97 protein-coding genes and 1 pseudogene (1 of these 98 running past the window's edge) are annotated in these 115,343 nt (G+C 60.3%); 56 read left to right on the forward strand and 42 right to left on the reverse strand.

The genetic code is table 11. The annotated features are described in order from the left end of the window. The coding region (locus CKW32_RS20735; RefSeq protein WP_177434300.1) for an RHS repeat-associated core domain-containing protein at window positions 1-1,772 on the forward strand (1,772 nt) is incomplete at its 5' end. A gap of 1 nt (window position 1,773) precedes the next feature. Continuing rightward, entirely contained in the window at window positions 1,774-2,187 is a 414-nt protein-coding gene (locus CKW32_RS20740) for a hypothetical protein (RefSeq protein ID WP_095185841.1), read from the forward strand. A 96-nt stretch (window positions 2,188-2,283) separates the two neighbouring features. Here the strand turns inward: CKW32_RS20740 and CKW32_RS20745 are convergent, their stop codons facing one another. The 5 genes from CKW32_RS20745 to CKW32_RS20765 form a co-directional block, all read right to left on the reverse strand. Continuing rightward, complete coding sequence (locus CKW32_RS20745) at window positions 2,284-3,513, reverse strand: M20/M25/M40 family metallo-hydrolase (RefSeq protein ID WP_095185842.1); 1,230 nt, start codon at window positions 3,511-3,513, stop codon at window positions 2,284-2,286. Window positions 3,514-3,557: 44 nt separating this feature from the next. Then, on the reverse strand, window positions 3,558-4,616 hold the full coding sequence (locus tag CKW32_RS20750) for a diguanylate cyclase (protein WP_095185843.1): 1,059 nt from the start codon (window positions 4,614-4,616) through the stop codon (window positions 3,558-3,560). A 107-nt stretch (window positions 4,617-4,723) separates the two neighbouring features. Next, complete coding sequence (locus CKW32_RS20755) at window positions 4,724-5,356, reverse strand: LysE family translocator (RefSeq protein WP_032891099.1); 633 nt, start codon at window positions 5,354-5,356, stop codon at window positions 4,724-4,726. 70 nt (window positions 5,357-5,426) lie between these two features. Further along, the gene (locus tag CKW32_RS20760; RefSeq protein WP_095185844.1) at window positions 5,427-6,296 is read right to left on the reverse strand and encodes a sugar phosphate isomerase/epimerase; all 870 of its coding nucleotides are present in this window, start codon (window positions 6,294-6,296) and stop codon (window positions 5,427-5,429) included. Between the two features lie 26 nt (window positions 6,297-6,322). Beyond that, window positions 6,323-6,487: a rubredoxin gene (locus CKW32_RS20765; RefSeq protein WP_016968943.1), complete on the reverse strand. Its 165-nt coding sequence runs from the start codon at window positions 6,485-6,487 to the stop codon at window positions 6,323-6,325. 158 nt (window positions 6,488-6,645) lie between these two features. Here CKW32_RS20765 and CKW32_RS20770 point away from each other — a divergent pair, with 158 nt between their 5' ends. Then, window positions 6,646-8,070, forward strand: a complete 1,425-nt coding sequence (locus tag CKW32_RS20770; RefSeq protein WP_095185845.1) for a PLP-dependent aminotransferase family protein — start codon at window positions 6,646-6,648, stop codon at window positions 8,068-8,070. A gap of 1 nt (window position 8,071) precedes the next feature. On the opposite strand, the gene CKW32_RS20775 is transcribed toward CKW32_RS20770, so the two are convergent. From CKW32_RS20775 to CKW32_RS20795, 5 genes are all read right to left on the reverse strand, one after another. Next, window positions 8,072-9,496 carry a M10 family metallopeptidase C-terminal domain-containing protein gene (locus tag CKW32_RS20775; RefSeq protein ID WP_095186026.1) on the reverse strand — a complete coding sequence of 475 codons (1,425 nt, stop codon included), beginning with the start codon at window positions 9,494-9,496 and terminating at the stop codon, window positions 8,072-8,074. A gap of 223 nt (window positions 9,497-9,719) precedes the next feature. Continuing rightward, window positions 9,720-10,385, reverse strand: a complete 666-nt coding sequence (locus tag CKW32_RS20780) for a methionine ABC transporter permease (protein WP_032891095.1) — start codon at window positions 10,383-10,385, stop codon at window positions 9,720-9,722. Continuing rightward, complete coding sequence (locus CKW32_RS20785; protein WP_095185846.1) at window positions 10,382-11,128, reverse strand: methionine ABC transporter ATP-binding protein; 747 nt, start codon at window positions 11,126-11,128, stop codon at window positions 10,382-10,384. The genes CKW32_RS20780 and CKW32_RS20785 overlap by 4 nt, the downstream gene beginning before the upstream one ends. After that, window positions 11,125-11,919 carry a MetQ/NlpA family ABC transporter substrate-binding protein gene (locus CKW32_RS20790; protein WP_095185847.1) on the reverse strand — a complete coding sequence of 265 codons (795 nt, stop codon included), beginning with the start codon at window positions 11,917-11,919 and terminating at the stop codon, window positions 11,125-11,127. The genes CKW32_RS20785 and CKW32_RS20790 overlap by 4 nt, the downstream gene beginning before the upstream one ends. A 14-nt stretch (window positions 11,920-11,933) precedes the next feature. Further along, entirely contained in the window at window positions 11,934-12,971 is a 1,038-nt protein-coding gene (locus CKW32_RS20795; protein ID WP_095185848.1) for an isopenicillin N synthase family oxygenase, read from the reverse strand. A gap of 337 nt (window positions 12,972-13,308) precedes the next feature. On the opposite strand from CKW32_RS20795, the gene CKW32_RS20800 reads away from it, so the two are divergent. From CKW32_RS20800 to CKW32_RS20820, 5 genes are all read left to right on the forward strand, one after another. Then, entirely contained in the window at window positions 13,309-14,559 is a 1,251-nt protein-coding gene (locus tag CKW32_RS20800; protein WP_095185849.1) for a ribonucleotide-diphosphate reductase subunit beta, read from the forward strand. A gap of 150 nt (window positions 14,560-14,709) precedes the next feature. Next, window positions 14,710-15,198 (forward strand): DUF1289 domain-containing protein, encoded by a 489-nt coding sequence (locus CKW32_RS20805; RefSeq protein WP_032886826.1) that lies wholly within the window; start codon window positions 14,710-14,712, stop codon window positions 15,196-15,198. 50 nt (window positions 15,199-15,248) lie between these two features. Next, entirely contained in the window at window positions 15,249-16,175 is a 927-nt protein-coding gene (locus tag CKW32_RS20810) for a class I SAM-dependent methyltransferase (protein WP_095185850.1), read from the forward strand. A 148-nt stretch (window positions 16,176-16,323) separates the two neighbouring features. Next, window positions 16,324-17,040 (forward strand): phosphatidylcholine synthase, encoded by a 717-nt coding sequence (pcsA, locus tag CKW32_RS20815; RefSeq protein ID WP_032886829.1) that lies wholly within the window; start codon window positions 16,324-16,326, stop codon window positions 17,038-17,040. Between the two features lie 195 nt (window positions 17,041-17,235). Next, on the forward strand, window positions 17,236-18,015 hold the full coding sequence (locus CKW32_RS20820) for a TSUP family transporter (protein ID WP_032886830.1): 780 nt from the start codon (window positions 17,236-17,238) through the stop codon (window positions 18,013-18,015). On the opposite strand, the gene nudC is transcribed toward CKW32_RS20820, so the two are convergent. Together nudC and CKW32_RS20830 are read right to left on the reverse strand one after the other, a co-directional pair. Beyond that, entirely contained in the window at window positions 17,983-18,816 is an 834-nt protein-coding gene (gene nudC / locus CKW32_RS20825; RefSeq protein ID WP_032886832.1) for an NAD(+) diphosphatase, read from the reverse strand. The two genes, CKW32_RS20820 and nudC, sit on opposite strands and share 33 nt — an antisense overlap. A gap of 5 nt (window positions 18,817-18,821) precedes the next feature. Beyond that, entirely contained in the window at window positions 18,822-19,634 is an 813-nt protein-coding gene (locus CKW32_RS20830) for a crotonase/enoyl-CoA hydratase family protein (RefSeq protein ID WP_095185851.1), read from the reverse strand. A gap of 160 nt (window positions 19,635-19,794) precedes the next feature. Between CKW32_RS20830 and CKW32_RS20835 the strand changes: the two genes are divergently transcribed. From CKW32_RS20835 to CKW32_RS20845, 3 genes are all read left to right on the forward strand, one after another. Beyond that, window positions 19,795-20,349, forward strand: a complete 555-nt coding sequence (locus CKW32_RS20835; RefSeq protein ID WP_032886834.1) for a UPF0149 family protein — start codon at window positions 19,795-19,797, stop codon at window positions 20,347-20,349. A 90-nt stretch (window positions 20,350-20,439) separates the two neighbouring features. Next, the gene (locus tag CKW32_RS20840) at window positions 20,440-21,696 is read left to right on the forward strand and encodes a 3-phosphoshikimate 1-carboxyvinyltransferase (RefSeq protein WP_095185852.1); all 1,257 of its coding nucleotides are present in this window, start codon (window positions 20,440-20,442) and stop codon (window positions 21,694-21,696) included. Window positions 21,697-21,728: 32 nt separating this feature from the next. Further along, complete coding sequence (locus tag CKW32_RS20845) at window positions 21,729-22,118, forward strand: hypothetical protein (RefSeq protein ID WP_032886837.1); 390 nt, start codon at window positions 21,729-21,731, stop codon at window positions 22,116-22,118. Between the two features lies 1 nt (window position 22,119). On the opposite strand, the gene CKW32_RS20850 is transcribed toward CKW32_RS20845, so the two are convergent. Continuing rightward, window positions 22,120-22,719: an NAD(P)H-dependent oxidoreductase gene (locus CKW32_RS20850; RefSeq protein ID WP_095185853.1), complete on the reverse strand. Its 600-nt coding sequence runs from the start codon at window positions 22,717-22,719 to the stop codon at window positions 22,120-22,122. Window positions 22,720-22,801: 82 nt separating this feature from the next. Between CKW32_RS20850 and CKW32_RS20855 the strand changes: the two genes are divergently transcribed. Continuing rightward, window positions 22,802-23,437: a TetR/AcrR family transcriptional regulator gene (locus CKW32_RS20855; RefSeq protein ID WP_095185854.1), complete on the forward strand. Its 636-nt coding sequence runs from the start codon at window positions 22,802-22,804 to the stop codon at window positions 23,435-23,437. 43 nt (window positions 23,438-23,480) lie between these two features. On the opposite strand, the gene CKW32_RS20860 is transcribed toward CKW32_RS20855, so the two are convergent. Both CKW32_RS20860 and CKW32_RS20865 read right to left on the reverse strand, forming a co-directional pair. Further along, a complete protein-coding gene (locus CKW32_RS20860) occupies window positions 23,481-24,158 on the reverse strand; it encodes a GNAT family N-acetyltransferase (RefSeq protein ID WP_095185855.1) in 678 nt (225 codons plus the stop codon). Between the two features lie 56 nt (window positions 24,159-24,214). After that, window positions 24,215-25,096 (reverse strand): LysR family transcriptional regulator, encoded by an 882-nt coding sequence (locus tag CKW32_RS20865; protein ID WP_095185856.1) that lies wholly within the window; start codon window positions 25,094-25,096, stop codon window positions 24,215-24,217. 113 nt (window positions 25,097-25,209) lie between these two features. Between CKW32_RS20865 and CKW32_RS20870 the strand changes: the two genes are divergently transcribed. The 3 genes from CKW32_RS20870 to CKW32_RS20880 all read left to right on the forward strand — a co-directional run bounded on the left by CKW32_RS20870 (window position 25,210) and on the right by CKW32_RS20880 (window position 29,716). Then, window positions 25,210-26,424, forward strand: coding sequence for an MFS transporter (locus CKW32_RS20870; protein ID WP_095185857.1), 1,215 nt, complete (start codon window positions 25,210-25,212; stop codon window positions 26,422-26,424). Window positions 26,425-26,505: 81 nt separating this feature from the next. Further along, window positions 26,506-27,357, forward strand: a complete 852-nt coding sequence (locus CKW32_RS20875; protein WP_032886845.1) for a CAP domain-containing protein — start codon at window positions 26,506-26,508, stop codon at window positions 27,355-27,357. A gap of 172 nt (window positions 27,358-27,529) precedes the next feature. Further along, a complete protein-coding gene (locus CKW32_RS20880) occupies window positions 27,530-29,716 on the forward strand; it encodes a GAF domain-containing protein (protein ID WP_095185858.1) in 2,187 nt (728 codons plus the stop codon). A gap of 8 nt (window positions 29,717-29,724) precedes the next feature. On the opposite strand, the gene CKW32_RS20885 is transcribed toward CKW32_RS20880, so the two are convergent. From CKW32_RS20885 to CKW32_RS20900, 4 genes are all read right to left on the reverse strand, one after another. Beyond that, window positions 29,725-30,891 carry a diguanylate cyclase gene (locus CKW32_RS20885; RefSeq protein WP_032886848.1) on the reverse strand — a complete coding sequence of 389 codons (1,167 nt, stop codon included), beginning with the start codon at window positions 30,889-30,891 and terminating at the stop codon, window positions 29,725-29,727. Between the two features lie 51 nt (window positions 30,892-30,942). Continuing rightward, on the reverse strand, window positions 30,943-33,180 hold the full coding sequence (glgB, locus tag CKW32_RS20890) for a 1,4-alpha-glucan branching protein GlgB (protein ID WP_095185859.1): 2,238 nt from the start codon (window positions 33,178-33,180) through the stop codon (window positions 30,943-30,945). Next, a complete protein-coding gene (gene treS / locus CKW32_RS20895; protein ID WP_095185860.1) occupies window positions 33,177-36,524 on the reverse strand; it encodes a maltose alpha-D-glucosyltransferase in 3,348 nt (1,115 codons plus the stop codon). Before treS ends, glgB begins: the two co-directional genes overlap by 4 nt. A 91-nt stretch (window positions 36,525-36,615) precedes the next feature. Further along, window positions 36,616-38,604, reverse strand: a complete 1,989-nt coding sequence (locus tag CKW32_RS20900; RefSeq protein WP_095185861.1) for an alpha-1,4-glucan--maltose-1-phosphate maltosyltransferase — start codon at window positions 38,602-38,604, stop codon at window positions 36,616-36,618. Window positions 38,605-38,808: 204 nt separating this feature from the next. On the opposite strand from CKW32_RS20900, the gene CKW32_RS28340 reads away from it, so the two are divergent. Next, window positions 38,809-38,985 (forward strand): hypothetical protein, encoded by a 177-nt coding sequence (locus CKW32_RS28340; protein ID WP_163033259.1) that lies wholly within the window; start codon window positions 38,809-38,811, stop codon window positions 38,983-38,985. Here CKW32_RS28340 and CKW32_RS20905 read toward each other — a convergent pair. Beyond that, a complete protein-coding gene (locus CKW32_RS20905) occupies window positions 38,963-39,454 on the reverse strand; it encodes an MgtC/SapB family protein (RefSeq protein WP_032886852.1) in 492 nt (163 codons plus the stop codon). The genes CKW32_RS28340 and CKW32_RS20905 overlap by 23 nt on opposite strands. A 120-nt stretch (window positions 39,455-39,574) precedes the next feature. Between CKW32_RS20905 and CKW32_RS20910 the strand changes: the two genes are divergently transcribed. The 3 genes from CKW32_RS20910 to mapR all read left to right on the forward strand — a co-directional run bounded on the left by CKW32_RS20910 (window position 39,575) and on the right by mapR (window position 42,909). Continuing rightward, window positions 39,575-39,814, forward strand: a complete 240-nt coding sequence (locus CKW32_RS20910; RefSeq protein WP_032886853.1) for a DUF3203 family protein — start codon at window positions 39,575-39,577, stop codon at window positions 39,812-39,814. A 184-nt stretch (window positions 39,815-39,998) separates the two neighbouring features. Beyond that, entirely contained in the window at window positions 39,999-41,408 is a 1,410-nt protein-coding gene (gene ccoG / locus CKW32_RS20915) for a cytochrome c oxidase accessory protein CcoG (protein ID WP_095185862.1), read from the forward strand. A gap of 91 nt (window positions 41,409-41,499) precedes the next feature. Next, entirely contained in the window at window positions 41,500-42,909 is a 1,410-nt protein-coding gene (gene mapR / locus CKW32_RS20920) for a GntR family transcriptional regulator MpaR (RefSeq protein WP_032886855.1), read from the forward strand. Between the two features lie 45 nt (window positions 42,910-42,954). On the opposite strand, the gene CKW32_RS20925 is transcribed toward mapR, so the two are convergent. Both CKW32_RS20925 and CKW32_RS20930 read right to left on the reverse strand, forming a co-directional pair. After that, window positions 42,955-43,701, reverse strand: coding sequence for an SDR family oxidoreductase (locus CKW32_RS20925; protein ID WP_032886857.1), 747 nt, complete (start codon window positions 43,699-43,701; stop codon window positions 42,955-42,957). A 53-nt stretch (window positions 43,702-43,754) separates the two neighbouring features. Then, entirely contained in the window at window positions 43,755-45,851 is a 2,097-nt protein-coding gene (locus CKW32_RS20930) for a bifunctional diguanylate cyclase/phosphodiesterase (RefSeq protein WP_095185863.1), read from the reverse strand. 436 nt (window positions 45,852-46,287) lie between these two features. Between CKW32_RS20930 and CKW32_RS20935 the strand changes: the two genes are divergently transcribed. Then, a complete protein-coding gene (locus CKW32_RS20935; protein ID WP_095185864.1) occupies window positions 46,288-46,857 on the forward strand; it encodes a hypothetical protein in 570 nt (189 codons plus the stop codon). Between the two features lie 166 nt (window positions 46,858-47,023). On the opposite strand, the gene CKW32_RS20940 is transcribed toward CKW32_RS20935, so the two are convergent. From CKW32_RS20940 to tpx, 5 genes are all read right to left on the reverse strand, one after another. Next, entirely contained in the window at window positions 47,024-48,487 is a 1,464-nt protein-coding gene (locus CKW32_RS20940) for an efflux transporter outer membrane subunit (RefSeq protein WP_095185865.1), read from the reverse strand. Further along, window positions 48,484-51,591 carry an efflux RND transporter permease subunit gene (locus CKW32_RS20945; RefSeq protein ID WP_032886862.1) on the reverse strand — a complete coding sequence of 1,036 codons (3,108 nt, stop codon included), beginning with the start codon at window positions 51,589-51,591 and terminating at the stop codon, window positions 48,484-48,486. Before CKW32_RS20945 ends, CKW32_RS20940 begins: the two co-directional genes overlap by 4 nt. After that, on the reverse strand, window positions 51,588-54,689 hold the full coding sequence (locus CKW32_RS20950) for an MdtB/MuxB family multidrug efflux RND transporter permease subunit (RefSeq protein ID WP_032886863.1): 3,102 nt from the start codon (window positions 54,687-54,689) through the stop codon (window positions 51,588-51,590). The genes CKW32_RS20945 and CKW32_RS20950 overlap by 4 nt, the downstream gene beginning before the upstream one ends. Next, a complete protein-coding gene (locus CKW32_RS20955; protein WP_032886865.1) occupies window positions 54,686-55,984 on the reverse strand; it encodes an MdtA/MuxA family multidrug efflux RND transporter periplasmic adaptor subunit in 1,299 nt (432 codons plus the stop codon). Before CKW32_RS20955 ends, CKW32_RS20950 begins: the two co-directional genes overlap by 4 nt. Window positions 55,985-56,214: 230 nt before the next feature. Beyond that, window positions 56,215-56,715, reverse strand: a complete 501-nt coding sequence (tpx, locus tag CKW32_RS20960; protein ID WP_095185866.1) for a thiol peroxidase — start codon at window positions 56,713-56,715, stop codon at window positions 56,215-56,217. 158 nt (window positions 56,716-56,873) lie between these two features. Here tpx and CKW32_RS20965 point away from each other — a divergent pair, with 158 nt between their 5' ends. The 11 genes from CKW32_RS20965 to CKW32_RS21015 all read left to right on the forward strand — a co-directional run bounded on the left by CKW32_RS20965 (window position 56,874) and on the right by CKW32_RS21015 (window position 68,563). Next, window positions 56,874-58,163 (forward strand): glycosyltransferase, encoded by a 1,290-nt coding sequence (locus CKW32_RS20965; protein WP_095185867.1) that lies wholly within the window; start codon window positions 56,874-56,876, stop codon window positions 58,161-58,163. A 73-nt stretch (window positions 58,164-58,236) separates the two neighbouring features. Further along, the gene (locus tag CKW32_RS20970; protein WP_095185868.1) at window positions 58,237-59,142 is read left to right on the forward strand and encodes an AraC family transcriptional regulator; all 906 of its coding nucleotides are present in this window, start codon (window positions 58,237-58,239) and stop codon (window positions 59,140-59,142) included. 217 nt (window positions 59,143-59,359) lie between these two features. Beyond that, window positions 59,360-60,643, forward strand: a complete 1,284-nt coding sequence (locus tag CKW32_RS20975; protein ID WP_371260725.1) for a sugar ABC transporter substrate-binding protein — start codon at window positions 59,360-59,362, stop codon at window positions 60,641-60,643. Between the two features lie 154 nt (window positions 60,644-60,797). Then, a complete protein-coding gene (locus CKW32_RS20980; RefSeq protein ID WP_095186027.1) occupies window positions 60,798-61,688 on the forward strand; it encodes a carbohydrate ABC transporter permease in 891 nt (296 codons plus the stop codon). Between the two features lie 10 nt (window positions 61,689-61,698). Then, window positions 61,699-62,529 carry a carbohydrate ABC transporter permease gene (locus CKW32_RS20985; protein WP_032886872.1) on the forward strand — a complete coding sequence of 277 codons (831 nt, stop codon included), beginning with the start codon at window positions 61,699-61,701 and terminating at the stop codon, window positions 62,527-62,529. Between the two features lie 23 nt (window positions 62,530-62,552). Continuing rightward, window positions 62,553-63,656, forward strand: a complete 1,104-nt coding sequence (locus tag CKW32_RS20990; RefSeq protein WP_095185869.1) for an ABC transporter ATP-binding protein — start codon at window positions 62,553-62,555, stop codon at window positions 63,654-63,656. A gap of 18 nt (window positions 63,657-63,674) precedes the next feature. Next, window positions 63,675-65,156, forward strand: a complete 1,482-nt coding sequence (locus CKW32_RS20995) for a mannitol dehydrogenase family protein (protein ID WP_095185870.1) — start codon at window positions 63,675-63,677, stop codon at window positions 65,154-65,156. A 139-nt stretch (window positions 65,157-65,295) separates the two neighbouring features. After that, entirely contained in the window at window positions 65,296-66,777 is a 1,482-nt protein-coding gene (gene xylB / locus CKW32_RS21000) for a xylulokinase (protein WP_032886875.1), read from the forward strand. Window positions 66,778-66,789: 12 nt separating this feature from the next. Continuing rightward, on the forward strand, window positions 66,790-67,728 hold the full coding sequence (locus CKW32_RS21005; protein WP_095185871.1) for a carbohydrate kinase: 939 nt from the start codon (window positions 66,790-66,792) through the stop codon (window positions 67,726-67,728). A 100-nt stretch (window positions 67,729-67,828) separates the two neighbouring features. Beyond that, on the forward strand, window positions 67,829-68,086 hold the full coding sequence (locus CKW32_RS21010) for a DUF2790 domain-containing protein (RefSeq protein ID WP_095185872.1): 258 nt from the start codon (window positions 67,829-67,831) through the stop codon (window positions 68,084-68,086). Window positions 68,087-68,164: 78 nt separating this feature from the next. After that, on the forward strand, window positions 68,165-68,563 hold the full coding sequence (locus tag CKW32_RS21015) for a hypothetical protein (RefSeq protein ID WP_095185873.1): 399 nt from the start codon (window positions 68,165-68,167) through the stop codon (window positions 68,561-68,563). Here the strand turns inward: CKW32_RS21015 and CKW32_RS21020 are convergent. Together CKW32_RS21020 and ilvA are read right to left on the reverse strand one after the other, a co-directional pair. Then, complete coding sequence (locus tag CKW32_RS21020; RefSeq protein WP_095185874.1) at window positions 68,560-68,829, reverse strand: DUF1652 domain-containing protein; 270 nt, start codon at window positions 68,827-68,829, stop codon at window positions 68,560-68,562. The genes CKW32_RS21015 and CKW32_RS21020 overlap by 4 nt on opposite strands. A 225-nt stretch (window positions 68,830-69,054) precedes the next feature. Beyond that, a complete protein-coding gene (gene ilvA, locus CKW32_RS21025; protein WP_095185875.1) occupies window positions 69,055-70,086 on the reverse strand; it encodes a threonine ammonia-lyase, biosynthetic in 1,032 nt (343 codons plus the stop codon). Window positions 70,087-70,356: 270 nt separating this feature from the next. On the opposite strand from ilvA, the gene CKW32_RS21030 reads away from it, so the two are divergent. Both CKW32_RS21030 and map read left to right on the forward strand, forming a co-directional pair. Next, complete coding sequence (locus tag CKW32_RS21030) at window positions 70,357-70,557, forward strand: ParD-like family protein (protein ID WP_025855286.1); 201 nt, start codon at window positions 70,357-70,359, stop codon at window positions 70,555-70,557. Further along, entirely contained in the window at window positions 70,557-71,318 is a 762-nt protein-coding gene (gene map, locus CKW32_RS21035; RefSeq protein ID WP_095185876.1) for a type I methionyl aminopeptidase, read from the forward strand. The genes CKW32_RS21030 and map overlap by 1 nt, the downstream gene beginning before the upstream one ends. A gap of 44 nt (window positions 71,319-71,362) precedes the next feature. Here map and CKW32_RS21040 read toward each other — a convergent pair whose 3' ends face one another. Further along, the gene (locus CKW32_RS21040) at window positions 71,363-72,295 is read right to left on the reverse strand and encodes a magnesium transporter CorA family protein (protein WP_095185877.1); all 933 of its coding nucleotides are present in this window, start codon (window positions 72,293-72,295) and stop codon (window positions 71,363-71,365) included. Between the two features lie 6 nt (window positions 72,296-72,301). Next, on the reverse strand, window positions 72,302-73,888 hold the full coding sequence (locus CKW32_RS21045) for a RimK family protein (RefSeq protein WP_095185878.1): 1,587 nt from the start codon (window positions 73,886-73,888) through the stop codon (window positions 72,302-72,304). A gap of 94 nt (window positions 73,889-73,982) precedes the next feature. Between CKW32_RS21045 and CKW32_RS21050 the strand changes: the two are divergent. Continuing rightward, window positions 73,983-74,432, forward strand: a pseudogene (locus tag CKW32_RS21050) (GNAT family N-acetyltransferase); the annotation flags it as partial. On the opposite strand, the gene sfnG reads toward CKW32_RS21050, so the two are convergent. Further along, complete coding sequence (gene sfnG, locus CKW32_RS21055) at window positions 74,428-75,513, reverse strand: dimethylsulfone monooxygenase SfnG (protein WP_032886892.1); 1,086 nt, start codon at window positions 75,511-75,513, stop codon at window positions 74,428-74,430. The pseudogene CKW32_RS21050 and the gene sfnG sit on opposite strands and share 5 nt — an antisense overlap. A 266-nt stretch (window positions 75,514-75,779) precedes the next feature. Here sfnG and CKW32_RS21060 point away from each other — a divergent pair, with 266 nt between their 5' ends. Further along, on the forward strand, window positions 75,780-77,018 hold the full coding sequence (locus CKW32_RS21060) for an acyl-CoA dehydrogenase family protein (RefSeq protein WP_095185879.1): 1,239 nt from the start codon (window positions 75,780-75,782) through the stop codon (window positions 77,016-77,018). A 127-nt stretch (window positions 77,019-77,145) separates the two neighbouring features. Here CKW32_RS21060 and CKW32_RS21065 read toward each other — a convergent pair whose 3' ends face one another. Next, window positions 77,146-77,931, reverse strand: coding sequence for a sulfite exporter TauE/SafE family protein (locus CKW32_RS21065; RefSeq protein ID WP_095185880.1), 786 nt, complete (start codon window positions 77,929-77,931; stop codon window positions 77,146-77,148). 194 nt (window positions 77,932-78,125) lie between these two features. Between CKW32_RS21065 and CKW32_RS21070 the strand changes: the two genes are divergently transcribed. From CKW32_RS21070 to CKW32_RS21080, 3 genes are all read left to right on the forward strand, one after another. Then, the gene (locus tag CKW32_RS21070) at window positions 78,126-78,647 is read left to right on the forward strand and encodes a DUF3455 domain-containing protein (RefSeq protein WP_032886898.1); all 522 of its coding nucleotides are present in this window, start codon (window positions 78,126-78,128) and stop codon (window positions 78,645-78,647) included. A gap of 62 nt (window positions 78,648-78,709) precedes the next feature. Continuing rightward, complete coding sequence (locus CKW32_RS21075) at window positions 78,710-79,234, forward strand: sigma-70 family RNA polymerase sigma factor (RefSeq protein ID WP_095185881.1); 525 nt, start codon at window positions 78,710-78,712, stop codon at window positions 79,232-79,234. Next, entirely contained in the window at window positions 79,231-79,905 is a 675-nt protein-coding gene (locus CKW32_RS21080) for an anti-sigma factor domain-containing protein (RefSeq protein WP_095185882.1), read from the forward strand. The genes CKW32_RS21075 and CKW32_RS21080 overlap by 4 nt, the downstream gene beginning before the upstream one ends. On the opposite strand, the gene CKW32_RS21085 is transcribed toward CKW32_RS21080, so the two are convergent. Further along, window positions 79,906-81,207, reverse strand: coding sequence for an ATP-binding protein (locus CKW32_RS21085; RefSeq protein ID WP_032886902.1), 1,302 nt, complete (start codon window positions 81,205-81,207; stop codon window positions 79,906-79,908). It lies immediately after the preceding gene. Window positions 81,208-81,210: 3 nt separating this feature from the next. Continuing rightward, window positions 81,211-81,912: a response regulator transcription factor gene (locus CKW32_RS21090; RefSeq protein WP_032886904.1), complete on the reverse strand. Its 702-nt coding sequence runs from the start codon at window positions 81,910-81,912 to the stop codon at window positions 81,211-81,213. A gap of 289 nt (window positions 81,913-82,201) precedes the next feature. Between CKW32_RS21090 and CKW32_RS21095 the strand changes: the two genes are divergently transcribed. From CKW32_RS21095 to CKW32_RS21125, 7 genes are all read left to right on the forward strand, one after another. Then, window positions 82,202-83,359, forward strand: coding sequence for an efflux RND transporter periplasmic adaptor subunit (locus CKW32_RS21095; protein WP_095185883.1), 1,158 nt, complete (start codon window positions 82,202-82,204; stop codon window positions 83,357-83,359). 13 nt (window positions 83,360-83,372) lie between these two features. Beyond that, entirely contained in the window at window positions 83,373-86,462 is a 3,090-nt protein-coding gene (locus tag CKW32_RS21100; protein WP_095185884.1) for an efflux RND transporter permease subunit, read from the forward strand. Window positions 86,463-86,549: 87 nt separating this feature from the next. Then, a complete protein-coding gene (locus CKW32_RS21105) occupies window positions 86,550-87,191 on the forward strand; it encodes a DUF1345 domain-containing protein (RefSeq protein WP_095185885.1) in 642 nt (213 codons plus the stop codon). A gap of 73 nt (window positions 87,192-87,264) precedes the next feature. Continuing rightward, entirely contained in the window at window positions 87,265-88,104 is an 840-nt protein-coding gene (locus CKW32_RS21110) for an AraC family transcriptional regulator (protein WP_095185886.1), read from the forward strand. 54 nt (window positions 88,105-88,158) lie between these two features. Next, window positions 88,159-88,764, forward strand: coding sequence for a LysE family translocator (locus CKW32_RS21115; RefSeq protein WP_095185887.1), 606 nt, complete (start codon window positions 88,159-88,161; stop codon window positions 88,762-88,764). Window positions 88,765-88,885: 121 nt separating this feature from the next. Beyond that, a complete protein-coding gene (locus CKW32_RS21120; protein ID WP_143499423.1) occupies window positions 88,886-89,662 on the forward strand; it encodes a hypothetical protein in 777 nt (258 codons plus the stop codon). A gap of 75 nt (window positions 89,663-89,737) precedes the next feature. Next, window positions 89,738-90,160 (forward strand): hypothetical protein, encoded by a 423-nt coding sequence (locus CKW32_RS21125; protein ID WP_032887019.1) that lies wholly within the window; start codon window positions 89,738-89,740, stop codon window positions 90,158-90,160. An 82-nt stretch (window positions 90,161-90,242) separates the two neighbouring features. Here the strand turns inward: CKW32_RS21125 and CKW32_RS21130 are convergent, their stop codons facing one another. The 3 genes from CKW32_RS21130 to CKW32_RS21140 form a co-directional block, all read right to left on the reverse strand. Then, entirely contained in the window at window positions 90,243-92,510 is a 2,268-nt protein-coding gene (locus CKW32_RS21130; RefSeq protein ID WP_095185889.1) for an autotransporter outer membrane beta-barrel domain-containing protein, read from the reverse strand. A gap of 211 nt (window positions 92,511-92,721) precedes the next feature. Continuing rightward, a complete protein-coding gene (locus CKW32_RS21135) occupies window positions 92,722-94,704 on the reverse strand; it encodes a hypothetical protein (protein WP_095185890.1) in 1,983 nt (660 codons plus the stop codon). A 175-nt stretch (window positions 94,705-94,879) separates the two neighbouring features. Beyond that, window positions 94,880-96,826, reverse strand: coding sequence for a hypothetical protein (locus CKW32_RS21140; RefSeq protein ID WP_095185891.1), 1,947 nt, complete (start codon window positions 96,824-96,826; stop codon window positions 94,880-94,882). A gap of 225 nt (window positions 96,827-97,051) precedes the next feature. On the opposite strand from CKW32_RS21140, the gene CKW32_RS21145 reads away from it, so the two are divergent. From CKW32_RS21145 to CKW32_RS21165, 5 genes are read left to right on the forward strand one after another with little or no spacing between them, the layout of a single operon-like run. Further along, entirely contained in the window at window positions 97,052-98,065 is a 1,014-nt protein-coding gene (locus tag CKW32_RS21145; protein WP_095185892.1) for a LacI family DNA-binding transcriptional regulator, read from the forward strand. 43 nt (window positions 98,066-98,108) lie between these two features. Further along, entirely contained in the window at window positions 98,109-98,891 is a 783-nt protein-coding gene (locus CKW32_RS21150; RefSeq protein ID WP_095185893.1) for a sugar phosphate isomerase/epimerase, read from the forward strand. Then, a complete protein-coding gene (locus CKW32_RS21155; RefSeq protein WP_095185894.1) occupies window positions 98,884-99,825 on the forward strand; it encodes a sugar kinase in 942 nt (313 codons plus the stop codon). Before CKW32_RS21150 ends, CKW32_RS21155 begins: the two co-directional genes overlap by 8 nt. Window positions 99,826-99,870: 45 nt before the next feature. Beyond that, complete coding sequence (locus CKW32_RS21160) at window positions 99,871-101,169, forward strand: MFS transporter (protein ID WP_095185895.1); 1,299 nt, start codon at window positions 99,871-99,873, stop codon at window positions 101,167-101,169. Beyond that, window positions 101,166-102,143, forward strand: a complete 978-nt coding sequence (locus CKW32_RS21165) for an NAD(P)-dependent oxidoreductase (RefSeq protein ID WP_095185896.1) — start codon at window positions 101,166-101,168, stop codon at window positions 102,141-102,143. Before CKW32_RS21160 ends, CKW32_RS21165 begins: the two co-directional genes overlap by 4 nt. A 134-nt stretch (window positions 102,144-102,277) precedes the next feature. Here CKW32_RS21165 and CKW32_RS21170 read toward each other — a convergent pair whose 3' ends face one another. Further along, window positions 102,278-103,903, reverse strand: coding sequence for a methyl-accepting chemotaxis protein (locus tag CKW32_RS21170; protein WP_032887031.1), 1,626 nt, complete (start codon window positions 103,901-103,903; stop codon window positions 102,278-102,280). 232 nt (window positions 103,904-104,135) lie between these two features. On the opposite strand from CKW32_RS21170, the gene CKW32_RS21175 reads away from it, so the two are divergent. The 3 genes from CKW32_RS21175 to CKW32_RS21185 are packed head-to-tail and all read left to right on the forward strand — an operon-like array spanning window position 104,136 to window position 106,602. Next, window positions 104,136-105,563, forward strand: coding sequence for a nucleobase:cation symporter-2 family protein (locus CKW32_RS21175; protein WP_095185897.1), 1,428 nt, complete (start codon window positions 104,136-104,138; stop codon window positions 105,561-105,563). A gap of 13 nt (window positions 105,564-105,576) precedes the next feature. Then, window positions 105,577-106,038 (forward strand): LEA type 2 family protein, encoded by a 462-nt coding sequence (locus CKW32_RS21180; protein ID WP_095185898.1) that lies wholly within the window; start codon window positions 105,577-105,579, stop codon window positions 106,036-106,038. Window positions 106,039-106,056: 18 nt separating this feature from the next. Then, window positions 106,057-106,602 (forward strand): GNAT family N-acetyltransferase, encoded by a 546-nt coding sequence (locus CKW32_RS21185; RefSeq protein ID WP_032887035.1) that lies wholly within the window; start codon window positions 106,057-106,059, stop codon window positions 106,600-106,602. A gap of 119 nt (window positions 106,603-106,721) precedes the next feature. Here CKW32_RS21185 and CKW32_RS21190 read toward each other — a convergent pair whose 3' ends face one another. Continuing rightward, window positions 106,722-107,648, reverse strand: coding sequence for a carbon-nitrogen hydrolase family protein (locus CKW32_RS21190; RefSeq protein ID WP_095185899.1), 927 nt, complete (start codon window positions 107,646-107,648; stop codon window positions 106,722-106,724). Window positions 107,649-107,739: 91 nt separating this feature from the next. Between CKW32_RS21190 and CKW32_RS21195 the strand changes: the two genes are divergently transcribed. Beyond that, complete coding sequence (locus tag CKW32_RS21195; protein WP_095185900.1) at window positions 107,740-108,660, forward strand: LysR family transcriptional regulator; 921 nt, start codon at window positions 107,740-107,742, stop codon at window positions 108,658-108,660. On the opposite strand, the gene CKW32_RS21200 is transcribed toward CKW32_RS21195, so the two are convergent. Then, window positions 108,632-108,886 (reverse strand): hypothetical protein, encoded by a 255-nt coding sequence (locus CKW32_RS21200; RefSeq protein WP_003190904.1) that lies wholly within the window; start codon window positions 108,884-108,886, stop codon window positions 108,632-108,634. The genes CKW32_RS21195 and CKW32_RS21200 overlap by 29 nt on opposite strands. A 163-nt stretch (window positions 108,887-109,049) precedes the next feature. On the opposite strand from CKW32_RS21200, the gene CKW32_RS21205 reads away from it, so the two are divergent. Continuing rightward, complete coding sequence (locus tag CKW32_RS21205) at window positions 109,050-109,370, forward strand: YqjD family protein (protein ID WP_032887039.1); 321 nt, start codon at window positions 109,050-109,052, stop codon at window positions 109,368-109,370. A 151-nt stretch (window positions 109,371-109,521) separates the two neighbouring features. Here the strand turns inward: CKW32_RS21205 and CKW32_RS21210 are convergent, their stop codons facing one another. Beyond that, window positions 109,522-110,559, reverse strand: a complete 1,038-nt coding sequence (locus CKW32_RS21210) for an Ldh family oxidoreductase (protein WP_095185901.1) — start codon at window positions 110,557-110,559, stop codon at window positions 109,522-109,524. Between the two features lie 180 nt (window positions 110,560-110,739). Between CKW32_RS21210 and CKW32_RS21215 the strand changes: the two genes are divergently transcribed. Next, on the forward strand, window positions 110,740-115,343 hold the 5' portion of the coding sequence (locus CKW32_RS21215) for a dermonecrotic toxin domain-containing protein (protein WP_095185902.1). Its footprint extends 562 nt past the window's final position; 4,604 of the gene's 5,166 nt are visible here — the first part of the coding sequence; its start codon is at window positions 110,740-110,742; its stop codon lies beyond the right edge, outside the window.

A 115,343-nucleotide genomic window follows, 5' to 3' on the forward strand; every position in this document is an offset into this window, starting at 1 on the left:
GCCGCCTCGTAAGAAAAACGCTACCCGACGGCAGCAAGACCGATTACGCCTACGACCGCCAAGGCAATCTCCTCAGCGTCGACGACGGCCACTGGGCGCTGGCCTACGAGTACGACCAGCAAAACCGGCTCACCGCCGAGCATCAAGGCTGGGGCACCTTGCGTTATGGCTACGACGCCTGCGGCCAACTTCAACACCTGCGCCTGCCGGACAACAACCGCCTCACCTTCAACCACAGCAAAGGCGGCCACCTCGCCACCGTCGAACTCAACGGCAAAACGCTCACCTCGCACCTGTTCAAAGCCGGCCAGGAACACCAACGCCAACAAGGCCAACTGCTCAGCCACTACCACTACGACGACCAACACCGCCTGCACGCCCATGCCGTAACGCAGAAAGAACACCACCTGCTCCAACGCCAATACGACTACGACAGATCCGGCAACCTCACCCGCCTGCTCGACACCCGCAAAGGCGAACACCACTACCACTACGACCCACTAGGCCGCCTCACCCGCGCCGATCACTCCCAAGACCTGCAGGAACGCTTCGGCCACAACCCGGCCGGCAACCTGCTCATGCACGACCGCCCCGGCCCCGACATCGTTGCCGGCAACCGCCTGATGATCCAAGGCGACCGGCATTACGACTACGACGCCTTCGGCAACCTCATCCGCGAACGCCGCGGCCGTGGGCACGCGCTGGTCACCGAATACCGCTACGACTGCCAACACCGGTTGATTGGCATTACCCAGCCCAACGGCCAAACCGCCAGCTACCGCTATGACCCGTTCGGGCGGCGTATCAGCAAAACCGTCGACGGTTTAACCACGGAGTTTTTCTGGCAAGGCGACAAGCTGATTGCCGAGCATCGTGCGGATAGCTACCGCAGCTACATTTACGAACCGGACAGTTTCCGCCCGTTGGCACTGCTGGAAGGCTTGGGTCCTGAGGAAACCAAGCCCTACCACTACCAACTCGACCACCTCGGCACACCGCAGGAACTGACCGATCCAAACGGCGAAATCGTCTGGTCCGCGCACTACCGCGCCTACGGCCAGATCAGCCGTCTCGACAGAGGCAAAATAGACAATCCGCTGCGCTTTCAGGGTCAGTACTTTGATCAGGAAAGCGGGCTGCACTACAACCGTCATCGCTACTACAATCCGGATGTTGGTCGTTACCTGACGCCAGATCCGGTGAAGTTGGCGGGGGGGATCAACGCGTACCAGTACGTGCCTAATCCTACGGGGTGGGTGGATCCGCTGGGATTGAGTACTTGTCCTGGCGGCGAACGTCGTAAGTCCGTAGCTATATCGGATGAACCGTCGGCAAATGCCAATATTAAAAAAAGCGAACCTGAACTACCAAAAGTAAGCGCTGAAGATGACTACTTGTACCGGGGAGATAGCAAGCACCCTGATGAAATTTTTAAATATGGCTTCAAAAGCAAAGGGGAAAGCAACGACCTTTATCTACACGCGCTAGATAGCAATGATCCACCAAGCAATTTCATCAGCACCTCTACTTCCAAACTCACTGCCATAGACTTCGCAACTGGCTACGGCACAAGAAAAGGATTTTTATACACTCTAAAAAGCATACCGGGACATGACATAAATTTAGAACTTGGGAATATGACACCATTTTCAAACGAAAAAGAATTCGCTATCCATCATAAAATAGACCCTGAAGACATTTTAGGCGTAACACCTTTGAAACGTGACGGAAGTTATGTAGGGTATTCAGTGCCTAACCCAAACAGGAAATAAAATGGACGCGCAAGTGATAAAGGTAGTCATCGGCGAGCAGAAAATGGAGGTCACGGTAAGATACGACCTCGACAAACGGGTAATGACGTTTTCTGAAGCCGATAACTTTAATAAGGTTTACCGTGAAAAAGACATTTATGCTTGCTTTGCTAAAGTCAGAACCGATTTCCCTCATATCGTATTTCTCTGCAAGGGCGCAAAGATAAACGTTATGCCATCGAGGATGGCGTCTCAAATGAGTGCCGGGCTTGTCGCCTATGAAATGACACTGGGCAAACAGGCATCTCGTGAAGACATCGTTCATATATTCGACTATGAGGAAAACAATCTTACGAACAACCCAAAAGAGCAAATCGATTTTTTTAAAATGTGGTTGGCGTCCTTAAATTCGCAAGACTATGAAAAATTCAACTGAGCGTCTTTCCATCTGGCCACTCGCATTTCAGGTATCGCAGCTACTCTCTGGTGAGCAGGGGTTCACCGATCAAAATGAACCCCGTACCGGGTCAAATCACCGCTTCGCCAACTCCATAATCATCCGACTCAACAAGTAAACCCGAGGCGCCACGCTCTCCACCTCCGCGTACTCGTCCGCCGTATGGATATTGCCTCCCACAATCCCAAACCCATCCAACGTCGGCGTCCCTACCCCGGCTGACAAACTCGCGTCCGCCGCGCCGCCGCTGCCCTCAATCGTCAGCTTCTTACCCAACTCCCCATAAATCCCCTGGGCAATCGCTACCAGCTTGTCCGACTCCGCCGTCTGCGGCATCGGCGGCAGGCCGCGTTTGAGGGTGGTGGTCACTTCGGTTTCCGGGATCAGTTTGTTCGCGGAAACCCGCACCAGGTCTTTCTCGATCCGATCAAACTCTTCCGGCAATGCCGCGCGGACATCTGCCTTGGCGGTGGCTTGGTCAGGAATCACGTTGGTGCGGTCGCCAGACTTGATTACGGTGAAGTTGATGGTGGTTTTCTTTTCTTCATCACCGAGCTTGCCCAGTTGCAGGATCTGGTGCGCGGCTTCCATGGCGGCGTTGCGGCCCAGTTCGGGGGCGACGCCGGCGTGGGCGGCTTTACCTTTGACTTCGACCACCGCGGTGGCGCTGCCTTTGCGCCACACCACCAGGCCGTCGGCGGGGCGGCCGGGTTCCAGGTTCAGCGTGACGTCGTGGGCCTTGGCGGTGTTGCGAATCAGCTCGGAGGCGATGTCGGAGCCGGTTTCTTCGCTGGCGTCGAGGAGGAAGGTGATGCGCTCGTAGTCTTTAAAGCCCTGATTCTTCAGGACTTTGAGCGCGTAGATGCCGGCGACGATGCCGCCCTTGTCATCCATCACGCCAGGGCCATAGGCGCGACCGTCTTTGATATGAAACGGGCGCTCGGCCGCGGAGCCTTCCTTGAACACGGTGTCCATGTGGGCCATCAGCAGAATCTTCGCTTTGCCGGTGCCTTTGAGGGTCGCGATCACATGGCTACTGTTGGCGGTCGCATCCGGTATGCGTTCGATGTTGAAGCCCAACTGCTTCAACTCATCCACGGCAATGTCGCTGACCTGGGTCAGGCCCGGTCCGTAGCCGGAGCCCGAGTCGATATTCACCAGGCGCTCCAGCAGTTTCAGGGCCTCGGCCTTGTACTGTTCGGCATCCGCCTGGATCTGTTTGTGGGGTTCGGCGCTGTAGGCCGGAAGTGCGAAGGACAAGGCCAGCGTGGCGGCCAGGAGGGTACGGGGGAAGGCGAAGCGCATAGACCGATCCTTGTTTTTTGTTGAGGTGCAGCCACCCTACCCCACTAAACGGAGCGCAACCAACTCCCGTGCACCGCGCTGACACGGTTGCGCCCGCTGCTCTTGGCTTCATACAGGGCCTGGTCGGCATCGTTGAGCCAGCCGGTGGAGTCGACATGTTCCGGTTGATACCGCGACAGGCCGATGCTCAAGCTGGCACGCAGAGTTGGGTCCTGGGCGTACGCCAAGGCATTGAAGCGGTCACGCAAGGCATCCATCACTTCGGTGGCATGGTTGAGCGGCATTCCCGGCAGGATCACGCAGAACTCATCGCCGCCATAGCGCCCGGCCAGATCGGTGGCGCGCAGGTTCTGGCGCAGTATTTTGCTGAGTTGGCGCAGGACGATATCGCCCGTGACGTGGCCGTAAGTATCGTTAATGGTCTTGAAGTGGTCGATGTCGATCAACGCAATCGCGGCGCCCTGCTGCTCGCGACGGCAGCGTTGGAACTCGATTTCCAGATGATCTTTCCAAGCGCCGTGGTTGAGCAGACCGGTCAGGCTATCGGTGCGACTCAGGGCAAGTAATTCACGTTTGTGCTGCGACAGATTCACGGCCTGGCGGTAGCAGATCCAGCCAAGCGCCAGGGGATAGAGCATCAGAATCGGCAAGCATGCATAGACTTGAGCTTGGGTGGTCGTGGCTACAAAGGCCGGCGCGAAGATCAGCAACGAGGTGCCGATGCCAAGCGCTTGCGCCACCCACCCCGCCAACATAAGGCGCGGGCCGCCGAGGGCGACGTTGTTCATGGTCATCATCGACAGCGTGGTTATGCTGGGCAGTGGGTTGAAGTGCATGGCCCCAACCCAGAACCCGCCGCAGAACGAATCGAACAACACGTTGCGGTGTTCACTGCGCAGCATGTTGGCGGTTCGTAGAGACAGTCGGTACGCCAGATGGGGCCAGACGACGGCGTTAATCAGCATCCACGCCCATACCCACGTAGAGGGGTTAAGTGGATACATGCCAAACACCACACACACCAAACCGAGCGTCAGCCCCAACGTGCGGGATTTATACAAGCGGGTAGCGAGCGGAAGTCCCTTTCCTCCGGCGGCTGGCATGGTTGGGTGTCATCCTGGATGAATGCCTGGAGTCTATCAGGGCGCCAGTAATGCGCCACTACCACTCATAAGCTCATTCCACGGCGCAAATGCACGAGCCAAAGCGCTTAGTGAGAAAAGCCCCGGGCCAGCATCAACGCCACACCCAGCAGCAACACCGCCGTGACCCGCTGCAACAACACGCGGCGTTTGGGGTTTTCCAAGACGTGCTTGATGCGCTGGCCGAAGTAGCAATACAGACAGCCACTGGCAAATTGCAGCATCAGGAACGTCGCGCCGAGGATCGCGATATCCGCCGCCGAACTGTGCTCCCCTGCCCCGGCAAACTGCGGGAACACAGCGCTGAACATGATGATGGTCTTGGGGTTGGAAAACCCGGTCAGCAGCCCTTTGCCGAACAGGCTGCGTGAGCCCTCCACGGCGCCGGCCTTGCCGATCGCCACACCGCTGCTGGTCCACTGCTTGTAGGCCAGGTAGAGAATGTAGGCCACACCGACAAACTGGATGGTCTGGGTAATGGCAAGGTTGCCCTTGATCAGCTCCGAGAAGCCCACGGCAAAAATCAGGATCGAAATCAGGTAAGACACGCTGGCGCCGATCTGCGCCGGGATCGAGCTGCGCAAACCGTCCTTCAAGCCCAGGCTCAGCAGCAACAGGGTCATGGGGCCAGGGCTGAAAGTCATGGTGGCGCAGAACAGCAGGAAATAGAGAAACGAAGACAGCGTTAACGCAGTGGTCATGGGCCAGGGCCTTGAGTAGGTAGAAACGAAAGCCGTGGGACGGGCACACCGGCGCCCGCCCCGATATCCATCAGGCGACAGCGATCTCGGTGGTCAGGGATTCGCGGTACATCACCGCCAGCTCACCAAGGGCGGCCTTTGCGGTCTGGTTGCGGGTTTCGAAGGCCACCAGGCCTTTCCAGTTGGTTTCGACAATGGCCTGCACCACGTCGGCGTAATCGCAGTTGCCGTCATGAATACCAAAGTGCTGGTCCTGCACACCATTGTTATTGCTGAAGGAAATGCCCTTGATCAGGTGGTGATACTTACGCACCACCTCGGCCGGCAGACCGTTTTCGATATTGGCGTGGCCCGCATCGAGGAAGAAGTACACGTTGGGGTGGGCCTGCAGACGCTCGAACACAAAGGCGTATTCGGCTTCATGGGTGAAGATGTAGTGGAACGGCCGGTAATTGACGTAGTTCGACAGGTTTTCCAGGTAGATGTCCACGCCCTTGGACTCGGCGTAACGCGCCAGTTCCTGGACCGACTTGAGGTAGTGCTCCAGGGCGACTTTCTTGGCCATCAGCACCATTTTCGGTTCGACGATGCAGCCACCGTGGATGATCAGCGGCGCGCCCAGGCGGCTGGCAATATCAACTTCTTTCTTCACGTATTCGACGGCCGCCACGCGAAAGGCGTCCACATCACTGCCCAGCGGCGCCTTGAAGTTGCCGTGGTACACCGGTTTCACACCAGTGGCCGCGATCTGCTCCTGCAGGCTGGCGATGCGCTCATCGGTCCAGTCATCGACCATTTCGCCGAACAGGCTGCCATCGATATACCAGTGGGTGCACCCGCCTTCGATGGCAGTGTCCAGGCCCTTCTCGGCGGCCAGGTATTTCTGGTGGGCCACACCGGTACAGAACGGCACGGCGGCGTTAATCAGTTTGCTTTCCATGAAGCGATTCCTTTCGTGATGGAGCGTTACAGTTCAATGGCCATGAAATCGGCCTTGGTCACGCCGCAATCCGGGCATGTCCAGTCTTCCGGCACCTCTTCCCAAGGGGTACCGGCCGGGATTCCGTCTTCAGGAATGCCCAATTCTTCTACGTACATAAATCCGCAGGGCGCACACATATAAGTCTTCATGAGAATGCGAAATCCATGGTTCGCTGGTAGGAAAGTTCGCCAATTCCGGGCGAGATGGCGCGCAGTCTAGGGGAGCGGCATTGCACAAGGCAGGTGAAGTGATGCCTAATCCGGCCTAACTTCACCGGTAAAATCACCAGCAAACACAAGGAAGGTTTATGTTTGTATCCGCCATCGCCTTTGTGGACGGCACGCCGAAGGTGCAGCAGATCGTCGAGGCGTTCAGCCAAGCCATCGAAAACGGCGAATGGGCGCCCGGCAGCAAATTACCGTCGGTGCGCGAACTGACCCAGACCCTGGGCGTCAGCAAGTTCACCCTCAATGAAGCTCTGGACCGCCTGCGCGGGCGCCACCTGCTCACCTCCAGCCAGGGCCGTGGCTACTTCGTGGCGATGGACAGCGCGCGCCCGGCCTCGGTGGCGTGGGTCGACCTGCTGCCCCAGGACCTGCTTAGCGTGTTGCGTCGCCCGTTGGTCACCGCAAGCGGCGAACTGCGCCCTGGCGGCGGCCACCTGCCGGAAGAATGGCTGGACGCCGACGCTATCCGCCAGGCCATGCGCAGCGTGGTGCGCGCGCCGTCGCTGCGCATCGCCGGGCTGGGCACACCGGCCGGACTACTGCCGTTGCGCCAGGCCCTGCAACAGAAGCTGCACGGCGAAGGTTTGTCGGTGCCGGTGGAGCAGATCATCACCACCCCCAACACCGTGCAGGGCCTGGACATGCTGATGCGCCTGCTCGCCCGTCCCGGCGACACGGTGCTGCTCGACGCGCCGTGCTACTTCAACTTTCACGCCAACCTGGCGTTGCATGGGGTCAAGGTGGTGACGATCCAGCGCCGTCCCGATGGTTTCGATTTCGTCGCCCTCGAACAGCTATTGGCCGAACACCGTCCCAGCCTGTACCTGACCACCAGCGTGCTGCATAACCCGACAGGTCACTCCTTCAGTCCCAGCCAGGCGTTTCGGCTGTTGCAACTGACCCAGCAGTATCACTGCCATATCGTCGAGGATGACCTCTACGGCGACCTGCACCCCAACCCGCCACCGCGCCTGGCTGCCGTCGCCGGCCTGGAGCAAGTCACCTATCTGTCGGGTTTCTCGAAGATTCTGAGCGCCAACACCCGCGTCAGTTTTGTGGTGGCCGCACCGCAACTGGCGGCCAATTTGACCAATATGAAGTTAATGAGCGGCGGCGTGACTTCGGAGCTGTTCGAGCAGATCGTCTACCGCATGCTCAGCGAAGGCAGCTACGCCAAGCACCGCAAGCGCATGGTCCAGCGCTTGATGGAAGCCGGTGGCCGCGTCGAGCAATGGCTCAAGCGTTGCGGGTGTGAATTGCCGATGGCGTATGAAGGCGGGATGTTTATCTGGGCGCGGCTGCCGCCAGGGGTCAACGGCGAGCTGTTGGCTCAGGAGGCCTTGAAACGCAGCATGGTGCTGGCGCCGGGCGCGCTGTTTGGCTACGACCCGGCCCATCGCGATTCGATGCGTTTCAACGTGGCCCACAGCGATGAGCCACGGGTGCAACGGGTGTTTGAAGCGCTGTTGCGCCAGAGTATCGGGCAGGATCACGCCCCTGCCTGAATCAACCTACGATATCGCCGCGTTGCAGTTTGCCCTCCACGACAAGGACAAAGTTCGCCTCACCAGGCTTGCCGGTAATCTGTAACGCGCTCATTTCCAGAACCGGGTCATACACAAGCTTTGCCTCACCGACGGCGCCGGAAAATTCGCTGACAAAGCTCAGCGCTGACTTGCCCAGTGCTGCCGTAAGGCCAGACACATCGACCCGGTCTTCGCCACTGACAAAGTCCATGATCCGGTCGAGGGCGACCTCAGTCGATTCACGGGTATGCCCATAGACGAATACGTCCTTGCCCTTTTCTCCCCACAGTATGTCGGCCCCTTCTGCTCCGTATAAACGGTCGTCGCCCTCGCCGCCTTTCAGCGTGTTGGCAACTTCATTGCCCACCAGCAAGTCATTGCCGGCACCGCTGATGACGTTCTCAAGGGTTGTCCCGTACGCGATAGCGATATTGCCCTTGAGGCCGCCCACATCGGAGAAGGTCCCTTCTTTCAAGCTGATTTGCTGATCTTGCCTGTAGCCGGAGAAGTCCAGCGTATCAACACCACCGCCATCCCAAATGGCAGCCACCATCTTGTCTTCAGGGGCATGAACACTCAGGAAGTCTCGATCCGAATTGGCGTTGAAACCATAGGTAGTGTCATTTTTGCGGGTGTCACGGTTGGCACCGTATTTCTTCTGGTAAGCGCTGATATCGTCCAGTTGCGGCGCCGACGACATGAAGCCGCGGTGGTGCATGTACGTACTGCGCTCGCCTCTGTAGCTCATGACGGTATGACTACGAGAGTCCTCTGAGGAATCGACCTGCCCTGGTTTCAACCCCGCGGCACCGTACGCCCCTGGATGGCTAAGGCCCATAGCGTGTCCCAGCTCATGAACAACGGTGCGCCGACCGGAATTGCCAAGGGCCGCGTTGGCCACCGCAGACTGGGTTTTTGTGTTCACAAACCAGACATCACCACTGTTTTTATTGCCGGGATAAGGCAAAAAAGCATGGTTGGTGTAGGAATAGGGACGGCCATTGCGATCGATCATATGGCCGTAATTGCCGATCGTGATATGCCCCTCGCTGCTGGGACTTCTCGCCCCTTGGGTAAACCTGACGTTGGCGACATCCTCGATAGATTGCAGGCTGAGCCGGGTCTGTTGCCGCTGGTGCTCGCCAATCGGAGTAAACCCGACTCTGCCGAACCGTCGTGTATCCGCGCCGGCAGGCGGGACACGAAATTCGTAGGTCACATCGGTACGACCGTCACCATTCTTGTCCGGCCAACCAGGGCTCTGTCGCCAGAGCTGTTGGGTGGCGTCCTCCGACGACTTGGACGGCAATCCGTTGTGCTCGATGCCCTCACCGCGTTTATCGCGCTGCAGGAAGTGTTGGAGGTTCTGGAAGGTAGTGCTGGTGTGGGGGGAAATAGTCGTCATGCTCATACTCTGATCAGGCGAGGAAGGTCCCCGGATCATCAGCATTGCGCCTGAGCTGCGATGTCAGGCTTGTGCGCAACCACCAAGCGTTCGCGCTGATAACAGCCTGGCAATCGACGCTCCAGACGGTAGGAAATAATCACCGCCTCGCGCGTCCCTTGAGCATGCAGTGATTGACCCGCACGACGCTGGCGTGCGGCACACCCTACCCGGCGCAGCACCTCTATCGGCGATGGGCCAATGACCGCACGCAACGATCCCCCAGGCTCTGCACGCCCTGCACCAACACCACCAGCACAATCACGGTGACTACCATGATCTGGTTGTTGAAGCGCTGGTAACCGTAGCGGATAGCGAGGTCGCCCAAGCCGCCACCGCCGATCACCCCGGCCATGGACGAAAAACCGATCAGCATCACCAGGGTCAAGGTCACTCCGGCCACCAGTGCCGGCAAGGCTTCGGGCAACAGGACCTTGAGGATCACATGGCGAATATCACCGCCCATGGCCACGATGGCTTCGATACGACCCTTGTCCACTTCATCCAGGGCGGTTTCGACAATGCGCGCAAAGAACGGAAACGCGCCAATGGTGATCGGCACCACGGCGGCGGTGCTGCCCAGGGTGGTGCCGACGATCAGGCGCGTCAGTGGGATCAGCGCGATCAACATCACCACGAAGGGCAATGAGCGCCCCAGGTTGATCACACCGCCCAATACCCGGTTGAGGCGCGGCAACGGTAACAAGCCATCGCGTCGGCTGATAAACAGCAACACGCCCAGGGGCAGGCCGATCAACAGGGTGAATAGCCCGGCCAGCAGCACCATATAGAGGGTTTCACCGGTGGCGTTGAGCAGCAACTGCAGGATGTCGTTCCAATCGGTTTTCATACGGCCCTCATCACTTGCGGGCTCGGCGTCAGCGAGCGGCCCAGGCGCGAGGATGGGTCGGCCTGCAACTGCAGCAGCGTGCCACTTTCCACCACGCGGCCATCCGCCAGGGACACCGCGCTGTCACAGATCGCCTTGACCACGTCCAGTTCGTGGGTGATCAGCACGATGGTCACGCCGAGCTGTCGGTTGATGTCGCGCAACAGCTCAAGAATCGAGGTGGTGGTTTCCGGGTCGAGGGCGCTGGTGGCCTCATCCGACAGCAGATACGCCGGCCGCGCCGCCAATGCACGGGCAATGCCCACGCGCTGCTTCTGTCCGCCAGACAACTGTGACGGAAACGCCTGGGCCTTGTCGCTCAACCCCACCAACGCCAGCAGCTCTGCAACTCGCGCCGAGCGTTCGGCCTTGGGCACATTGGCGATTTCCAGCGGCACCGCGACGTTATCCGCCACGTTGCGCGAATGCAGCAGGTTGAAGCCCTGGAAGATCATGCCGATGCGTTGGCGTTGCTGGCGCAGTTGCTTGTCGCTCAGCAGGGTCAGGTCCTGGCCATCCAGCAGGATGCGCCCGGATGTGGGCCGTTCGAGCAGATTCAGGCAGCGCAGCAAGGTGCTTTTACCTGCGCCACTGCGCCCCACAATGCCAAAAATCGCGCCGTCGGCGATCTGCAACGACACGTTATCCAGCGCCGCTGGCTGGCCGTCGGCGTAGGTTTTGCTGACGCCCTCGACAACGATCATTCGACGGCCACCGGAATCACCGAACCGGCGTATTTATCAGTAATGAACTTGGCCACCGCTGGCGAACGCAGATCGTTGGCCAGTTGTTGGATGCGCGGGTCTTGCAGCAGCTTCGGTGTGGTCACCAGGATATTGGCGTAGGGGTTGCCCTTGGCCTGCTCCAGGCCCAGTGCATCCTTGGCCGGTTCCAAGCCAGCTTCGAGGGCGAAGTTGCCATTGATCACAGCCAGGTCTACGTCGTCCAGAGCGCGAGGAATCTGCGGCGATTCGATTTCCAGAATCTTCAAATGCTTGGGGTTTTCAGCAATGTCCTTAGGTGTGGCCTGGTCCTTGGAAGCGTCGTTGAAACCGGGCTTGAGCTTGATCAAGCCATTGGCTTGCAGCAGGTACAGGGCACGGCTGAGGTTGGTGACATTGTTCGGCACAGCGACGGTGCCTTTGTCCGGCACCTGAGCGAAGTTGGTATGGCGGCGGGAATAGATGCCCAGTGGCTCGATATGCACGGTGGCGGCCACCGCGAACTTCTGGCCCAGAGCCTGCTCCTGGGAATTGAGGTACGGCAAGTGCTGGAAGTAATTGGCGTCCACATCGCCATGGGCCAGCAATTCGTTGGAATTCACGCCGCTGGGGATTTCGATGATCTTCAGGTTCAGGCTCGGGTCGAGCTTCTGCACGTATTCAAGGATCTGTGCATGGGGAATCGGGTCAGCGGCCACGCGCAATGCATCAGCGGCCGACACACTGAATGAGGCCAGCAACGCCGCCAGGGTAAGGGTGGTAGTTTTCAACATGGATGATCTCCTGATCAGGCGGACAGTGCGTGGGGTAACGTGGCGTCGGCGTAGAAGCGTTGGGCGACATCGGGGTGGGAGCGCAGGCGGCCCTTGAGGTAATTCCAGCCCACGTCACGCAGTAATGGGTTGCGCGGATCGCTCTCCGGGCCATGGGCGTCGCGCAACAGTTCGGGCGTCAGTTGGTACACCGGCACCACCGCGTCCAGTTGCGCACCAAGGAAAAACGCCAGGGACAAGCGCTCGCTGCCCACCGGCGGCGACACCACCCGGTGCACGGTGGCGCGCAGGTAACCGTTACTGGCCAGTTCAAGCAGCTCACCGATGTTGACCACGAGGGTGTCGGGGCGCGGCGCGGCATCGATCCAACGGCCCTCTTCGACTTCCACCTGCAAACCGGCCTGCTGGTCTTGCAGCAGAAAGCTGAGGAAACCCGAGTCCTTGTGTGCGCCCACGCCTTGGCGACTTTGCTGGGCGTGGCGGCCGGGGTAGCGGATCAGCTTGATGTGTTCGTTGGGTTTGTCGCCATACAACGCGTCGAAAGCGTTTTCCGGCAGGGACAAGGCCTGGGCGAAGGCGCGCAGCAGGCGCAGGGCCATTTGTGTCATCGCCTGTTGCCAGCCCAGTACCAGCGGTTTGAGTTGGGGTAACGCGGTCGGCCATTGGTTGGGGCCTTGCAGGCGTGCCCAGGCGGCCGGGTATTGATCCACCGCCAACGGCTCGCGTTCTGCGCCGACGTCGAACTGTTCACGCAGGTCCGGCTGGCCACGGGTGATCTCGGACGCCGCGCGGTTGTAACCGCGAAAATGCGGCGAATTGAGCATGCCCACCGCCAGCTTGTCGGCCTCGGGCAAGGCAAAAAATGCGCGCGCCTGTTGCTGCACCTCGGCCAGCAGCGACGGGTCGATGCCGTGGCCGGTGAGGTAGAAAAATCCGATATGCCGCGCTGCCAGGCGCAGCTCATCGAGAAACTGCTGGCGCTGCTGCGGGCTGCCGTCGAGTTGCGACAGGTCCAACAGCGGCAAAGTGGTGATTGACTGCACGTGGGCCATCGGCGGCTCGCTCCTTGAACAGAATCCGTTAGAAGCATCCAAGCTAAACGATCTTAAAAACCTCCAATAAATATCTTTTTGGAATTAGCTTAGGCGCGCCGTAGAGCCTTCCCGCGCCCCATGGCCCCTGCGACAGTCAAGCCATTGTTGTTCGTTGACCAACCTTGTTACACACCATATAGTGTGCCCACAAACAGAACAGACCACTACATAGTGTGCAGTATCGGTATTTACCGACCACACTATGCGCACTATTTCAATGCCTAGTAGCCTGCAAATCGCATATTTTTTGGACGGCTTTACAGGCCGTCAAAACAGAACAGAAGGGAGTATTTCAATGCTGAGTTGGGATGAAGTCGACAACGAAGACACCGGTGCAGCGGTGATCAAGGGCGCCAACGCCGGCCACGCCAGTGAAGCCAACATGGACCGCCTCGACGGTGCCGGCGCCGCTGCCGCGCTGGAAGCACGCCATGTGACTGCCAGCGACTCCGCCGCCATCGTGCGCGCCAAGGCTGCCCTGGACAAACTCGACGTCGCCGAAGGCCTCGCCGAACTCGAAGGCGCCTCCGCCCGCGTCGCCGTTGACGAGAAACGCATGATCAACTGCCGCGCCGACCTCAACCAACTCGTGCCCTTCAAGTACGACTGGGCCTGGCAGAAGTACCTCGACGGCTGCGCCAACCACTGGATGCCGCAAGAGGTCAACATGACCGCCGACATCGCCCTGTGGAAAAACCCCGAAGGCCTGACCGACGACGAGCGCCGTATCGTCATGCGCAACCTGGGCTTCTTCTCCACCGCCGACTCCCTGGTTGCCAACAACCTGGTGCTGGCCGTGTACCGCCTGATCACCAACCCGGAGTGCCGCCAGTACATCCTGCGCCAGGCCTTCGAAGAAGCGATCCACACCCACGCCTACCAGTACTGCATCGAATCGTTGGCCATGGATGAAGGCGAGATCTTCAACATGTACCACGAGATCCCATCGGTCGCCAAAAAGGCAGCCTGGGGCCTGAAGTACACCCGTTCGATCTCCGATCCGAAGTTCGAAACCGGCACCGTTGAGACCGACAAAGAACTGCTGCGCAACCTCGTTGCTTACTACTGCGTGCTGGAAGGCATCTTCTTCTACTGCGGCTTCACCCAGATCCTGTCCATGGGCCGCCGCAACAAAATGACCGGCGTGGCGGAACAGTTCCAGTACATCCTGCGCGATGAGTCGATGCACCTGAACTTCGGTATCGATGTGATCAACCAGATCAAAATCGAAAACCCACACCTGTGGGATGCCGAGATGAAAGAAGAAGCGACCCAGATGATCCTGCAAGGGACTCAGCTGGAGATTGAATATGCTCGCGACACCATGCCGCGCGGCGTATTGGGCATGAACGCGGCGATGATGGAGGATTACCTCAAGTTCATCGCGAACCGTCGTCTGTCGCAGATCGGTCTTAAAGAAGAGTATCCAGGGACCACTAACCCGTTCCCATGGATGAGCGAAATCATGGACTTGAAGAAAGAGAAAAACTTCTTCGAAACCCGTGTGATCGAGTATCAGACTGGCGGCGCGCTGAGCTGGGACTAACTATCCGCACAGATCCAACGTGTGAGAGGGGGCTTGCTCCCGATAGCAGTGGTTCAGTTAAAACATCTTTGACTGATACACCGCATTCGGGAGCAAGCCCCCTCCTACATTCGGAACGCGGTGTTCCATCAACTTTGCAAATTGCCTTTTATGCCCAACCAAACCATTAAAACCCCGTGCGTCGGCCTGTGCTCTACCGTTTACGGTGACCTGGTCTGCCGAGGCTGCAAGCGTTATCACCATGAAGTGATCCAGTGGAATGGCTACAACGCCGAGGAAAAGCAGGCGGTATGGCTGCGCCTTGAGCAGTTGCTGGTGCAAGTGATGACCAGCAAGCTGGAAGTGTTCGATCCGCAGCGCCTGCGCCAGCAACTCGAAGACCGCAAGATTCGGTTCATGCCGCATCAGTCGCCGTATTGCTGGGCTTACCAGCTAATTGCCCGGGGTGCGCGGGTGATTTCCAAACTCGACGCTTACGGGTTGGCGTTGTTGCCGGAGTTTCGTGAGCGACACCTGGCGGATTTGCGCGATGCGATCGACCGCGAGTTTTTTCTGCTGTCAGAAGCGCATTACGAGCGGTATATCGCCCCAGGTTTTATCCGCGAGGCATTTGGTCCACCGTTGATCGCTGCCTTTTAAACCCTCAATTGTGGTTAAAATGCCGCCCGCTCAACGACCGACGCTCAACGATGACCCCAGAAGCACTTGCCACTCTGCACGCCCACCTGCTTAACGCCCTGGCCAGCGCACCGGCTGAAACCCGACGCCTATTCCATGGCCGTGGCCGCTGCTGGCCTGGGCTGGAACAGTTGACGGTGGACTGGCTGCAAGGGGTTATTCTGGTCGCGCTGTTCAAGGAGCCCGAGCCGGCGCACCTGCAGGCGTTGCAACAGCTGCTGATCGACTTCGACTGGGCTCGATTCGGCGCCCACACCGTCGCGCTGCAACACCGCTACCTGCCGCAAAGCACCACCGAATGGCTGGTGGGCGAGGCCATCGACGAATTGACCATCACCGAAGGCGGCCTGCGCTACCTGATTGACTTGGGCAAAAAGCAGAACAGTGGGCTATTCCTCGACATGCGCTACGGTCGCAACTGGGTGCGCGAACAAGCCAAGGGCCAGCGCGTGCTCAATCTGTTTGCCTATACCTGCGGTTTCTCAGTGGCAGCCATCGAAGGCGGCGCCGACCACGTGGTTAACCTCGACATGGCCCGTGGCGCCCTGAGCCGCGGCCGTGACAACCATCGCCTGAACGGTCATGACTTGAGCAACGTCACCTTTCTGGGCCACGACTTGTTCAAGTCTTGGGCCAAGGTCACCAACAGCGGTCCCTACGACCTGGTGATCATCGACCCGCCGTCCTTTCAGAAAGGCAGCTTCCTGCTGACCAAGGACTACCAGCGAGTACTACGCCGCCTGCCGGATTTGCTCACGGCGCAGGGCACGGTGCTCGCCTGCATGAACGACCCGGCCTTTGGCGAAGACTTCCTGATCGACGGCGTGACCCGCGAGGCTCCAGGCCTGCGATATGTAGAACGCCTGGAAAACCCGCCGGAATTTCCGGATATTGACGCGCAAAGTGGCCTCAAGGCGCTGGTGTTCCGTCAAGGCTGATGCCGAAACGTCCTACGCTTGCTACGCTAAGTGATACGCCGGGCGGTGAACCTTATGACCCCCTTCCCGGTCGATACCTGCATTCCCCGGCCAGACTCGACGGCGTCACGTTGTCGGCTGCCCCGTTTCACCCTTTGGAGAACCGCCCGTGATATCGACCCTGCATGTAGCCAGAATCAAAGCCTGGGGCGCCCACGGCTTCACTGCCACCGGCGTGGTGCTGGCGTTTTTGGCCACTCTGGCGCTGCTGGAGAACTCACCCAAGGCCTGCCTGCTGTGGCTGGGCCTGGCGCTGGTGGTGGACGGCGTCGACGGTTCCCTGGCGCGACGGTTGAATGTCAGCACGGTACTGCCCAGCTTTGACGGCTCGGTACTGGACCTGGTGATCGACTACCTCACCTATGTGTTCATTCCGGCACTGTTCATCTACCGCTACATCGACCTGCCGGAATTCACCCATCTGTTCACGGTGTCGGTGATCCTGGTCTCGTCGCTGTTCTGCTTCTGCAACGTCAACATGAAGAGCAAGGACAACTACTTCGTCGGTTTCCCCGCCGCCTGGAACGTGGTTGCCCTGTGCGTATACATCATCCAGCCGGAGGCCTGGGTCACGCTGCTGACCGTGATCGGCCTGGCCCTGCTGACTGTGACGCCGATGAAGTTCCTGCACCCGTTCCGGGTCAAGCGCTTCATGCCTATCAATATCGCCGTGACCACGATCTGGTTGCTGTGCAGCTTTTTGATGGTGGTGGATTACCCCAATACCAACCCGTGGACGTTCGGGTTGTGGTCGGTGATGTCGGCGTATTTCCTGGGGATTTGCATCTGGCGCACGGCGCTGGAGTGGTTGGGCACCCACAAATAGCCAACCGGACACGGTAAAACATGTGGGAGGGGGCTTGCCCCCGATGACGGTGCATCAGTGACAGATAAGCTGACTGGCACACCGCAATCGGGGACAAGCCCCCTCCCACATTTGGTTCTGCGTCCCTCTGGGAGGTAAGATGGCGGCCCTTCGCACAGCGCTTTGCTGCGCACTGCCAACCATAAGCCCTGCCCAATGCCTTTCGAACTTAGCGTAGACCTCACCACCCTCGCCATTCTCGCCGTCGTGGCCTTTGTCGCCGGTTTCATCGACGCCATCGCCGGTGGCGGCGGCCTGCTGACCACGCCCGCCCTGCTCACCGCAGGTATGCCACCGCACTTGGTATTGGGCACCAACAAGCTCAGTTCTACCTTCGGTTCGGCCACCGCCAGCTTTACCTTCTACCGCCGCAAGCTGTTCCACCCACGCCAATGGGTTCATGCCATCGTCGGCACGTTGATCGGTGCATTGACCGGCGCGGTCGTCGCCCACTACCTGCCCGCCGAAACCCTGAACAAAATGCTCCCGGTGATCGTCTTCGGTTGCGGCCTGTACCTACTGTTTGGCGGCACGCCCAAGGCAGCGCTGGATAACGACGCGCCGATCAAGAAGAAATGGCAGTCCACCCAAGGCTTCGGCCTGGGTTTCTACGATGGCGTGGCCGGCCCCGGTACCGGCGCGTTCTGGACGGTCAGCACCATGTTGCTGCACCCCATTGACCTGGTGAAGGCCAGCGGCGTTGCGCGCAGCATGAACTTCGTCAGCAACGCGGCAGCGCTGTCGGTGTTTATCTTCAACGGGTCAGTGGACTGGATAGTCGGGCTGGCGATGGGCGTGTCGGTGATGTGTGGCGCATTCTTTGGCGCACGCAGCGCAATCAGCGGCGGCGCCAAATTCATTCGCCCGGTGTTTATCACCGTAGTCCTCGGCCTGACGGTGCGCCTAGCCTGGCAGCACTGGTTCAGCGTGGCCTAAGCGACGGGCCAGGTAGAGGTCGATCAGGTAGCGCGCAATCGAACGTGAAGCAGGCAAAGGCGGCAGATCGTGGATGTTGAACCACTGCGCGTCCTCGATCTCGTCAGCCTGGGGCACGATATCGCCACCGGCGTACTCGGCGTGAAAGCCCAGCATCATCGAATGGGGGAACGGCCAGCACTGGCTGCCCATGTACTGAATGTTCTTGACCTCCACCTGCACTTCCTCGCGCACCTCGCGAATCAGGCAGTCCTCGGCCGACTCGCCCGGCTCGGCAAACCCCGCCAGCGTGCTGTACACGCCAGTGACAAAACGCGGTGAACGCGCCAACAGAATCTCGTCGCCGCGGGTCACCAGCACGATCATGCTCGGCGAGATCCGCGGGTAACTGCGCAGGTCGCAGGCCTGGCAGAACATCGCTCGCTCCCGCGGCACCTGGACCATGGCCTGGCCGCAACTGCCGCAAAAACGATGCTCCCGCGCCCAGGTGCCGATCTGGGCGGCGTATCCGAGCACTTTGTACAGGGTGTGATCGCCTTGCAGCATAAAGCCGCGCAGGCCTTGCCAGCCGCAGCCCGGCACGTCAGCGGCAGAGTTCAGTTCCAGCAAGTACACCGGCTCCCCGTCGAGGTGTCCGATGCCGTGCTCGGCGAACACCGACAAGTCCTGGCGCTTGAGCCATTCCCGAGGGAACAGCGGGCCATTGGTGTCATGTAAAAAGCCGTCGCGGCTGCGGGCGACGGCCCAGCCGCCGGGAGTGTCGTTGTCCAGCAACGTTGTGGTAATCCAGCCTTGGGTCATGTCAGTCAATCCACGAATTCGGGTTTCTGCTTACTCATATGGGCCGCGATGGCCACGCGCAGGTCGTTGGATTGCAACATAGCCGAGTTCCAGGTGGCAACGTATTCGAGACCATCATTGACCGTATGGTCACGCATATAACTGATCATGGCCTTGGTGCCGGTCACAGCAATCGGCGACTTGGCGGCGATCTGATGGGCGATTTCCATTACGCCGGCCAGCAGTTGCTCGTGATCGGGATAAACGCGGTTGACCAGGCCAATGCTGCGCGCTTCCTCGGCACCGAATTGGCGACCGGTATAGGCTAGCTCACGCAGCATGCCGTCACCGATGATGCGTGGCAGGCGTTGCAGGGTGCCGACGTCGGCAGCCATGCCGATGTCGATTTCCTTGATGGAAAACTGTGCGTCTTCAGCCGCGTAGCGCATGTCGCAGGCGCTGATCAGGTCGATGGCGCCGCCGATGCAATAGCCGTGGATCGCCGCCAATACCGGCTTGCGGCAGTTGTCGACCGCGTTGAACGAGGCTTGCAGCTCCAGGATTTTGCGGCGCAGCAGCCGCGCGTTGCGGCCCACGTCCTTGCCAAAGGCGTTGGCCACGGAGGCCAACATCATCAGGTCGATACCGGACGAGAAATGCTTACCGGCGCCGCTGAGCACCACGGCACGCACGGCGTCGGTGTCTTCGACCCATTGGAAAATGTCGATGATCTCGGTCCAGAACACCGCGTTCATCGCGTTGATCTTTTCCGGGCGGTTGATCTGCACATGGGCAACGTTGCCAGTGACTTCGACAACGAACGCTTGGTATTCGGACATGGCAGTGATCCCTGACTGGCGAGTGATAAGGCCCGAACTATAACAAGGGTCCACCACGGCGCATCGGCCAAAAGCGGGACTGGCAAAAAACCCTGCCAGGCGCCATCCTTGGCGCTTTAAGCCGCCTTCTGTGCGGCGCTCGACGTTTTAAGGAAATGCCATGCACGCCCAACCCCTTGCCCCCGCCGATTTCGACTTCATCGAAGAAACCCTGCTCAAATACGGCGATGACCATTCGGTGCTGAACTTGGCGGAGCTCGACGGTTACTTCACCGCATTGGTGTCCAGCCCGGCACAGGTGGATGTAGCCGAGTGGTTCCCGGCAATCTGGGGTGGTCAGAACCCTGAATGGGACAGCATGGACGACGCCCAGCGCTTTCTGGAGTTGTGCGTACGTCACAGCAACACCCTGGCCGCCCAACTGGCGACCGACGCACAAGGCTTCAAAGCACGCTTCGACGACACCGAACATCAAGGCCAAACCGTAACCCTCGCGGAAGAATGGTGCTTTGGCTATATCCGAGGCGCAGCCATCGGCAACTGGCCGCAACTGCCTGCCGAACAGGCCGCGCAGTTGGAGAAAATCTCCTGGTGCGCCGAGCAGGACAACTTCGAGTTGCCGGCCGACCTGGATGTGCAGGCTCACCAGCAACGCGTCAGCGAGATCGAACCGGCCGCGCGGGCCCTGCATGATTACTGGTTGAGCCGGCGCTAAACCTCGACAAGCACTGCACCTTTGGCCGATTATTCGGGTCCGCCCGTCGGCCACTCCGTCCCACCTTGCCTTGATCAGGAGCCTTGTACCTTGAGTTCGCAGAAAACCGTGACCGTTACACCGCCCAACTTCCCCCTGAACGGCAAGGTCGCACCGCCCGGCTCCAAGTCCATTACCAACCGCGCCCTGCTGCTGGCCGCCCTGGCCAAGGGCACCAGCCGCCTCAGTGGCGCGCTGAAAAGCGACGACACCCGCCACATGTCGGTGGCCCTGCGCCAAATGGGCGTTACCATCGATGAGCCGGATGACACCACCTTTGTCGTCACAGGCAGCGGCAAGCTTCAGTTGCCTGCGCAACCGCTGTTCCTGGGCAATGCCGGCACGGCGATGCGCTTTCTCACCGCCGCCGTCGCCACCGTCGAAGGCGCCGTGGTGCTGGACGGCGACCACTATATGCAGAAGCGCCCGATCGGCCCGCTGCTGACCACCCTCAGCGAGAACGGCATCCAGGTCGACAGCCCGACCGGTTGCCCACCGGTGACCGTGCACGGCGTGGGCAAGGTCCAGGCCAAGCGTTTTGAGATCGACGGCGGTTTGTCCAGCCAATACGTCTCGGCCCTGTTGATGCTGGCCGCGTGCGGTGAAGCTCCGATTGAGGTGGCGTTGACCGGCAAGGACATCGGCGCCCGTGGCTACGTGGACCTGACCCTGGACTGCATGCGTGCCTTCGGGGCGCAGGTTGATGAGGTCAACGACACCACCTGGCGTGTAGCCCCCACTGGCTACACCGCCCATGACTACTTGATCGAACCCGACGCGTCCGCTGCCACGTACCTGTGGGCTGCTGAAGTGTTGACCGGTGGCCGTATCGACATCGGCGTGGCCGCGCAGGACTTCACCCAACCGGACGCCAAGGCCCAGGCCGTGATCGCCCAGTTCCCGAACATGCAGGCCACCGTGGTCGGCTCTCAGATGCAGGACGCGATCCCGACGCTGGCCGTGCTGGCCGCGTTCAACAACACCCCGGTGCGCTTCACAGAGCTGGCCAACCTTCGGGTCAAGGAATGTGATCGCGTGCAGGCACTGCATGACGGCCTCAATGCAATCCGTCCGGGCCTGGCGACCATCGAAGGCGATGACCTGCTGGTGGCCGCTGATCCTGGACTGGCCGGTACATCGTGCAACGCGCTCATCGACACCCACGCCGACCACCGCATCGCCATGTGCTTTGCCCTGGCTGGTTTGAAAGTGTCGGGTATCCGCATCCAGGATCCGGACTGCGTCGCCAAGACCTATCCTGAGTACTGGAAGGCCCTGGGCAGTCTTGGGGTCGCGCTGAGCTACTGAGTCAGCGGCGCCGAAATGGGGAGGGAATGCACATGACAATTCGCCAACCCTGCCCACCCGGCGCCTGTGTCTGCGACCGCGAGCAATTGCTTGAAGCCCCCGGCGCCGACCTGCGCATCCTCAACCTCACGCGCCAGGAAGAAAAACGCCTGCTCGACCGCCTCGAAGACCTCAAGAGCCTGCAAGACCTGGAGCGCATGCAACAGCTGATGTACCAGCAATTGGGCATTCGCGTGCATATCGCGCCGGGACACACCGAGGTCAAAAGCATGCGCGGGATCCAGATCGTTATCGACGAACTACCGGGCATGTGCCGCAAGACTCGGCAATCGATCCCGGCGGCGATTCGCCGAGGCCTTGAGAAACGCCCGGAAATCGCCTACCGCCTGCTGGATGCCCACGACCTGTTTCGCGAGGGTTGACTCAACCGGCGACTGTCTCGGCTTCGAACAGCTGCTGCCCGACGGCCTTTGCCGTTTTCAGATGTGCCTCGGCTGCTCCGCCCTCTGAGTCCAACAACAACTCGGACGTCACCACCTTCGCCCCACAGTAATCAAAGATGCCGTAGTCGATCTGCGTGCGCATCGCCGTGGCATAGCCGTGGCGGTCAAACGCGCTGGCATCCGCAGCGCCGAGGGCCAACAGGTGCACCTGCAAATGCCGCAGTTTTTTCACCACTGGGGTATCCGGGCCGTAGTCGATCGCCCAGCCATTGACGAACACTCGATCGACCCACCCCTTGAGCAGCCCCGGCAGCGACCACCAGTAGATAGGGAAAGCGAGCACCAAGGCGTCGGCGCGGTCGAGGCGCGCCTGTTCAGCGAGCACATCAGCCGGTGGCGTGACGTGGTTACGGTGTACGCGGTGGTCGGCGGCGGTGTAGCGCGGGTCGAAACCTTCGGCGGCGAGGTCGGCGATTTCGTAGGTGTGGCCGGAGGCGCTGAGGCCTGCAGCGACTTGCGTGGCGATGCTGTGGGTGAGGGATTGTGGGTCGTGATGAGCAACAACGATCAGTGCGTGCATGACATTGACTCCCTTTCGGTTTAGGCTGGGCTTAGTTACTTTTGGTAAGTTAATTCAAATAAGTTACTTTTGGTATATAAGCATGTCAAGCAATGAATCCCCTGCCCCACGTCGTCGTTTGTCCCGTGAAGATCGGCTGCATCAATTGTTGGAAGTGGCCTGGCAACTGGTGCGCGAGGAAGGCACCGACGCCCTGACCCTGGGCCGCCTGGCGGAACTGGCGGGCGTGACCAAGCCGGTGGTCTACGACCATTTCGTCACCCGTGCGGGGTTGTTGGCCGCGCTGTATGAAGACTTCGACGGGCGTCAGAACCAAGCCTTTGCCGATGCCATCGAAGCCAGCAGTGAAACCCTGCAAGACCGCGCCTGGGTCATCGCCGCGTCCTACGTGGACTGCGTGTTATTGCAGGGCCGGGAAATTCCGGGCGTGACCGCCGCGTTGAGCGGTTCACCGGAACTGGAAGCGCTAAAGCGCAAATACGAGGCCATTTTTCTCGACAAATGCCGTGACGCCTTGGCGCCCTTCGCCCCCAACGGCACGCTGTCACAAGCCGGCCTGCGGGCCATGCTGGGCGCGGCGGAAGCCTTGTCCCTCGCAGCGGCCGACGGCGAAATCAGCCGAGAAGAAGCCCAGCACGAATTGTTGGCGATCCTATTAGCGATGGTTAACCGCGCGCCTGTTTTGTCGCCTGACCCACTGCAATCGCTGCCTCGCTAAAGCTCGGGAGCACCTACAGGGGATCGGTGGTTGGCGCTCTGTTTCAGCCCCGCTCCTGCACGAACAACCAGACTTTGCGCGTCAATTGGTCAAGATGCCGATCCCGCTGCTTCTCCGCGTCGACCATCGCCCGCTTGCCGTGTTTTTGCAGCAGGTAGGTATGGATCTGCCGCACTTCGAGGGAGCTATAGATCGCGGCCACGTCCAGCACGCCCATCAGGCCATCCGTGCCGTAGTCGCGGGTGTTCATCAGCACCTGGGTGCCACGTGCGGCGCGTACTTGAAAGCCGAGGGCCTCGAACGCAGGCACCTTTTCCACGGCACACGCCAATTCGGCATGGGGATAGCGCGCCAGCACGTCTTGCATCATCCCCCGTGCCACGCCCTGGCGGCGCAAACCGGCTTTTACAGCCATGAAGGCAATGCCACAGGCTTCGGGATCATCCTTCACCGGCAGGCAGAGCAAAAAACCGATGACGGTCTCCGAGTCCTCGGCGTCGGTAGCCACGATCAGTTCGACGTCAATGCCCTTCTCCCCATTCAGCGCCTGCAGGTAAAGGTGTACTTCAAAGCCAACCGCATACTGGTAGATGTTGTAGAGCAGGTTGCTCGGCGGCAACGCGACGCTGCTGATGTCAGTGAGGTTGTCTACCACCATCTGCAGGATCTGGCCATTGATGGGCTCGGGGCATGGTGTGGTGTAGCGGGTAAGGCTGAACATGCAAATTCCTGGGGGTTCACGTCTAGGCAGGGGGGATTGTACCTGTTGCGTACGGTCTATTGCCCGCAGACCTCACGCAGGCACCCGCGCAGCCAGCGGTGCGCCAAGTCCGCGTCCAGCCGTGGGTGCCAGAGCATCGCAACAGTAAAGGTCGGCAACGTCAGCGGCAGGGCAAAGCAAAACAGGTCGCGACGGTGGGCGGTGTAGCGTTCCGGCACACTGGCGATCAGGTCGGTGTCGCGGGCCAGGGAGATGGCAGTGGAGAAACCCGCGACAATGCTGGTGATCTGCCGCGTGAAGCCCAAGGTTTCAAGCGCATCGTCGATCTGACCGCGCGCCTGCCCACGCCGCGAAACATAGACGTGCTGGCCCTCGGCATAACGCGCGACGCTGATTTCACCACGACTCAGGGGATGGCCGTTGCGCACTACGCCAATCAAGCGGTCGCGGAACAACGCCTGGGTCAGCACTTCAGGGCTGGCGGTGGGATCGACCACGCCGGTTTCCAGATCGACACTGCCGTCGCGCAGCAGCGTGCTGTCCTTGTCGTTTTTATTGATGAAACGCAGGCGCACGCCGGGCGCCTCTCGGGCGATGCGTGCCAGCAGCGCCGGGCCAAAGTTTTCGACGAACTCTTCACTAGTGCGCAAGGTGAAGGTACGCGCCACCACCGCCATGTCCACAGACTGCGCAGGCCGCAGCACCGCGTGGGCAGCCTGAACCAAATCACTGACCTGTTCACGCAGCTCCACCGCCCGTGGCGTGGGCACCAGGCCGCGACCGGCACGCACCAGCAAGGGGTCGCCGGTGGTTTCACGCAGGCGGGCCAAGGCGCGACTCATGGCCGAGGGGCTCAAACCCAGGCGCTTGGCCGCGCCGGCGACGCTGCCTTCGGCGAGCAGCACATCCAGGGTGATCAGCAAATTCAGATCAGGCATAAGAGGCTCTCATCAGGCGTTTGGTGCAGGTATTCACTGCAACTCCTGCGTCTTCCGCCATGTTAGGCGACGCCGTAGATTTGTGACAGTTGCCTTCATTCAAGGAATTGCCCATGTCTACGTCCCCGCGCGGCAGCCTCATCAGCCTGTCGCTGTCCATGCTGCTGGCCTCACTCGGCACCAGCATCGCCAATGTGGGCCTGCCCAGCCTGACGCAGGCGTTCGACGCGTCCTTCCACGCCGTGCAGTGGGTGGTGCTGGCGTATCTGCTGGCGATCACGGCGGTGATCCTCAGCGCCGGCCGCCTGGGTGATCGCCTGGGGCGACGTCGGTTGCTAATAGGCGGCTTGCTGCTGTTCAGCCTGGCCTGCGGGCTGTGCGTCGGCGCGTCCTCGCTCAACGCGCTGATTGCCGCGCGCAGCCTGCAAGGCCTTGGTGCAGCGATCATGATGGCCATGGCCTTGGGCATGGTCGGCGATACCGTGCCCCAGGGCCGCACCGGCCGGGTGATGGGTTTGCTGGGCACCATGTCGGCGGTCGGAACCGCCATGGGCCCCAGCGTCGGAGGCGTGTTGCTGAGCCTGTGGGGCTGGCGTGCATTGTTTCTGGTGGGCGTGCCGCTGGGCCTGCTGGCCGTCGCCCTTGCCTGGCGTTTTCTGCCGGTGGATCAGCGGCACACGCCGGCATCCAGCGACCTGGGTATCTGGGCGTTGTTAAAGGATTCGTCATTGCGCACGGGCTTGGCGATGAGCGCGCTGGTAGCGGCGGTGATCATGGCCACCTTTGTTGTCGGGCCGTTTTACCTGTCCCGTGGTTTGGGGCTCGACCCAGCCTCGATGGGCCTGGCCATGGCGGTCGGGCCCTGTGTCGCAGCAATCACCGGCATACCGGCGGGCCGCCTGACCGACCGCCTGGGCAGCCAACGCATGACCTGCAGCGGGCTCGGCATTCTGCTATGCGGCGCCCTGCTGCTGACGTTGGCTTCGGGGTTGTTCACCTACCTGGGCGCGCTGATTGTTTTGACGGCGGGCTACAGCCTCTTCCAGGCGGCGAACAATACCGCCGTGATGCGCAATGTCGCTGCGATTCGGCGCGGCACGGTCTCGGGTCTATTGAACCTGTCGCGCAACCTCGGCCTGATTGTCGGTGCTTGGGCACTCAGCGCCGTATTCGCCTGGACTGCACCCGATATAACCCACGCCACCCCACAATCACTGGCGAATGGCCTGCACGCAACCTTCTCCGTCGCGTGCGGCTTGATCCTCCTGGCCGCGGTGATGGCATCGGGCCGCAACCGCGCCGTGAACGGCCTTCATAACCCCCACTGAGGCAAAAAAACAAAAAAGGCGTTGCGCCAGATGGGGTTACATCGCGCATCATGGGCACTTTCAAGCTCAAGGGTAACGTCCATGCGCGTTCTGTCATTGATGATGGGTCTTACGACGCTGGCCGCCAGTACGGTGTTCTGCGCCAGCGCGATGGCGAATGAAGAAAGTCAGCTGGTGCAACAGATCAACGAGTACCGCAGCCAGGTGCAGCGCTGCGGTGACCAGGGTTCCCAGGAACTGCCGCCACTGGCGAGCGACACACGGCTGGTGCTGCCGGCCACTAACGTCGGCGACCTTCAGCAGGCGCTGGCCCGGGCCGCGTATCCGATGGTGAACGTGCAGGCCATCAGCCTGTCCGGTCCCAAGGATGCTCAGTCCGCCATGAAGGCGGTGCGCGAGAGCTTCTGCCGGGTGGTGCTGGATCCGCAATTTATCGACATCGGCGTGAGCAACAGCGGTCAGGACTGGCGCATCGTGCTGGCCCGGCCCTTACTGTCCAGCGGCCTGGGGGATTGGCAGACTGAAGGCCGGAAACTGCTGGACTTGATCAACGCCGCCCGTACACAACCTCGCCAATGCGGCACCCAGGCATTTACCGCGACCACCCCGTTGTCGTGGAACGACACCCTGGCCAGCGCCGCCAACAGCCACACGCGCAACATGGCCAACGGCAATTTCTTCGACCATCTGGACCACGACGGCCGCACGCCCGGCGACCGCGCCGAGCTGGCCGGTTACATCGCCAAAAACATCGGCGAAAACATCGCCGCCGGCCTGGACACCCCGCGCAAGGTGGTCGATGGCTGGCTCGCCAGCCCCGGTCATTGTGCCAACCTGATGAACCCGCAATTTCGAGAACTGGGCGCGGCCTACGCCATGGACCCGAAGAGTGATGCGGGCATTTACTGGACCGGTTTGTTCGGCACGCAATGAAGGTTGGGCAAGCGCCCAACCTCGGCGGATCCAAACGACTCAAATGAGTAAAGCATCAAAACGCCATATATCGGATAATTGCGCTGAACTGGCAGCGTTCAACCGGGTCTGTAGCTTTGCGCCACCCACTGAAAGGCGCGCTGAAGACTCTCGATAACAAGGTGTTCCCCCAATGATGAATTGGCTGCAAAGCAGCAGCGACATGGCTGAACGGGTAATTCAGCATGATTGGGCCAACACGCCTCTCGGTCCGCTGGAGCAATGGCCGGACGTTCTGAAGACCACCGTCGCGCTGTGTTTCGCGTCGAGCTTTCCCCAGGCCATTGTCTGGGGGCCCCAGTTGATCACGATCTACAACGACGCCTTTATTCCGATACTGGGCAATAAGCCCTATGCCTTGGGAAGACCGTTCAGTGACATATGGCGCGAGGTGTGGGCTGATGTCAGCCATATCGCCGACGCGGCGTTCCAGGGGCATGCCACCTATATCGAAAACTTTCCCCTCGTGGTTGAACGCGGCCAGGCGCGGGAACAAGCCTACTTCACTTTCTGCTATAGCCCGATCCGTGATCCCCAAGGCCACGTGGTCGGCTTGCTCGACACCGTGACCGAAACCACTGCCACGGTGTTTCTCGCCAGACGCCTGGAAGTGCTGGATGCCATTGGCAACGCCGTGGTCAATGCGGCCGATGCCGAAGCCATCATGACCCGCACTACCCAGTTGCTCGCCGAACACCTGCAAGTGAGCAATTGCGCCTACGCCGACATGGACGCCGATGAAGACGGCTTTACCATTCGCGACAACTGGACCGCGCCCGGCTCGCCGAGCATTGTCGGTCGCTACAGCCTGGCGGCGTTCGGCGAGGCGGCCGTCAATTGCCTGCGGGCTGGCGAGCCTCTGGTGATCTGCGACAACCTGCGCGAGCTGCCACCCGAAGAGTCTGCGGCCTTCCAGTCCCTGGGGGTGACTGCGACTATCTGCATGCCTCTAATCAAGAACGGACGCCTGACTGCATTGATGGCCGTCCACGACAAATCCCCACGCCCATGGTCACCCTACGACCTGGCCTTGTTGAGGGAAGTCACCGAGCGCTCCTGGGCCCATATCGAACGCGTGCGCGCCGATGCCGAGGTCCGTGAAGGTCTGGCAGCGTATGCCGAGCTGAACACCTACCTGGAACAGCGGGTGGAGGAACGCACGCAGGCGCTGGCCCAAGCCGAAGCCGCGTTGCACCAATCCCAGAAACTCGAAGCCATCGGACAGCTGACCGGCGGCGTCGCCCATGACTTCAACAACCTGCTCACGATCATTCGCTCCTCGGTGGATTTTTTGCGGCAGCCAGGCCTGTCGGAAGAGCGCCGCCAGCGCTACATGAGCGCCGTTTCGGATACCGTGGAGCGGGCCAGCAAGCTGACCAGCCAGTTGCTCGCCTTTGCACGTCGACAACCGCTCAACCCGGAGGTCTTCGACGTAGGCCAGCGGGTACAGAACATTGGCGAAATGCTGGAAAGCGTCACCGGCGCACGCATTCAGGTGCAGGTCGAGATGCCGTCACAGGCCTGTTTCGCCCGCATCGACGCGAGCCAGTTTGAAACCGCGCTGATCAACATCGCCCTCAATGCCCGGGACGCCATGGGCGGCCAGGGTACGCTGAGCCTACGGGTGGTCGGGCGCAAGCCGCTGCCACGTATCCGTGGCGATGCGGGGTCACGCCAACCGTATATCGCCATCTCCATGGCCGATACCGGGCCGGGTATTGCCGCCGACACCGTGGAGCGGATTTTCGAGCCGTTCTTTACCACCAAGGCCGTCGGCAAAGGCACCGGCCTGGGTCTGTCGCAGGTCTTCGGGTTCGCCAAGCAGTCGGGGGGCAATATCGATGTGTCCAGCACGCCCGGCCAAGGCAGCGTATTTACCCTGTATTTGCCCCAGGTCGAAGCACAGGATGTGCCGCCCCAAAGCCCTCAGGGAACGCTCGCCATGCCCCACGACACAACCCAGTGTCGGGTGCTGATCGTGGAAGACAACCTGGAGGTCGGGCGGTTTGCCCGACAAATCCTTGAAGACTTGGGCTATCAGACCGCCTGGGCGACCGATGCCGAACAAGCCCTGAGCTTGGCCGGCCAGGATGGAATGGCCTTTGACGTCATCTTCTCCGACGTCGTGATGCCCGGTATCACCGGCGTCGCCATGGCCAAGCTGCTACGCCAGCGTCGTGCCGACCTGCCGGTGGTGTTGACCTCGGGTTACAGCGAGGAGCTGGCAGAAAGCGGCTATGAAGGCTTCGAGTTTCTGCCCAAGCCTTACTCGGCCGAACAACTTTCGCAGGTATTGATCAAGGCAACACTCAAGGACTGAGCGTCGCCCTACTCCGCCACTGCCACTTGGTTGCGGCCCAGCGCCTTGGCCCGGTACAGCGCCTTGTCGGCGGTGTTCATCAGGCCATGCAAGTCCCCATCCAGCGCATGGGCCGAGGCAACACCCAAGCTGGCTGAAAGCCCCGTGACCGGTTCGGCCGGCAATCCGGAAATCGCCTTGATCAACTGCTCGGCAATACCCCGAGCGGTTTCCAGCGAGGTATTGGGCAGCAATACCGCAAACTCCTCACCGCCCAGACGGCCATACACATCAGACTTGCGAAACGACGCACTGATCACCCCTCCAATCTGGCGCAACACTTGGTCGCCCGCCTGGTGTCCGTAGGTGTCGTTGATGTGCTTGAAGTGGTCCATGTCCAGCATCAGCGCGCACAGCGGCTGTTGGTTGTGTCGGCATTGTGCGTACAGCGAATGGGCATGTTCGAAGAATGCACGACGGTTCATCAGCCCGGTCAGCTCATCGGTCTGTGCGGCACGGGTTGAAATGTTGTGGGCTCTTTCCATTTGCCGAGTCAGGCGAAACGCCTTTTCTAGCGCATCGGACAATTTACGCGTGGCGCTGGCGACAAAGGTCGTGAACACCAGCACTGCGATAGCAACACCCACCTGCATGGGAGCCGGCTGGAACAGCAGCCAGAAGGTGCACGGCAGCAATACCAGACCGATAGACGCAAGCGTCATGTAGCGATAGGCCGAGTAACACGACACCGCGCTGACCGACATGCCCACGGTGAACAACATCACCAGCACTTGGGACAACCGGTCATCCGCTGGCATCACCGCTAACGCACCGGCGCCCCAGATGCCGGCAGAGAGCACGAGAGTGACCCAGTAGCGGCGCTCCCAGCGAGCCGGCGTGCGCTCGCTGTTGGGGCAGCGAAACCAGTCCATGAACATCTTCACGCGCAGCAGCGACGACGCTGTGAGCAACAGCATCCAGACCAGCATAACGTCGTGGTCGAAGCGATCCCAACACAGCCAGCAGAGCATGGTAGCCGCCAGGTAACTGCCCAAAATGGCGGCAAATGACTGCCGGAACAGCTGGTGCAGACGGTCAGTCCGCACCTGCTCTTCTATAACGCAATCCTGGTCCTGCTCACGCCCAAGGCCATTCATGAAATTCGCCTGATTCGACTGCCATGACAAAGGCGCCATTGTGGCACCCTGCCAGCACCGCGGACAACTGAATCCCGCGCGGCAGAGCGGTTAACCCCCTTCAGGTCGCAGAATCAACACTCCCAGCGGCGGCAAATTCAGCGACAGCGACACCGGTTGCCCATGGCGCGGTTCATCCTGGGTAAAGACTTCGCCGCCATTACCGAAGTTGGAACCGGCATACATGTCCGCATCACTGTTGATCACCTCACTCCAGCGCCCGGCAAACGGCACACCAACGGAATAGGACTCGCGCGGCACCGGTGTGAAGTTAGCCACCACCAGCACGGGCTTGCCGTCTTTGCTCCAGCGCAGCCACGCGTAGACACTGTTGATCGCGTCATCGCCGATCAGCCATTGGAAACCTTGCGGCGCATCGTCCTGCTCATGCAGGGCCGGCTCTTCGCGGTACAGACGGTTCAAGTCGCCGACCAGCTTCTGCACGCCTTTGTGCTCGGCGTACTGCAACAAGTACCAGTCCAGTTGCTGGTCGTGATTCCACTCGCGCCACTGGCCGAATTCGCAGCCCATGAACAACAGCTTCTTGCCGGGATGCATCCACATGAACGCCAGGTAGGCACGCAGGTTGGCAAATTTCTGCCAGCGGTCGCCGGGCATCTTGTCGATCAACGAGTGCTTGCCGTGCACCACCTCATCGTGGGAAATCGGCAGGATAAAACGCTCGGACCAGGCATACACCAGGCCAAAGCTCAGCTCGTTGTGGTGATGGGCGCGATACACCGGGTCTTGCTGGATGTAATGCAGGGAATCGTGCATCCAGCCCATGTTCCACTTGTAGTTGAAGCCCAGGCCGCCCTGTTGGGTCGGCTGGCTCACACCGGGCCAGGCGGTGGATTCCTCGGCGATCACCAACGCGCCGGGAGCTTCCAAGGCCACTACGTCGTTCAGGTGACGCAGGAAGTCGATGGCTTCCAGGTTCTCCCGACCGCCGTGGCGGTTGGGCACCCATTCACCAGCCTTGCGCGAGTAATCGCGGTACAGCATCGACGCCACCGCATCCACACGCAGCCCGTCGATATGGAAGTGTTTAAGCCAATGCAGGGCCGACGCCAGCATAAAGCCGTGAACTTCGGTGCGGCCCAAGTTGTAGATCAGCGTGTCCCAATCCTGGTGGAAACCTTCCAGCGGGTTGGCGTATTCGTACAGCGCCGTGCCGTCAAACTGTGCCAGCCCGTGGGTATCGGTGGGGAAATGCGCCGGTACCCAGTCAAGGATCACGCCGATATCGGCCTGGTGCAGCGCATTGACGAAATAGGCGAAATCTTCCGGCGAGCCAAAGCGCGCACTCGGGGCGAACTGCGACAACGCTTGATAGCCCCAGGAGCCACCAAACGGATGCTCCATGATCGGCATCAGTTCAATATGGGTGAAACCCAGTTGCTGCACGTACGGGATCAGCCGTTCCGTCAGTTCACGCCAGCCGTATTGGCGGGCGACTTCGCCGGCCTCGTCCAGCTCGCATTGCCAGGAACCCACGTGCAACTCATAGATAGACAGCGGTGCGGTGGATTTCTGCTTTTCGCTGCGCGACTGCATCCACTCATGGTCCTGCCAATCCACCTGCAACGGCGGAGCGACTTTCGACGCAGTGTCCGGCGGCAGTTGAGTGGCCAATGCCATGGGGTCAGCCTTGAGCGGCAAAATCCCATTGGCACCCAGGATCTCGTACTTGTAGGCCGCACCCGGTTGCAGACGCGGGATAAACAGCTCCCATACGCCCGAAGGATGGCGCAGGCGCATCGGATGGCGGCGACCGTCCCAGATATTGAAATCGCCCACCACCGACACCCGCCGCGCATTCGGCGCCCACACGGCAAAGCGCACGCCCTGCACGCCATCGACGCTGGTCACCTGTGCACCCAGGCAGCTGCTGAGATCGCGATGGTTGCCTTCGGCAAACAGGTACAGGTCCATTTCGCCCAGCAACAACTGGCTGAAACTGTAGGGGTCTTCGGTAATTTGCTCACCGCCGGCCCACTGGATCTTCAGCAGGTAGGCCTGGCGCGTGGTGAAGTGCCCGACAAACAAGCCCGGCACCTGGGTCGCGTCCAGGCTGCCGATCGGCTCGCCACTGTCCTGCGCCAACACCTGGACGCTCAGAGCTTCCGGCAGGAATGCGCGGATAAATTGCCCACCCTGCTCGTCATCATGTGGCCCGAGGATCGAGAACGGGTCATGGTGCTCGGCGCGCACCAGCGCTTCGACGTCCTTGGACGCCGGCATGGCAGTCAACTTGGGCTGCAGCGGTTCTTTATGCGTGTAATTCATGACGTCTCCCCACCGCGTGCAGTTTTAGATAGAGGTGCTAGCCCGCTGAGCAACCCGTGCAGCCCTTGCAGGGGCACCGGTAGCCAGGTCGGGCGATTCTCCGCTTCGTAAGCCACTTCGTACGCGGCCTTCTCCAGGCTGAACAAGGTCAGCGCGGCGTCCTGGCCTTTGGCATCCTGCCAGCCATGCGCCAGTGTAGACGTAGCTGTCTGATAAGCCTGGATAAATGCCTCGCGTGCTTCATTCAGATAGCGATCGGTCACGCGCCTGCGGGCCAGATCGGCTTGCGGCGAATGATCCACACCTTGCACATTCAAGGCCATGGCCGCCGCGTAATCAAACGAGCGCAGTACGCCGCTCACATCTTTATACGGGCTGTGCTTGCCACGCCGCTCATGCAATGGCCTGGCTGGCTCGCCTTCAAAGTCGATCAGGTAAGCATCGCCCTTCACCACCAGTACCTGGCCCAGGTGCAAATCACCGTGAACCCGAATACGCAGCCCGCCCAACGTGGCTTTCGCCAACGCCTGGACATGGGCGCCGATGGCTTTTTTCTGCGCCAGCAAGTCACTGACCAGTGCCTGATCCGCCGGGTTCAATGTGTGTTGATGCAACTTGAGCAATTGCAGCGCGCGGTCAAGCTGTGCGCCCACGTCCTTGGCCCAGGCCTGAGTGTCCTTGGCCGTAGTGACTTCGGGTTTGAAGTCCTTGTTGTCAGTCTTCGCGCCTAGCACCAGGTGCATTTCCCCCAAGCGCTGGCCGAGCAACCCGGCAAAGTCCGCCAGTTCACCCAAGGCGTTGTAGTGCTGTTCCTGCTCGGAAATGGCCTGCGCCAATTCATCGCGAATCGCGCGCTCCAGGTTGTTCTGGGTCCAGCTCCAGGCGTCGCCCTGATTGCTCAAATAACCCTGGGCAATCATCAGCAGGTTGTCCTGGCCGTCGGCGTCGCGACGAATCATCGAGCCCAGCAGCGGCGAGATATTCGGGTAATCGGCGGCGGTGAGGTAGGCGCTCATTTCCAGCTCCGGGTGTACGCCGGCGCTGACTTTGCGGATCAACTTGAGCACCAGGCTCTCGCCCACTACCACCGAACTGTTGGACTGCTCGGCGGACAAGTAGCGTACTTGGGCGTCGTCCGTCAGTTGCAGCGGGGCCAGGTGCGGCGTGGCTTCAAAGCGTAAATCGCCTTCGCTGGAAGTGAGCACCGTACCCGCCTGCAGCCCCTGGATCACCGCGCGGATGAAGTGCTCCAGGCTGAAGGCATCGGTGACCAGCCCCACCTGCCGCGTACGCCGCACACGAGCCAGGGCCAATTGTTGCGGCAAGGCACTGGTGAACTGGTCTTCACCCAGGAAGCCAAAGGGCAGTTGATAGCGACTGACTTGGCCGCCGCTGGTGACATCAATTTCACTGAGCAACACCGGATGCTCCGGGTCGCCAAACCGCACGCCGTAAGCGATGTTCACGCTGTCGATGGCGGTGTCCTTACCGGCGAACCAGCGCCGCTTGGGCAGCCAGGCCGGCAACGAGGTCTGCTCCAGGGTGGTGCGACAAGGTTCTTCGAGCAATTCTTCCATGCGTTTTTTCAGTACCAGAGTGGTGAAGTCAGGGATGCTCTGCGCCGGTTCCACATGCCAACTGGGCATCTGGTTTTCCGCCGCCAGTACAAACCAATAGAAGCCGTAGGGCGCCAGCGTCAGCAGGAAATTCAACTGGCCAATGGGCGGGAAAGCGTTTCCGCCAAGCATCTCCACCGGCACCATTCCCGCGAAGGCAGAGAGGTCCAATTCCGCCGCCTGGGCGCTGCGGGACACGTTGGCCACACACAGGATAATTTCCGTACGGCCGTCTTCCCCGGTGTATTCACGGGTATAGGCCAGGATGCGGCGATTGCTCGGCGAGAGCATTTTCAAACTGCCCCGCCCAAACGCCTTGGATTGCTTGCGCACCGCCAACATGCGCCGATTCCAGTTGAGCAGTGAGTGCGGGTCTTGAGTCTGGGTTTCGACATTGACCGACTGGTAGCCGTACAGCGGGTCCATGATCGGCGGCAGCACCAGGCTGGCCGGATCGGCGCGGGAGAAGCCGCCGTTACGGTCGATGGACCACTGCATCGGCGTGCGCACACCGTCGCGGTCGCCGAGGTAGATGTTATCGCCCATGCCGATTTCATCGCCGTAATACAACGTCGGCGTACCGGGCATCGACAGCAGCAGGCTGTTAAGCAATTCCACGCGACGGCGATCCCGCTCCAGCAACGGTGCCAGACGGCGACGAATCCCCAGGTTGATGCGCGCGCGCCGATCTGCGGCGTAGTAATTCCACAGGTAATCGCGCTCTTTGTCGGTGACCATTTCAAGGGTCAACTCATCGTGGTTGCGCAGGAAGATTGCCCATTGGCAGTTGGCAGGAATCTCCGGGGTCTGGCGCAAAATATCGGTGATGGGGAAGCGATCTTCCTGGGCCAGGGCCATGTACATGCGCGGCATCAGCGGGAAGTGGAACGCCATGTGGCATTCATCGCCGTCGTCGCCCTTCTTGTCACCGAAATACAGCTGAGTGTCTTCCGGCCATTGGTTGGCTTCGGCAAGCAACATGCGGTCCGGGTAGTTGGCGTCGATTTCGGCGCGGATCTGCTTGAGCACATCGTGGGTTTCGGGGAGGTTCTCGTTGTTGGTGCCGTCGCGCTCGATCAAGTACGGGATGGCGTCCAGGCGCAGGCCGTCAATGCCCATGTCCAGCCAGTAACGCATCACCGACAACACGGCCTTCATCACTTGCGGGTTGTCGAAGTTGAGGTCGGGCTGGTGAGAATAGAAACGGTGCCAGAAGTACTGGCCGGCGACCGGGTCCCAAGTCCAGTTGGACTTCTCGGTGTCGAGGAAAATGATGCGCGTGCCATCGTACTTCTGGTCGTCATCGGACCACACATAGAAGTCCCGCGCCGCCGAACCAGGCTTGGCCTTGCGGGCACGCTGGAACCACGGGTGCTGGTCGGAGGTGTGGTTGATCACCAGCTCAGTGATCACCCGCAATCCACGCTTATGGGCCTCGGCGATAAAGCGCTTGGCGTCCGCCAGGGTGCCGTAGTCGCTGTGTACGCCACGGTATTCGGCGATGTCGTAGCCGTCATCGCGGCGAGGCGAGGGATAAAACGGCAATAACCAAATGGTATTCACGCCGAGGTCGGCGATGTAATCGAGCTTGGCGATCAGCCCGGGGAAGTCACCGATGCCGTCGTTGTTGGAGTCAAAAAAGGATTTGACGTGAACCTGGTAGATCACCGCGTCCTTGTACCAGAGCGGGTCTTTGATAAAGGTGGCAGGGTTAGGTTTCTTCGCCATTGGAAACTCCTGAATGACTTAAATTCTGCGGACGCGATGCGATCGTTGTGGGAGTGGGCAAGCCCCCTCCCACAATGGATCTGCGCAAGACTTAGGCAACCGTGATGCGCCAGATTCCAAACGGCATCTGCGGATCAAGGCGTGTCCATTGGGTCTTGCCATACCAGGTCCAGCGATGGCCGTTCATCAGGTCTTCGCCTTGGGTCTGCGCATCATCCGGCAGCCCCAGCTCCCACAGCGGCAACTCAAAATGCGCTTCCTGGGCGTTGAATGGATCGAGGTTGATCGCCACCAGAATGAAGTTACTGCCATCCTCACTGCGCTTGCCGAAGTACAGGATGTTGTCATTCCAGGCGGTGTAGAGCTTTAACCCCAAATGCGTCTGCAACGCCGGATTTTGCCGGCGGATACGGTTCAGCTGGGCAATCTCGGCAATGATGTTGCCGGGCGCGGTGAAGTCCCGTGGGCGGATTTCATACTTCTCCGAGTCCAGGTATTCCTCTTTGCCCGGCACCGGCGCTGATTCACACAGTTCAAAACCGGAATACATGCCCCACAGGCCCGAGCCCATGGTCGCCAGCGCGGCCCGGATCAAAAAGCCTGGGCGGCCGGACTCGTGCAGGAAGGCTGGGTTAATGTCCGGCGTATTGACGAAGAAGTTCGGCCGGTAGCACTCGCGCCACGGCGACTGGTTCAACTGAGTGAAGTACTCGCTCAGTTCAGCCTTGGTATTGCGCCAGGTGAAGTAGGTGTAGCTCTGGGAATAACCGACCTTGCCCAGCCGCGCCATCATCGCAGGCGTGGTGAAGGCTTCAGCCAGGAAGATCACGTCGGGGTACTTTGAACGCACATCGCTGATCAGCCATTGCCAGAACGGCAGCGGTTTGGTGTGGGGGTTGTCGACGCGAAAGGTCTTCACGCCCTCTTCCACCCAGCCCACTACGATGTCGCGCAACTCCGTCCAGAGACTGGGAATCGCGTCCGCCGCATAGAAGTCGACGTTAACGATGTCCTGGTACTTTTTCGGCGGGTTTTCCGCGTATTTGATCGTCCCGTCCGGACGCCAGTTGAACCAACCCGGATGCTGCTTGAGCCACGGGTGATCTTGGGAGCACTGGATGGCAAAGTCCAAGGCGATTTCCAGGCCATGATCGGCGGCAGCCTGGACCAGGCGGCGGAAATCATCGCGACTGCCCAGTTGCGGGTGGATGGCTTCGTGGCCGCCCTCCTCACTGCCAATGGCGTACGGGCTGCCCGGATCGTCGGGGCCGGCGGTGAGGGAATTGTTCTTGCCCTTGCGGTGGCTGCGGCCGATGGGGTGGATCGGCGGGAAGTACAGCACGTCGAAGCCCATGTCATGGATCATCGGCAGGCGTGCGTGCACATCGTTGAAGGTGCCGTGACAGGCCGGATCATCAGTGATCGAGCGCGGAAACAGCTCGTACCAGCTGGCGAATTGCGCCGCTTCACGCTCCACATCGATCGGGTATACGGCACTGATGCTCAAATAGGCGCGGTGATCGGCCTGAGTCATCAAATGTGCACTGTCTTCGTGCAGAAACAGTGCGACCTGCTCGGTTTCCAGCAGGCCGGACAGTTCGTGGTGCAGCAGCATCAAGCGGTCGCGCAGTTCGTTGTCACTGCGTTCGGCGGCCTGCAACACCAGGCTGCGGCCTTCCTGCAACTCCAGGCTGACCGGCACACCGGCCTCGTGCTTTTTGCGCAGCTCGTAGCAAAAACTGGCGAAGGTATCGATCCAGGCTTCGATGCAGTATTCGTGAGGGCCCTGGTCGGTGACGGTAAACGCGCCCTCCCAACCGTTGTTGCCCACATCCGCCATCACCACGCTGTGCCAGCTTTCGTCCTGCAGCGGGCGCCAGCGGATTAATACGGCGAGTTTGTCGTGGCCATCGGCGAACACCTTGCTGGTCACGGTGACCCGCTGGCCCACTGCGGCCTTAACGGCGAATTCACCGCCATCAATCACAGGCATGGTGCTTTCGATTGCAATCCTGGGCAGCAACAGCGCCTGGGACAGCGGCAATAAGGAAACATCTGGAACCTGAGTTTCAGCAGTCATCGAGCATCTTCCCCTTACGCCCTGTGGACGCTCTTTGCTTGATCCGAATTCTGAGACGGCGACGCTCTCCCTGAGCAAGGCCGTAATAGGTCCGAGCCTGAGGCTTGGTCAAAAGTTCAGGTGGATGTTCCGCCATTGAGCGGGGAATCAAATCGCCCAGGCGGTTGTCCACCGGTAGAGCAAAGCACAAAGGAGGCCACACCGATGAATATCCCGATCCCGGCTGAAACCCCTGATCCTAATATCGACAATCCGACCCTGCCGCCCACCGAACCGGAGCCGATTCCAGAAAAAGAGCCGCCCGAAAATGAGCCGCCACCGGTGGAAGAGCCGCCGACAACCATGCCCCCTGTGATCGTCAGTCCTTCTCGAAACGCTTGACGATTTTCGGCATCACGCTGAACACCGCCAAGGCCAGCAACGTACTCAGGACCGCTGTCGATTCCCGGCCCAACCCGGCCGAGACCCCAATCGCAGCGGTCATCCACAGGCCGGCGGCGGTGGTCAGGCCTTTGACATGCCCCTCTTCATCATCCTTGCCTTTGATGATCGTGCCTGCGCCGAGAAAGCCGATCCCCGCGATAACGCCCTGCACCACGCGACTCATAGCATCCGCCTGATTACCTGACATCTGCGGCACCATCACAAACAGCGCGGCGCCCAACGCCACCAGCATGTGGGTCCGTACCCCGGCGGCCTTGCCCTTGCTCTCGCGCTCAAACCCCAGGATGCCGCCGAGTACGGCGGCGATCAGCAGGCGCACGGTGATCTGGGTCAGTTGTTTGGCATCGCCGATATCGGCGAACTCGGCCTGCAGGGTTTGCCACACTTCATGCCACCAAGCGTCCATGGATCCTGTCCTTTAAAGAAGCGGTTAAGTCATGGACAGCGCCTACCGCCAGTCAGTTGCCTTGAACCACGCCACGGCACCATCCCCTAAGGTTCATAGCCGATGAGAAAGGAGTTCGACATGACCCTGCGTATTGAAAACCACCTGTGCTATTTCACGCTCGACGACAATGGCCAGGAACAGAGCGTCCCCGCCACCCGAGTGAAGATATTGACGGACGATGACAAGTCCATGTCCTACGTAGAACTTGCGGGCGAGCGCACCTACATCACCGAAGCTGAAGCAGACGCCTTGACCGTCGAAGGCGCGACAGACGGACGCAACCATGTGAAGGCCACGGAGCCTGGTTCGCTGATTTGATTGATCTGTATCATTACCGCTGAAATGCCCCTGCACCCCAGGCGCGCCGGGGTGCAGCAGATTGTCGCAGAGCTCACCACACGGACCATCTGATCCGCTTTTTATCGCGCTAGCTGAGTCTGTTATGCAAACAGCCCCCGGCCCATAGTTCATCCGCCTGATGGAGGCTGATGAGCGAACGACCATGAGCGAACGAATCCCAACCGTGGAAACCTTTGAGCCCATACACCCAAAGAAGGTGAAGGCCAAATCCAGCGACACCCTGATCCATACCCGCAGCTTCACCGGACTGTTCCGCACCTTGCGCGTAGCCGGTGCCGGCTTTCTGTTCCTGGCATTTTTCGGCACCGTGTGGTTGAACTGGGGCGGGCGCCAAGCCGTGCTGTGGGATCTGGCGGAAAGCAAATTCCATATTTTTGGCGCGACGTTCTGGCCCCAGGATTTCATCCTGCTGTCGGCGCTGCTGATTATCTGCGCCTTCGGCCTGTTCGCGATCACCGTGTTCGCCGGCCGCGTGTGGTGCGGCTATACCTGCCCGCAAAGCTCGTTCACGTGGTTGTTTATGTGGTGCGAAAAGGTCACTGAGGGCGAACGTAACCAACGCATCAAGCTGCAAGCCGCGCCCTGGAGCCTCAACAAACTGGCAAGGCGCTCGGCCAAGCACACGCTGTGGCTGGGCATCAGCGTGCTGACTGGGCTGACCTTTGTCGGCTACTTCACGCCTATCCGCCCGTTGGCCGAGGAACTGCTGACTTGGCAAATGGGGGGCGTGAGCCTGTTCTGGGTACTGTTTTTCACCGCCGCGACCTACATCAATGCCGGTTGGCTGCGTGAGGCGGTGTGCATGCACATGTGTCCGTATGCGCGGTTCCAGAGCGTGATGTTCGATAAAGACACCCTGACCATTTCCTACGACAGCGCCCGTGGCGAGAACCGTGGCCCGCGCAAACGCGAGGTCAAGCCGGCCGATGTCGGCCTGGGTGACTGCATTGACTGCCACCTGTGCGTGCAGGTCTGCCCCACCGGCATTGATATCCGCGATGGCCTGCAAATGGAATGCATCGGCTGCGCGGCCTGCATCGACGCCTGTGATTCGATCATGGACAAAATGGGTTATGCCCGTGGCCTGGTGAGCTATACCAGCGAGCATCAACTGCAAGGCGGCAAAACCCGTCTGCTACGGCCCCGTCTGATCGGCTACAGTGCGGTGCTGCTGGTGATGATTGCCGCGCTGGTAGTCGCACTGGTGGAGCGGCCGATGGTGTCGCTGGACGTGACCAAAGACCGTGGCATGTTCCGCGAGAACGCCCAGGGCCAGATCGAAAACATCTACAGCCTCAAGGTCATCAACAAGACCCAGCAACGCCAGGATTATCGGGTGCAGCTCGTGGAGGCCGACGGCTTCCAACTGCAAGGCAAGACCGAGATCAGCATGGCGCCGGGGGAAATCATAGATGTGCCGGTGTCGGTGGCATTGCTCGCGGAGAAACCCGCGAGCAGTTCTCAGACGTTGCGCTTCAAAGTGATGGATGTAGATGAGCCAGGGATCTATAGCGTTGCCGACAGCCGCTTTGTGGCGCCGTTGAACCGCTGAGATCTATCTAAATCAGTGAGAATCCAATGTGGGAGCGGCTTACCCCCTCCCGGATTGGATCTGCGCTCGTATAAACATTGTTAAGGCCCCTATGAAACGCTACGAAAAATTCGCCGAAGACATTGCCGAACTGATCCGCTCTGGCGTCCTGGGGCCTGGCCAACGTGTGCCGTCGGTGCGCTACGCCAGCCAAACCTACGGCGTCAGCCCGTCCACGGTGTTCCAGGCCTATTACCTGCTGGAACGCCGCGGCCTGATCCGTGCGCGGCCGCGTTCCGGCTACTTCGTCAACACCCATGCGCCGAGCCCGTTCTCTGAGCCGGCGGTGAGCGAGCAGGTGCACGAGTCCACCGAGGTGGATGTCAGCGAGTTGGTGTTTTCCGTGCTCGACTCGATCAAAGACCCCAACACAGTGCCCTTCGGCTCGGCGTTCCCAAGCCCCATGCTGTTCCCGTTGCAACGCCTGGCCCGATCCCTGGCCAGCGCCAGCCGTGAAATGGACCCGCGCCTGGTGGTCACCGACATGTCGCCGGGCAATCCGCAGTTGCGTCGACAAATTGCCCTGCGCTACATGGTCGGCGGCCTGATGCTGCCGATGGAAGAACTGCTGATCACCAATGGCGCCCTGGAAGCCCTGAACTTGTGCCTGCAAGCCGTGACGGAACCGGGCGATCTGGTGGCCATCGAGGCCCCGGCGTTCTATGCCTGCCTGCAAGTGCTGGAACGCCTGAAGCTCAAGGCGGTGGAAATTCCGGTGCACCCGCGCGACGGCATCGACCTCGGCGCCCTGGCCCAAGCCCTGGCGCGCTATCCGATCAAGGCCTGCTGGACCATGACCAGTTTCCAGAACCCCATGGGCGCAACGTTGCCGGAAGAAAAGAAGCAGGCACTGGTTGAGCTGTTGCGCAGTCACCAGGTGCCGCTGATTGAGGACGATGTGTACGCCGAGCTGTATTACGGGCAACAGGCGCCCAAGCCGGCCAAAGCCTTCGACACCGAAGGACTGGTGATGCACTGCGGTTCCTTTGCCAAGAGCCTGGCGCCCGGCTACCGCGTCGGCTGGGTCGCCGCGGGGCGCTATGCGCAAAAGGTCGAACGTCTCAAGCTGATGACCTCGCTGTGCCCGTCAATGCCGGCCCAGGCGGCGATTGCCGACTACCTGCAACATGGCGGCTATGACCGCCACCTGCGCAAATTGCGTTATGCCCTGGAAGAACAACAAAGCGCCATGCTCGCCGCCATCGCTCGGTATTTCCCGGCGCAAACCCGCGTCAGCCAGCCGGCCGGAGGGTATTTCCTGTGGCTGGAATTGCCGGAACAAACGGACTCATTGAAGTTGTTCCAGATGGCGCTGGCGCAAGGCATCAGCATTGCACCGGGGCCGATTTTTTCGGCGACCCAGCGCTTCAGAAACTGTATTCGCCTGAACTATGGCAGCCCGTGGACCGAGGCCTCGGAGAAGGCGATGGAGACGTTGGGGCGGATTGTGCGGTCGTTTTGAGGGAGGGGGCTTGCTCCCGATGGCGCCCGCACAGACGCTACCGACTCAACGGCCGCCACCCAAATCTAAAAAAGTCCCGGTGGCATACGACGCCTTATCCGACAACAACCAGATAATCGCTTCCGCCACTTCATCCGGCCGCCCTCCACGGGCCATGGGAATGCCGGACTCCAGCTTGCTGACCCGATCCGGATCGCCGCTGAGGGCGTGGAAGTCGGTAAAGATATAGCCGGGGCGTACTGCGTTGACGCGGATACCCTCACCTGCCACTTCTTTGGACAGGCCGATGGTGAAGGTGTCGAGGGCGCCCTTGGAGGCTGCATAGTCCACGTATTCACCCGGCGAGCCCAGGCGCGCCGCCACCGAGGACACGTTGACGATGCTGCCACCCTGCCCGCCATGTTTGGGCGACATGCGCAACACCGCGTGCTTGGCACACAGGATCGGCCCCAGCACATTGGTCCTCATGATGTTAAGGATGCGGAATTCGGACATCTCATCGACCCGAGACTTGTGCGCCACGGTGCCGGCATTGTTGACCAGGGCGGTCACGCGGCCCAACTCGGCGTCGACGCGATGAAACAACGCAATCACTTCATCTTCGATGCTGACATCAGCTCGCACAGCAATCGCCTGGGCACCCAGGCCACGGACCTGTTCCAGAACGCCCAGGGCGGCTTTTTCATCGGAGCGGTAGTTGATGCAGATGCGATAGCCTTCGCGCGCCGCCAGCAGTGCCGTTTCGGCGCCAATACCGCGACTGCCCCCGGTGATGATGACAACTTTGTCCATGCGTACGGTCTCCTGATCCAACCTGGCGTTAGGGTTGGATCCGATACTAACCGTCAGGCACTGTTTTTGTCAGGCGCCTGTGCGTCCTCGGCCCGCAGAATATCCGCCATGAAACCATCGGCCGGCAGCGGATGCCCCAGCAAGTAACCCTGCAGGGAGTTACAGCCCAGCCGCGTGAGGAAACTCTGCTGCACGTCCGTTTCCACGCCTTCGGCGACAATCCGCAATCCCAAGGCCTGGCCGAGGGCAACGATGGCCGAAACGATGGCGGCGTCGTCGCTGTCGTGCTCAAGGTCGCGCACAAAACCGCGGTCGATCTTCAACTCGTTGGCCGGCAGCCGCTTGAGGTACATCAGGCTGGAATAGCCGGTGCCGAAGTCATCGATGGACAGGTCGACGCCCATGTCCGAGAGCTGCTGCAACACCGTCATACTCGCGTCGGCATCGCTCATGGCGGTGGTTTCGGTGATCTCCAGGGTCAGGCTGTTGGCCGGCAACTGATGACGATCAAGGGCGTCGGCCACACTCTTGACCAGCCCCGCATGGCAGAACTGCAACGCCGACAGGTTCACGGCGATGCGCCAATGCTCATAACCCAGCGCGTACCACACGCTCATCTGACGGCAGGCCTCATTAAGCACCCATTCGCCGATGGGAATGATCAAGCCAGTCTTTTCCGCCAGTTCGATAAAGGTGGCCGGCAACAACAGACCCTGCTGCGGATGCTCCCAGCGCACCAGCGCTTCGGCGCCCACCGCAATACCACTGACCGCATCGAACTTGGGTTGGTAGTACAAGCGAAATTGCTCTTGGTCGAGGGCGTTGCGCAGGTCCTGCAACAACTGCAATTGCTTGCGCGCATTGGTGTTCATCGACACGTCGAAAAAGCTGTAGCCGTTCTTGCCCATGCCCTTGGCGTGGTACATCGCGGCGTCGGCGTTCATCAACAATTCCTGGGGGTTGCCACCGTTACCTGGGAACACAGCGATGCCGATACTGGCCGAGATTTTCAGCTCATGCTCGGCCACCTGGAATGAGCGGTTGATCAGCCCGACCTGCCGCTCGGCCAAGCGCAGGGCATCGTCTGGCTGGCTCAGTTGCACCAACAGCACAAATTCATCACCGCCGATGCGCGCCAGGGTGTCGTGGCCGCGCAAGTCTTCGCGCAGGCGTAGGCCGACTTCGCGCAGCAACTGGTCGCCCATGTGATGGCCAAAGGCATCGTTGACTGGCTTGAAGCCATCCAGGTCGATAAACATCAAGGCGAAGCAACCGCCCTGCTCGTTAACCGCCTGTATGGCCTGTTGAATCCGATCGGCCAGCAACGTGCGGTTAGGCAGACCGGTGAGCATGTCATGCAGGGCCAGGTGGGTCAGTTCCTGATTGGCCAGGCTGAGGGAATCGGCGAGCACAGCGGTGCGGGCCTCCAGCCGTGCGTCGAGCAACGAGGTCAGCAACGCGATGGCAAGCACCGCCAGGGTGGTGACCAGCACCAGGTTGTCCAGGCCCTTGCCGGTCAAGCCGTCCAACGCGGCAGCGCAGTAGCTGTCATCGGCAAAGCGTGCCGCGGCCATTCCGGTGTAATGCATACCGACGATGGCAAACCCCATCACCACCGCCGCCCCGCCGCGTGCCAGGCGTACATACGGCGTGTTGCGCCGCAGGTTGAAAGCTATCTGCAAAGCGGCGCCCGAGGCCACGACCGCTATTAACAGAGAAGCTCCAAACAAGGTGGGGTCGTAGTCGATACCGGGGGTCATGCGCATCGCGGCCATGCCGGTGTAATGCATGGTGGCAATGCCGGTGCCCATGACCAGCGCGCCAAACACCAATTGCCAGGCGGGCAAGCGCGGTTGGCTGACCAGCCATAAGGCAAAGCCACTGGACATCACCGCGATCAACAACGACAGCGCAGTAATGCCGATATCGAAGCCCAAGGCAAACGGCAGGCGCAGGGCCAACATGCCGATGAAGTGCATCGACCAGACACCCACGCCCATGGCCAATGCCCCGCCGGCCATCCACAAATAAACCGCGCGGCCCTTGGCGGTCGCAATGCGGCCGGTCAGGTCCAGCGCGGTATAAGAGGCCAGGATCGCGACGCACAGGGAGATAACGACGAGGGAGGTTGAATAACTACCGATGAGCATGGGATTTCTCGCGGGCAACAGTTTTGAGACGTCCGTGCCAGGGTGGCAAAGCGCGCGATTGTAGCGAGATTAATTCTGGTGCAGGTGATTAATTATCATAGGGCCATCACCTGTAATTTGACGTCAAACTACTGGCCAGGTCCGGAGTGGTCTATAGCTCGTGTGCGACGTCACCTGCGTATCAAAGGCAGTGTGTCGCTTCAGTGTTGGCGGGTCTCGGGATAACAAAAACTAAAAATTTTAGAAGATTGTTACCCCTTTTCCAGTATAGACGCCCGTATTTAGAAATCGGGTTTAACACAAACTCCCAGCATCCTGCACTCCATAAAAATAAAATTTTTATTCCGTAAGGATATATAAAACTGTCATATCTTACAGGTGACTTTCATGCTGAGAGCGATAAACTTTACTCCACATGACATTCGGAGTTTCAGAAATGGCCATCATCGCACTTCTATACCCTAATAACACTGAGAATACTGGCCACCTGAAAGGCACTCAATGTATTCGAGACAAAGGCGGCGAAATCAAGTCTTATAGAATCGAAAACATCGGAGATGCTCAAGCAGTGACCGATATAACACCCTATGTAGAGCGAAAAATTGCTGAACGCGGCACTTTCCCCATTGACGATGGCGAGTACGTAGTAAGCACTCATCTATGTTATGACAAACAAATATGTTATGAAAAACAAAAAATATATGAAGTCTGGGGGAGAATCGACGCTTTCGAGGACACGGTCATTACCTATCATTTTCCCGGTGGAAAAGAATACCAATTAACCGACGGAGATAACCGAGTATTGAAATTTCGAGTCGCTTGTAAAGTTGACCAAATTCTAAAATACCTACCACGGTACACAAAAATAATTCTGGAATACAAAGGTCGCTCTACAACAGAATTTGGGAGTTTGATATCGTATAACCATGACTCTTTAGAGCTGCATGTTGAGAACAACTCCAAGTCATACAAATTTGCTGATTTAATATCTCTCAGAGCCATTTAACTCAGGTTGGCAAACAATGATGAGTGAGCCGAACAAAGAGCCCTTTCGTTCGGCTATCGCGCGTTGGCCTGTTGATCTTCGCTCAGCAACTACAGACTCAATTGGCTAAGACCGCACCAAGTGCGCGCAACGAGTCCTGACCACGTAGCATTATTCCCCCTCACGCCTACTCGGCTATTGACGTCTGCCCATCCCAACCGCCCCCCAAAGCGGCAATCAGTTGCACGCTGGCTACCAACCGGCTCTGCAGCAGCGTTAACACCGTGCGTTCATTGCTGAGTGCGGTCGCCTGTACCGTCACCACATCCAGGTAGGCAATCAACCCCGCCTTGTACTGGTTCTGAGTCAAGCGCAGGGATTCGCGCGCCGCTTCCAGCGCTTCGTTACTGACCACCGCCTCGTCTTCCAGCACCTTGAGTTGCACCATGTAGTTTTCCACTTCACGGAAGCCGTCGAGCACCGTCTGGCGATACTTGGCCACGGTTTCGTCGTAGGACGCCACAGTGCGGTCGACTTCCGCCGAGCGCTGGCCGCCGTCGAACAAGGTCATGGCCAGCTTCGGGCCCACTGACCAGAAGCGGTTTGGCAGGCTGATCCAGTCAGCGTACGTGCTGCTGGAATAACCACCGGCCAGGCTTAGGCTCAAGTCCGGGTAGTAGGCGGCCTTGGCCACGCCAATATTGGCGTTGGCAGCGATCACCGAGCGCTCGGCCGAGGCGATGTCCGGGCGGCGCTCCAGTAACTGCGACGGCAGGCTCACCGGAATCTGTGGCAGTGCCGGGATGTCCGTGCTCACGGCCAGGTTGAAGTTGGCCGGCGCTTCACCGATCAATACCGCAATGGCGTTTTCCAGCTGCGCACGCTGCCAGATCAGGTCGATCAGACTCGCCTGGGTACTCTTGAGCTGGGTTTGCGCCTGGGCCACCGCATCCTTGCCGGAGACACCCGCGCGGTATTGGTTTTCGGTCATTTGCAGGGAGCGCTGGTAAGTGTCCAGCGTGGCTTGCAGCAAGCGGGTCTGTTCGTCCATCACGCGCAATTGCAGGTAGCTCTGCACCAGTTCCGATTGCTGACTCAAGCGCATGGCCGCCAAGTCCGCCGAGCTGGCTTCGGCGCTGGCTTCATTGGCTTCCAGACCACGGCGCAATTTGCCCCAGATGTCGGCTTCCCAGCTCACGCCCAATTGCGCGTTGAGGGTGTCGCGAATACCACTGCTGGAACTGCTGAGACTCGCGCTGCTGCTGCCGGTGCCCTGGCTGGCGCGGGTTTTACCGGCGCTCAGGTCGACAGTCGGGTAAAACGCCCCGCGCGAACTGCGCACCAGAGCCTGGGCCTGGCGAAAACGCGCCTCGGCCTGTGCCACCGTCTGGTTAGCCGTATTCAGGCGCACCACCAGGTCGTTGAGCTGGCGGTCGCCGTACAACTCCCACCAGGCGCCACGGGCCAAGGAATCACTCGGCGTGGCCTGACGCCAGCCCTGGGCCTCCTTGAATTGCACGGGTTCGATAACATCCGGGCGCTTGTAGTCCGGGCCGACGGCGCAGGCGCTGAGCAATACGCCGCAAAGCACCAGGCTCGCGACACGGGAACCGCGGGTCATGGCCAATTTGGCAAAGGTTGAATCGGTCATAGCGCAGTGTCCAGGGCAGCATCGGTACGCACGCCGCGCCATTTATTGAAACGATGGCGCGCGCGGTCGAGATAAAGGTAAACCACCGGGGTGGTGTAAAGGGTCAGGACCTGGCTGAAGACCAGGCCGCCAATGATGGTCAGGCCCAGGGGGCGACGCATTTCGGCGCCGTCGCCAGCGCCGAGCAGCAAGGGCAAGGCACCGAGGATGGCCGCCAGCGTGGTCATCAGGATCGGCCGCAGACGCAACAGGCAAGCGCTGCGAATCGACTCTAAGGGGCCCAGGCCGTCGTTACGCTCTAGTTGCAGGGCCAGATCGATCATCAGGATTGCGTTTTTCTTCACCACGCCGATCAGCAGGAACAGCCCCAGCAAGGAGATCAGGCTGAACTCGCCCCCTGTCAGGTAGATCGCGAGCATGGCGCCGACGCCGGCCGACGGCAGGGTCGAGAGGATCGTCAGCGGGTGAATGTAGCTCTCATACAGAATGCCCAACACCAGGTACACCGCCACGAGCGCGCCGAGGATCATGAACGGCTGGCCTTTCTGGGTGGCTGCGAAGGCATCGGCAGTGCCGGCCATCTTGGCGATCACGTCCTCGGGCAAACCGACCTTGGCAATCGCCCGTTCGATGGCGGCCGTGCCCTGCTCCACCGTCACCCCTTCGGCCATGTCGAAGGCGATGTTTTCCGAGGCGAACTGGCCTTCGTGACTGACCCGGTCATCGGCCAGGCTGTTCTCGTAATGGGCAATGGTCGACAGCGGCACCCGCGCGCCATCGGCGGTAATCACCTGCATCTGGTTGAGGGTGATCGGGTCCTGGGCGTATTTGGGGTTGACCTCCATGACCACCTGATACTGGTTAAGGCTGTCGTAGATCGTAGAAATCTGCCGTTGGCTGTAGGCGTTGTTCAACACCCCGGTGACCATGTCCATGTCGATGCCCAGGCGCTTGGCCTGGTCGCGGTCGACAATCAGCGTGACCTGGGCTGCGCCCCGGCCTTCACGGGCGTCGATGGCGGTGAGTTGCGGCAGTTCACGCAACGCAGCGACGACTTTCGGGTACCACAGGCGCAATGCGGCCAGATCACCGCTTTGCAGGATGTAGGAGTACTGCGCGCTGGTCTGGTCGCGGCTGCCGCCAAATTGCAGGTCTTGGTCAGCCATCAGGAACAGGCGCCCGCCCGGCACCAGCGGCACTTCCTTGCGCAGGCGCTCAATCACCGCCTGGGCAGAAATCTTGCGTTCGCTGATCGGCTTGAGGCGTACCAGCATTACCGCGTTGTTGGTGCCGTTGTTGCCGCCGATAAAGCCCGCCACGCTGAGCACCGCCGGGTCCTTGAGCACCGCCTTGCGGAAAGTCTCCATCTTCGGCTGCATCACGCTGAACGACAGCCCGTCATCGCCGCGCACAAAGCCGATTAACTGGCCGGTGTCCTGCTGGGGCATAAAGGTTTTCGGCACCACCACGTACAACGCCACGTTCATGCCGATGGTCAGCAACAAGCTGAGCAAGGTCAGGCGTCGATGGCGCAGTACCCAGTCCAGACTGGTGGCATAACCGGCAACCATCCGGTCGTTGATCCTCTGGCTCCAACGCTGCAAACCGGTCATCCGGTCTTTGACGTGGGGCTTGAGCCAGCGAGCGCAGAGCATGGGGGTCAAGGTCAGCGAGACAATCAACGACACAATGATCGCTGCGGACAAGGTGATGGAAAACTCGCGGAACAGGTTGGTGACAATCCCGCCCATAAACAGAATGGACAAGAACACCGCCACCAGCGACACGTTCATCGACAGCAAGGTAAAGCCGACTTCCTGGGCGCCCAAGTACGCCGCCTTCATGGGCGGCACACCATCGTCGATATGCCGGGAAATGTTCTCCAGCACCACAATGGCATCGTCCACCACCAGGCCGGTGGCCAGGATCAACGCCATCAGCGAAAAGTTGTTCAGCGAGAACCCATACAAGTACATCACCGCGAAAGTGCCCACCAGCGACACCGGCACCGCCAGGGTCGGGATCAGCGAGGCGCGGAAGTTACCTAGGAACAGGTAAACCACCAGAATCACCAGCCCCACGGCAATCAGCAGGGTCATCTCGGCTTCGTGCAAGGTGGCGGTGATGACCGGCGAGCGGTCCATGGCCAGGCTGAGCTTGACGCTGGACGGCAGCACCGCCTGCAACGCTGGCAGTTGAGCCTTGATCTGTCGGACGGTCTCGATGATGTTGGCGCCGGACTGGCGGTTGATCACCAACAGCACCGCCGGCTCGTTGTTGAAGAAGCCGCTGTTGTAGCGGTCTTCAACGCCGTCGCTAATCTTCGCCACATCCGACAGGCGCAAGGCCGCGCCATTCTGGTAGCGAATCAGCAGCGGCTCGTAGTCCTTGGCTTTTTCCAACTGGTCATTGGCCTGGATCTGCCAGTTGCGCTCGCTGTCTTCCAGCGACCCCTTGGGCCGCCGCTGGTTGGCGTTGGCAATGGTGTTGCGCACATCGTCCAGGGCCACGCCGTACTGGTCGAGGGCCTTGGGCTCCAGCTCGATGCGCACCGCTGGCAGGGAACTGCCGCCGATCTGCACTTCGCCCACACCCGGCACTTGGGACAGGCTCTGGGACAGGATGGTCGAGGCCAGGTCGTAGAGCTGGCCCTTTTGCAACACGTCCGAGGTCAGCGACAGCACCATGATCGGCGCCTGGGACGGGTTGATTTTCTTGTAGGTAGGCATGCTGCGCATGCCGCTGGGCAGCAGGTTGCGTGACGCGTTGATCGCCGCCTGCACTTCACGCGCCGCGCCGTTGATATCACGGTCGGAGTCAAACGCCAGGATCACTCGGGTAGAGCCCTGGCTCGACGAACTGCTCATGGTGGTGATGCCGGCAATCGCGCCAAAGGAGCGCTCCAGCGGCGTGGCCACGGTCGAGGCCATCACCTCGGGGCTGGCACCCGGCAAGCTGGCCGAGACCACGATCACCGGGAAGTCGATCTGCGGCAGCGGCGAGACCGGCAACAGGTTAAAGCTCACCCCGCCCAGCAGCATGATCGCCAGGCTCAGCAGCAGGGTCGCTACCGGTCGGCGGATGAAAGGTCCGGACAGGTTCATGACTCAACCGGCTCCAGGCTTTGCGGCTCTTTGCGCCAGCGACGACCCAGGCGATCGAAATACAGGTAGATCACCGGTGTGGTGAACAGCGTCAACACCTGGCTCACCAGCAGGCCGCCGACCATCACCAAACCCAGCGGCTGGCGCAATTCAGCACCGGAGCCGGTGGCCAGCATCAGCGGAACCGCACCGAACAGCGCGGCCAGGGTGGTCATCAGGATTGGCCGGAAGCGCAACAGCGCGGCCTGGTAGATCGCGGTCTGTGGGTCGAGACCCTGGTTGCGTTCGGCGTCGAGGGCGAAGTCGATCATCATGATCGCGTTCTTTTTCACGATACCGATCAGCAGGATGATGCCGATGATCGCGATCATGCCCAGGTCATTACCACTGAGCAGCAGGGCCAGCAATGCCCCCACCGCCGCCGAAGGCAAGGTCGACAGGATGGTGATCGGGTGGATATAGCTCTCGTAGAGCACGCCGAGCACGATGTACATGGTGACCACCGCCGCCAGGATCAGCAGCAAGGTGCTCGACAGCGAGGCTTCGAACGCCTGGGCTGCACCCTGGAACTGGGTCTGCACGCCCACGGGCATGCCGATGTCTTTCTGCGCCTGGTTGATCAGCTCCACGCCCTTGCCCAGCGCCACGCCGGGAGCAAGGTTGAACGACATCATCACGGCCGGAAACTGGCCGATATGGGCAATGGCCAACTGCGCCTGACGCTGTTCCACACGGGCCAGGCTCGACAGCCGTACTTGGCCGCCGTCGGTGGTTTTCACATGGATCTGGTTCAGTGCATCCGGGCCGAGGGTCTCACCGGACTGGGCCTGCAACACCACGCGGTATTGGCTGGCCTGGGTGTAGATGGTGGAAATCTGGCGTTGGCCGAAGGCGTCGTACAGCGCGTCGGTGATGGTTGACACACTGACGCCCAGGCGGGATGCCGCATCGCGGTCGATCACCAGGTACACCTGCAGGCCTTTGTCCTGCAGGTCGCTGGCGACGTCGGTAAGCTCCGGCAACTGGCCGAGGGCGTGCACCAGCTTGTCACTCCACAGCGCCAGCAACTCAGAGTCCGGGGAGGACATGCTGAATTGGTACTGGGTGCGGCTCACACGGTCTTCGATGGTCAGGTCCTGCACCGGCTGCATAAACAGGCGGATACCCACCAACTTGTCGATTTCCGGTTGCAGACGCGTGATGACCTGGGCTGCGCTCAAGTCGCGCTGGCCGTGGGCCTTGAGGTTGATCAGCAAGCGTCCGCTGTTGAGGGTCGCGTTATCGCCATCCACACCGATGTAGGACGACAGGCTTTCCACCGCCGGATCCGCCAGGATGATTTTGGCCAACGCCTGCTGGCGCTGACTCATGGCCGCAAAGGAAATCGACTGCGGCGCCTCGGAAATACCCTGGATCACCCCCGTGTCCTGCACTGGGAAAAAGCCCTTGGGCACCACCAGGTACAGCACCACGGTAAGACCCAACGTGGCGATGGCCACCAGCAGGGTCAGCGGCTGGTGCTTGAGCACCCACTGTAACTTGCGCCCGTAGGCTTCGATCATCCAGTCGATCCAGGCGCCGCTGGCCTTGTAGAAGCGGCCCTGTTCTGCCTCTTTCGGCTCACGCTTGAGCAACCGCGCGCACATCATCGGCGTGAGGGTCAGGGACACTACCAGGGAAATCAGGATCGCCACCGCCAGGGTGATGGCAAATTCGCGGAACAGACGCCCCACCACATCGGCCATGAACAGCAGCGGAATCAGCACCGCGATCAACGAAAGGGTCAGGGAAATCAGGGTGAAACCAATCTGCTTGGCGCCCTTGAGGGCAGCGGCCAGGGGGGTCTCGCCTTCTTCGATGTAACGGGAGATGTTCTCCAGCATCACGATGGCATCGTCCACCACAAACCCGGTGGCGATGGTCAAGGCCATCAGCGTGAGGTTGTTGATGGAGAACCCAGCCAGGTACATCACGCCGAAGGTGCCCACCAGAGACAACGGTACGGCGATGGACGGAATAATCGTGGCGCTGACGCGGCGCAGGAACAGGAAGGTCACCATCACCACCAGGGCAATTGCGATCAGCAATTCATGTTGTACGTCCTTGACCGAGGCGCGGATGGTCTGGGTGCGGTCGGTGAGGACGGTGACGTCGAGGCCGGCAGGCAGATTGTCGGTGATGCTCGGCAGCAACGCCTTGATGCGGTCCACCACCTCAATGACGTTGGCACCCGGCTGGCGCTGGATGTTCAGCAGCACCGCCTGGTTTTCATTGGCCCAAGCCGCGAGGCGCTCGTTTTCGGCGCCGTCGACGATCTGTGCCACATCTTTAAGGCGCAACGGCGCGCCATTGTTGTAGGCCAGGATCAGTTCGGCGTATTGCTGGGGCGAGACCAACTGGTCGTTGGCGTCGAGCATCGACACCCGGGTCGGGCCGTCGAAGTTACCCTTGGGTTGGTTGACGTTGGACGCCGCGATCAAGGTGCGCACATCCGACAAGTTCAGGCCATTAGCCGCCAGGGCTTCGGGGTTGACCTTGATCCGCACGGCCTGACGCTGGCCACCAGCGATGCTGACCATGCCGACGCCACTGATCTGGGCAATTTTCTGCGCCATGCGCGTGTCGACCAAGTCATTGAGCTTGGGCAGCAGCATGGTCTTGGAGCTGATAGCCAGGGTCAGCACCGGGGTATCCGCCGGGTTGACCTTGTTGTACACCGGCGGCGCCGGCAGGTCCTTGGGCAGCAAATTGGTGGCGGCGTTGATCGCGGCCTGCACCTGTTGCTCGGCGACATCCATATTAATGTCGAGGTTAAAACGCAGGGTCAGTACCGAAGCGCCGCCGGAACTGGTGGACGCCATCTGGGTCAAGCCGGGCATCTGCCCGAACTGGCGCTCAAGGGGCGCGGTAACCGCGCTGGTCATCACGTCGGGGCTGGCGCCGGGGTAGAGGGTCATCACCCGAATGGTCGGGTAATCCACCTGGGGCAAAGCCGAGACCGGCAGCAAGCGGTACGCGATGATGCCGGCCAGGACAATGGCCAGCATGCTCAGCGTGGTGGCGACCGGGCGAAGGATAAACAGCCGCGACAGGTTCATGCGCCGACCTTTTGCGCCTTGCCAGCGTCAGCGCCGGTCTCCCCTTTCGCTGCCGGTTTGCCTTGCAGGTGCTCAGTCGGGGTGGTCGGGACTTCAGTGCTGTCGTTGACCACTTCGATTTCGCTGCCTTCCTTGAGGCGGTCGGTGCCTTCCAGCACCACACGGTCGCCAGCGACCAAGCCTTCCTTGATCACGGTGTTTTCACCGTCGGTATCACCGACCACAAGGGGCTGTACCTTGACCTTCTTGTCGCCATCAAGCTTGTAGACAAAGGTGCCAGCATTGCCGAACTGAATCGCGGCGGACGGCGCCAGCACCACGTTGTGCAGGGTGTCGGCCAGCAGGTGCACGTTGACGAACTGGTTGGGGAACAGCGCTTTGTCCTTGTTATCGAAACGCGCCTTGAATTTCAGAGTGCCGGTGGTGACGTCGATCTGGTTGTCCAGGCTCTGCAACACGCCGACGGCCTGCTGTTTCACGTCGCCACGGTCCCAGGCTTCCACGGGCAGTTTGTTGCCAGCGTGGTAACGGGCGAGCACGGTTTCCAGGGTGTTTTCCGGCAGGGTAAAGGCCACGCTGATCGGCTGGGTCTGGGTGATCACGGCCAGGGCGGTGGTGTCGTTGGCGGCCACCAGGTTGCCGACGTCGAGCTGGCGCAAGCCGACGCGACCGGCGATCGGCGCGCGGATCTTGGTGAATTCAAGGTTGAGCTTGGCGTCGTCCACCGCGCCCTGATTGGTCTTGACCGTGCCTTGGTATTGCAGGACCAGCGCTTCGGCGGTGTCCAGGGTCTGCTTGGCGATACTGTCCTGGGCATACAACCCACGATAGCGTTCCACATCGACCTGGGCATTTTTCAGCTGGGCCTGGTTCTGCATCAGCGTGCCCTGGGCCTGGAGCAAGGCGTTCTGGTAGCTGCGCGGGTCAATCTCGGCCAGCAGATCACCGGCCTTGACCATCTGCCCTTCTTCAAAGGCGATCTTCATCAATTCCCCGCCCACCCGGCTGCGTACATTAATGGTGTTGAGCGCAGTAACAGTACCCAATGCCTTGTAGTACACCGGAAACTCTCCCAACACCGCCGGCGCCACGCGCACCGGTATCGGGCCCGTGGAACCGCCGAAACCAGGGCGTGCCATGCCGGTTTTGCTGGTGTGCCCGGCCGGTGCGTCTTTTTGGGCCGCGCCGCCGGGCCAGAATTTCCAGCACAGACCGGCGATAACCAGCAGCACAAGCAGGCCGAACAGCCAACGACGGGAGTTGCGGGGGGAGGATTGCATGGAATGATCAACCATTGGGCGCGAGAGCTTCTTCTTTGGGAGGCTGAAAGATAAGCACTGGGGCGCATTAAGAAAAGCGCCTTTACCGGCTATTTACCTTGGGCTTACAACTTTTAACGTCTGGGTCTAGTCCGTCGGCTATTTGCCTAAACGTCTGAAGCACAAATGAAAACGGCCTGGACTAGGCCAGGCCGCAATCATGTATCACGCGTGTTACTGCAAAACGACAGCATCCACGCAAACAGTTACTTCAGAACAGCCAGAACAGCTTCGTAGTTTGGTTCTTCAGCGATTTCAGAAACCAGTTGGGTGTGCAGGACGTTGTTGTTTTCGTCCAGAACCACCACGGCGCGGGCTGTCAGGCCGCGCAGCGGGCCATCAGCGATTGCCACGCCAAAGTCCTGAGCGAAAGCAGGATCGCGGAAATCCGACAGGTTCTTCACGTTTTCTAGGCCTTCGGAGCCGCAGAAGCGTGCTTGGGCGAATGGCAGGTCGGTGGAGATGCACAGTACAACGGTGTTGTTCAGTTCGTTGGCCTGGGCGTTGAACTTGCGAACCGACGTCGCGCAAGTCGGGGTATCAACGCTTGGGAAGATGTTCAGCACTTTGCGCTTGCCGGCGAAGGTCGCCAGGGTTGCGTCCGACAGGTCGTTGGCAGTCAGGATGAAGTCTGGAGCCTGGGTGCCGACTTGCGGCAATTCGCCTTCAACCTTGACCGCGTTGCCTTTAAGGGTGACTTGAGCCATGAACAGAATCCTTATGCTGGGTTTAGTTAAACGAATTCGAGAGGCGGAAGTTAACCACAAAGTGCCGTGCCTACCTACCGCCAGACACAAATTGTCATGCCCACAGGTTGTGGTTTAATTGCGCGCTTTTCGCCTGCCCTTAAAGGAAACCGTCGTCGATGAATCCGCCTGCCACCAAAGTTCTGGTCATTGGTTATGTCTGGCCGGAGCCGCGTTCTTCGGCCGCTGGCGGGCATATGATGCAGATTCTTGAGACCTTTCTTACGCAAGGTTGGGACATTACCTTCAGCAGCCCTGCTGCACTCGGCGAGCACAAAGCCGACCTGCTCGCCCTGGGCATTGCCGAATGCGCCATCGAGCTCAATAACAGCAGTTTCGACGACTTTATCCGCGAGCTTGCTCCGGATATCGTGCTGTTCGATCGTTTTATGATGGAAGAGCAGTTCGGCTGGCGCGTGGAGAAGTGTTGCCCCGACGCATTGCGCGTGCTGGAAACCTGCGACCTGCAAAGCCTGCGCGACGCCCGCCAGCAACGGCTCAAGAACCACCTTAAGAGCCATCCCGACAGCGACGACTTCAGCGCTCTGTTTGCGCCCGCCCTGGAAGATGAGTTCCAACTGATGGCCGACACCGACGTGGCCAAGCGCGAGATCGCGGCGATTTACCGCTGTGACATCAACCTGATGATCTCCGACGTGGAAATGCGCCTGCTGACCGAGCAGTTCAAGGTGCCGGCCGCCCTGCTCCACTGGTGCCCGCTGATGCTGGAGCCCGTGACCGAAACCTTCGTCCCGTTTGACGACCGCGCGCATTTCCTCAGCATCGGCAACTTCCGTCACGCGCCCAATTGGGACGCTGTGCTGTGGATGAAGAACAGCCTGTGGCCGCTGATTCGACAACAATTACCCGGCGCGCAGCTGCATATCTACGGCGCTTACACCCCACCCAAGGCCACCGCCCTGCATAACCCGGCCCAGGGCTTTCATGTGATGAACTGGGCTGAAGATGCGCTACAGGTAATGAGCGCTGCACGCATCTGCCTGGCCCCCCTGCGCTTCGGCGCGGGCATCAAGGGCAAACTGGCGGACGCGATGCTGTGCGGTACGCCGAGCATCAGCACGCCGATCGGCGCCGAGGCCATGGGCGATGAGCAACCATGGCCCGGCATGATCGAAACCAGCGCGCCTGCCTTGGCCGCCGCTGCCGTGGCTTTGTACCAGGACCGCGAGCGCTGGACCCAGGCCCGGGAAGACGGCCGCCAGTTGATTGCCCGCCGCTATGACCAGAACGTCCACGGGCCTGCGCTGGTGGAATGCCTGGAGCACTGCCGTCGCCACCTCGCCGCCCATCGCCGCGACAACTTTACCGGCAGCATGCTGCGCCATCACGCCCACAAAAGTACCCAGTACATGTCCCAGTGGATCGAGGCAAAAAACCGCGTGCTGTAAACACCGACGCTGGCAGGGTCGCGCGCAAGGGGGCATTATTCGGGTCGCAACCAACAATAAAAGCGACGGCAGCATGACCCGAGCAGCGCGAATCACCGACCCTTCCTACGAGCTGATGGACGATCACAATGGTCTGTCCATCATCTATCGCCAGCATGGTTTCCCCTGTCCGCTGGTGCGCTGGCATTTCCACAAGGAATACGAACTGCACCTGATCGTCGCCAGCTCGGGCAAGGTTTTTATCGGCGACTACATCGGTAATTTCTACCCTGAAAGCCTCTTCCTCACCGGCCCCAACCTGCCCCATAACTGGATCAGCCAGGTGGAAGAAGACGAGGTGGTGCCCAAGCGCGACATGCTGGTGAACTTCACCGATGAATTACTGGAAAACGGCAGCCATATCTTCACCGAGCTGAAAACCCTCACCCCACTGCTGGACCGCGCCCAGTACGGCATCGAGTTTCGTTGCAGAAAGACCATTGCCCAAGCCATGACCCTGATGCAACGCATCGAGGACGCCCAGGGTATGGCGCGCCTGGGGCACTTCTTTATCTTGCTGGAAGTGTTGAGTACCTGTGAGGACTACCAACTGCTGTCCGGCGTGACCACGCCGCAACTGGCCGATGAACACAGCATCGACCGTACCAACCGGGCGGTGGATTACATCTTCGCCCACTACGCACGGGAGTTGCCGCTGGAGGAAGTGGCGGAACACTTGGGCATGAAGCCCACGTATTTTTCCCGGGTGTTCAAGCAGGCCACCGGGCGCACATTTATCGAATTCGTCAACAGACTGCGCATCAGCAAGTCATGCGAGTTACTGGCAGATGGCGACAAGGCCGTCACCGATGTGTGCTTTGAGTCGGGTTTCAACAATATCTCCAACTTCAACCGACGTTTTCAGCAGCTTAAAGGCATGACCCCTTCCCACTACCGGCGCCTGGCGGTGCAACGGCTGACCGAGCAAAACCTGGCTTGATGGTTTCAAAGGCTGTGTGACCGAGTGCAAAAAAGTATCAGTCCAAGTGCTCCCAAGGATTTGTCACAACCCCATTTGAAGGCTGTAATCAACGCACACTCTTCCTGACTCCTCGTAGGAAGACACAACAACAATAACTGTCCTTCTGTAGCCCCTGGGCGCGGAAATGGAGTGCGCGATGAAGTTCACAGCAAAAGCACTGCTTGTCTCCACCTGCATGACAACCTGCATGACCCTCAGCGCCGTCAGCTTTGGCGCGCAGACCCTGACCATTGCCACCGTCAACAACAGCGACATGATCCGCATGCAAAAGCTCTCGAAGACCTTCGAGGCCGAGCATCCAGAGATCAAGCTGAATTGGGTGGTGCTCGAAGAAAACGTGCTGCGCCAACGCCTGACCACCGACATCGCCACCCAAGGCGGACAGTTCGACGTGCTGACCATTGGCATGTACGAAGCCGCACTCTGGGGCGCCAAAGGCTGGCTGGAACCGATGAAGGATCTTCCGGCTTCCTACGACCTCGACGACGTTTTCCCTTCTGTGCGTGACGGTTTGTCCGTCAAAGGCTCGCTGTACGCCCTGCCGTTCTACGCTGAAAGCTCGATCACGTATTACCGCACCGACCTGTTCAAGGACGCCGGGCTGACCATGCCCGAGCATCCGACCTGGACCCAGATCGGCGAATTCGCGGCCAAACTCACCGACAAAACCAAAGAGCAATACGGCCTGTGCCTGCGCGGCAAAGCCGGTTGGGGTGAAAACATGGCGCTGATCACCACCCTGGCCAACGGCTATGGCGCGCGGTGGTTCGATGAAAAGTGGCAGCCTGAATTCAACGGCCCCGAATGGAAAGACGCGCTTAACTTCTACGTCGACAACATGAAGAAATCCGGCCCGCCGGGTGCGTCCAGCAACGGTTTCAACGAAAACCTGGCGCTGTTCAACAGCGGCAAGTGTGCAATTTGGGTCGACGCCAGCGTGGCCGGCTCGTTTGTCACCGACAAGTCCCAGAGCAAGGTGGCCGACAGCGTAGGCTTCACCTTCGCGCCCCACGAGAAGACCGACAAAGGCACTTCGTGGCTGTACTCCTGGTCCCTGGCGATCCCGACCAGCTCCAAGGCCAAGGACGCCGCCAAGGTGTTCACCAGTTGGGCAACCTCCAAGGAATATGGCGCATTGGTCGCCAAGACCGACGGCGTGGCCAACGTACCGCCTGGCACCCGCAAGTCGACCTACAGCGACGAGTACATGAAGGCTGCACCGTTCGCCAAGGTGACCTTGGAATCGCTGAAAGTCGCCGACCCGACCAAACCGACGCTCAAGCCGGTGCCGTATATCGGTATCCAGTTGGTGACCATTCCTGAGTTCCAGGCGATTGGTACCCAGGTTGGCAAGTTCTTCTCAGGTGCGCTGACCGGTCAGCAAACGGTCGATGCTGCACTGACCGCCGCGCAGACCACCACCGAGCGTGAAATGAAGCGGGCGGGTTACCCCAAATAACCCGGGTCTCACCACAGTCAAATGTGGGAGGGGGCTTGCTCCCGATAGCCATCTACCAGTTGATGATTCAGTGACTGATACACCGCTATCGGGGGCAAGCCCTCTCCCATGCTGACCGCATTCCGATCCTTGCTTCGCAATGGCCTTGATTATCATGAATACAACACCCAAAAACCGCCTGGCCAACCCCGGCTGGTTCCTCGTCACGCCCTCGGTCGCCATGCTGTTGCTTTGGATGATCGTGCCCCTGGGCATGACCCTGTACTTTTCCCTGATCCGCTACAACCTGCTCTACCCCGGCGAAAACCAATTCGTGGGGCTGGAGAACTTCACCTACTTCATCACCGACTCGGGCTTCTTGCCCGGTGCCTCCAACACCCTGTTGCTGGTAGGTAGCGTATTGCTGATCAGCGTGGTGTTCGGCGTGCTGATCAGCGCGCTGCTGGAAGCCAGTGAATTCTTCGGTCGCGGCCTGGTGCGGGTGTTGCTGATTTCTCCGTTCTTCATCATGCCCACCGTCGGTGCGCTGATCTGGAAGAACCTGATTTTTCACCCGGTGTCGGGAATCCTCGCTGCCGTGTGGAAGTTCTTTGGCGCAGAACCTGTTGATTGGCTGGCGCACTACCCGCTGCTGTCGATCATCATCATTGTGTCGTGGCAATGGCTGCCCTTCGCGATCCTGCTGCTGATGACCGCCATGCAGTCCCTCGACCAGGAACAAAAGGAAGCGGCACGTCTGGACGGTGCCGGCGCCATTGCGATTTTCTGGCACCTGACCCTGCCCCACCTGGCCCGCCCGATTGCCGTGGTGGTGATGATCGAAACGATCTTCCTGCTCTCGGTATTCGCCGAAATCTTCACCACCACCAACGGTGGCCCCGGCTACGCGTCGACCAACCTGGCCTACCTGATCTACAACCAGGCGCTGGTGCAATTCGACGTGGGCATGGCCTCGGCCGGCGGCTTGATTGCCGTGGTCATCGCCAATATCGCGGCGATCATCCTGGTGCGGATGATCGGCAAAAACCTGACTGACAAGCCTTGAGGGCCGCGCCATGACGCTTCAACAATCCCGCCGCCTGCAAAGCCTGTTGCTCGGCACGTTGGCCTGGGCCATCGCGATCCTGATTTTCTTCCCGATCTTCTGGATGGTGCTGACCAGCTTCAAGACCGAAATCGATGCGTTCGCCACGCCGCCGCAGTTCATCTTCACGCCGACGCTGGAGAACTACCTGCACATCAACGAGCGCAGCAACTACTTCAGCTATGCCTGGAACTCGGTGCTGATTTCCTTCAGCGCTACCGCCCTGTGCCTGCTGATCTCGGTGCCGGCGGCCTACTCCATGGCGTTCTACGAAACCAAGCGCACCAAGGGCACGCTGCTGTGGATGCTGTCCACCAAGATGCTGCCGCCGGTAGGCGTGCTGATGCCGATCTACCTGCTGGCCAAGAGTTTTGGCCTGCTGGATACGCGCATTGCGCTGATCATCATCTACACCCTGATCAACCTGCCGATCGTGGTCTGGATGGTTTACACCTACTTCAAAGACATCCCCAAAGACATCCTCGAAGCCGCACGCCTGGACGGCGCCACCCTCTGGCAGGAAATGGTCCGGGTACTGCTGCCGATCGCCAAGGGCGGCCTCGCTTCCACGGTGTTGCTGTCGCTGATCCTGTGTTGGAACGAGGCGTTCTGGTCGCTGAACCTGACCTCATCGAACGCGGCGCCGTTGACCGCGCTGATCGCCTCCTACTCCAGCCCCGAAGGTTTGTTCTGGGCCAAATTGTCGGCCGTCTCGACCCTCGCCTGTGCGCCGATCCTGATCTTTGGCTGGATCAGCCAGAAACAGCTGGTGCGCGGTTTGTCCTTCGGCGCAGTTAAATAATAATTTCTAGCGGAGGGCCCATCATGGCCAACCTCAAAATCAAGAATTTGCAAAAAGGCTTCGAAGGTTTCTCGATCATCAAAGGCATCGACCTGGAAGTGAACGACAAGGAGTTCGTGGTCTTCGTCGGCCCGTCGGGCTGCGGTAAGTCCACCCTGCTGCGCCTGATCGCCGGCCTGGAAGAAGTTACCGAAGGCACCATCGAACTCGATGGCCGCGACATCACCGAAGTGACCCCGGCCAAGCGCGACCTGGCGATGGTGTTCCAGACTTACGCGCTGTATCCGCATATGAGCGTGCGCAAAAACATGTCGTTTGCCCTGGACCTGGCCGGCGTCGACAAGAAGCTGGTGGAGAGCAAGGTCAACGAAGCGGCGCGCATCCTCGAACTGGGCCCGCTGCTGGAGCGCAAGCCCAAGCAACTCTCCGGTGGCCAGCGTCAGCGCGTAGCGATTGGCCGCGCCATTGTGCGCAACCCGAAGATCTTCCTGTTCGACGAACCGCTGTCCAACCTCGACGCTGCCCTGCGTGTGCAAATGCGCCTGGAGCTGGCGCGCCTGCATAAAGAACTGCAGGCGACCATGATCTACGTGACCCACGACCAGGTCGAGGCCATGACCCTGGCTGACAAGGTGGTGGTCTTGAACAGCGGCCGTATCGAGCAGGTGGGTTCGCCGCTGGAGCTGTATCACCAACCCGCGAACCTGTTTGTGGCGGGCTTTCTTGGCACGCCGAAAATGGGCTTCCTCAAGGGCAAGGTCACGCGTGTCGAGTCCCAGACCTGCGAAGTGCAACTGGACGCCGGCACCTTGATCAACCTGCCGCTCAGTGGTCCGACCTTGAGCGTCGGCAGCGCGGTCACCCTGGGCATTCGTCCGGAGCACCTGGAAATCGCGTCGCCTGGCCAAACCACCCTGACCGTCACCGCCGACGTCGGCGAACGCCTGGGCAGTGACACCTTCTGCCACGTCAACACCGCCAACGGCGAGCCGTTGACCATGCGCATCCGCGGCGACATGGCCAGCCAGTACGGTGAAACCCTGCACCTGCACCTGGACCCGGCGCACTGCCATCTGTTCGACACCGATGGCGTGGCCGTGGCCCGTCCACTGCGCGCTGCCGCCTGATTTCGCGAGTATTACGTTATGAAATTGAACACACAGAACCTCACGCAACTGGCTGAGCAGGTGAAAATCCCGGCCTACGCCATTGCCGACACCCGTCAGGGCATCGCCCATATCGGCGTCGGCGGCTTCCACCGCGCGCACCAGGCGTATTACACCGATGCGCTGATGAACACCGGTGAAGGCCTGGACTGGAGCATCTGCGGCGTCGGACTGCGGGCCGAGGACCGCAAAGCCCGCGACGACCTGGCCGGCCAGGACTACCTGTTCAGCCTGTATGAACTGGGCGACACCGACGACACCGAAGTGCGCGTAATCGGTGCCATCAGCGACATGCTGCTGGCCGAAGACAGCGCCCAAGCCCTGATCGACAAGCTCGCCAGCCCTGAAATCCGCATCGTCTCGCTGACCATCACCGAGGGCGGTTACTGCATCGACGACAGCAACGGCGAGTTCATGGCCCACCTGCCGCAGATCCAGCATGACCTGGCGCACCCCGCAGCGCCGAAAACCGTGTTCGGTTTTATCTGCGCGGCGCTGACCCAACGCCGCGCCGCCGGCATTCCCGCGTTCACCGTGATGTCCTGCGATAACCTGCCCCACAACGGCGCCGTCACGCGCAAGGCATTGCTGGCGTTTGCCGCCCTGCACAATGCCGAGTTGCATGACTGGATCGAGGCCAATGTGAGCTTCCCGAATGCCATGGTCGACCGCATCACCCCCATGACCAGCACCGCCCACCGCCTGCAATTGCACGATGAACACGGCATTGACGATGCCTGGCCAGTGGTGTGCGAACCCTTCGTGCAGTGGGTGCTGGAAGACAAATTCGTCAACGGCCGCCCGGCGTGGGAAAAGGTCGGCGTGCAGTTCACCGACGATGTGACGCCCTATGAAGAGATGAAGATCGGTTTGCTCAACGGCAGCCACCTGGCACTGACCTACCTGGGGTTTCTCAAGGGTTATCGGTTTGTGCACGAGACCATGAACGACCCGCTGTTCGTAGCCTACATGCGTGCCTACATGGACCTCGACGTCACGCCAAACCTCGCGCCGGTACCGGGCATCGACCTGACCGACTACAAGCAGACGCTGGTGGATCGCTTCTCCAACCAGGCGATTGCCGACCAGTTGGAGCGCGTGTGTTCGGACGGCTCGTCGAAGTTTCCCAAGTTCACCGTGCCGACCATTAATCATCTGATTGCCGATGGGCGTGAAACAGAGCGCGCGGCGCTGGTCGTCGCAGCCTGGGCCTTGTATTTGAAGGGCGTGGATGAGAATGGGGTGAGCTACAAAATCCCCGATCCGCGGGCGGAATTCTGCCAGGGGTTGGTGACTGACGATGCGCTGATCAGCAAACGCCTACTGGGCGTAGAAGAGATTTTTGGCACGGCTATTCCCAACTCGCCGGCGTTTGTGGCAGCGTTCGAGCGGTGCTATGAGAGTCTGCGTGATAACGGCGTCACCACTACCCTGAAGCACCTCCTGAAGAAACCGGTTTAAATGTGAGAAGGGGCTTGCCCCCGATGAGGGTGTGTCAGTGAAATATCCTTCACTGACCCACTGCCATCGGGGGCAAGCCCCCTCCCACACTGGACCGGGTTGCCAATCCAAAAAAAATAACACTGCTGAGCACACCATCATGACCCAGCAAAACCTGTTCCTCGGCATCGACTGCGGCACCCAAGGCACCAAAGCCATCGTCCTCGACGCCTCCAGCGGCAAGGTGCTGGGCCTGGGCGCCGCCGCGCACACGTTGATCAGCGGCGCCAATGGCCGTCGCGAACAGCACACCCAGGAATGGCTGGACGCCTTTACCGAAGCCACCCACCGCGCCCTGCAACAGGCTGGCGTGGACGGCCAGGACATCCTTGGTATCGGCGTTTCCGGCCAGCAGCACGGGCTGGTACTGCTGGATGACCAAGGCCAGGTCTTGCGCCCGGCCAAGCTGTGGTGCGACACCGAAACCGCGCCGGAGAACGACCGCCTGCTGCAACATCTGGGCGGCGAAAGCGGTTCACTCGAACGGCTGGGCGTGGCCATCGCACCGGGCTACACCGTGTCCAAGCTGCTCTGGACCCGCGAACAACACCCGGACATCTTCAAGCAAATCGCCCATATCCTGCTGCCCCACGACTACCTCAATTACTGGCTCACCGGCCGTGCCGTCGCAGAATACGGCGATGCGTCCGGCACCGGCTATTTCAACGTGCGCAGCCGTGACTGGGATGTGGCACTGCTCAAGCACATCGACCCCAGTGGTCGCCTGGAACAAGCCTTACCGCAACTGATCGAAGCCGATCAAACCGTGGGCAGCATCCTGCCTGCCATCGCCGAGCGCCTGGGCATCAACCCCAACGCCATCGTCGCCAGCGGCGGCGGCGATAACATGATGGGCGCCATCGGCACCGGTAATATCGCGCCCGGCGTGATCACCATGAGCCTGGGCTCATCGGGTACCGTCTATGCGTTTTCGGACCAACCCAACGTCAGCCCCCAAGCGTCGGTCGCCACATTCTGCTCATCCAGCGGCGGCTGGTTGCCGTTGATCTGCACGATGAACCTGACCAACGCCACAGGCGTGATACGCGAGCTGTTCGAACTCGACCTCAACGCGTTCAACAGCCTGGTCGAGCAAGCGCCGATTGGCGCCGACGGCGTCAGCATGCTGCCGTTCCTCAACGGCGAACGCGTACCCGCCCTGCCCCACGCCACTGGCAGCCTGCACGGCCTGACCATGACCAACCTGACACGCGCCAACCTGTGCCGCGCCGTGGTTGAAGGCACCACCTTCGGCCTGCGTTACGGGCTGGACCTGCTGCGCCAGACCGGCCTGCAAAGCCAGAGTATCCGCCTGATCGGCGGCGGCTCGAAAAGCCCCGTGTGGCGGCAGATGGTCGCCGATATCATGAACACCGAAGTGATCTGCACCGAACAAAGCGAAGCCGCCGCCCTCGGCGCGGCGATCCAGGCTGCGTGGAGCCAGTCCGGCGAATCCCTGGCCAGCCTCTGCGACAAATGCGTGAGCGTCGACCCGGCCAGCCGTACCCTGCCGGTGGCGGCCCATGTCAGCGCCTATCAACTGGCTTACGAACGCTATCAACAGCACGTGGCAACCCTTTAAGAGCGAACGACTATGTATCTGGTATGTGGTGAAGCGCTGTTCGATTTTTTCAGCGAGGAAGATGCCAGCGGGCAGGCCTCCAAGGTCAACTACAAGGCGATTGCGGGTGGCTCACCGTTCAACGTCGCGGTGGGATTACGCCGCTTGGGCATCGAGGCCGGGTTGTTCGGCGGCCTGTCCACCGATTTCCTCGGCCGACGCTTATTGCAGGTGCTGAAAGATGAAGGCGTCAGCGAGCAGTTCCTGGTGGAATTCGCCGCGCCGACCACCCTGTCCATGGTCGCTGTGGGTGCCAATGGTTCACCGCAGTACAACTTCCGGGGTGAGGGCTGTGCGGACCGGCTGCTGCAAGCCGAGCATCTGCCGGTACTCGGTGATGACGTGCGTGGGCTGCATATCGGCTCGTTCTCCCTGGTGGTGCAACCGATTGGCGACACCCTGCTGGCCCTGGTACAGCGCGAAAGCGGCAAGCGCCTGATCAGCCTCGACCCCAACGTGCGCCTCAACCCGCAACCCGACATCCAGCTGTGGCGTGACCGCGTCGCCGAGCTGGTCAAACATGCCGACCTGATCAAGGTCAGCGATGAAGACCTGCACCTGCTGTACCCCGACCAGTCGCCGGAAAGCGTGCTGCAAGGCTGGTTGCAACACCGTTGCCAGTTGGTATTCCTCACCCGTGGCGGCGACGGCGCCAGTGTGTTCAGCCGCCAACATGGCACCTGGTCGCAACCTGCGGTCAAGGTGGTGATGGCCGACACCGTGGGCGCCGGCGATACCTTCCAGGCTGCGTTGATTGCCTGGCTGACCGAGCAGCAGTTGGATTCGGTCGACGGCCTGCAACAACTCACCCGCGCGCAGATTGACGCCATGCTCGGCTTCGCGATTCGCGCGGCGGCAATGACCTGCACCAAAACCGGCCCGGACCTGCCGTATCGTAAACAGTTGGGCTGAACACCCGGTTTCATGAAGGTTTTGTCAGCCAGGCCTCGATTAATCGATGGTTAATCCCGCAAGCCGACAGTGAAGTCGAACCCACTTGCGGAGCACCTTCATGAAACTACGTACTTTACTGTGTGGCGGCGCGCTGGCACTGGCAGCCGTCTCGGGCCTGGCCCAGGCCGACAACCAGAAACCCGTGCCTTACCAATACGGCATGCCGCTTAACATCAAGCATGTGATCGCCATGAACGAAGCGCCGACCAATGACTGCAAAGTCATCGACGCCGATATCAAGTTCGTGGACAAGGCTGGGAAAGTCGAAGATGTGGGCTATCGGAAGCTGTCCGACGCGTGCAGCTTCCAGAATTGAGCGTTGCACTGTCACACAGCAAGCCCGCGTAGATAGGCGTATTCTTGCGGGCTTGTCCCAAGGCCGAAAGGAATCGCCATGCCGTTCAGTTTTCGTACCCTCGCCACCACAACCGCCCTGCTGTGCTTTGCCCTCGCACTGGTCTGGGGGTTACGCCCCGATCTGCTGCTCGGGATGTGGGGAGTGAATTCTTCAGACGCCACAGGCCTGGTCGCCCGCCGCAGCGCCGCGCTGTTCCTGGCCATCGGCATCATGTTTTACCGGGCCCGCCATGCGCCGCCTTCGGACACGCGTCGCGCCATGACCAGTGGCTTTGCCATCGGTTGCCTGGTGCTGGCTGTGCTGGGCTTGAGTGAGTGGTTCAATGGAAACGCCGGGCCGGGGATCTTCCTGGCCGTGGCGACCGAAACCGTATTGGGCCTGGCGTTTATCCAAGCCCACAGGTCTTCGGTGGTTCACCCTCAGGCGTCTGCCTAGTAATAGGCTCGACCTCCCGCTCTTTGCAGGGCGGGTGCAGGGGTATTTTTCAGATCTTCACGCAACCCGGCGATCAGGTTGCAAATCGCTCGACTGCTGTCGAGTTTGTCCGTCTTGATGCCTTTGACCTCCAAATCCACCCGGTCACGGTCGCGATCGTCATAGATCTTGATCGTCAGCGAAGCATCTTCGGCTTTGGTGCATTCGCACCGTTTGGGCAGGAAACTTCCTTCAATAATGCTGCGAAGCTCTAATTCCGAAAGCATGGCCAACCTCTCCTTTTTTGAGACTGCCAACAGAGTCTTATGGGTGTGGCAGACGCCTGCCTGCCGCGTCTTGCCGACCTTGGAAGACGTTTCAACTACCAGCCTACTCGGCAAAATACGCGTGCGTTGTAACCATTCCTCATAAGGAACGCGCAAGTTTATATAACTTAAACAGGTCCACGTCCGTAGTGTTTATAACATCGTCGAACAGCCACGATTAAACGTTTAACCCTGCACTTCGTGTGCGTATGCCGTCACTCTTTCAGCAACATGTCGCAAACTATCAAAGTTGATATTCGCCCCGGAATTCACTGCCACCAGTGTCTGCCCATGCACGCCTCGTTGCGCCACGTACTTGCGAATGCCCGCCACCGCCAACGCGCCAGAGGGTTCGGTGATGGAACGGGTGTCGTCGTAGATCAGCTTGATGGCGCTGCACAGTTCGTCATTGCTCACGGTGATCACTTCGTCCACCCACTCCCGGCAGATTTCAAAACCGTAGGCGCCGATCTGCGCTACGGCGGTACCGTCGGCAAACCCGTCGACGCTCGGCAACACCACCCGCTCACCGGCGCGCAGGGCGGCCAGCAGGCAACTGGAGCCTTCGGGCTCGACACCGACGATGCGCACCTCAGGCCGCAGGTATTTGACGTAGGCCGCGATACCTGCGATCAGACCGCCGCCACCCACCGGCACGAAGATGGCGTCCAACGGGCCCTGTTGCTGGCGCAGGATTTCCATGGCCACGGTGCCCTGGCCGGCGATCACGTCCAGATCATCGAAGGGCGAAACGAACGTGCATCCGGATGTCTCGGCCAGTTGCAGCGCATGGGCCAGGGCAAACGGGAAACTCTCCCCGTGCAACACCGCTTCGGCGCCTCGGGAGCGCACGCCTAACACCTTCAACTCGGGCGTGCTGCACGGCATGACGATCCGCGCCTTGATCCCCAACTCCTTCGCCGCCAGTGCCACGCCTTGCGCATGGTTCCCCGCCGATGCGGTCACCACACCGCGCGCCTTTTGCTCGGCGGTGAGCTGCACCAGCTTGTTGTAGGCGCCGCGAATCTTGAAGGAAAAGGTCGGTTGCAGGTCTTCGCGCTTGAGCAGCACCTGGTTACCCAGCAGCGCCGACAATGCCGGCGCGGCTTGCAGGGGCGTACGCAACGCCAGGTCATAGACCGGGGCAGCGAGGATCTTTTTTACATAGTGTTCAAGCAATGCCGTATCAGCGGTGTGGGGGACGGGGCACGTGCTCATGGGTGTCTCCTGGTTTTCAAGGGCCCTGGAGACGGAAAAACAAAACCCGCCTCTAAGGCGGGTTTGGGTGCAGCCGTGTGCTATCCCGCCAAATGAGGAATGGCGGTAATAATGCTTGGCTGGCTGCGGAAGGTTTGAAATGTCATGTCACGAAATTAACCGGGCGTCACCGGGCAAGTCAATGGCCAAGCGCCATTTAGCGTTTGGGGGTTTACGATAGATATACGAAACATATACGCTTTGTATATCAACTTTTAAACAGTGAACCCCATGGGCATCGTCAAAATCACCGACCAACTGCATGAACAACTCCGCTTGGCCAGCGCGGCCATGGACCGCTCCATCAACGCCCAGGCCGAGTTCTGGATCAAGATCGGCCTGCTCGCCGAACTCAACCCCAACCTGCCGTACAACGAGCTGATCAACAAACTGTTGCTGGACAAACCCGACCTGATCCGGGGGCGCAGCTGATGATCAAGACTGCCGCTCAACTGGCTGTGATGCGCGAATCCGGGCGCCTGCTGGCTCAAGTGTTTGACATGCTCGACGGGTTTGTCACCGCCGGCCGTTCCACCCTTGAGCTGGACGCCGCCGTCGAAGCCTTCATTCGTAACGACCTTAAAGCCCGCCCCGCCAGCCTCGGGCAATACGACTACCCCTTCTCCATCAACACCTCAATCAACGAAGTGGTGTGCCATGGCATGCCCAGCGCCAAGGAGATCCTCAAGGACGGCGACATCATCAACATCGACATCACCCTGGAAAAAGGTGGCTTTATCGCCGACTCCAGCAAGATGTACATGATTGGCAACGTCGCCCCCAAGGCGCGGCGCCTGGTGGAAATGACCTTTGAGGCGATGTGGGCCGGGATCCGCCAGGTCAAGCCCGGCGCACGCCTCGGTGATATCGGCCACGCGATCCAGAGCCACGCCCAGGCCAACGGCTACAGCGTGGTGCGTGAATACTGCGGCCACGGTATCGGCAAGCAGATGCATGAAGAACCGCAAATCCTGCACTTCGGCCGACCCGGCACCGGGCTGGAACTGCGCGAAGGCATGGTGTTTACCATCGAACCGATGCTCAACCAGGGCAGTTCCAAGGTGCGCAGCCTGAAAGATGGCTGGACGGTGGTGACCAAGGACAACAGCCTGTCGGCGCAGTGGGAGCATACGGTGGCGGTGACGGCGGATGGCTTTGAAGTGCTGACCTTGCAAACACAGCCAGGCGAATAACCTGTGGCGAGCGGGCTTGTCGAAGAAGTATTCCCTCGCCCCCCTTACATCGTCGCGCCCGCCATCCGTTTGAGCGCCAGTACCATCAAGCCGGCGCCCAACCCCATCGCTGCCAGGAACAATGGGTACGACACCCACCACGGCGTACCCGCGGTCATCATGCTGAACTCCGACATACCGCCAATGCTGGCGATCAGGTTGAGCGGCAAGAACACCACGTTGATCAGCGTCAGCTTGCGCAACAGGTTGTTCATGCTGTTGTTCATCAGGTTGCCGCGCGCATCGATCAGCCCGGAAAACACGTTGGAATAGATCTCCGCCTGTTTGTAGCACTGGTGGTTCTCGATGATCAGGTCATCGATAAGGCCGAGAATTTCAGCACTGAAGTGCTCTTTTTCCCCATGGTTACGCAGCCGCGACAGCACGGCGCCGTTGCTGTGCAGCGCGTTGATGTAATAGATCAGGCTTTCGCTGAGGCTGAACATCTGCATCAGGTGATGGTTGCTCATGGACGCGTTGAACTGCTGCTGCAACTCCCGTGCAACCAGCTTGATCACCTTGAGGTGGCCCAGGTAGTGGTGGATGTTGTTGAGCAACAGGTCGAGCAATACGTCCAGCGGCGTGTGCAACGGCCGGCGCTGGCCCAGGCCACTCAGTGGGGTCTCATCAGTGGCGATCACCAGCAGGCGGCCGGGTGAAAACAGCAGGCCGCACGACGCCACTTCGAACACCAGGTTGCCACCACCGGAATAGTTCTCCGGGCGCTTCCAGATCAGGAACAGGTTGTCGGGATGAAACTCGATGCGTGAGACTTCGTCCGGGTCGAGCGCCGACGCCAACGCGTGCTCGTCGAGCTTGTGGTGATCGCGCAGCCACTCGCGCTCGGCCAGGTCGGGGTTGTTGAACAACAGGATAGGGGCCGCATCGCTATCCCCGCTGCGCAGCTTTCCACCGTTCAGTTCAAAGCGCTGGATCATCGCGCGTCACCACACCTGGCCCTGGCGTTTCAGCTCCAGGCGCCGCACAAACTCTTCCAGCACCAGGCTGTACAGGTCGTCCTGCAAGTAGGCATCTTCGATGCCCGCATCGAGGTTGGGGTTGTCGTTGACCTCGATCACTACCACCTTGTCGCCGGACTGCTTGAGGTCCACACCGTACAGGCCGTCGCCGATCAGGTTGGCGGTCTTCACCGCCAGTTCCACCACCGCCTTGGGCGCTTCATGGACGGCCAGGGTGCGGCATTCGCCGTTGATGGCCTGGCCGATGGCCTTGTGGTTATAGATCTGCCAATGGCCCTTGGACATGAAGTACTGGCAAGCGAAGATCGGTTTGCGGTTGAGTACGCCGATGCGCCAGTCGTACTCGGTGTAGAAGAATTCCTGGGCCAGCAGCAGCACCGAATGCTCGAATAACTCGGCAGTGGCCTTGAGCAAGGCTTCCTGGCTTTCGACCTTGATCACGCCACGGGAGAAACACCCGTCGGGAATCTTCAACACCAGCGGAAACCCGAGGCGCTCGCCGACCCGTTCGAAATCTTCCGGTCGCTCCTTGTAGAGAATCTCGGTGGCGGGCATGCCCAGCTGATGGCTGTTGAGCAAGTCGGTGAGGTAGACCTTGTTGGTGCAGCGCAGGATCGACGCGGGGTCGTCCATCACCACCAGGCCTTCGCTTTCGGCTTTTTTGGCAAAGCGGTAGGTATGGTTGTCAACGCTGGTGGTCTCGCGGATCAGCAAGGCGTCGTATTCGGCCAGCCGCGCGTAGTCCTTGCGCTCGATCAGCTCCACATCGATGCCCAGGCCCTTGCCCACGCGGATGAAGTTCTCCAGGGCACGGGCGTTGGAGGGTGGCAGCTGCTCCTCTGGATCGTGCAGGATTGCCAGGTCATAACGGGCCAGGCGCCGCGAACGGGGTTGGCGCCAGATCTTGCGGCTGAAGTTATCAAGGGCATGGGCGAACTGATCTTCCTGATCGTCACGCAACTTGTGCAATACGCCGGATTTCACCCCTTCGATATGCCAACCGTTATTCTTTCTGAATTCAACCAAGAGGATCGGACACGGGAATGTTTCAAACAACTGGCGGGCCAATTCCTGCAACGGTTCTATATTGGTCCTGCCGAAGTAAAGTGTCAGGGTAAACCCTTCGGTATTACTGTAGAGATGATGACTCAAGGCTTTATCAAGGGTTTTATCCAGGTCATCCAGCGCCAGGCCGTACAGCGACTTCTTAGTCAATTCACTGATGGTGCGCACCGAAGGAATCACCTTGTGTCCGCGCGCTTCGGCCAGCAACGAGCAGTAGTAGCCGTGCCCCAGGTACTTGTAGCTGCGGCACAGATTGATCACCTGCACACGCTTGCCAGTCTCGTTTTGCCGTGTTTGCTCAAGGTATTCCTGGGCGGTGACGATGTCTTCGCTGGGAAAGTAGGAGGCCCAATCTTCCTTGCGCTCAACAATAATCACCACTTGACTGTTACTTCGAGGCGACGCAGAAAAAAAGCCCTTCGAAGTTATTGTCGCCGCGACAATTTGCTCGGATACTTCACGCCAATGACCTTGTACCGCCGACATAATATTTGATCCGCTTTAGAGAACTCGACCTTTTCTATTAAGCACGATCTTTTAGGGAAGTCCCGTTTCGTTACGCAACTTTTACGGCGGTTATATGGCTCTTTTCTCTCGCGTTGCATTACCCGGTGATGTACCGGCATTGGTCGCATTGGAACAACAGTGTTTCACCAGTGACCGGCTCTCATCGCGCAGTTTTCACTGGATGATCAGCCGCGCCCACGGCCAGTTGCTGGTGGCGGAACAGGACGGGCAGTTGCTCGGTTATGCGCTAGTGCTGTTTCGTCGTGGCAGCGCGTTCGCACGCTTGTATTCCATCGCCATTGCCGCCCACGCACGCGGCCTCGGGCTGGGCAGGCAGTTGCTCAGCCATGTCGAGGCCTGCGGGGTGACGCACGGGTGCGCGCACCTGCGCCTGGAGGTGCGCACCGACAACCCCGGCGCCCTTGCGCTGTATGAGCGCAATGGCTACCGGCGCTTCGCCCAGGTCAACGACTACTACGCAGACCACACTCCGGCCCTGCGCCTGGAAAAAACCTTGGTCAGGCCACCTGCTTGATCCCGGCCTTGGCTTCCAGCTCGCGTACCAGCGGCAATACGCGTTTGCCGAAGTACTCCACTTCTTCCTGGAAGTGCAGGAAGCCCGCCAGCACCAGGTCCACGCCTACGGCCTTGAGTGCAACGATGCGCTCGGCGATCTGCTGCGGAGTGCCGATCAGGTTGGTCTTGAAGCCATCGTTGTACTGCACCAGGTCTTCAAAGCTGGACTTGGCCCAGTTGCCCTCGCCTTCGGGTGACGCCTTGCCTGCTTGCTTGGCCGCGTCGCCAAAGGCATTCACGGCTTCCGGGTCGGCCTTATCGATGATCTCTGCGAGCACGGCGCGGGCTTCTTCCTCGGTGTCGCGGGCGATGATGAATGCATTCACGCCGACTTTGACCGAGTGGTTATTTGCGGCAGCCTTGGTGCGAATGTCATCGACCTGGGCCTTGATGCCTTCCGGGGTGTTGCCGTTGGTGAAATACCAATCCGACACCCGCGCCGCCATGTCCCGCGCGGCCCGTGAACTGCCGCCCTGGAACACTTCCGGCTGGCCCAGCGGCTTGGGTTTGAGGGTGTAGTTGTTGAAACGGTAGAAGTCGCCCTTGAAGGTAAAGTCGTCCTGGGTCCAGATGCCTTTGAGGGCGCGGATAAATTCCTCGGAACGGCGATAGCGCTCGTCGTGTTCCAGCCAGTGTTCGCCGATGGCCTGGAACTCGCCCTTGAACCAGCCACTGACGATGTTCACCGCAATGCGGCCGTTGGTGAGTTGGTCGATGGTCGCCAGTTGCTTGGCCGCCAGCGCCGGCTGCCAAGGGCCGGGAAGGATCGCGGCGATGACCTTGAGCTTGGTGGTCGCCGCCAGCAGCGCATGGCTGAACGCCACGGATTCATGCTGGTTCTCGGCGCCGTAGCCAGCGGTGAAGCGGATCTGGGTCAGGCCGTATTCGAAGCCGGCTTCTTCGGCCAATTGCGCCAATTTACGGTTGTAGTCGATGCCCCAGTGGGTGCGTTGTTCGATCTTACTGACCACCAGCCCACCGCTGACGTTGGGCACCCAATAGGCAAATTTCACGGCTTGCTGACTCATCGAACGGTACCTCGTGCAAAAGGGATGTATCGAGGCTTGAGCAGCAAGCGTGCCAGTCAGTGGCAAAGGCCCATGCCATGGGCGTTGCGCCCAAAAAAACGCCCCCGGCGGGCGTGCACGCACATGTCATGGATCACGCCGGTTTGTCGGAATGCTGTTGCTGGAGCAACAGTAATCAACGCAAATCCCCCGTAAACATTGGGCCACGAACCCGGCACGGACTGTGCAATCCCCCTTGCATTGACCACTGCCCCGGAGCCTTGCCCATGACCGAACATCACGTCATTAACCCGCTGTCCATCGGCGTCGATTACCCCACCTTGGCCGCGCGCTTCCGGCCGATCTTCCAGCGCATCGCCGACGGTGCGGTGCAGCGCGAACTCAGCCGTACCCTGCCCCATGAGCCGATCCAATGGCTCAAGGAGGCCGGTTTCGGCGCGGTGCGCGTACCGGTGGAATATGGCGGTGGCGGTGCTTCGCTGCCGCAACTGTTCGAACTGCTGATCGAACTGGCCGAAGCCGACTCCAACGTACCCCAGGCCCTGCGCGGGCATTTCGCCTTTGCCGAGGACCGCCTGAACGCGCCGCCGAGTGCCGGCCGGGACCTGTGGTTCAAGCGGTTTGTCGACGGCGATATCGTCGGCTGCGCCTGGACTGAAATCGGCAACGTGGCCATCGGTGATGTGGTCACCCAGGTCAGCCCCGACGGCGATAAGTGGAAGCTCAATGGTGAAAAGTTCTACAGCACCGGCAGCATTTTCTCTGACTGGATCGACGTGTACGCCCAACGCAGCGACACCGGCGGCGATGTGATCGCTGCAACCCGTGCACGCCAGCCTGGCGTGGTGCACAGCGACGATTGGGACGGCTTTGGCCAGCGCACCACTGGCAGCGGCACCTCGCGCTTTACCGATGCTGAAGTCGAGGCGGATAACGTCATCGACTTTGCCACCCGTTTCAAATACCAGACCGCGTTCTACCAACTTGTCCTGCTGGCCAGCCTCGCCGGTATCGGCCGTGCGGCGTTGCGCGATGTGGCCCACCAGGTGCGCAGCCGCAAGCGCATCTACAGCCACGGCAATGCCCAGCATGTGAGCCAGGATGCACAGATTCAACAGGTGGTGGGCGAAGTCGCAGCACTGGTGTATGCCGCTGAGGCCAGCGCGTTAAGGGCGACATTGCCAGCGCAACGGGCTTACGTGGCGCGGTTTGGCGGGGATGACGTCGTGGAGCGCGAAGCCAACGTCGCCGCCGAAATTGAATCGGCCACGGCGCAGGTGGTGGTGTCGGAGTTGATCCAGCGGGCTACCAGCGAGTTGTTCAACGCACTGGGGGCGTCGGATGTGCGCCAGGGGAAAGCCCTTGATCGGCATTGGCGCAATGCGCGGACTGTGTCGTCCCACAACCCCGTGATCTACAAGGCGCGGATCGTGGGGGACTGGGTGATCAATGGCACCGAGCCGCCGTTTGTGTGGCAGATCGGTAATGGCCCGGCGAAAGCCTGAGGCTGAGCGGGGTCAAAACTGTGGGAGGGGGCTTGCCCCCGATGGCAGTGGGTCAGTCACTGTATTCAAAAACTGACCCACCGCTATCGGGGGCAAGCCCCCTCCCACATTGGATACTGCGCACGCCTCAGAAGGCCAGTTTGTAACCAACCGCCATTAACATGATCGCCAGGCACGGGCGAAGCACGCCGTCCGGGATCTTGCCGGTCATGTGGCTGCCGAAGTAAATGCCCGGCAACGAACCCATCAGCAGAAAGCCCAGTAGGTGCCAGTCCATATTGCCCATGCCAGCATGGCCCAGTCCGGCCACGAGGGTCAGGGGAACCGCGTGGGCGATCTCGGTGCCCACCAGGCGGCGCGTAGCCAGGAATGGATACAGGATAAACAGCGCCACAGTGCCCAGGGCGCCGGCGCCGATTGAGGTCAGGGCGACCATGGTGCCGAGGATGGCGCCGGTGACAACGGTCAAGCCGTTCAGGTTGCGCGGGTTCATGTGGTAGCTGTCGCCCGCGTGACGCTGGGCGAAGGCCAGCAGGCGTTGCTTGAACAGGATCGCCAGGGCCGTCAACAGCAACACGACGCCGAGGGCTTGCTTGATGACCGCGTTCATCGCCGTAGGATCGGTATGCAAGGTGGCGAGAAACCACAGGGTCAGCAGCACCGCAGGCACACTGCCCAGGGTCAGCCAGCCGGTGATGGTCCAATCGATGTTCTTGTTCTTGCTGTGTACCAGCACGCCACCGGACTTGGTGATGGCCGCGTACAACAGGTCAGTGCCCACAGCCGTGGCCGGGTTGATGCCGAACCACAACAGGATCGGGGTCATCAACGAGCCCCCGCCGACACCGGTCATGCCCACGATAAAACCTACGATCAGGCCGGCAATTACGAAACCAAAGTTACCCACATCCATTACAGCTACCCGCGGCCTTATAAATTTCTGGCGGCAGGATAGCGATTTTTCTTATAACGACTTATACCAATATGATCTGACTTTAGATCTTTTTCGCTTAATGCAATTTTTTTTGCCGATCACTGCATCCAGTTGGCGTGCCCATGGGTAGTCCTTGCAGCAACCCTGCTGTTTCATCTAATGGAGAAACACCCATGAACGCTAAAGCCCTGCTCTGCCTCACCGGTTTGCTCGTTGCCAGTCCCGCCGCCTTTGCCCAGGCCGGTTTGCCGGACAGCATTAAAGTGCCGGACGGCCACAAGGTGGCGATGGAAACCACCGGTGTCGGCGAAATCACCTACGAGTGCCGCGACAAAGCCAACGCCGCTGGCCAGACCGAATGGACTTTCGTCGGCCCCAAGGCGGTGCTCAATGATCGCAGCGGCAAGCAGGTCGGCACCTACTTCGGCCCACCTGCCACTTGGCAAGCCAAGGACGGTTCGAAAATCACCGGCACCCAGCTGGCCGTGGCGCCATCGAGCCCGGGCAACTTGCCATATCAACTGGTCAAGGCCAACCCGGCCGAAGGCAAGGGCGCGATGAGTGGCGTGAGTTACATCCAACGGGTCGCCCTTAAAGGCGGTGTAGCGCCAAGCACTGAATGCACGGTCGCCAACAAGGGCAAACAGGAAGTGGTGAAGTACCAGGCCGACTACATCTTCTGGGCGGCCAACTGATCAAACTGCGCTACGCTGCCTGTGGCGAGCATGCTCGCCACAGGGGTTCAGCCATTTGAGGGATGTGCGTGTTTGATTACGAAGCCTGTCTGCTGGCCTGTGCCCGTGGCGACCAACGCGCCTTGCGCCGACTGTATGAGCAGGACAGCAGCCATTTGCTCGGCGTAGCCCTGCGTATCGTGCGTGACCGGGCGCTGGCCGAAGATATCGTGCATGACGCGTTTATCAAGATCTGGCGCGGCGCCGGCAGTTTCGACCCCAGCCGTGGTTCGGCGCGGGGTTGGGTGTTCAGCGTGACCCGACACTTGGCGCTCAACGTGGTGCGCAACCAGTACCGTGAGGTGCCGCTGGACGACGAACACGAGCACGTCACCGCACCCACCGACACCTTTGAGTTTTCCGCGCGTTCCGGGCAGATCCACACCTGCCTGGAGCAGCTCGATCCGGCCCGCCGCACGTGCATCCTGCATGCGTATGTCGACGGCTATTCCCATAGCGAAATCGCTTCGAGGTTGGACACCCCGCTGGGGACCGTCAAAGCCTGGATCAAACGTAGCCTCGCCGCGCTGCGGGAGTGCATGGCATGAACAACCCCTTGGACGAACTGGCCAGCGAATACGTGCTGGGCACCCTGCCCGCCGAACAACGGGCCGACGTGGAACAACGCCTGCCCCACGATGCCGAGTTACGCGCGGCGTTGGATGCCTGGGAGCAGCGCCTGCTGCCCCTGACCGCGTTGGCCGAACCGGTGCTGCCCTCGGCACAGTTATGGCGGCGCATCGAACGTAACACCGCAAACCCGGACGCCCACGTACCGTGGTGGAACCTGCTGGCCTTGTGGCGCGGCCTGGCCGGTGCCGGGCTGGCGGCAAGCGTGGTGCTGGCGACGTTATTACTGACCCGCCCGCCTATCGCGGACCCCGCCTTTGTGGTGGTGCTGGTGGCCCCCCAAAGCCAGGCGCCCGGCTGGGTGATCCAGGCCAGCAACAATCAGCAGATTCAGTTGATCCCGTTGGGCGTGATGGAAGTCCCAGCGGACAAGGCGCTGCAGTTCTGGACCAAGGGTGATGGCTGGCAAGCCCCCGTGTCCCTGGGGCTGGTCAAGCCGGGGCAAACCCTGTCGCTGCCGCTGGACAGGCTGCCGCCGCTATCGCCTAACCAATTGTTCGAACTGACCCTGGAAGACCCGAGCGGCTCGCCGACCGGCAAACCCACCGGGCCGATCCAGGCCATCGGCCGCGCGGTCAAGGTGCTCTGATCAACCAAGGCTGGGCAGCCACACGCGAAACCGCGCACCACCCAACGGCGACGCCTGGGCGGTCAACGTCCCGCCCTGGGCTTCCAGGGCGCGGCGGCTGATCGCAAGACCCAGGCCGAAGCCGCCGGTGCTGCGGTCGCGGCTGCGGTCGAGGCGATAGAACGGTTCGAAGATACGTTCACGCTGGTCCAGCGGGATGCCGATGCCATCGTCATCCACCCAGATTTCACAGCCCTTGGGACACACCTTGACCCCCACCTGGATGCGCTTGTCGCAGTAACGCGTGGCGTTGCGCAGCAGGTTCTGCAAGGCACGGGCGGTGAGGCGCGGGTCGAGGCTGAAGCGTTCCACAGCGCAATCAAGCACGACATCGATGACGATCTCGGGGTTTTCCAGCTCGTCGTCGACGCTGCCCAGCACGCTGTCGATAAACTCATCGAGCACCACCTCGACCCGCTCCGGCAATTGCGCCGGGTTTTGCAGGCGGCTGTAGGAGAGCAACTCCAGCACCAATTCATCCAGCTCACGAATATGCGCCACAAGGCCGTGCAGACGTTCGCGACTGGCCTCGGGCAAGTCTTCGGACAGCGCCAGGGCCAGGCCGAAATCCAGGCGCGTCAACGGCGTGCGCAGTTCATGGGAGACGGCGTTGAGCAGGTCTCGCTGTTGGTTGAGCAGGTGTTCGATGTCGTCGGCCATGGTGTCGAACACTGCCGCCAGGCTGCCGATGTTGGAGCTGGGCGGAATACGGGTGCGCTCGGCCAGGTTGCCCTTGCCGAGTTGAGCGGCGGTGCTTTTCAGGCGTTCCAGATCACGCCAGTGCGGGCGCAGCCAGAACAGCAGGCAGGCGAGCAACGCCGCGCCGATCAGCACATTCATCGACCAGTACAGCAGGTTCATGTCCAGCGGGTCTGGCGGGATGGTCAGCTTGACCACGAACTGCTGGTTGAGCGGCGAGCTGATCTCTTCCATCCAGCCCCATTCTCCCAGGCGAATCACCGGCTTGCCCTGCTCCAGCAGCTTGGCTTCTTGCGGGGTATAGCTGGCGTCCTGACGCAGCAGCAGTTGCACTTTGAGCGGCGCAAAGTCGCGGCCCAGTTGCTCGGTGACCTGGGACCAACGCTCCACCGGCGCCCGCAGGTATTGCTTGACGATGAGGGTTTGCTGGCCACGGGACTGCTCAATGTTGTAATCCAGATAACGGTGTTCGAACAGCTGAATGACCAGTTTGGGAATCAGGTAAATCGCCGCACTGTAGGTGACGATGGTGATCAGGTAGAGGCGCAGCAGTACACGAAACATGGCTCAGCATTCCCACTCGGAACGGCTAAACAGGTAGCCCTTGCCCCACACGGTCTTGATCTTGCGCGCCTCGCCGGCATGGTCGTCGAACTTGCGGCGCAGCTTGGAGATGGCCACGTCTACCGAGCGATCGGTGCCGTTGAACTCGATCCCGCGCAGGCGTTGCAGGATCTGGTCGCGGCTGAGCACTTCACCGGCATGCCGCGCCAACACCACCAGCAGGTTGTATTCGCCGCTGGACAGCTCCACCGGCTGCTCACGCCACACCACGGTGCGCTCCGACAGGTCGATGCACAGGTTGCCCATGTGGATCTGATCGTTGGCCACCTGGGGCTCCGACAAACTGCTGCGCCGCAGCAAGGTACGCACGCGGGCCAATAGCACGCGCGGCTCGCAGGGTTTGGTCACATAGTCGTCGGCGCCCATTTCCAGACCCAACACCTGGTCGTGGCTGTCGTCGCGAGCGGTGAGCATCAGGATCGGCAGCCCTGCCGAATCGGCGCGCAGCAGGCGGCACACTTGCAGGCCGTCGAGCCCCGGCAGCATGAGGTCGAGGATCACCAAGTCCGGCGGATTGAGGCGTGCGCGTTCCCGTACGTGGTCGCCACGGCTGAGCACACTGACGTGATAGCCATTGCGCTCCAGGTAGCTGGCAATCAGCTCCGAGAGTGCGGCGTCGTCTTCCACCAGGAGGATGTTGGGCATGAAGGTGTTTCCAAAAAATACAGTGATAGGTCGTACACAAATCCAATGTGGGAGGAGGCTTGCCTCCGTTGGCGGTGCTTCAGATGCAGAGTCGTTGACTGATTCACCGCTACCGGGGGCAAGCCCCCTCCCACATTGGATCGTCAGTTTTTGCAAGGTTGTGCAAGGATATACGCCCTCGGCGCCCCGCGCGCCGCACCTTACATTTCTTCACAGACCACCTACACAGCTTCACAGCACCGCGGCGCAGGTGAACTTAGGATGCGCCAGTCACTATTGGGATAAGAGCATGTCGAAGAATCTGTTTGCGCCGTTTTGCCTGTTGGCCCTGACGCTGGCCCTGAGTGCCTGTGACAAATCAGCCGCCGAAGCGCCGGAAATGCCCCTGGCCAAAGTGCGCATCGAAACCCTTGAGGCCAAGCCTCTGTCCATCACCAGCGAGCTGAGCGGACGCATCGCCGCGCCGCGTGTGGCCGAAGTACGCGCCCGGGTGGCCGGCGTGGTGATGCAGCGGGTATTCAAGGAAGGCCACGACGTCAAACAGGGCGACGTGCTGTTTCGCATCGACCCGGCCCCGTTCAAGGCCGATCTCGATAGCGCCCAGGCCAACCTGAGCAAGGCCCAAGCCAACGCGTTCCAGGCGCGCCTGCAAGAGCAGCGCTACAGCCAATTGGTGGAAGGCAACGCCATCAGCGGCCAGGACTACGACAACGCCCGCGCCAACCTGCGCCAGACCAACGCCGAAGTCGCCGCCAATAAAGCCGCCGTCGAACGCGCCAAGTTGAACCTGGGATATGCCACTGTGACGGCCCCAATTTCCGGGCGTATCGGCCGGGCGCTGGTGACCGAAGGCGCACTGGTCGGCCAGAACGAGGCCACGCCCCTGGCGATCATCCAGCAACTGGACCCGATTCACGCTGACCTCACTCAATCCACCCGCGAACTGAACGACCTGCGCCGCGCCTTTCGCGCCGGCAGCTTGAAGCAGGTCGGTCAGGACCAGGCCAAGGCCACGCTGATCCAGGACGACGGCAGCCTGTATCCGCTGCCGGGCAAATTGCTCTTCGCCGACATCAGCGTCGACCCCGGCACCGGGCAGATCATTCTGCGCAGCGAGTTCCCCAACCCGGACCTCGACCTGTTGCCCGGCAGCTTCGTGCGAGTGCGCCTGGAGCAAGCGGTCGACAAACAAGGCATCAGCGTGCCGCAACGCGCTATCAGCCGTGACAGTGCCGGTATCCCGATGGTGCTGCTGGTGGATGCCGAGCAGACCGTCAGCCAGCAACCGGTGCAATTGGGTGCGGTGATCAACGATCGCTGGATCGTCAGCAGCGGCCTCAAGCCCGGTGATCGCATCGTCGTCGAAGGCCTGCAACACGCGCGCCCCGGTGAAAAAGTCCAGGTAGACGACAGCCCGACGCCACTCGCTCAGGCTTCCGGCCAATAAGGATTATTCGACCATGCCGCAGTTCTTTATTGACCGCCCGATCTTCGCGTGGGTGGTTGCCCTGTTTATCCTCCTGGCCGGTTTACTGGCCATCCCGCAGTTGCCGGTGGCCCAGTACCCCAACGTGGCGCCGCCGAAAGTCGAGATCTACGCGGTGTACCCCGGCGCCTCGGCCCAGACCCTGGATGAAAGCGTGGTCAGCCTGATCGAGCAGGAGCTTAACGGCGCCGATCACTTGCTGTACTTCGAATCCCAGAGCAGCCTGGGTTCGGCCACCATCACTGCCACCTTCCAACCCGGCACCGACCCGGAAATGGCCCAGGTCGATGTGCAGAACAGGCTCAAGGCCGTGGAGCCACGCCTGCCCCAGGCGGTGACCCAGCAAGGCTTGCAGGTAGAAAAAGTCTCCGCGGGTTTCCTGCTGCTGGTGACCTTGACCTCCAGTGACGGCAAGCTCGATGACGTAGCGCTCAGCGATTACCTCGCGCGCAACGTAATGAACGAACTCAAGCGCCTGGACGGCGTGGGCAAGGCGCAGTTGTACGGCGCCGAACGGGCCATGCGCATCTGGATCGACCCGCAGAAGCTGATCGGTTTCAACCTGACCCCGGCCGACGTCAACAACGCGATCAGCGCGCAGAACGCCCAGGTTTCCGCTGGCAGTATTGGTGATTTGCCGGGCACCAAGACCCAGGAAATTACGGCGGCTATCCTGGTCAAGGGCCAGCTTTCCACCCCGGCGGAGTTCGCCGACATCGTGCTCAAGGCCAATCCGGACGGTTCCACCGTTCGCATCGGCGACGTGGCGCGGGTAGAAATCGGCAGCCAGGAATACCAGTTTTCCACGCGCCTGAACGGCAAGCCATCCACCGCCGTCAGCGTGCAACTGGCGCCCGGTGCCAACGCGCTGAACACCGCGACCCTGGTGCGGGCAAAGATGGATGAGCTGTCACGCTACTTCCCGGCCAATGTGGAATACAAGATTCCGTACGACACCTCGCCCTTCGTCAAAGTCTCGATCACCAAGGTGGTCTACACCTTGCTGGAGGCCATGGCGCTGGTGTTTGCGGTGATGTTCCTGTTCCTGCAGAACGTGCGCTACACGCTGATCCCCACCCTGGTGGTACCGATTGCGCTGATGGGCACCTTTGCCACGATGCTGTTGCTGGGTTTCTCGATCAACGTGCTGACCATGTTCGGCATGGTGCTGGCCATCGGCATTTTGGTGGACGATGCGATTGTGGTGGTGGAGAACGTCGAACGGATCATGGTCACCGAGGGCCTCTCGCCCAAGGACGCGACGAAGAAAGCCATGGGCCAAATCACCGGCGCCATCGTCGGCATTACCCTGGTGCTGGTGGCGGTGTTCCTGCCGATGGCGTTCATGGCGGGCTCAGTGGGGGTGATTTACCAGCAGTTCTCGCTGTCGATGGCCACTTCGATCCTGTTCTCGGCATTCCTCGCCCTGACCTTGACCCCGGCCTTGTGCGCCACCCTGCTCAAGCCGATAGCCAAGGGCGAGCACCATGCCAAGGGCGGTTTCTTCGGCTGGTTCAACAAACGCTTCGAGCAACTCACCGACCGCTATGAAGGCTGGGTGGCCTATGCCCTCAAGCGCAGCGGCCGCTACCTGCTGATCTACCTGGTGCTGCTGGTGGGCCTGGGCCTGATGTTCATGCGCCTGCCCGCCTCGTTCCTGCCGGTGGAAGACCAGGGCTACACCATCACCGATATTCAGCTGCCGCCGGGCGCGAGCAAAAACCGCACGGTGCAGGTCGCCGAGCAGATCGAAGCGCACAACGCCGAGGAGCCTGGGGTGGGTGACACCACCATGATCATGGGCTTCAGCTTCTCCGGTTCGGGGCAGAACGCCGCGTTGGCGTTTACCACCTTGAAGGATTGGTCCGAGCGCAGCAGCGAGGATTCGGCCGCATCGATTGCTGAGCGGGCCAATATGGCGTTCAGCGAATTGAAAGACGCGATTGCGTACTCAGTGCTGCCACCACCAGTGGACGGCCTGGGCACGTCCAGCGGTTTCGAGTTCCGCCTGCAGGACCGCGCTGGCGTCGGCCATGCCGCGTTGATGGCAGCGCGCACCGAGTTGCTGGCGGCAGCCGAGAAAAGCCCGATCCTGGCCAACGTGCGCGAAAGCGCCCTGGCCGAAGCGCCGCAAGTGCAATTGGAAGTGGACCGTAAGCAAGCCAACGCCTTGGGCGTGTCGTTTGCGGATGTGGGTAATGTGCTGTCGTCGGCGATTGGCTCGGCCTACGTCAACGACTTCCCCAACCAGGGCCGCATGCAGCGCGTGGTGGTGCAGGCCGAAGGCGACCAGCGCAGCCAGGTGGCGGACCTGATGAAAATCAACGTGCGTAATAACGCCGGGAAAATGGTGCCGCTGTCGGCATTTGTCCAAGCCAAATGGACCCAAGGCCCGGCGCAACTGACGCGGTATAACGGCTACCCTGCCATCGCCATTTCCGGCGAGGCAGCCCCCGGGCACAGCACCGGCGAGGCGATGGAGGAAATCCAGCGCCTGGTCAGCCAACTGCCAGCGGGCCTGGGTCAGGAATGGACCGGGCTGTCGTTGCAGGAACGCTTGTCCGGCGCACAGGCACCGATCCTGCTGGGCCTGTCGCTGCTGATCGTGTTCCTGTGCCTGGCCGCGCTGTATGAAAGCTGGTCGATCCCGACCTCGGTGTTGCTGGTGGTGCCACTGGGCGTGCTCGGCGCAGTACTGGCGGTAACCTTGCGGGGCATGCCCAACGATGTGTTTTTCAAGGTCGGCTTGATCACCATCATCGGCTTGTCGGCGAAGAACGCGATCCTGATCATCGAGTTCGCCAAGGACCTGTATGACCAGGGAGAAGACCTGATCGAAGCCACGTTGAAGGCTGCGCGCTTGCGCCTGCGGCCGATCATCATGACCTCGCTGGCGTTTATTCTCGGCGTGGTGCCATTGGCGATTGCCACCGGGGCCAGTTCGGCAAGCCAGCAGGCGATTGGTACGGGCGTGATTGGCGGGATGATTACCGCGACGTTGGCGGTGGTGTTCGTGCCGGTGTTCTTTGTGGTGGTGATGAAGCTGGTGCGCAAAAAGCGCTGATGCGAACAGCCGGCGGGTTGTAGCGAGCAACCCGCTCGCTACAAAAAATGCGCTAAGGTGCTCACAGGTAACCATCTGTGAGCTGCCATGCCCTTCCTCGCCCGTACCCACCCTCGCCTCTCCGCCGCCGCCGTACTGGGCCTTGCCGCAGGCATCCTGATGCCCGCCGAAACACTCATCAGCAAAATCCTGATCGGCTGGAACGCCGGGGTCTGGACCTACCTGGTGCTGATGCTGTGGCTGACCAGCCGCGCCAAGGCCGAAGACGTCAAACGCATCGCCGAAGTCGAGGACGAAAACGCCGGGCTGGTGCTGTTCATGGTGTGCATCGCCGCCATCGCGAGCCTGGCGACCATTACTTTCGAACTGGTGGGCAGCAAGGAGTTGGCCACCGGGCAACGCCTGTTGCACTACGGTTTCACCGGGCTGACGGTCATCGGCTCATGGCTGCTGATCGGGGTGATTTTCAGCGTGCATTACGCCCGGCTCTATTACACCTGGGCAGGCAAGGAGCCGGCGCTGCGTTTCGCCGAAGGGTTGCTCACGCCCAACTACTGGGACTTCCTGTACTTCTCCTTCACCATCGGCGTGGCCGTGCAGACCTCGGATGTGGGCGTCGCCACCCGTGGCCTGCGCAAGGTTGTACTGGCGCAGTCGTTGATCGGCTTTCTGTTCAACACCGCGATACTGGGGTTCTCGATCAATATCGCCGCCGGCCTGTTCGGCTAGCCTTGCACAAACCTTCTAGACGCTCATTAGCGGATGGGCGCCAATAGCCTCACTTATTCCTCAACGGTGATGTATGGCCGCGCACAATTGGATCGACCTGTCTCAGGACGCCGACACTGGCATCGAGACCCTGCGCGCGCATTTTGAAGGCCATGCCTATGACCCCCATTGGCATGACAGCTACCTGATCGGCGTCACCGAACAAGGCGTGCAGCAATTCAACTGCCGCCGTGCCCGCCACAACAGCGTGCCCGGCCAGGTTTTTTTGGTGGAGCCTGGCGAAGTGCATGACGGCGACGCGCCCACGGCGGACGGCTTCACCTACCACATGCTGTACCTCGACCCACAGTGGCTGGCGCGGGAAGTGAGTGCGGTATTTGAAGAAGCGCCGGTCAACAGTCAATTGGGCTTCGCCAGCACCCTGGCCAACGACCCACGCCTGGCGCTCTCCACCAGCCAAGCCTTCCAGACACTGCACAGCGGTGAACTGCGCATCGTGCGGCAACGGGCAATGGACCACTTGCTGGAATGCCTCACCGACCAACTCTACTGGCGCACCCGCTACCGCGAAGATCCGCGCCTGCCGCGGGTGGCCCACAAGGCGCGGGAATACCTGCATGACCACCTGCATCAGGACGTGGGCATGGACGAACTGGCCCTGGCCTGCGGCGTCGACCGCTTTCGTCTGAGTCGCGCCTTCAAAAGCGCTTTCGGCCTGCCGCCCCATGCCTACCTGGTGCAACTGCGCCTGGCCCGCGCGCGCCACTTGCTGGGCAAGGGCGCGCAACCGGCCAATGTGGCGATTGCCTTGGGCTTCGCCGATCAAAGTCACTTGGGCCGCTGGTTCGTGCGCGCCTATGGCCTGACACCGGCGGCGTACCGCAAGCGCTGCTCAAACGTTCCAGACAGCTAAGTCACGGGCTTGCAAGGATGGACACCACTGATCTGTTCACTGGAGTCCCGTCCCATGCTGTCTACCTTGCTGCCCTTCGCGTTATTTGCCTTCGTCGCCTCCATTACGCCCGGCCCCACCAACATCCTGGTGCTGAGCAACAGTGCCCGCTATGGCCTGCGGGCGGCATTGCCGATCATCCTCGGGGCTTGTGCCGGTGCAGCGGGCATTGTGCTGATAGTGGGTTCGGGGTTCGGTGAGTCGCTTATTCATCTGCCCAAGGTACAAGCCACCCTGCAGTGGGTCGGCGTCGCATGGCTTAGCTACCTCGCCTGGCAGATTTTCAGTGCGCCCGCCCAGGCCATTGAGCGCGATGCATCCCACAAGCGCCTGGGCCTGCTCGGCGCCGCCAGCTTGCAACTGGTCAACCCCAAGACCTGGATGATGGCGTTGGCGGTGGTCAGTGTGTTTGCGGGGCAAGGAGACGGGCGTCAGGCGCATGTGCTGACCCTGTCCCTGATGTTTTTTGTAGTGTCCCTGCCGTGTCTTGGCATGTGGGCGGTGCTGGGCGCCGGATCGACCCGGCTGCTGGGCTCGGCCAGGGCCATGCAACGGTTCAATCGGTTGATGGCGATCTTATTGCTGGTGTCGGCCTGGATGAGTGTGTGGACACAGGGCTAGAACCGACGAATGGCAGAGCGAACCTGTTAGTTCTGACAGTTGCCAACCCTGCTCTTATAGCGCGCAATAGCTTCACCCACAGGGATTCATCGGAGCTGGCGAGATGCCTGGACAGAGTACGTTGATCAACAATTTGCTGCGCAACGGCAACTTCAGCAAATTTGGCGCCGACTGGACCACGCAAAACAGCGTGGACTACTCACGCCAGTATTGCCGCGTACTCACCGGCCAGGCTTCCCAAGTCATTGACGCCAGTGCCGAAACAACCTATCTGCTCGAGTTCTGGAGCCAGGTCCTGTTTAAAGGTAACGGCACGCTTTCTATCCGTTCCAACGCGCCCGGTGCCGACTTGGAAGTTGAGCTCAACGACTTCCATGTTTGGAGATGGCAGCAAATCAGCTTCACCACGCCACCGGCGGCAACCCTCCTCACCGTGGCTATCACCGGCACCGGCGGAGAAGTGTGCGTCGACGAGATGCAACTGACCCTGGATACGGGCATCCCGCCCCGACCTGAGTTGGTGCTTAACGGGGATTTCTCCAACAACATGGATCACTGGAACACCGAAGGCTCCCCGATCGGCTCCCGCACTCATTTTGACGGAAATACCCTGGAGTGCGCCCTGGGCGGCCGTGCCCGGCAAACCGTCCCTGTCACCGGAGGAAACACCTACGAATTTTCCTTTCGCTCGCGCAGTGATTTTGGCGGGCATGGGTTCTGCCGATTCGAAGTAGAGCCATCCGGCACGTTTGCGGAAATTCGCGTAGATGCGTCGAGCTGGACCACCTATCCAGAGGAACTGGCGATGCCCGCCAGCGCTACCGCGCTAACCATCATTCTTATTGGCATTGATGGCGCAGAATTTTTCGATGATGTCTCGTTGAGACGCAAAGCTTGAGCCTATCCGCAACCACTGCGCCTCCATCCAGGACGTGAACCGGAGTCGCGATCACTATGTAGAGGAGATGTCGCCATGACAGCCGTTCAAGAAATACTCACCCCAAAATCATCCCAAGAGCTTAATCATTTCAAAGGAACAATCGACGGGAAGGACTTTACTGCCACAGTGTTTTCCATCTCCAAGACGGCGGACCGATGGACTGTTTCCGGCACTCAAGTCGTCGTTCCGGGTGTCCGTCATAAAATCCAGCTTTCGTTTCCGACGGCTTTAACGGAAGGCGTTTACAAACTGGAAGACGAACGTCATCAGATTAGGCTGACCTATACAACAGATGACTTGTTGGATCCCATCTTTATACGCGGTGATACAGGCCTCATTGACTTGACCACCATAGACCCAGCCAATGATCACGTTGAAGGCGGATTGCTAAACATCCTCACACACGATGATGGAAATCCTGTCTCTACCATCACTGCGTTGTTCAGGGTGCGTTGAGCCCTGAGCGATAACCAAAAGCCACCGCCCAGACACCCAAAAAGGAAGCCGAAGCTTCCTTTTTGGATTACCGCACAGGCTTTTACCAGCTATAGCGCAACCCCACGTTTACGCCCCACGGTTGATCTACATGCTTGCCTTGGCTGTGTTCAAAGTCGCCATGCAACTGCAGGTTCTGCGAGAGCGACACCGCCACACCCGCGCCAAACTCGGCACGCGAGCCCGACAGATCATTCTTGAAGACTTGGCCGTTCACCCGCGCTTTGTTATCGCTGGCAAACTCGTGGGCCACTGCAGCGCGAAGATATGGCTGAACCACACTGCCGTCATTCATGATGAAATCGCGGCCTACCGTCACACCCAATTTACCCAGCACAGAGTGAGTATTTTCACCTTTTGCCTGGAGGCCGTTGTCCAGATCATACTTCTTGCCCTTGACCACCACCGTAGAGGCCTGAGCAAAGGGCTCAATGAAGAACGCGTCATCCAGTTTGATGTGGCGCCCCACTTCCGCCGACGCACCAATACCGTTGGTTCCGTACTTGCCTTTAGCCTGGGCACCATCGCTCATGCCGACCTTGGATTCGTTCTCGAAGCGGTTGGCTTTGACGACACCGTCGAAGTAGTAACCGCTGTCCGCATCCATCCACGTCGCATAGAGACCGGCGTAGTAGCTTTTCACTGTTCCGGAGGTGCCACGGCTCAAGTCCAGGTCCGAGGTGCTGTGCCCCGCCATGACACCGACCAGCCAATTGCTGTCTTCGCTCAGCGGTGTATCTGCACCGATGGAGAACCCGCGCTGAGTCTGTTTGAAACCCGTACCGTTGGCATCAGAGACTGTGTATTTATTGCCATAACTACGAATCCAACCACCGGCCTGGGCATCATTGTGCCGCAATTCGCCCATGCGACTGCGCAACGAGGTCATCTCGCCGTACCACACGGTAGGCGCGGTATTGAGCAGCGCCAGTACCGAACGCGTGCCCGGGCTGATAGTGCGTGCGCTGGGGTCGAGAAACCAGTCGTTGCCATCCTGCTTAAGGCCATAAGACCAGGCACCGATATCCACGGCGCCTCCCGCCAGAGAGAACTCCGCGTCGCCGCCACCGGTATGCACGATGTGCACGTCACCGGGGGAAACAGGTTCCAAACCACTGCTGGCCACTAACAAACTGTGTTGGCCGGTAGCTTCTCCGGTGATATTCAGGAAATCGTTCGAGCCGACCGCAAAGTCGGCGCCCATCACGAACGTGCCGTTACCACTGAGGGTGTCCAGGTTCAACTGGTAAAACGCATCGGTCTCACCGAATTTCACCGTACCGCCAGCGAGATCCAGGTCCCCCACCAAGCTGTCACCGGTCAGGTTCCAGAACGACCCATCAGCAATGCTCAACGTGCTGACGTTCAACAAAGCGCCCGTCAACGATGCGTTGTTGTGCAAATTCAAGTTGGCATTGCTGCCAGCTTCAACGATGACATTGCCGTTCAAGTGGCTGTTATTGACGTTCATATTGGCCGTCGCACCACCGGTCACTTCCAGCAGGTTGCCGTTGCCGCCGATCAATTGAGAGCCGTTGTTCACATCGATGGTTGCCGTCGGCACCCGACCCGGCAAGCCGGCGACCAGAATTGCCGCGCCGGTTTGACCTTCGACTGTCGTCTGATCCAGGACCAGTGAGCCATCTTGAGTGGTTCCGGCCACACGGGTAAAACGAACACCATTTTGCTCACCCAACAGCACACTATTCTGGGCAAACGCAGAACCGCCGATTAACAACACGCCGGTGCTGCCGACGGCAGTCCCTTGTACCAGGGAATCCTGCAAATACAGTTCACTGAATTGAGTCGCCGATGCACCCGCTTGTGCGCCCTTTATCGTGCTGTGACTGACGTCTGCACGAGAACCACCCGGCGTCGAGCTATAACGATTGAGTACCAGGCCGATAGATTGGGCACTTTCCAGATGGCTGCCGGAAATGGTCGCGCTGCTATTGGTCAGCTCCATCGCTGACGCGCCCGCAGCACTGGCTTTAACAGTCGCGGCGTCCAGGCTCACAGTGGAACCTTCCTGGGCAACAATACGTTCAATGGCGCTGCCACTATTCACGGTCAATTGCGCACCCAGGCTAAGGATGGCACCGGTAGTTGCTCCGTTGACGGTCAGGCTGGAGCCGGCCTGCAGCGCCCAGTTTTTTACTGCCTCTCCAGACTCAATAACTTTGGATTCACCTGGGGCGACGACTTCCTGACTTGCCTGGCTTTGTACCGATACGCCCAGCAACAGGCCCAGTGAAGACACCTTGACAGCCGCACTTATGGGGGAAAGTTTAAAAAAATACTTGATGGACATGCTGTAACACTCGCTCTAACTAAATGCCATGAATCAGTGGCATGACTCGTTCCGAAGGAGTGGAGCCAGACCTGTAGAGGCCGCGAGGTTATAGTTGGGGGAGGTAGGCGTAAGTAGGATAAATCTGAAGAGCGCAGAAGAACTGAGTGGTGCAACCGTAGTAAAAAGCACCGAGACACATCATGTCTCGGTGCTTGTCGCACGCCTTGGGTTACGCGGGCGTTCCGTCGCAATAGTTATTGGACGTCACCATACGAATAGGAACAACCGCAGGTATCGATCGTGCTGGTGTTCCGGCGATGTCCAGAGAGTATTGGAACCAGAGCGTATTCCACGGCGCGGCGGCACCGACCACTTTGAGATGCGGATCGAACGGTTTGAGTTGGAAGATAAACCCTTTCGCCGCCATCTCCGCGTCCAGCGTAACTGAAGCTGTACCGCGTGTAGCCTCGATAGGGATATCGCCTAGAAGTCCCGTGGAAGCAACAAACTCAACGGTGATTTGTTTTCCATCCGCAAAAAACTCAGAATTTGGCGGAATCCTCACCTCAACATACTTCTCACTCCACGGCGTACCGGCATCTGTCGGCCGCAAGGAATCACAGATAAGCCTGCCTCTAGGATCCATGCTCCAGGGTCCCAAATGGAGAAACTCCGCCGGGTCGAGTTGATGAGTAATGGCATCGTCCACGTTCACGGACGTGCTATCCGAGTAGTTGCTATTGCTTGCCCCGGAGCGGCTCACCCCATAGAACACCGGAATATCGTCGCCATTGCCTCCCGCAGCAATCGCAGTTTTATCTACCTCGATTTCGACCTCAGTGCCAGGCCCATCGCCAGGCCCAACCGTGTATGAGCCTGCCAGGTTCAGCTTGCTCCCCCAATACAGCTTAATGACGTCGTCTTCTTCCGGCTCAGGGTCGACAGACCACAAATCGAAGGTGGCCAGGATGGGGCCAACGTGATCGATGTCGGCGGAGTTCAGATAGTTCGTCGTGGGGGCCGACGCGGGGCCGGTGATGGTGACGATGTCCAGGTCTGGGCTAGGCTCGCCCGGAACCGGACCCGGAGGTCCAACAACGCTTAAATCAACACTCACCAGAGTGTCATCGGTCGGAGAATTGATAGAGCCGGTCCTGATGATGTCATAACTGGCCGTCACCGAAACCGGGCCTTCCTGATCGGCGTACTCGTCCACAATCAGTTGGCCAGGGACCGCGAATTCGAACGGAAAAACCCCGCTTAGAGGCGCCAGAGCGGTGGTCTGGTCGCCCCAATGCAACCTGTATTGATCGCTCGGCTCCCATGCATATTGTGGAATGGCCCCCTTCACGCCGGCCTGCCATGCTTCGATATCCACCATCCCACCAGAGGGTGGTGCAACGATTACAAGAGGATCCAGGTTCAGGTTTGCACTGCGCTTAAGCCTGCGCCCGGTGGGGATTCTGGAAATCTCGCTGTAATTGCCGGCAGCGTCTACGAATTGGCAGTAAGCAAATAAAATGCCATCAGCCATAGCAGCAATGGCTGAAATAGGTACGTTGAACACTGTTCCACCAGCCTCCATGGGTTTGCTGCCCAAAGAGGGCGCATCGTCGGGCGGCTGGCTGGCGGTAACCCAGACCCGGGCCACGGTGTCCCCCGCCTCATAATCCCCGTAGCCCGGAATACCGAGCTCAAACCCTCCGGGGTTCAGGTCCAAGGTCTCTTGCGTAATATCAACACCGAGAGGCAATGAAGCCGGCCAAACAACTCTTGCAGGTGCTTCACTCTTACCGGGCGCTTTGTAAGGACCGTACAGATCAATCTTGACCCGTTGTTGGGCAGAGAAGTCTAAATAGTCACTGCCCGAACCGGGCCTTACTTTAAACCTGAGATCAAACTCACCATGGCCGAGGGGTGCGATATTGATGGTCACCTGAACGAAAGGTCCCGACGGTTGAACTGGAAAGAAAATGGGATCCAGCGGTATCCAGAAGGCTTGCCCAACCACGCTGAATTCGATCTGCAGTACGTCCCCGTCATCCGGGAAGGCCCAGATGGGGCAGTCAGCCCTCAAACCGCCATCGCTGTCCAAATGCGGCCGCCAGATCAAACCGCTTATACCATCGAGGGCCTGAGGAAAAATCGGCGCAGCCAGGTTGGGGTCTTCCCAGCCCGCCACACTTGCTTTTTTTGAACGGTTAATTGCCATCTCAGTTTCTCCTTGCCAGTAGTAAGGCGCTCAAGAATGACCCGGGTATATTGTCGGCCGCTCAGCAACCGAAACAGCCGCCAGCCCGTACATAACCAAGTTCAAATCAAGCACGATGAAGAACGATCAATTAATCTTTAATTACCCTTCACAGCCACGAATGGAAACTTCGTTTTTAGTCCGGACCATCACCACCAGGCCCACAAAACAGTGGCAAACCATGTGATCTACGCCGATCAATTTTTATATAACGAATCAATGAGCTGCCTATGCGAGTTTTATTACGCCATACCGTGAACTCAGCATAAGCGCCTGCATCGTCTTTCATGGGTTTTACATAAGGAACATAAGGCACGACACATTCGTAATAACCCTGAGCCTCATGGGCGGCCGACCAATAATCCACAAACACCTCAGTGGTTTCCGGGATAGGCTGGTTGCCGCCGAAGCCAAGCGTACCCTGCCATTTCAACCGCACTTCGTCCCCTATCTTGATATCAGGATGTTTGAGCACGTGAACATGAACCCCGTCCCAGATGCGTGGGTAGGTGTCACAGTTCAACCAGGCGTTACTGTTTGCATGTGGAAATTCCGGCCGAGGAAATCTAACCGGCGGGGCTATATTTATATTCACCAGTTGACTGGGCGCCAGTTGGTCATTCACACCATTACGGGTTCGATAACTCACTGGGAACGCCGGGTTATTGGGTGTTTCAGCAACCACCGACCACGCAATAGGGGTAAATATCACCAAGGCCCCTGCTACGTCCCCGGGCTGTACATGATAGGAGGCCACTGGCTCTTCTTTATCTCCCCAATACAAGTCCAACCACTTACCGACACTCGGACCGTCGGGCAGCGCGACGGTCGCCGTGACAGGTTGATCCGAATCACTGAAATCCAAGTGGTTGGCCGTATCGGAAACCGCACCGCGAATCTCGACCCGCTCCAAGTGTCGATTCAACTCTTCAGGTGCCTGATCATGATCCACGCCAAAGACCCGGAAGTCGGCATCGACATGCCGCACGGGCGATGGAATGGCCGTCGGAACGCCTGCACGATAAATGAAGTATTGGACCGGTAGATGGGTCTGCAGGTAACCCTTCTGGATCAACGTAGACCAGGGCACCGGCACCACTTTCGGAAAACCCTCGACCCCCTCTCTTGCCAGAACAATACCGTCCCAGCTGACCACTACCTCGTCTGCCGGATCCCAATCGAAATAGGCTTCAAACCTCACATTGACGCCCGCACGTGCATCCGCGCGATCAATCAGGCCGTCAAATTCGTAGGCAAGGACCTGGGGTGGTTTAAGCCCACTTGGAGACGGTTTCAAATTGATATAGACGGGCGTAGGCCCCGAATAATTGGTCTGCTGGTTACCTGCCCGGTCACGCAGGCCATAACGAATAAACCGCGGGCCATTCGGTAATTGTCGAAACAAAATAGAAGGCATAGTGACTAGCAACGGATCCTGAACAGTCGTGAGCGTGTACGTATAGTTGGCCTCGAAGGGGTTTGACTCTTCGTTCAATAATAGAAATATCAATATATCGTCATAGGGTTGGGCATCTATATACCTGGGAATACGCAGACCCGTGTTCTCATACTTGCTCAAATACTCTTCAGTGACGCCGTGCTCGATGATCTCGTTGTTTATGAAGGTCGCAGGCTGCAAAGGCCCCGTCCCACCGGGCGGTATCCAGTCCAGTGTGAAGGTCGTGGTATATGGGCAGTGTTCTATGCCGCCGGGTCCGTCAACATAATAGGTAAGGTCATAGGAGCCGCTGATCTTCAGCCAGTTTCCGCCTATGGTCAGCTCCACAGGGAAATCGTCTTCCTGGCTGAGTGGCCCTTCTAATGGAATCGGTGTCAGCGGATAGGCTGGCTCAGGCGTGTGAGGTTGGATGAAGAAGTGGACATAGTCCGTCTCACCCTCTTGGGCAGGGAACCTCCAGATGTTCTTCAACTGAATTTTTATCGGGTGGTACAAAAACTCAGTGGGAATCAATCCGACTGGATCACCCTCAATGGCATCCACTACTACAGCGGCCTCAAGTGACGATACCTGCCCTTCTGAACGGTCGCAGAAGGATTTTTGGGTGGTCTTCGAAAGCGTCATCGTGCGCTCCTTGATGCTCAGACAGACAGGTAGAAAACCATGGCTGGATCAAATTAAGCGCCCATTTCGAACCTCTGGATACTGTCATAAGTAACAGGTAGGCGACCCCTTTCGTCGGATTCCACAGGAGCCTCCCGACGAGCGCCCCCTTGACGCAAGGGTTGTGTTGGTGTTTCCTGAAACCGGTTTCAAGGCAACCTCCAAACTAATAAAAAAGGCTCTACCGTGACTTCCTTTTCCGATGCCCAGCGCTCTCGCGTCACCATGCTCGACGTCGCCCAACACGCCGGTGTATCCAAGGCCAGCGTGTCGCGCTTTATCGGCGACGACCGTGCCCTGCTCTCCGATGCCATTGCCTTGCGCATCGAGCAAGCCATCGAACAGCTCGGCTACCGCCCCAACCAGATGGCCCGTGGCCTGAAACGTGGCCGCACCCGTCTGATCGGCATGCTGGTAGCCGATATCCGCAACCCCTATTCCATTGCTGTGATGCACGGCGTCGAAACCGCCTGCCGCCAGCACGGCTACAGCCTGGTGGTGTGCAACACCGACCGCGACGACGAGCAGGAACGCCAACACCTGGCTGCACTGCGCTCGTACAACATCGAAGGGCTGATCGTGAATACCCTCGGCCATCACCTCGATCAACTGCTGGAACTGCAACGGGAAATGCCTCTGGTGCTGGTGGACCGCAAGGTCGAGCCGCTGCACAGCGACCTGGTGGGGCTGGATAACCCGGCAGCAGTGCGCATGGCGGTGGAGCATCTGGAACAACAGGGTTATCGCGAGGTATTGCTGGTGAGCGAAGCCGCCGATGGCACCAGTTCACGGGTAGAACGCTTGGGCAGTTTCAAGGCCGAAATTGCCCGGCGCCCGGCGCTGACCGGCGCGGTGCTGGAGTTGGATGGCAACCTCGAAACCGGCCTAAAGAATTTTCTCGCCAAGCCCGGCCCCAAGGCGGTGTTCTGTGCCAACGGCGTCGCCGCGCTGGCCTGTACTCATGTGCTCAAGACGCTGGGCTGCAACTTGTTTGAAGACGTGGGCCTGATCGCCCTGGATGACCTGGATTGGTATCCGTTGGTGGGCAACGGCATCACCGCCCTCGCCCAGCCGACCGAGGCAATTGGCGCCAGCGCGTTCGACTGCCTGCTCAAGCGCTTGCGCGGTGACGATGCACCCACGCGCACCCTGGACTTCCTGCCACAACTGATCGCTCGCGGTTCTACCCACCGTCGATAATTTTTTTGCACAAAAATGAAACCGGTTTCAGAGGTAAACAACAATGCATAAATACCCCGTCTCCATCAGCCTTTCGAGCTACGGCGCCGACTTGGTGCGCCAGCAAGGCCAGTTGAGTTTTGTCCAGCTATTGGCCGCCGCCGGTGCCCAACGCATCGAGTGGCGAGAAGAGTTGCTGACCGGCGAAAACGCCGCCGAACTCGCCCAGGCCGCTGCCGAAAAAGGGCTGGAAGCCGTGTTCTCATCGCCCCTGGAACTGTGGGTCGCCGGTCGCGCCCAACCCAACGCCGAACTGAACGCGACTCTGGACCGCGCCCAGGCTTTTGGCGCGCGCTGGTTGAAAGTCTCGCTCGGTTACTTCACCGACACTAACGATCTGGAAAGCCTGCACGCCCTGCTCAACCGCCACCCGGTCCATCTGTTGGTGGAAAACGACCAGACCCTGCACGGCGGGCGCATCGAGCCCATGCAGCGGTTCTTCACCGAGGTCGAGCGCCTGGGCCTGCCGGTGAAAATGACCTTCGACATCGGCAACTGGCAATGGCAGGACCAATCCGCCCTCACCGCTGCGCGCCTGTTGGGCCGGCATGTGGACTACCTGCACTGCAAGGCCGTGGCCCGCCGCCCGGACGGCAAGTTGGTCGCGCTGCCGCCTGGCGCCACCGACCTGCACCTGTGGGAACAACTGCTCAAGCACATGACTCAAGGCATTACGCGGGCGGTGGAATTTCCGCTGCAAGGCGATGACCTGATTGATGTCACCGCCCAACAGGTCGCCACCCTTGCCCTGCTTGGCCAACCCCGCCAGGAGAATGCCCATGTCTGAGATCGATATCCTGTCGTTCGGTGAAACCATGGCGATGTTCGTCGCCGAGCAGACCGGTGATTTGGCGCAGGTCAGCCAGTTTCACAAACGCATCGCGGGAGCCGACAGCAATGTCGCCATTGGCCTGTCGCGCCTGGGCTTCAACGTGGCCTGGCTGAGCCGGGTAGGCAACGACTCACTCGGCCGCTACGTGGTCGACACCCTGCAAAAGGAAGGCCTGGATTGCCGGAATGTGGCCGTCGACCCGCTGCACCCCACCGGCTTTCAGTTCAAGTCGCGCGAAGAAGCCGGCGCCGATCCCCAGGTGGAGTATTTCCGCAAAGGCTCGGCTGCCAGCCATTTGTCCATCGCCGCCATCAGCCCTGCGCTGCTGCAAGCCCGCCATTTGCACGCCACCGGGATTCCGCCGGCGTTGTCCGAGGCCACCGGTGAACTGTCCGTCGAGTTGATGACCCAGATGCGCAAGGCCGGGCGCAGCGTGTCATTCGACCCGAACCTGCGGCCGTCGCTGTGGGCCAGCCAAGCCCAGATGATCCGCCAGATCAACGCCCTCGCCGGCCTGGCCGATTGGGTGTTGCCGGGCTTGAGCGAAGGCCGCCTGCTTACCGGTTTCGACGACCCGGCCGACATCGCCGCGTTCTACCTGGACCAGGGCGCCGAAGCCGTGGCCATCAAGCTCGGCCCGGACGGCGCCTACTACCGCACCCACCTGGACCAAGGCTTCGTGGCCGCCGTACAGGTGGACAAGGTCGTGGACACCGTCGGCGCCGGCGATGGGTTTGCCGTGGGCATGATCAGTGCCCTGCTGGAAAACCTGAGTTTCCCCGAGGCGGTACAGCGCGGTAACTGGATCGGCAGCCGCGCCGTGCAAAGCCGTGGCGATATGGAAGGCCTGCCCACCCGCGCCGAATTACCCACCCGATCCGTTGCGTGACCCACACCCTGTTGCCACAACTACAACAAGCTCAGGAGCAACCTTATGGAAACCGTGAAATTCGCCACCCGTCGTTGGTGGTACATCATGCCCATCGTTTTTATCACCTACAGCCTGGCCTATCTGGACCGCGCCAACTACGGCTTCGCCGCCGCCTCCGGGATGGCCGAAGACTTGATGATCACTCCCGGCATGTCGTCGTTGCTGGGCGCACTGTTTTTCCTCGGCTACTTTTTCTTCCAGGTGCCGGGTGCGATCTACGCGCAGAAGCGCAGTGTTAAAAAACTGATTTTCGTCAGCCTGATCCTCTGGGGCGGCCTGGCCACCCTGACCGGCGTGGTGTCCAACGCCTACATGCTGATCGTTATTCGTTTCATGCTCGGCGTGGTCGAAGCCGCAGTGATGCCGGCGATGCTGGTGTACCTGTGCCACTGGTTCACCCGCGCCGAACGATCGCGGGCCAACACCTTCCTGATCCTCGGCAACCCGGTGACCATGCTGTGGATGTCGGTGGTGTCGGGTTACCTGGTGCAGCATTTCAGCTGGCGTTGGATGTTTATCATCGAAGGCCTGCCCGCGGTGCTGTGGGCGTTTATCTGGTGGAAGCTGGCCGATGAGCGTCCCAAGGATGCCAAGTGGCTGAGCGACAGCGAAAAGCACAGCCTGGAAACCGCCCTCGCCGCCGAACAGGTCGGCATTAAGGCGGTGAAAAATTACGCCGAAGCGTTCCGCTCGCCCAAGGTGATCATCCTGGCGCTGCAATTTTTCTGCTGGAGCATCGGCGTGTACGGCTTTGTGCTGTGGCTGCCGTCGATCCTCAAGGCCGGTTTGCAGATGGACATGGTCGAAGCAGGCTGGCTGTCGGCACTGCCGTACCTGGCAGCAGTGATCGGCATGCTGGTGGTGAGCTGGGGGTCGGACAAACTGCAAAAACGTAAACGCTTTGTATGGCCGCCGCTATTGATTGCCTCCATCGCGTTCTATGCCTCCTACGTACTCGGCGCCGAACACTTCTGGTGGTCCTACACCCTGCTGGTGATTGCCGGGGCCTGCATGTATGCGCCTTATGGACCGTTTTTCGCGATCGTCCCGGAAATCCTGCCCGCCAACGTCGCCGGCGGCGCCATGGCGCTGATCAACAGCATGGGCGCGCTCGGCTCGTTCGGCGGTTCGTACTTGGTGGGCTACCTCAATAGCAGCACGGGTTCACCCGGCGCTTCGTACCTGCTGATGAGCGGTGCGTTGATGCTGGCGGTGGTGCTGACGATTTTCCTCAAGCCAGGCGCCAGCGACCGTGAGCGCGTGCCCCTGCCAACCCTCGAATTGAAGGTAAAAGCCCAATGAAAAAGTCTGTGGTGTTGTACAAGAAACTCTCCGCGCCGCTGATGGCCCGCCTGCATGAACAGGCCGAGGTCACGCTGATCGAAGCCCTGGACGACACCGGCCTGGCCAAGCTGCGCGACGCCCTGCCGACCGCCCATGGCCTGCTGGGCGCGAGCCTGCGCCTGGATGCCAAATTGCTGGATCTGGCGCCTCACCTGGAGGCGGTAGCCAGCGTGTCGGTCGGGGTCGACAACTACGACATCGACTACCTGACCCAGCGCGGCATCCTGCTCAGCAACACGCCGGACGTGCTGACCGAAACCACCGCCGACACCGGCTTCGCGCTGATCCTCGCCACCGCCCGGCGCGTGGTGGAACTGGCAGATATGGTGCGCGCCGGCCAATGGAACAAAAACATCGGCCCCTCGCACTTTGGCAGCGATGTGCACGGCAAGACCCTGGGCATCATCGGCATGGGCCGCATCGGCGAAGCCCTGGCCCAGCGCGGGCATTTTGGCTTTGGCATGCCGGTGATCTACCACAGCCATTCGCCCAAGCCGGCGGTGGAACAACGCTTTGGCGCGCAATACCGCAGCTTGAACAACTTGCTGGAGCAAGCCGATTTTGTCTGCCTGACGTTGCCGCTTACGGCTGAAACCGAAAAACTGATCGGCGCGCAAGAGTTTACGCGGATGGGCCCCGAGACGATCTTCATCAATATCTCGCGGGGCAAGGTGGTCGACGAAGCGGCGCTGGTCGATGCGTTGCAGCAGCGCACAATTCGGGCAGCGGGGCTGGATGTGTTCGAAAAGGAACCGCTGGATCACGGCTCGCCGTTGCTGCGTTTGAACAACGTGGTGGCAACCCCGCATATCGGCTCGGCGACCCATGAGACGCGGGAGGCGATGGCCACCTGTGCGGTGGATAATCTGCTGGCGGCATTGGCGGGCGAACGGCCAAAAAACCTGGTGAACCCAGATGCCTGGAAACACTAGTTTCTAACACTGCAGAGAACACATGTGGGAGGGGGGTTGCCCCCGATAGCGGTGGATCAGTTATAGATATCTTGACTGACACACCGCCATCGGGGGCAAGCCCCCTTCCACATTTGATTGCTTTGCACAGTGGGTCAGATCACGAACTTGGCCACCATCCCGTTCAAATCCACCGCCAGGCGTGACAGTTCATGGCTGGCAGCGCTGGTCTGGTTGGCCCCCGCCGCCGACTGGGTGGCCAGGTCGCGGATATTCACCAGGTTGCGGTCCACCTCGCGGGACACCTGAGCCTGTTCCTCCGAGGCGCTGGCGATCACCAGGTTGCGCTCGTTGATCAGGCTGATCGACTGGGTAATCTGCTCCAGCGCCACCCCGGCAGCGCGGGCCATTTCCAGGGTGCTTTGGGTACGTTGATTGCTCTGCTGCATCGATTGCACCGCTTCACCGGTGCCGTTCTGGATGCCGGCGACCATTTTTTCGATTTCCTGTGTCGACTGCGCGGTGCGGTGAGCCAAGGCCCGTACTTCGTCCGCCACCACCGCAAAGCCACGCCCGGCTTCACCGGCGCGGGCCGCTTCAATGGCGGCGTTGAGCGCCAGCAGGTTGGTCTGCTCAGCGATCGCGCGGATCACATCAAGCACCTTGCCGATATCGCGGCCCTGAGTGGCCAGGCCTTCGATCATCGCGGCGGTGTTCTGCACGTCCTGGGTCATGGTCTGGATCGCGCCGACGGTTTCCACCACCCGGTCGCGCCCTTCCCGTGCAGCCTGGTTCGACTGGCTGGACGCCTCAGAGGTGGACACCGCATTACGCGCCACCTCTTCGACTGCGGCGGTCATCTCGTTAACCGCGGTGGCCGCCTGATCGATTTCATTGTTCTGTTGCTGCAAGCCTTTGGAGGCTTCTTCGGTGACCGCGCTGAGCTCCTCGGCGGCAGACGCCAGTTGGGTGGCCGAACCGGCGATGTGCTGGATGGTCTGGCGCAGGTTCGCTTGCATCGCGGCCAGGGCGCCGATCAAGCGAGCCGGTTCGTCGTTGCCGTCGTCTGCGATGGTGCTGCTGAGGTTGCCGGCGGCGATGGTTTCGGCCACGGTCACGGCTTTGCGCAACGGCGTGACGATGCTGCGGGTCAGCAACCAGGCCAGTAATACGGTGAGCAACGCGGCGGCGACCGAGACCATAATCACGCCGGTGATGGCACTGTCGTACCCTCGCCCAGCTTCAGCGTCGGCGGTCTTGGCGTCAGCGGCGTTGATGGCAATCAACTTGTTCAGCTGTTCGCCCATCTGATCGGTGCCGTCCTTGATACGGGTGTTGATCAGCGCACGCATTTCATCGACCTTGCCTTGCCTGGACAGGGTCAGCATGTCGGCCTGGGCCTTGAGGTAGTTGTCCAGGGTCGTACCAAATGTCTTGTACAAAGCCGCCTCTTCCGGCCCGGCGGGCAGCGTGGCGTAACCGGCCTGGGCGGTCTTGACCTTGTCGGCCAACACACCGATGCGGGTTTCTGCTTCCTGCAAAGCGGCCGGTTCACGGTTGACCAGCACGCGAAATGACAGGATGCGCAGGCGCAGCACGTTTTCCGTGATCGTGCCCAGGTACGTCACGCTGGGCAGCAGGTTGGCACTCATGGCCACTGACGCCTCGCGAATCAGGGTCATGCGGTTGACCGCAAACACTCCAAGGACAACCACTAACAGCGCGATGAACGCGAAACCCAGAGAAGCACGAGGGGCGATATTCAGGTGACGGAGGGACATAGGCGAGACTCTCAGGAGTAGTGTTTGCGCGCGTCCCTGCCGCGAAACGATCCGCCGGTGTCAACGCACCGCTCAGACCTTGGCCCACTGTTGTTATTGAGGGGTGGGCCTATAAACGGTATCGGCCGGCTGCAGCATTTTATGCAGGGGGTTCATAAATATTTTTTTACACTTCTGACGACTAGCGGTTTCTGGCATCCTGCGCCTCCATTTTCTGACCCGAGCCCTCAACTTGTCTGACGCTCAAGCCCCCCGCCAGCGCTATAAATCCGACCTGATCTACGGCCTGGAAGACCGCCCACACTTCACCGCAGCGATCTTTGCCGCGCTGCAGCATGTGCTGGCGAGTTTCGTCGGCATCATCACCCCAACCCTGATCGTCGGCGGTGTGCTCGGCCTGGAAAGCGAAGTGCCGTACCTGGTGAGCATGGCGCTGTTTGTGTCGGGGCTCGGCACTTTTGTGCAGGCACGCAAGTTCGGCCCGATCGGTTCGGGGCTGCTGTGCCTGCAAGGCACCAGTTTTTCGTTTATCAGCGTGATCCTCAGCGCGGGTTTCATGGTCAAGGCCCGGGGCGGCGGCACCGATGAAATCCTTTCGACCATCTTTGGCATCTGCTTTTTCGCGGCGTTTATCGAAGTGGTCCTGAGCCAATTCATCGGCAAACTGCGCAAGCTGATCACCCCGGTGGTCACCGGCACCATCATTACCTTAATGGGCTTATCGCTGATCAAGGTGGCGGTCACCGACATGGCCGGCGGCTTCGGCGCCAGTGACCTGGGTGCCGCGAGCAATATGGGCCTGGCGGCGCTGGTGCTCGTGACCATCGTGGTGCTCAACCGCTTCAACAACCCGTTCCTGCGCCTGGGCTCGATCGTAATCGGCCTGACATTGGGCTTTGTGGTCGCCTGGTGGCTGGGCCGCGTCGACCTGGCCGCCTTGCCCCACGTGCCCTTGATCAGCGTGCCGGTGCCGTTCAAGTACGGTTTCTCGTTCGACTGGGTAGCGTTTATCCCGGTGGCGGTGATCTTCCTGATTTCGCCGCTGGAAGCCGCGGGTGATCTGACAGCCAACTCAATGATTTCCCAGCAGCCGGTCAAGGGTCCGCTGTATATCAAGCGCATCAAGTCCGGCTTGCTGGCCGACGGCCTCAACTCGGCGATGGCGGCCACGTTCAACAGCCTGCCGATGGTGACCTTTGCGCAGAACAACGGCGTGATCCAGCTGACAGGCGTGGCCAGTCGCTACGTGGCGTACTTCATCGCGGGTTTACTGGTACTGCTGGGGCTGTTCCCGATGATCGGCGCGGTGCTGCAACTGATGCCCAAGCCGGTGCTGGGCGGCGCAACCCTGATCATGTTCGGCACCGTGGCCGTGGCCGGCATCAAGATCCTCGCCGAAGCCGGGCTGCACCGGCGCAATGTGCTGATCGTGGCGATCTCCCTGGGCATGGGCCTGGGCGTCGCCGCCGTGCCGGAAGTACTGCGTGACCTGCCCAAAGCCCTGCACAACATCTTCGAGTCGCCGATTACCGTGGGCGCGTTCTGTGCGATCCTGCTGAACATTTTCCTGCCGGAAGAGTTCATAGAACTGCAAGAAGATGAATTTGATCCGGAGTCCTCCACCCTCAAAGTGATGCAGGACCCGGACGTCACGAAATAGGAGCACCCTTTGTATGCGCAAGCTCATGGTTCTACCACTGTTGCTGCTGACCTTGAGCGCCTGCGCGCTGTTCCCCAACCGCGACCCGGTCAACATCAATGTGGTGGGCATCGAGCCACTGCAAAGCCAGGAACTGGAAGTGCGCTTCGTCGTGAAACTGCGGGTGCAAAACCCCAATGAAACGGCGATCGACTACAACGGCGTGGCCCTGGACCTGGAGGTCAATGGCCGGCCGTTGGCGTCGGGTGTCAGTGATCAGGCCGGAAGCATCCCACGCTTTTCCGAGGCCGTTCTGAGGGTCCCCGTCAGCGTTTCTGCGTTCTCGGTGTTGCGCCAGACCCTGGGCCTGAGCCAGACCCAAAGCTTGAACAATCTGCCGTATGTGCTGCGCGGCAAACTCGCGGGTGGGCTGTTTGGCACGATGCGGTTTGTGGATCGCGGCACCCTGGACCTACCCAATACTGCCACTTGGTAAACCTGGAGTTTCTGCAACATGGATGCGTTGCCCACCCTTTACACCGAACGCCTGATCCTACGCCCGCTGACGCTGGACGATGCGGACGCCGTCCAACAGCACTTTCCCCACTGGGACGTGGTGCGTTACCTCAACGCCCTCGTGCCCTGGCCCTACCCGGCTGACGGAGCCCTCGCCTATCTGCAAAACGTGGCCTTGCCGGCCATGGCACGGGGCGAGGAATGGCATTGGTCAATCCGCCTCAAAACCGCGCCTGAACAACTGATCGGCAACGTCAGCCTGATGGATGAAGTGGATAACAACCGTGGCTTCTGGCTCGCGCCCGCATGGCAAGGCCAGGGATTGATGACCGAAGCCAGCGCGGCGGTGACCGACTATTGGTTCGGCGTGCTGCAACGCCCCGTGATGCGTGTCCCCAAGGCAGCGCCCAACCTGGGGTCGCGGCGAATTTCCGAGCGTACGGGGATGCGCTTGATCAGGACCGATGAGGGGCAGTTTGTCGAAGGCACCTTCCCACGGGATATCTGGGAGATGACCCGCGAGGAGTGGTTGGAATCCCAATGACCCAAACGCTGAAATCAACTGTGGGAGGGGGCTGCCCCCGATGGCAGTGGGTCAGTCACACATGCACCCATTGACACAGCGTCTTCGCGAGCACGCCCGTTCCCACATTTAGACCCGGTTCAGTCTGTAACAAAGCGCACGCCCGGCTTGGCCCGCTCATCCACCGTCAGCTCAAACACATCCGGGCGAGCGTAGTGCCCCACCACGTCATAGTCGTACCGCGCCTTCACCAAGTCATCGATGTTGATCTGCGCCGTCAACAGCCCAGCCCCACCCAGCAACGGCCCCGCGAGGATGTCACCCATGGGGCCGACAATCACACTGCCGCCAGCAATCAACGGACGGCCTGCTGGCCAGTTGGCAATCTCCAGCCCCAATGCCTCGGGCGAAGCTTGCACCTGGCACGCGCTCACCACAAAACAGCGCCCTTCATGGGCCACATGGCGCATGCTCACCTGCCACATTTCGCGCTCATCCACTGTTGGCGCGCACCAGACCTCGACGCCCTTGGCGTACATCGCCGTGCGTAGCAGCGGCATCATGTTTTCCCAGCACACCGCGCCACCGAGACGCCCTACTGCGGAGTCGATCACTGGCAAGGTGGAGCCATCGCCCTTGCCCCAGATCAGCCGTTCGGTGCCGGTGGGCATCAGCTTGCGATGCTTGGCCACCAGACCACCCGAGGGTTCGAAATACAGCACGGTGCAATACAGCGTGCTGCCACTGCGCTCGATCACACCCAGGACCAAGCTGGCGCCGGTGCGCGCCGACAAGCCGGCCAGCGCCTCGGTTTCAGCGCCTGGCACATCAATAGCGTTGGCAAAGTAACGGGCAAACGCCTCGCGCCCCTCGGGCAGGCGGTAGCCCAGTTGTGTGCCGAAGCCTTCGCCTTTGGGATAGCCGCCCAGCAGCGCCTCGGGCATGACCACCAATTGCGCGCCGCTGCGTTTGATCTCGTCCTCGTAGCCCAGGATTTGTTCAAGGGTTGCCGCCTTGCCGTCCGGCAACGAACCCAGTTGCAAAGCTGCCACAGTAGAAACAGGCATTACGATCACTCCGAATTAGGGGGGTTGCCCATTCTCCGGCCAGCCGTGATCATGAATAAAGCCCACCTCAGCACTGAATGATATGAGCCAAATGAATATCGCCCAGGTCGATCTGAACCTGCTGAAGACCTTCGAAGCGCTGCACGACGAATCCAGCGCCAGCCGCGCGGCATTGCGCCTGGGCGTCACGCAATCAGCCATCAGTGCGGGCTTGCGACGCTTGCGCGAGGTGTACGGCGACCCGCTGTTCGTGCGCACCGGCCGAGGCTTGGCGCCGACGTTGCGGGCCAATCAGTTAAAGCCGGTGATCAGCGAGGCGCTGGACCGTTGCCGGCAGAGCCTGGCGATGGTCAACCCGGATAACCCGCATTACCAAGGGCGTTCCGTGGTAGTGGGGTTGTCCGATGATTTCGAGATCGCCTACGGTCGCCGCTTGATGCAGGAGATCGCTCAACGTTTACCGAAACTGCGCGTGATCTTTCGCCAGACCCACAGCCAGATAGTGGCAGGCGCCCTACTCGACCGCACGCTCGATCTGGCAATTACCGCCGGCGGGTTTGCGCAGAACCGTTTGAGTCGACAGGTATTGGCGGAAGGAGACTACCGTTGCCTGGTAGACCCCGGCAGTCTTGCGCCGGACCAGAACAGCATCGGCCTGGAAGAGTTCGTCAGCCGCGAGCATGTGCTGGTGTCGTCCGGCGGTTTTATTGGGATTACGGATGAGGGCCTTGCAGCGCTGGGGCTGAGCCGGCAAGTGTGTGCGTCGACCAGCCACTTTGCCGCACTGCCGTTTTTGCTCAAGGGCAGCCAAGCGGTTGCGACCATTCCGGGGCATGCGGCACAGGCGATCGCCGAGATGACAGGCCTGCGCGTACTGCCCTGCCCGCTGGCGCTGCCGCGCTACCCCGTGGAACTCGGCTGGCGGACACAGGCCCAGTTGGACCCTATGTTGCTCAAAGTACGTGAGGCGATTGCCGCCAGCTTTACTTCGCCGCTGCCATCAGCTTATTGACTTCGCTGCGCACCATATTGGAAAACTCTGGCGGTGACATGCCATCAAGCTCTGCGCGGACCCACTCGGCCCACTTGCCCTTGCGCTTGGCACGCTCACCGAACAACCGCGCCGCTTCGCCCTTGGCCTTGCCCAGATTGGTTTGCCACAGGTCATAGAGGCGGGACTTTTCATCTTCCAGCTCGGCACGTTCGGCGAGGGTCTTGTTGGCGAGATTGAAGCTCATGTTGAATTACCTGCTGCACAAATAGGCGACATCTTACACTGTAGGTCGAAATTTCCTGATTCGGATTTTGGCTGGAACTGCGCTCAAGCAAAAAAACTGCAACTTTTGCCATCGCGCGATACTCCATTGTTCACTGTCACATTCACTCGCAAGGAGTCACACAATGGCCCGCAAAACTGCTGCCCAAGCTGTCGAAGACCAGATCAAGGATCAAGCCTTCAGCGAACTCACCGCGCTGATCGAAGAGTCGGACAAACTGCTCAAAAGCAGCGCCGCCCTGGTGGGCGAAGAAGGCGAAACCCTGCGCGAGCAGGTCGCGATCAAACTCAAGCAAGCCCTGGACTCAGTGTCCAACGTGCGCGAGCGTAGCAAGCCAGTGGTGGATGCCACCGAAACCTACATCGGTGGCCACCCGTGGCAAACCGTGGCCATTTCCGCAGGTTTTGGCCTGGTAGTGGGTTTGTTGCTGGGTCGTCGTAACTGATCAAGCAAGCGGCGCAATAGCAACCACACCGCTGATGCTATTGCGCCGTTGCCCTGGCTCTTGATCTGTCTGTGATCTTGATCTAATGCCCCCCGGCAAACGGCTATCGCTGACAAACCAGCGCCTACACTCAAGCTGCGCCAAACCCTTCTCAGTCAGTCACCAGCGCCTGTAATCGCGCCAGATCCTCAGCCTCCAGCTCAATCCCCACCTCCAACGACTTCGCCCGCGTGCGATGACGTCGATCCCCCGGCAACCTGCGCAACCCTGCCGCATGCATCTGCCGCACCAGTTCCTGGCTGCGCTCGGCAAAGCTTTGCCCAGCGGTTTTGCTTGGGTCGATCACGATCAACAACTGCCCTGTCCACGGCGTGCGGGCGCCTGGGTGATCAGCCCAATCAAACTCAAAGGAGAAGTTGCCTCCGGTCAACGCCGCCGCCAACAGCTCGACCATCATCGACAACGCCGACCCCTTGTGCCCGCCAAACGGCAGCAACGCGCCGCCTTCGAGCACGGCTTTAGGGTCAGTGGTGGGTTGGCCGAGGCTGTCGACGCCCATGCCCGGCGGCAATCGCTCGCCCTTGCGCGCGGCTATTTGCACGTCGCCATGGGCAATGGCGCTGGTGGCCAGGTCGAAGACAATGGGCGCGCCATCGGCACGCGGTGCGGCGAAGGCGATGGGGTTGGTGCCGAACAACGGGCGGTCGGCGCCATGGGGCACCACGCAGGTCATGCTGTTGACTACGCTCAGCGCCACCAGGCCTTCTTCAGCGAAGGGTTCGACGTCGGGCCACAGCGCCGCAAAGTGATGGGAGTTGTGAATCGCCAGCAACGCAATACCGGCGCTGCGGGCCTTGTCCACCAGCAACCCACGCGCTGCCGCCAGAGCCGGCTGAGCGAACCCGTTGCCGGCGTCGACCCGCACGAAGCCGGACGCCACGTCGGTGACCACCGGCACCGCCTGGCCGTTGACCCAGCCGCTGGCCAGGGTGCTGAGGTAACCAGGGATGCGGAAGATGCCGTGGCTGTGAGCGCCATCGCGCTCGGCGCTGGCGCAGTTGTGCGCAAGGATCGCCGCGACGTCGGGCGAGGTGCCGTGCTTGACGAAGATCGCCTGCAGCAACGCCTTCAGCTCGTTGAAACCCATGAATGCTGTAGCACTGTCGATGATCGGGGACTGGGCAGACATCTGTAGCTCCGATTTTATAATTGGAAGAGACAACAACAATCCAGACCCGTCGATTAAACAACGCCTCCTGTGCTTGCTGTCAACGTCCGCTTGCCGCCGAAGCAGTTATCTACGGCCCCGCCCCTGGCGCAAGCGCCTACCGTGGAGCCTCGTAACTGCCAGTTTGATGGAGCGAGCACCATGGCGACGCTTTCCCCGCCGTACTTTTTCGACGAATTCCTGCTGCCTGCCGGGCGTAAACAGCCAACACCACGGGAGCGGGCGTTGGGATTTACCGTCAAGGATCTGGAGTGGTTGCATACGCTTTACTACGCCACGGATGCAGCCCGCCAGGATGCGGCCCTGCACACGCACCCCATGCAGGTGGAGCGACTGCTGATCAACCGTCCTGGCAAACCCGCGCTGACCCTGACTGGCGCGTTCCTGATGAGTCCGACACCGGACGACAATAAAGCCGTGCTCTATACCCCCTACGGCGGGCTGGAGCTGTTCGACAGCCGCGCCGTGCTGCTTGCTGCGGTGCACGAGCGCATGCAGTCACCAACGCAGCGAGACGACCTGCTGTGCTTTATATCAATCGCTGAACGTGACGCGCTGCCGGTAGACGCGCCGGTAACAATCACCACCGCCATCATCCAGGGCGCGGTGATGCAGGATCAGGAGGACGCCATTCTGGCGAGCCAGCAGCAGAACGTAGCTGTCCTCCTCAATGAGCTGCGCAAGCTGCCGAGCCTGCACGGGATGCTTGATAGCCTGCTCGGCATCATGGCCCGTTCCTTCTTTCCAAAGTTGAAACAGGCCGACACGCGGGTGGATTTTTTCAGCCGCGCCTCGCAGCAAAAAGACCGTCGTTGGCTGGCTTCACTACCGTTGCGCGATGCACTGCTGCAGTTTTATGCCAAACAAGCCTGGCCCCAGGATCAAACTCATTCGTTCGTCAATATCGGCTACGACAGCAGCGCCTTGACCGCGGACCAACGCGCCCTCGACCAGCAGCGCTGGGACAGTGTGATCGAACAAACCAGCGGCATTCTTTCCTCGTTACTGAAAAGCCTGCTACAGACCTACTGGAACGAAGACGTCAGCGCGGGCCAGTCGCGCCTGACGTTTTGTGCGCGGGTGATGCGCGAAAAATTTCGCGCCGATCTGTTGCTCAAACGCCAAAACGCGATTGTCTCCACCCCAGAGAGCCAGCAACTGCGCGCCGCGTTCCTGCTGGACTCGGCCGCGAGCACAGCGCCCGCGGATGATTTGCGCATAGAAAAGGTGCGTATTCACGCGCCCTATCAACATTACGTCGACCTCGCCAGCACGTTGATGATCAGCAAGGCACACACCTACCTCTACACCCAGTCCCGCGGTCTGCAAGTGCTCAAGGATCTGAACGACCTCAACGACACGCTGCTGGCGATGCTCAAGGCCGCCGGCCATCAGGATGAGCTGCTCAACTTTCTCTCGCTGGATGAACGCAGCGTGTATATCGGTATGGATCACGTTCAGGTCAGCGGACAATCGATGCAGGGCGATGTCTTCCAGGACATGCTCGAAGACATCGTCGCCAAGCAGTTCGACAACCTTGAGCATGCACTCGGCGTGTACCGCCGCAGCGCCAGCGACATCGACCTCGCCGCGCTGCTCGACCATGCGCTGGACGTGCGCACCCTGCTCGATAGCCGTCTGCTGGTGCAGGACGCCGGCGGGCGCTGGTCGGTTCACCCCGTGTCCAGCGGCAATGGGCACCCCAGCACCGTGCTGGCGGAAACCGCCAAACGTCATCTGCAGCGCCTGCAGGCCGTTGAAACCGCCATGGCTATGGGGCGCAGCAAACATCCGACCTTGGGCGTGCTGGCGGCCCATGCGTTGGACCTGGAGCTGGCGAAAAGACAGCTGGCGCTCGACGCCGAAGATGTCTGCATCAATACCTATGCCACCCCGGCCCAGGAACGTGAGGAGCGCTTGCCCGTGGCGTCTTCGAGCATGGTCGCGCACTTTATCGCGCGGGTGACCGGTCAGGCCGAAGCGCTTACGCCCTCGGCCCTGACCTGGTTCTACGGCCTTCGCAGTGAAGGCGCCGCCCGGCAACTGCACAACCTGAGCGTCGATAGCTTCAATGCCATCATCGAGCAGGTGATGAGCACCTTCGCCCAGCACGAGCTGCGCGAACTGCCGCACCTGCTGCTGGACAACAACCAGGCCCATCTAAGCCATGGCCTGTTGCAGGGGTTGAGCGGCGAGGCCGAGATGAGCCGGTTATACAAAAGTTTGTCGCCGCAGCAACTGGCGCTGCTCGACTGCGTGCTCAACGCCGACAGCCTGCGCAGCCGCGCCAGCCGTCACGGGCTCAACGGCTTCCTGCCGGACGCATACGCCCTGAGTCTCTGCAGTGACGCAGCCGCCCTGCCCCAGCCCCTGGCCAACTGTTTTGTACTGACCGAACGCGGAGGCCTGGACCCCGATCACTCCGGCGCGGCCCTGCTGTGGACCCCGCGCTCTGGGTTTGAGGCGTTTGCATCCATCCAGGCGCTGGGTGAGGTGCTGGGGCAACGCTTGCAAGATCCGCTGGCCTGCTGGCCCTTGCTCGAAAACCTGCCGGTATCCAGGCGCATGCCCCACCAGACCTACCGCTTGGGCCCGCTGCAACGCATTGACGATCATCTGCTGGATAACCGCCAACGCTCCTACAGCGCCTGGCTGCGCGACGAGATTGACCATCTACTGGCAATGAAACCCGGCGTGCAGCGCTTCCAGGACTGCATGGACGCATTGATCCGCCGCGCGCCACCGTCCAACCTGCCCAGGGCGATTGCCATGGCGCACGCGATGATCCACCAGCAGTCACTGCCGGTCTGGCTGGGCATGGCGTCGCCGGATGAACAGATACTGCACGCCGAACTGCTTGAGCAGTACCGCCTCAGCGCGCCGCAGGAGCGTGACTATCTGCACAGCATTACGCCCCTGCGCGAGCAGGTCGTTAACACGTTGACGAGCCTGCTCGATGCTCGCTTTGCCCAACAAGCGCTCAACCCCGATAACATCCTGATTCCCTGCCGTATTGACCTGGACGGCCACACGCAGACCCTCACCGATTTCGCCCTGCGGCACTTGCCGGACCTGCATGCCGAGCGCATCCGGCCAAGCTCGCGCACCGCCACGCCGTTACCGGCGGCGCTGGACGGCGATGCCGTCGTGCAACTGGTGCGCCAACTGGACTTGAAAGGCATCTACCAGCAACGGCTTATCACCCACCTCAAGCAACCAAGCGAAGACGCGCGCGCGCGGCGAACCCTGTTTTGCCGGCAGTTACCCTGGCAACTCCTGCAATACGCCCATGAGCAGATGCTCAATGAGCGACTGTCTGCCAACGCCTGGAGCCTCATCCAGCAAGTGTTTGACATGCCCGATGCAGTGGCGCGTGCCAGCGTGAGTGGCAGCTCGGCCACCGTCCGCCACTTGGAGTTGATCGCCACCGAAGGCGCAGCAAGCGCCAGGGCGCTGGGTTGCTACCTGATAGGTCCGCAGGCCGGCGCGTCCGGGCCGCTGGTGCTGTACGCGCCCTTCAGCCCCCAGCATTTGCTGAAGGAATTCGCCAGCGAAGCGGCACTGCTCAGTGAGTTCACCAACCCCGGCGCACTGCAGGACTGGATCGTGGGGCAACTGGAGGGCGCGCGGCGCGCCACCTATCGCAACCTGCTGGACAAGGGCTGGCACGTCGGACTGGCAGAAATCACCCTCGGCGCAACGCCCGTGGGCGGCAACCTGCTCAAGCAACTGTTTGAGGACAACGTGCAGATGCTGCTGCAGATGCTAAGCGCGCAGTTTGCCCCGTCGGGCAAGACCCATTGGGATGCGATCACTTGCCTGCTCACTCAGGAAATCCCCAACGGCCTCCAGTTCCTGGCCGGCAAACTGGCCTATCCGCTGGTGGTGTGGCGCAGCTATCAACTGTTCAAAAACTCCGCTGAAAACCTGCAGGCGCACCGCTGGAGGCACGCACTGAAAACCTTCGCCCTCGGCGTGGCTGAATTGGCCTCGTTGCGCAAAGCGCTGGACAGGCCCCTGCAACAGACGCCGCCACCTGCAGAGCAGCCCTCAGTGGAGCGGTGGCTGCAAGCGCCTGCCCCCGCAGCCGCCAACCTGGACGAGTTGGCAATAACCGCGCCCGAACGCACACAGTTGCGCGGTTTTGAACACCACGATGACGCCCTCGGCGACTTGTCATTCAGCTCAGCCAACCAGGTGTATCGGGATGACACCACCTCGCGCAATTTCCTGCCGCTGGCGGGAAAAGTTTATCCGGTAAAACGCGCCGGCGAACGCTGGCGCCTGAGCAAGGGCGATCGGCTGGGCCCTTATGTACAGCGCAACGCCCACGGCCATTGGACGCTGGACCTCGACCGCCATCACCCACGCTACGGCAAAACCTTGAGCCGCTACGCCGGCAAAATGAGCACACGCCTGGCCGAACGGAACGCCATCAACATTGAAGCCGTGGGCATGCGCGAGATCGCCGCGCTATCCAGTTGGAAGGCCCAATGCATTGATGAAGCGCTGAATGTGGCGACTTACTATGCGGTGACCTGCAAGCGCAACTTGCTGCACTTCGCCACGCTTCGTGAACCGAGCAGCCGCCTGGGGCGTTTTTTCAGTGAATTTTTCGGCGTTGTCTCGCTGGCGCCCGAACAAGTGCGAAGGGTCGAGCGGCGCATTGACGAGGTGCTTGATGAGCTGATCAATCACACCCTGATCGGGCCCGACTCGATGCGGTTTGTCAGCGGCACCCATCG

The sequence above is a fragment of the Pseudomonas sp. Irchel 3H9 genome (genome assembly GCF_900187495.1).
Lineage (GTDB): Bacteria > Pseudomonadota > Gammaproteobacteria > Pseudomonadales > Pseudomonadaceae > Aquipseudomonas > Aquipseudomonas sivasensis.

Coding starts and splice junctions, on each gene's coding strand:
- ccoG (WP_095185862.1), top strand. CDS start 39,999: ATGAGCGAACGAATCCCAACCGTGGAAACCTTTGAGCCCATACACCCA.
- CKW32_RS20930 (WP_095185863.1), bottom strand. CDS start 45,851: ATGCTCATCGGTAGTTATTCAACCTCCCTCGTCGTTATCTCCCTGTGC.
- CKW32_RS20990 (WP_095185869.1), top strand. CDS start 62,553: ATGGCCAACCTCAAAATCAAGAATTTGCAAAAAGGCTTCGAAGGTTTC.
- CKW32_RS21165 (WP_095185896.1), top strand. CDS start 101,166: ATGAAAAAGTCTGTGGTGTTGTACAAGAAACTCTCCGCGCCGCTGATG.
- CKW32_RS21140 (WP_095185891.1), bottom strand. CDS start 96,826: ATGACGCTTTCGAAGACCACCCAAAAATCCTTCTGCGACCGTTCAGAA.
- CKW32_RS21005 (WP_095185871.1), top strand. CDS start 66,790: ATGTATCTGGTATGTGGTGAAGCGCTGTTCGATTTTTTCAGCGAGGAA.
- CKW32_RS21010 (WP_095185872.1), top strand. CDS start 67,829: ATGAAACTACGTACTTTACTGTGTGGCGGCGCGCTGGCACTGGCAGCC.
- nudC (WP_032886832.1), bottom strand. CDS start 18,816: ATGACCCAAGGCTGGATTACCACAACGTTGCTGGACAACGACACTCCC.
- CKW32_RS20850 (WP_095185853.1), bottom strand. CDS start 22,719: ATGCACGCACTGATCGTTGTTGCTCATCACGACCCACAATCCCTCACC.
- CKW32_RS21110 (WP_095185886.1), top strand. CDS start 87,265: ATGGCCGCGCACAATTGGATCGACCTGTCTCAGGACGCCGACACTGGC.
- CKW32_RS21065 (WP_095185880.1), bottom strand. CDS start 77,931: ATGGATGTGGGTAACTTTGGTTTCGTAATTGCCGGCCTGATCGTAGGT.
- CKW32_RS21070 (WP_032886898.1), top strand. CDS start 78,126: ATGAACGCTAAAGCCCTGCTCTGCCTCACCGGTTTGCTCGTTGCCAGT.
- sfnG (WP_032886892.1), bottom strand. CDS start 75,513: ATGAGTCAGCAAGCCGTGAAATTTGCCTATTGGGTGCCCAACGTCAGC.
- mapR (WP_032886855.1), top strand. CDS start 41,500: ATGAAACGCTACGAAAAATTCGCCGAAGACATTGCCGAACTGATCCGC.
- CKW32_RS20760 (WP_095185844.1), bottom strand. CDS start 6,296: ATGGAAAGCAAACTGATTAACGCCGCCGTGCCGTTCTGTACCGGTGTG.
- CKW32_RS28340 (WP_163033259.1), top strand. CDS start 38,809: ATGAATATCCCGATCCCGGCTGAAACCCCTGATCCTAATATCGACAAT.
- CKW32_RS21045 (WP_095185878.1), bottom strand. CDS start 73,888: ATGTCGGCGGTACAAGGTCATTGGCGTGAAGTATCCGAGCAAATTGTC.
- CKW32_RS21185 (WP_032887035.1), top strand. CDS start 106,057: ATGGATGCGTTGCCCACCCTTTACACCGAACGCCTGATCCTACGCCCG.
- CKW32_RS21015 (WP_095185873.1), top strand. CDS start 68,165: ATGCCGTTCAGTTTTCGTACCCTCGCCACCACAACCGCCCTGCTGTGC.
- CKW32_RS20940 (WP_095185865.1), bottom strand. CDS start 48,487: ATGACCGATTCAACCTTTGCCAAATTGGCCATGACCCGCGGTTCCCGT.
- CKW32_RS21125 (WP_032887019.1), top strand. CDS start 89,738: ATGACAGCCGTTCAAGAAATACTCACCCCAAAATCATCCCAAGAGCTT.
- CKW32_RS20765 (WP_016968943.1), bottom strand. CDS start 6,487: ATGAAGACTTATATGTGTGCGCCCTGCGGATTTATGTACGTAGAAGAA.
- CKW32_RS21060 (WP_095185879.1), top strand. CDS start 75,780: ATGACCGAACATCACGTCATTAACCCGCTGTCCATCGGCGTCGATTAC.
- CKW32_RS20755 (WP_032891099.1), bottom strand. CDS start 5,356: ATGACCACTGCGTTAACGCTGTCTTCGTTTCTCTATTTCCTGCTGTTC.
- CKW32_RS20965 (WP_095185867.1), top strand. CDS start 56,874: ATGAATCCGCCTGCCACCAAAGTTCTGGTCATTGGTTATGTCTGGCCG.
- CKW32_RS20985 (WP_032886872.1), top strand. CDS start 61,699: ATGACGCTTCAACAATCCCGCCGCCTGCAAAGCCTGTTGCTCGGCACG.
- CKW32_RS20880 (WP_095185858.1), top strand. CDS start 27,530: ATGATGAATTGGCTGCAAAGCAGCAGCGACATGGCTGAACGGGTAATT.
- CKW32_RS21100 (WP_095185884.1), top strand. CDS start 83,373: ATGCCGCAGTTCTTTATTGACCGCCCGATCTTCGCGTGGGTGGTTGCC.
- CKW32_RS20900 (WP_095185861.1), bottom strand. CDS start 38,604: ATGACTGCTGAAACTCAGGTTCCAGATGTTTCCTTATTGCCGCTGTCC.
- CKW32_RS20790 (WP_095185847.1), bottom strand. CDS start 11,919: ATGTTGAAAACTACCACCCTTACCCTGGCGGCGTTGCTGGCCTCATTC.
- map (WP_095185876.1), top strand. CDS start 70,557: ATGATCAAGACTGCCGCTCAACTGGCTGTGATGCGCGAATCCGGGCGC.
- CKW32_RS21075 (WP_095185881.1), top strand. CDS start 78,710: ATGTGCGTGTTTGATTACGAAGCCTGTCTGCTGGCCTGTGCCCGTGGC.
- CKW32_RS21180 (WP_095185898.1), top strand. CDS start 105,577: ATGCGCAAGCTCATGGTTCTACCACTGTTGCTGCTGACCTTGAGCGCC.
- CKW32_RS21195 (WP_095185900.1), top strand. CDS start 107,740: ATGAATATCGCCCAGGTCGATCTGAACCTGCTGAAGACCTTCGAAGCG.
- CKW32_RS20975 (WP_371260725.1), top strand. CDS start 59,360: ATGACAACCTGCATGACCCTCAGCGCCGTCAGCTTTGGCGCGCAGACC.
- CKW32_RS20860 (WP_095185855.1), bottom strand. CDS start 24,158: ATGTTCAGCCTTACCCGCTACACCACACCATGCCCCGAGCCCATCAAT.
- CKW32_RS20950 (WP_032886863.1), bottom strand. CDS start 54,689: ATGAACCTGTCGCGGCTGTTTATCCTTCGCCCGGTCGCCACCACGCTG.
- CKW32_RS21030 (WP_025855286.1), top strand. CDS start 70,357: ATGGGCATCGTCAAAATCACCGACCAACTGCATGAACAACTCCGCTTG.
- CKW32_RS21115 (WP_095185887.1), top strand. CDS start 88,159: ATGCTGTCTACCTTGCTGCCCTTCGCGTTATTTGCCTTCGTCGCCTCC.
- CKW32_RS21090 (WP_032886904.1), bottom strand. CDS start 81,912: ATGCCCAACATCCTCCTGGTGGAAGACGACGCCGCACTCTCGGAGCTG.
- CKW32_RS20800 (WP_095185849.1), top strand. CDS start 13,309: ATGCTGAGTTGGGATGAAGTCGACAACGAAGACACCGGTGCAGCGGTG.
- CKW32_RS21190 (WP_095185899.1), bottom strand. CDS start 107,648: ATGCCTGTTTCTACTGTGGCAGCTTTGCAACTGGGTTCGTTGCCGGAC.
- CKW32_RS20980 (WP_095186027.1), top strand. CDS start 60,798: ATGAATACAACACCCAAAAACCGCCTGGCCAACCCCGGCTGGTTCCTC.
- CKW32_RS21085 (WP_032886902.1), bottom strand. CDS start 81,207: ATGTTTCGTGTACTGCTGCGCCTCTACCTGATCACCATCGTCACCTAC.
- xylB (WP_032886875.1), top strand. CDS start 65,296: ATGACCCAGCAAAACCTGTTCCTCGGCATCGACTGCGGCACCCAAGGC.
- CKW32_RS20805 (WP_032886826.1), top strand. CDS start 14,710: ATGCCCAACCAAACCATTAAAACCCCGTGCGTCGGCCTGTGCTCTACC.
- CKW32_RS20970 (WP_095185868.1), top strand. CDS start 58,237: ATGACCCGAGCAGCGCGAATCACCGACCCTTCCTACGAGCTGATGGAC.
- CKW32_RS20770 (WP_095185845.1), top strand. CDS start 6,646: ATGTTTGTATCCGCCATCGCCTTTGTGGACGGCACGCCGAAGGTGCAG.
- CKW32_RS20775 (WP_095186026.1), bottom strand. CDS start 9,496: ATGACGACTATTTCCCCCCACACCAGCACTACCTTCCAGAACCTCCAA.
- CKW32_RS20835 (WP_032886834.1), top strand. CDS start 19,795: ATGCACGCCCAACCCCTTGCCCCCGCCGATTTCGACTTCATCGAAGAA.
- CKW32_RS20820 (WP_032886830.1), top strand. CDS start 17,236: ATGCCTTTCGAACTTAGCGTAGACCTCACCACCCTCGCCATTCTCGCC.
- CKW32_RS20750 (WP_095185843.1), bottom strand. CDS start 4,616: ATGCCAGCCGCCGGAGGAAAGGGACTTCCGCTCGCTACCCGCTTGTAT.
- CKW32_RS20830 (WP_095185851.1), bottom strand. CDS start 19,634: ATGTCCGAATACCAAGCGTTCGTTGTCGAAGTCACTGGCAACGTTGCC.
- CKW32_RS20745 (WP_095185842.1), bottom strand. CDS start 3,513: ATGCGCTTCGCCTTCCCCCGTACCCTCCTGGCCGCCACGCTGGCCTTG.
- CKW32_RS21155 (WP_095185894.1), top strand. CDS start 98,884: ATGTCTGAGATCGATATCCTGTCGTTCGGTGAAACCATGGCGATGTTC.
- CKW32_RS20955 (WP_032886865.1), bottom strand. CDS start 55,984: ATGGTTGATCATTCCATGCAATCCTCCCCCCGCAACTCCCGTCGTTGG.
- CKW32_RS20925 (WP_032886857.1), bottom strand. CDS start 43,701: ATGGACAAAGTTGTCATCATCACCGGGGGCAGTCGCGGTATTGGCGCC.
- CKW32_RS21040 (WP_095185877.1), bottom strand. CDS start 72,295: ATGATCCAGCGCTTTGAACTGAACGGTGGAAAGCTGCGCAGCGGGGAT.
- CKW32_RS21105 (WP_095185885.1), top strand. CDS start 86,550: ATGCCCTTCCTCGCCCGTACCCACCCTCGCCTCTCCGCCGCCGCCGTA.
- CKW32_RS21205 (WP_032887039.1), top strand. CDS start 109,050: ATGGCCCGCAAAACTGCTGCCCAAGCTGTCGAAGACCAGATCAAGGAT.
- CKW32_RS20870 (WP_095185857.1), top strand. CDS start 25,210: ATGTCTACGTCCCCGCGCGGCAGCCTCATCAGCCTGTCGCTGTCCATG.
- CKW32_RS20855 (WP_095185854.1), top strand. CDS start 22,802: ATGTCAAGCAATGAATCCCCTGCCCCACGTCGTCGTTTGTCCCGTGAA.
- CKW32_RS21080 (WP_095185882.1), top strand. CDS start 79,231: ATGAACAACCCCTTGGACGAACTGGCCAGCGAATACGTGCTGGGCACC.
- CKW32_RS20785 (WP_095185846.1), bottom strand. CDS start 11,128: ATGATCGTTGTCGAGGGCGTCAGCAAAACCTACGCCGACGGCCAGCCA.
- CKW32_RS20885 (WP_032886848.1), bottom strand. CDS start 30,891: ATGGCGCCTTTGTCATGGCAGTCGAATCAGGCGAATTTCATGAATGGC.
- glgB (WP_095185859.1), bottom strand. CDS start 33,180: ATGAATTACACGCATAAAGAACCGCTGCAGCCCAAGTTGACTGCCATG.
- CKW32_RS21135 (WP_095185890.1), bottom strand. CDS start 94,704: ATGGCAATTAACCGTTCAAAAAAAGCAAGTGTGGCGGGCTGGGAAGAC.
- CKW32_RS20740 (WP_095185841.1), top strand. CDS start 1,774: ATGGACGCGCAAGTGATAAAGGTAGTCATCGGCGAGCAGAAAATGGAG.
- CKW32_RS20795 (WP_095185848.1), bottom strand. CDS start 12,971: ATGGCCCACGTGCAGTCAATCACCACTTTGCCGCTGTTGGACCTGTCG.
- CKW32_RS21130 (WP_095185889.1), bottom strand. CDS start 92,510: ATGTCCATCAAGTATTTTTTTAAACTTTCCCCCATAAGTGCGGCTGTC.
- ilvA (WP_095185875.1), bottom strand. CDS start 70,086: ATGAGCACGTGCCCCGTCCCCCACACCGCTGATACGGCATTGCTTGAA.
- CKW32_RS21095 (WP_095185883.1), top strand. CDS start 82,202: ATGTCGAAGAATCTGTTTGCGCCGTTTTGCCTGTTGGCCCTGACGCTG.
- CKW32_RS21170 (WP_032887031.1), bottom strand. CDS start 103,903: ATGTCCCTCCGTCACCTGAATATCGCCCCTCGTGCTTCTCTGGGTTTC.
- CKW32_RS20810 (WP_095185850.1), top strand. CDS start 15,249: ATGACCCCAGAAGCACTTGCCACTCTGCACGCCCACCTGCTTAACGCC.
- CKW32_RS20865 (WP_095185856.1), bottom strand. CDS start 25,096: ATGCCTGATCTGAATTTGCTGATCACCCTGGATGTGCTGCTCGCCGAA.
- CKW32_RS20780 (WP_032891095.1), bottom strand. CDS start 10,385: ATGAAAACCGATTGGAACGACATCCTGCAGTTGCTGCTCAACGCCACC.
- CKW32_RS20875 (WP_032886845.1), top strand. CDS start 26,506: ATGCGCGTTCTGTCATTGATGATGGGTCTTACGACGCTGGCCGCCAGT.
- CKW32_RS20995 (WP_095185870.1), top strand. CDS start 63,675: ATGAAATTGAACACACAGAACCTCACGCAACTGGCTGAGCAGGTGAAA.
- CKW32_RS20910 (WP_032886853.1), top strand. CDS start 39,575: ATGACCCTGCGTATTGAAAACCACCTGTGCTATTTCACGCTCGACGAC.
- tpx (WP_095185866.1), bottom strand. CDS start 56,715: ATGGCTCAAGTCACCCTTAAAGGCAACGCGGTCAAGGTTGAAGGCGAA.
- CKW32_RS21020 (WP_095185874.1), bottom strand. CDS start 68,829: ATGCTTTCGGAATTAGAGCTTCGCAGCATTATTGAAGGAAGTTTCCTG.
- CKW32_RS21200 (WP_003190904.1), bottom strand. CDS start 108,886: ATGAGCTTCAATCTCGCCAACAAGACCCTCGCCGAACGTGCCGAGCTG.
- CKW32_RS21210 (WP_095185901.1), bottom strand. CDS start 110,559: ATGTCTGCCCAGTCCCCGATCATCGACAGTGCTACAGCATTCATGGGT.
- CKW32_RS21160 (WP_095185895.1), top strand. CDS start 99,871: ATGGAAACCGTGAAATTCGCCACCCGTCGTTGGTGGTACATCATGCCC.
- CKW32_RS21150 (WP_095185893.1), top strand. CDS start 98,109: ATGCATAAATACCCCGTCTCCATCAGCCTTTCGAGCTACGGCGCCGAC.
- CKW32_RS20945 (WP_032886862.1), bottom strand. CDS start 51,591: ATGAACCTGTCCGGACCTTTCATCCGCCGACCGGTAGCGACCCTGCTG.
- treS (WP_095185860.1), bottom strand. CDS start 36,524: ATGGCGAAGAAACCTAACCCTGCCACCTTTATCAAAGACCCGCTCTGG.
- CKW32_RS20845 (WP_032886837.1), top strand. CDS start 21,729: ATGACAATTCGCCAACCCTGCCCACCCGGCGCCTGTGTCTGCGACCGC.
- CKW32_RS20935 (WP_095185864.1), top strand. CDS start 46,288: ATGGCCATCATCGCACTTCTATACCCTAATAACACTGAGAATACTGGC.
- CKW32_RS20905 (WP_032886852.1), bottom strand. CDS start 39,454: ATGGACGCTTGGTGGCATGAAGTGTGGCAAACCCTGCAGGCCGAGTTC.